We start from the raw sequence: 115,343 nt of genomic DNA on the forward strand, positions 1-115,343 counted from the left end.
CCGGCGGCATCGCTTGTGCGCAGGGCGGGGACTGGCGGATCGAGCGGCTCTATGGCGGCGTGTCGCAGCAGGGCGGTGCCTATCGCCAGGCCGGATCTCCTGCCGCGGCGATGATGGCCGATGCGCAGGCGATGATGGCGAGCGAGCCGCTCGACGCCGCTGCCGAGCGCGCTGCGCGTGACGCCGGCTGGCGCTAGCAGCGCCTGTACGCGCCGTTCCAACCATGCGAGAAGGCTTGCTCGGACGTCAGTGGTCAACTCGAACTGAATGGATCGCCCTGTCTCATCGCCTTAGCGCCACTCCACGCGGTGCGCCCCATCCGGCTGATCCATAAACACCGCACGCCGGCCGATGAACCGCTCAATCACGTCGCGTGCAGTCAGGCTGTGCTGGCTCGGCTTGACGGTGGTGAACGCCCCGCCCCCCGCGAGAGCGAAGGGAAGCAGCAGCTGGTCCTGCAGATACGGCCCGGCAAAGGCGGCGGATTCAAGATAGCCGGCCATCCGTCCTGCCGCCTTGCGCGCTACCGCTTCGGCAGGCACGCCGAGCTGGCCGAAACCGCTGACGATCTCGGTGACGTCATCGAACACCGCTTCGATCAGCACGATGTTGCCCGGCCCCTGATCCTCGGGGAGCTGACGCACGACGAAGCTCTCCTCGGGCCAGTCGAGCGCCTTGCGCGCCGCTAAGATCTCGCGGTCGGCGATGTCGAAGGGCAGCCCGGCGACGAACGCCGTCACTGAGCATTCGCGCAGCGTGCCGCGCTCGACGCACTCGATCGGGATCAACGGCGCCGGAGTGATATCCACCTCGATCCGTCCGCCGCCACGTGGATAGAAGCCGTGCCGTACCAGCCGCGCCTCGACCTTCGGCCCCATGCGGTTGAGGATCGGCAGGAAGGTCTTCGCGATGAACTCGAACGGCGGGGCGAGCATGTTGTGTGTGCCGCCCTCCAGCACAAGGCGCGAGGGCAAGTCGGCAAGCACCAGCGGCATGAGCAGCGTCTGGAGCACGAGGCCGGTGCTGCCCGCCGTACCCACGGCGAAGCGATATTCGCCGGGCACGACCTTGCCGGGCGTGAAGGCGATTTCCGAAGCCCCCACCGCCAGCCCCTCGCACGTCGCGTTGCCGAGCGCGCACGCTGCCTCGACCGCGGTGACATGCTGGCGCATCAACCCCGGCTTCTCGCGCTTGCCGCGCGCGTTGATGATGCGGAAGGGCTGGCCGGTGATCAGCGACAGCGCGCACGCATTGCGCACCACCTGCCCGCCGCCTTCGCCTTCCGATCCATCGATGATGATCATTGGTTCACCAGTTGAATAAAGAGTTCGTCGGCGCGTTCCGCCCATTTCGCCGAGGGCGCACGGATCGCCAGTTCGGCCGCGCGGCCCAACTCGTCGCCGATCAGCGCGTCGAGCAGCGGCACGCGCGTGCCGTTGCTGCGCTCGTTGGTTCGCGCCTTGGCCTCGACCAATGCGGAGATCGCAGCCGCGGCGCCCGCCGGCAGATCCGCCAGCGCGACCAGCGCCTGCAGGTTCATCGGCGGGCGTTGGTGCGGATGCAGGCGCAGCACGCGGATCGCGAGCGCAGGGCGCAGCGCGTAGAAATATTTCTTCACCGGCACCTCGCCGTCGCCGTCGAGCCAGCGGTCCGCCGCGGTCCGGCCCAGCCGCGCATAGTGATGCGCGAGCGCACGGGCATCGAGCATCGCATCCGCCAGCGCTGCGAGCTTCGCCACGAACGGGTCGTCGGGGCGATAGCGGATCGGGGATTCGATCCACTCGCTGATGATCGCGTTCGACTTGAGCAGCAGGCCCAGCGCCTTGCGCACGTCCCAGCCGTTGAGGTCGATCTCGTCCTCGATCGGCTGCTCGATCACGTCGCGGCCCGGCTGGAGCGACAGATACCAGTCGCGCGGCCGGACATAGAGGAAGCGGATGTCATAGTCGCTGTCGGGCGAGGGAAAGCCCCAGGCGCGCGAGCCGGACTCGACCGTGAGCAGCACGCGCACGCCATCCGCCGCCTCGATCGCGGCCAGCCGGGTCTCGATCTCGCGCCGGACCTGGGGCGCGATTGGGTCTTGCGTAACGGCAGTCATGATAAGTCTCGAAAAAGGGGTGGCGTGCGCCGGGGCATCAGCCCTTGACGCACACCACCTGCTTGAGCGTGTGGACGATCTCCACCAGATCGGCCTGGGCGGCCATCACGGCTTCGATCGGCTTGTAGGCCCGGGGCGTCTCGTCGATCACCCCTTCGTCCTTGCGGCACTCGACCCCCGCGGTGTCGCGGATATGCTCGTCGAGCGTCACCAGCTTCTTCGCCTCGGTGCGCGACATGACGCGCCCCGCGCCGTGCGAGCAGCTGTCGAAGCTCTCTGCATTGCCGAGGCCACGGACGATGAACGACTTGGCGCCCATCGACCCGGGAATGATGCCCATCACCCCCTTTGCCGCGCGAACCGCACCCTTCCGCGTGACCAGCACATTCTCACCGAAATGGTTCTCGCGCTGGACATAGTTGTGGTGGCAGTTCACCGCCTCGGCCTCCGCCTCGAACGGCTTGGCGATCTGGCCCCGGAGCGCGGTGACGACGTTGGCCATCATCATGCGCCGGTTCAGCGCGGCGAAGTCCTGCGCCCAGCCCACCGCCTCGACATAGTCGTCGAAATGGTCGGTCCCTTCCGGGAAGTAAGCGAGGTCCGCGTCGGGCAGGTTGATGTGCCATTTGCGCATGTCCTGCTTCGCCAGCTCGATGAAGAAGCTGCCGATCGCATTACCCACGCCGCGCGAGCCCGAATGGAGCATCACCCACACCCGCGCTTCCTCGTCGAGGCAGAGCTCGATGAAGTGGTTGCCGGTACCGAGCGTGCCGAGATGGACCAAATTGTTGGTCTTCTCGAGCTTCGGATATTTGTCGGTGATGCGCTTGAAGCGCGCCGCGAGCGTTGCCCACGCCTCGACGATCGGCGCCGGGGGCATGCCCCACGCGCCCTTGTCGCCGCGCGTGCCGCGCCCGGTCGAACGGCCGTGCGGAACCGCGCGCTCGATCGCGCTGCGGATGCCCTCGAGATTGTCGGGCAAGTCGTGCGCCATCAGCGAGGTGCGCGCCGCCATCATGCCGCAGCCGATGTCGACGCCGACCGCCGCCGGGATCACCGCGCCCTTGGTCGGGATCACCGAGCCCACGGTCGCGCCGATGCCGACATGCACGTCGGGCATTGCCGCGACATGCTTGAAGATGAACGGCATCTTCGCCGCGCGTGCGAGCTGGTCGCGCGCCTTGTCGTCCACGGGCACGCCGCGGGTCCAGCTCTTGATCGGCACGCCGCCCTCGACATGCTGGTATTCGAACGTCGTCGTTTGGGTCATGGCGACCTCCTGCTTGCTATCATGGTGCCGGCGACGAGTTGTGGCGAGACGTTTTCCTGAGCTACTCGGCTTGCGCCGGGACGGACTTGAACCGCCGACCTCCCGCCTTCCGGCGGGTGCTCTGACCCTGTAGTCCCGCCGGCATTCGCCAGCTTGTTGGTGGTCACGGCGACGAAATTGACCGGACGGTTACGCGCTCTGCCACTGAGCTACGGGCCCCCAATGGTGGACCCGGCGGGATTCGAACCCGCGACCTCGGGATTACAATTCCATGTAGTCCGATCGGCATTCGCCGTGCTGAAAATTGGGCCGTGGCGACGAGGATCGATGAGACATCGGCCTTAAGCTACGTGTCGTCGGCGGGACTCGAACCCGCATCTCCCCGGTGCCTTGCAGCGGTCCGGGGCGCTTTACTCGTTCGGGCCTCCCTGGTGACGATGTAGTCCCACCAGCATTCGCCACGGCCTGTTTCAAACCTCCACTTGCTTGACGATGCTCACCCAGTCGCGCGTCTCGCCACGGGCGAAGCGTGCGACGGTGTCGAACACCGCGTCGGAGAAGCCCCCGACATTGAGAGTGTCAGCCCGACCGGTGGCCTGGGTGGTCCCATAGGGCTGGATGTCGATGCACACGAGCTTCGCGCCCGGGTTGCGCCGCTTGATCCTGTCCCACTGGCGCATCGTCTCGGTCGCGCCGCGGCGGTTTGCGTCCACCCACGACTCATTGTCCGACACGATCACGACCAGGTCGACCGCCGCGTTCTCCGAAACGAGCTGCGCCAGCGGTGCCGACACGTTCGTTCCGCCACCCCCGACCGCCACCAGCTTCGCCGCGTTGACGGCGAGGCGGGCACGCGGATCGAGGTTGAGGCGCACGACACGCTGCTCGAACGGCAGTACGCGCGCCTGCGCATTGATCCGCAGCATCGCCGAGGCGACCAAAGCCGCGATGTCGATGCAGCGCACCTTGGTCGTGGCGCCCTTGCGGACCCCGGTGACCGGCGAGCTCATCGACCCCGACACGTCGGGGCAGACCACGACCTTGCCGCGGATCGCCGGAACGTTGCGAAGCGACGCCTCCAGCGCATCCTCGAGCGCGGCCTGGACCTTGAGCGGCACGCCCTCGCCGACCGAGTTCAGCGCCACCAGCAGCTGGTAGGGGAGAACCCGCGCCTTCGCGAGCGCCTCCGGATCCGCGAGCCGAGCGGCGACCGCCTCGGTCACCCCCTTCACCCCGAACGCGCCGTTGCGCGCCAGCGTGTTGAGGTTGATCCGCAGCGCCTGCCAGCCCATCCGCCCGGCCAATTCGCCCCACTGCATATCGCGCAGGGGAAAGGCGGTCAGCCATTCGAACGGCACCGGCGGCAGCGCGATCCCACGGGGATTGCGCTTCCAGGTCTCGAACGCGGCGATCTCGACCGGCAGCGTGGCGACATCATGCGGCTTGCCGATCAGCCAACCATAGAAAGCGCGCCGCTGCGCATCCGCGGGCTTGGGGTGCACCATCCGCACGATGTCGGCGAGCGAGGGCGCATTGCCCGTCGCGGCGGCCATCAGATCGCGCATCGACGCCTGCTCCAGCCAGCGCTGGACCAGCCGCTTCGGACGCGAGCCGAGCGAGGTGCGCCCGATCTGACCCGAGCGCAGGATCTGCACGAAGTTGCGCAGCATCCGCCCATTGTCGATCACGCGGTCGAAGACGCGGACCGACAAATCGGGATCAGCGACCGTCAGCCACGCGGCGATCAGCGCCGGCATGTCCTTCATCGCGCCCGACTTGCGGGCATAGACCGCGACCTGCGCCGCATAGAAGGGATCGACCACGGCGAGCGCGTCGAGCGTCTGCTTGAGCTGCGCCTCGGCGGTCGCGTAATAGGCGTCGCCGAGCGTGCCGGTCGCGGCGAGCTGCGCGAGCAGCGCCTCCGGACCATAGGCATAGGCGGGCGCGCCCTCCCGGTTGACGGCGTCCGCCGCCGGCAGGAGCTTCGCGATCGCAGTGGCGAAGAGGCCCTTGTTGGCCATGACGCGTCCTTCTCGATTCCTTCGCAGGTTCCGGGGCGGCCGGCCCATTCCGGCCGCCCCTGCCTCTGCGCTGCCGGCGGATAGTGCCGACACGATGGATATTGCAGGGGGCGTGCCAGTTCTTCTCCGATCTCCGGAGATGTTCGTTCAACTATCTGATAATGTGTGGTTTCACACGGAACTTCCGGCGCTGGCCGCGGATCAGCCCGCGATCCGGACGGCGGAAAGAACTATCGATTGCGATACGGATTTATCCAATCGTATAAGCCTCGCATGAAACCGCTCGTCGTCATCGGCTTCCTCGGTTCGACGTTGGACGCGAGCAAGTTCGGCCCCTCGCGCTGGAGCAAATGGCGCCCGTCGGTGGCGCTGACGATGCATCAGGATCTGCGCGTCGACCGCTTCGTGCTGCTGCACAGCAACAAGCATAGCCGCCTCGCGGAGTATGTCGCGGAGGATATCGCCGCGGTCTCGCCTGAGACGCGGGTCGAGCCGCAGCTGATCGAGTTCGCCGATCCGTGGGACTTCGAGGAAGTCTACGGCAAGCTGCTCGACTTCACGCGCGGCTATGCCTTCGATCCGGAGGCCGAGGATTATCTGATCCACATCACCACTGGCACCCACGTCGCGCAGATCTGCCTCTTCCTGCTCACCGAGGCGCGCTATCTGCCCGGCCGTCTGCTGCAGACCCAGCCCGCCGCGAAGCTCGAGAGCGGCGCCGCGCCCGGCCGCTGGACCACGATCGACCTCGACCTGTCGCGCTACGACAGCATCGCCACGCGGTTCGCCGCGGCGAGTGCCGAGAGCACGTCCTTCCTCAAATCGGGAATCGAGACGCGCAACGCCGCCTTCAACCATATGATCGACGAGATCGAGCGCGTGGCGTTGCGCTCAAGGGCTCCCGTCTTGCTCATGGGGCCTACGGGCGCGGGCAAGAGCCGGCTCGCGCGGCGCATCTACGAACTCAAGCACCTCAAGCATCAGATTGCCGGGACCTTCGTCGAAGTGAATTGCGCGACACTCAAGGGGGATGGCGCGATGTCTGCGCTGTTCGGGCATCGCAAGGGCGCGTTCACCGGCGCGGTCGCCGACCGACCCGGGCTGCTCCGCGCCGCCGACAAAGGCATGTTGTTCCTCGACGAGATCGGCGAGCTCGGGCTCGACGAGCAGGCGATGATCTTGCGCGCAATCGAGGACAAACGCTTCCTTCCGGTCGGCGCCGACAAGGAATCCGGCTCCGAGTTCCAGCTCATCGCCGGCACCAATCGTGACCTTGGCGAGGCCGTGGCGGCCGGCACGTTTCGCGACGACCTCTATGCGCGGCTCAACCTGTGGACCTTCCAGTTGCCCAGCCTCGCCGAGCGCCGCGAGGACATCGAGCCCAATCTCGATTACGAACTGGACCGCTTCGCCGAGCGTGAGGGCGACCGCGCCAGCTTCAACAAGGAGGCGCGGCAGCGCTATCTGGCCTTCGCGACGGGTCCGGACGCGCACTGGCCGGGCAATTTCCGCGATCTCGCGGCGAGCATCACGCGGATGGCGACCCTCAGCTCCAAGGGGCGCATCGACGTGGAGTGTACCGATGCCGAGATCTTGCGCCTGAAGCGCCTCTGGTCCGGTCAGCGTGATGCCGGCGCGGACGTGCTGGCCGAGGTCCTCACGCCGGAAGCGCTCGGCGAGCTCGATCCCTTCGATCGCGTGCAGCTCGCCGAGACGGTTCGTGTCTGTCGGCGAAGCCGCTCGCTATCCGAAGCCGGGCGCGCGCTGTTCGCGGCCTCGCGCGCGCGACGCAGCACGGCGAATGATGCCGATCGACTGCGTAAATATCTCGCGCGGTTCAGACTGGATTGGTCCACTGTGCAATCCCGTTGAGTCCGCCCCGGTAAATGTCCGCTTTGGAGGCAATATCTGCTTCTGAGGTTGATCGTCGGAGTTTGCACGAACCCGCCCATTGTCAGCACGTCTTCAGTCAACTTGGAGAACCGTACAGCCATCGCCTTGATTTCATACGAAAGGCCCGGCAAGAATCACGCCTTCCACAAATGGATTAGCTGGTGTTCTCTGTTCGAAGTCTTTGGAAAAGATCGAACCGTGTCGCGCGCGGCGGACCTAGACAGGCGGTGGTCGATATGATCTATTTGTAGTCATTCTTTGATCATTGGCTTGCGCGTGCTGCGTTCCGTTAGGTGCTTCTCTGCTGGGGAGATCATGTCTTGGCGAACCGTGCACCCTCCATTTCTTCCAGACTTGTGATCGGGCTTTCGCTTCTTGCCCTGACTACAGGGTGCGCCTCGACCTTGCCAGCAGAGGAGGCGATGGCCTTTCGAACTCTCGCGACCGCGGACAAGAGCGCGTTCGACGCGGTCGTCGATCGCGAAGCGCAGGTCGGTCTAGAACGATCGCAACGCCTTCTCGGCGCCAACGAGGGACGGGTGGCCCTCAACAACTGCGGCAGCACGGCGACCGAAGATTGCACGGTGACGTACGCTATCGCAGGCGTCGATTATCAGCTCGTTCGCTCGGCACCGAATATGCGAGCGCTGCTAGGCGGGATCGTCCGCTATTCTGATGCGATGGCCGAGCTCTGCGAGGCGGAAGACCTCGAAACCGTCAAGAGTAGGTCAGAAGGTGCCGCCGGCGCGGTCAAGGCCTTGGCGGCGCTGATCCCGGGAATGCCGGCGATCACCAATGCGATCATCGACGCTGCCACGTTTGCCGGTAACGAGCGCCTGCGAACCAAGCGGCGGAAGGCGCTGCTGCAAGTGGCTTTGGCCGCGCGCGAGCCCATCGCCGCAGCGTCGCAGGTCGTGGCCGAACAGACCGCAGCTCTGAAAGGCTCGATCCTGGCCGGCGGCGCCGAGAATATTGCGGCTACTCAGGCTGTCATCGTGCGGGGTCAGGCGGAGGAACGACGTCTCCTCAATGGCCGCCCGCTCGAGCAGGCCGTGCTGACAGCGGCGGAACGCGGGCGGGTCGAAGCACTTCGTGCCGAACGGCGCCAAGCGCTTGCGCTCCTGGTCGAGCAATCGCGGCAAATCGGGTCCGCTCGCAAACTTGGTGCGGAATGGGGCAAACTCAACGCAGCGCACGAGAAACTCATCGCCAAGCTCCAGAACCCGGACCTCAGCCTTGAGGACGCGCTCGCGGACATCAACGCCGTGCTCGCCCTTCTCGATGCGATCAAGGGTGAGTCATGAAGCGGAGCGCTGACATGGCGGATCTCTATCGCGCCTACCAGAAGCTGTTCGAACGGGTGGGACGACGCGACCATTCGACGTTGCGGATGCACACCGCAGATTCCGGCAAGATCGACGCGCTCCGCGCGCTTAAGGACGGGCTTCGCGGTGTCGCGGCGGCGCTGGAAGCCGCTGTGTTCGATCTGCAAAACAGCGGGCAGACCAACGATCAGCTATCACTCGCACTGTCGATCGCTAATCATTGCGCCGCGGGCGCGGCCCAGATGCTCGTGGCAGCGCTTGACGGAAGCGAGGAGATCAGAGCTGCAGTCGATGCGATGGAGCAGTCCGCCGAAGCGCTCGGAAAGATCAGAACCGGCACCGAAGAATTGATAGAGGACCTCGACAACGTCACCGGCGTCCTCACCGCGGCCGGACAGATGCTCGAATTGATCAAGGCGTAGCGACTCACGAGATGGACACGATCGGCGCGCTGCGTAAGTTCGTGACGATCGGGGGTGGCGGTGACGTAACGAATCTGGTCGATTGCGCGGTGGCGTCGCTCGGCGAGGGCCTTCTCCCATCAAATGAGTTCATCGACGAAAGCAAGAACCCCATCCTACTGAGCGGCCTCGCAGCCACGTATCCGACGAGGTGTTTCTGCTCGTCGCGCCAGTTGCGGTTCACGTTCAGGTTCGAATCCTGTCGGGTGCGCCACATGCCAGTCTAGTAGAATCCGCGCGCGGAATGTCCGCAAACGACTTGGCGCGCGGCCTCGTCATGGCTAACAATGCTCTTCCTAATAATGGCATTATATCCCAAAAAATGGGATTACTGGGCGAGGAGGAGAGAAGTGCAAGATGTGCTGGGCCGCAGGATCGTCCGGGTAACCGCCGCTGTATCGTTTGCGCTGGCATTGCTCGCTCAAACGTCACCGACGTCCGCGCCTTCGCCCCAATTGGCGCGCGACGGCACGCCGCAGATCTTCATCGCGAGCGATTCGACCGCGCAGAGCTATGACGAGGCGCGCTATCCCCAGACCGGCTGGGGTCAGATGTTCGCCTGTGCGCTGGGCAAGGGCGTGGGCCTGCAGAACCGCGCGATCGGCGGGCGCAGCACCAAGAGCTTCATCGCGGAAGGCCGATGGGAGCGGCTGCGCGCCGATCTGCGCAAAGGCGATGTCGTGCTCATCCAGTTCGCGCACAACGACGCCAATCAGGCCAGGCCCGAGCGCTATGCGCCGGCCGAGACGGTGTATCGCGTGAATCTGGAGCGCTTCGTCGCCGAGGCACGGGCAGCCGGGGCGACTCCCGTCCTCGTCACGCCGATCGCGCAGCGCATGTTTGAGGCCGACGGCCGCACCAAGGCGGGTTTCGCCGCCTATTCCGCAGTGGTGCGCGACGTCGCCAGGCGCGAGCGGGTGCGCGTCATCGACCTCGAATCGCTCAGCCGCGCCTGGATCGACCGTACCGGCGCCGAGCGCGCCAAGGCGTTCTACCTGCATCTCAAGCCTGGGGACGGGTTCAAGGCATTCCCCAACGGCATCACCGACGACACGCATCTGAGCGAGCTCGGCGCGCGGGGCGCGGCGGCGCTGGTCGCGGGCGAATATCGCCGCCTGCGTCTGCCGCACTGGCAAAAGATCGATGCCAGGATGCCGGCGCTGCTGCGTCAGGCGCCGTTGGGGCACCGCGGCTGCACGTGATGCGCTAGCCGTCCTCGCGCTCGAGCAACTCCTCGCGGACATGCACCGCCAGCAGCGACAGGCGCACCTCGACCAGGAAGGCAATCAGCCCCGCCGTCAGCAGCAGCATCGAGGCGATGAAGGTCACCGCGACGATGCCGCCGATATCGAGATGAGTCAGCGTCGCGCCGAACATCAGCGCGACGACGAGGCAGATCAGGATCGCACTCGCGACGCACAGCCAGATCGATGTGTTGATCACCGACAGCCGGCGGTCGATCAGCCGCAGCTCCCATACGTGCCGGTCATGCTCCGCGCCCTGCGACACCGGGTGGAGCTGCTCGATCTTGCGCGACCGGTCGACCACGCGCGCCATGCGCCCGATCAGTACGTTGAGGATGCCGGCGATGCCCGCGAGCAGGAAGACGGGCGCGATCGAGACCTGGATGGTCTGGGCGACGGTGGAGAGCATCAGCGGCTGCATCCGCCTCACTCTATGGCGCGCGCGCGGCGCCGCCAAGCGGCTTGCACCCATTGGTAACGCATTCGCGTTATCGCGCGGACATGACCAGGCCAATGCCGCTCGCCGAGTTCACTCGCCTGCCCCCGCTGCTCGCCGCGAGCATCGGCGACGGCCTTGCGAGCGCGCTCGACGCGGTGGCGGACCATGCCGCGCCGACGCATCGTTTCCTGCGCTATGGCTGGTTCGCGGCGGCACTGGCCGCCTATGGCGGCGCGGCCCGCACCTTGACCGTGGTGCGGGAGGGCGTTCCGGTGCTTGCGCTGCCGCTCGTCCCGCTCGGCCCCTCGTTCCTGCGCCTGGCCGCGGTGCCCGGCTGCTACTGGCCGTTCCGCAGCTTTCCGGCGGCAGCCGACGCCGGCGCCGAAGCCTTCGAGCTGTTGCTCGACCATCTCGGGCGGGAAGCCAATGCGCTGCGCATCGGTCCCGTCTATGACGGGGATCCGGCGCTCGAGGGCTTGCGCGCCGCCGCGGCCGCCAGGGGCTGGGTCGCGCTCGACCGCTTCGTCGCCGAGAGCTTCCTGCTCGACATGGCGGCGCTGCGCGACGAGGGCATTTGGCCGCGCAATTCGACGCTGCGCAAGAACCGCTTCCACGAGAAGCACCTTGGCGAGCATGGCGCGCTCGACTGGCGCTTCGTCGCGGGCGAGGACTGGACGCCTGCCGCGTTCGACGATCTCGCCGATATCGAGCGCAAGAGCTGGATCGCATCGCGCACCGACGGCAGCGACGCCAAGTTCACCACGGAGGGGCATGGTGCCTTCTGGCGCGCCGCCGCGGCCGATCCGGTGATCGCGCGGATGATGTGGGCGGCGCTGCTGCGCATCGATGGCGAGCCCGCCGCCTTCTCGTTCGACATGAACGCCGGAACGCTCAAATACGCCATCGCCAACAGCTACGACCCGCGCGTCGCCAAGCATTCGCCGGGCAAGCTGCTCTATTATCGCAATCTCGTCCGCGCGATCGAGGACGGCATCACGACGGTCGACTGGGGCGCGGGCGACAGCGGCTACAAGCGCGTGATCGGCGCCGACGCCGGTCCCGCGATCCGCGACTGGCTGTTCGTGCGGCGGGGATTGCCGGCGCTGGCCGGGCGTTTGCTCCGGGGCTGGTGGCGGCGCAGCGGCCATGCTGCGCCTTCGCCAGCTGTCCCGGACGCCGCCTAGCCAGGCAACTTCGGCGGCTGGGTGAAGTTCGGCGGGAAGGGCGCGCCCTTCGATCCCTTGGGATCGCGCAGCACGTTGCGGCCGGGCGTATCGGCGGCGAGCGGGATCTGCATCCCGTCCGTCTCCTCGAGCAGCTTGAACAGCTTGGCGCCCATCCGCGCCGCCAGCGCCTCATGCCCCGGCTGGGCGAGCAAATTGTTGTTCTCGTGCGGATCGGCTTCGATGTCGTAGAGCTCGTCCAGGTCCCAGATGCCGTGGAAGCGGATGTACTTGTAACGGTCCTCGCGCAGCGCATGGACGGTCGGGGTCTGCGGGAAGGCGCGCTCCCAATAATATTCGTAGACCAGCTCCTCGCGCCACGGCACTTGCTCGCCGCGCGCCAGCGGCAGCATGTTGGCGCCCGCCATGGTTTCCGGCGCGGCGAGTCCGGCGGCGGCGAGCATCGTCGGCGCGACGTCGATATTGGCGACGACCTGCTCGACCTTGCCCGGTCCGAACAGCGCGGGGCAGCGCGCGAGCATCGGCACGCGCATCGATTCCTCGTACGCCGCGCGCTTGTCGATCAGCCCATGCTCGCCGAACATGAAGCCGTTGTCGCCCATGTAGAGGATCAGCGTGTCGTCGAGCTCGCCGCGCTCGGCGAGCAGATCCATGATCTTCGCCAGCCCTTCGTCGACCGCGAGCAACGTCTCCATATAGGCCTTGTAATAGTCGGCGATGTCGAGCCTGCCGTGATAGGCATATTCGACGCCGTGCCAGCTGTTGCGCTGATTCTCGACCCACATCGGGCGGCCCGGCACACCGGCCTTCATGTTCTCGGGATAGCGGAAGGTCGCATCCTTGTAGCGGCCGGCATGGCGCGGCGCGGGGATGAACTCGGAATGCACCGCCTTGTGCGCGAGGTGCATCATCCATGGCCGCTTGCGATCGCGCTTGCCGATCCAGTCGAGCGCGTATTCGGTCAGTTCATCGGTGATATAGCCCTTCTGCGGCACCTTGCGCCCGTCGACGTTGAGCCCGTCGGCATGGGGCAGATAATGGCCCTGCCCCTTGAAGCTTACCCAATGGTCGAAGCCCGGCTGCGGGTGATCGGTCTCCGCGCCCATGTGCCATTTGCCGATGAAAGCGGTTTCATAGCCGGCCCGCTGAAGATATTCGGGATAGTAGGTGAGGCCCGGCGGGATCGGATGGTTGTTGTCCACCACGCGATGCTGGTGCGCATAGAGGCCGGTGAAGATCGACGCGCGCGACGGCGAGCACAAGGCGGTGGTGACGAAGGCATTGCGGAAATGCACCCCCTCACGCGCCAGCCGGTCGAGCGTCGGGGTCTCGCCGAAGTCCTGCGCCTTCATGAATCCCATCGCGTCGTGGCGATGGTCGTCGGTCAGCACGACCAGGATGTTGCGCGGGCGCGCGCGGGGAATGCGCTTGAGGAGAAGGTTTTTCTTCTGCGGCACCGCCGCGGCCGAATCCGCAGCCCAGCTATAGAGGCCGAACGCACCGCCACTGCCTGCCAGAAGTACGCCGCGCCGGTCGATCTCGTTGCTCATTCCCGCTTACCCAGATGCTGGTCAAAGAAGCGTGCGATGACCCGATATGCCTCCATCGATTCGGGCATGTCGGGCCAGACGAAGAACGCATGCGGCAATCCATCGAACAGGAACAGCTGGCTTGGAACGCCCGCCTGCGTCAACCGGCGATGCGCCAGCGTCAGGGCGCTCGCCGCGAAATCGCGGCTGCCCGCCAGCAGCAAGGTCGGCGGAAACAGCCGGGTTTCGGCTTCGGAGAGCAGGGGGTAGGCGGCCGCATCGTCTCCCGCGATCCCCGCCATATAGGCTGTGGGCAGCAGGCGCGGCAACGGGCCCGACGGGGGCGCGGCATCTTCCGCGATCGGCCCAAGATAGGCGCTGTCGCCGCTGAACGCCGCCGCGGTACCGCAGAATGTGCCGATCGCGCCGGGCCGCGGCAGGCCCTGCTTGCTGATCCACGCGACCGACTGGGCGGTGATGATTCCGCCCGCCGAGCAGCCATAGATGCCGATATTCTCAGGCCGGTACTGCTTCAGCAGCGCGCGATAGACCGCGGTCACGTCTTCCGAGGCCGCGGGATAGCGGTGCTCGGGAGTAAGCCGGTAGTGGACCGTGACGACCTTGATGCCACCGGTCGCCGCGATCGGAATCGCCTCGACCAGCGCGCCGCTCCCCGATCCCCACATGAACGCGCCGCCATGTATGTTGATCAGCACGCGATCCTTGTTGCGCGGATCGATCCCGGCGCCCGGGGTGACGATATCGACCGCCACGCCGTCCAGCGTCATGCGCTCCTCGCTGGTCCGGAAATGCCGCCGCATCTCGGCCAGCCGGTCGTCATTATATTTCTGGTAGAAGGCGCGCTGCTTCGCGAGGTCGCCCTTGAAGTCCGGCGATCGCGCCGCGCGCATCCGCAACAGCACCGCCTTGGCCTCCCCGCTCAGCTGGTCCGACGGCGGCAGCGTGAAGGCAGGCACCTCCACTGCGGCAGGGTCTTGCTGCGCCAGCGCCGGGGCCGCAGCAAGCAGGATGAGCAAGGCGCCGAACGTCTTCATGATGCCACGGTCCCTTATTTGTGGTCCAGATGCGAATAGGGATCGGTCTGCCCCGCCAGCCACGGATCGCGCGTCGCCTTGCGCATCTCCAGCAGCCGCGCGCGCAGCGCGTCGCGCACCGCCGCATGTGCTGGATCGGTGGCGAGGTTGACCAGCTCGTCCGGATCGCGCGACAGGTCGTACAGCTCCTCGGCGGGCCGCTTGAGATAGGCTGCCTGGCTGCGCTTGCCGAGCGGGATCGCGGGATCGGCGCTGATCGCCTTCCAGCTCGGCGATCCCGCGACATCGCCCGCGATCGGATAGTCGAGCGGGTGCGCGAGGTTGAGGATGTAGCTGTGGGTGCGGGTCCGCACCGCCCGCATCGGGTAATATTGGTTGATCTCGTGGAACTCGTGGCTCGCGAACACCGCGTCGCGCGCCGGATCGCCGGGCTTGCCGAGGATCGGCAGCAGCGACTTGCCCGACAGCGGATACTCCGGCGACGCGACCCCGGCCCATTCGAGCACCGTCGGCGCGATGTCGACCCAGCTGACCATCGCGTCACTGGCCGTGGTGCCGCTGCCCGGCGCGCGGACGATCAGCGGGAGATGCAGCCCCGGCGCATAGAGATTGGTCTTGGCGCCCGGGAAGGGCCGGCCATTGTCGCTGAGGAAGATCACCAGCGTGTCGTCCGCACGCCCGCTCTGCGCGAGCAGATCGAGCAGCATGCCGACGCCGCTGTCGAGCCGGCTCAACGATTCATAATATCCGGCGAGGTCCTGCCGCACCTCGGGCAGATCGGGCAAGTGCGACGGGATATGCACCTTCGCCGGATCGTAGCGAACCGGCTTCACCCCCGGCCAGGGGCGGTCGTTGCCATAGTCGGTCGCGGCGCGGTGCGGATCGCTGTACGCGACCGTGACGAAAAAGGGCCGGTCGTTCGTCGAGCGGATGAAGCTCGCCGCGGCGGTCGCCATCTCGCGCACGTCGCGGATGCCCGAGCGCTCGGGCACCAGCTCAGCCTCAAACGGAAAGGCCTTGTCCGGCCCGACATGCTTCTTGCCGACCAGCGCCACCGCGTAGCCCGCACGGCGCAGCAGCGACGGGAGCGTTTCGATGCCGTCGAGCAGCGACTGGTGGTGGACGTCGTGCTGGAGCCCGTACATGCCGTTCTGGTGGCCGTAGAGCCCGGTATGGATCACCGCGCGGCTCGGGCTGCACGAGGAAACCGCGGCGAAGGCGTGGGTGAAGCGCGTGCCCTCGCGCGCCAGCCGGTCGAGCCGCGGCGTCGCGACGGGCGTGCCGTAGCAGCCGAGGTCGAGCCCCTGGTCGTCGGAGATGAGCAGCAGCACGTTGCGCTGCCGCTTGCCCGCCTGTGCCCGCGCCGCGCCTGCCGAAACCGCCGCCGCCCCCGCCATCCCCTTGAGCAGCGTGCGGCGGTGCATGGGCGAGTCTCCGGTCAGCGCTCGGCGGCGGGAGAAAAGGGTCCCGGACCGGAAGGGGAAGGGGGCCTACCGGTCCGGGAGAGGAGAGGTCAGAACTTCAGCGCTGCGCTGAAGCGGAACGAGCGGCCGAGGATCGGGCGCGCCAGGATTGCACCCGATCCCTGCCCGCCGATGATGCGCGGATTGCCCTCGGTCAGCCCGATCTCGTCGGTCAGGTTGTTGCCTGTCACCGCCAGCGTCACATGCTCGCCGACATCGACCGTGATGCCTGCGTCGAGCTGGTAGAAATTGGGCAGCAGCTGGGCGTTCTCGGGGTCCGAGAAACGGTCGCCGGTATATTGCAGCGTCGCGAACAGCGCCGGCCTCACTCCGCCCAGGTCGACCTCATAAGCCGGGGTCACGCGCCACGCCCAGCGCGGCTGGCGCTGCACGCGGTTGCCGGTGTTGTCGACTGTCCCGCCGGTGAAGAAGTCCTGATAGGTCGCGTCGAGCCAGGTGCCGCCGGCGGTGATGCTGAAGCCCTGGAACGGCCGCACCGCGCCTTCGACCTCGACGCCGGTGGTCTTGGCGCCGCCGACCTCGGGGATCGGCACGCCGTTGACGAGACGCGATGACGCCAGCCCGTCGAACTTGTTGTGGAACAGCGTCGCATAGAGGCTGACCAGCGGCGTCGAGATCTTGAGCCCGCCTTCATAGGTCTCGACCTCGGCGATCTGGGTCAGCCCTTCGCGCAGATTGTCGAACATCGGGAAGCTGTTGCCGCGGCTGTAGCGGGCGAACACCCCGATCTGGCTGGTGATGTCGTAGTTGATGCCCGCGGTCCACGACCAGGCCGAGTCGGCATAATGGAGCTGCCGCGGGCCGCCGAGCACGTTGACGGCATTGTCGTAGAGCGTGTTGGGATTGCCGTCGAGATCGACCGTCCCCGAGGGCGTGCGCAGCGTCGCGTCGACGATGTGGCGCTGCCAGCGCACGCCGCCGTCGATGCGCAGCTCGGGCGTGATCTGGAACTCGTCGACCGCGTAGAAGGCATAGTCGGTGCCCTTGTAGAAGGCGTCGACCTGGAAGCCGGGTCCGCTGACGAAGCCGTTGAGCGTCGCGGTACGTCCGCCATTCAGCGTCATGTTGAGCAGCCGCGCATTGGGCTCGGCGGTGAGCAGCACCTGGTTGCCGAGCACCCATTTGTCGCGCGAGCTATAGTCGGCATAGTAGAAGCCGCCGGTGAACTTGTTGTTGCCCGCGGTCCATTCGAACGCCGAATCCGACACGAAGGACGAGATCTTCTTGCGCACTTCCCAGATGCCGGCGCGCATCACCTGCGCGTCGGCGCCGCCGCTCACGGCCTGCCCGCCATTGACATAGGTGAGGCTGGAGACGGTCGATCCGGTGCCGCCCAGCGCGACCGCGACGTCCGCTGCCGAGCGCGGCGGGCCTTCGGGGACCATGCCGATCGTGTCGGCATTGCCGCCGAGATAGCTCAGCCGCTCGCGCAGGCGCAGGCCGTCGGCGACCTCATAGTCGAACGCGATGCCGGTGTTGATGACGTCGGCGCCGCGGCCCTGGGCGAGATCGATGGTGCGGCCGACGATGTTGGTGGTCACCTGCGTCTCGCGGCCGGGCAGCGTGCCGGTGCCGGCGTCGAAGCCCGGATAGGCCGAGATCTCGCCATTGTTCGAGATCACCGGGATCGGCAGCAGCCACTGGCCGCGGTCGTTGAGATAGCGCGCATAGATTTCGACCGAACCGCGATCGTCGAATTCGTGGCGGATGTTGGCGGTGATCTGCCCGCCCTTCTCGGCGCGGAACTGCGGATCGCGGACGCCGTTGCCCTGGGCGTAATAGCCACCGACCATGAAGCCGGTATTCTCGCCCAGCGGGCCCGAGACCCAGGCGTCGCCGCGGATCTCGCCATAATCGGTGTAGCTGACCTTGCCGAACGCCTCGAAGTTGCTGCCGCCGGTGCGCGGCACGACGTTAACCGTGAGGCCCGGCTGGCCGTTCGAGAAGAGCGAGCCGGTGCCGCCGCGCACCGCCTCGACGCGCTTGACCGTCTCGTCGAGACGGATCAGCTGCGAGTTTTCGAGGAACGACAGCGTCGCGGGCGGAAAGATCGGCACGCCGCCAAGCTGGAAGGTCACGAACTGCGCGTCGCCGCCCGACGGATAGCCGCGCACGAAGATGTTGGCGCCGTTCTGGCCGCCCGAACTCTCGGCCATCACGCCCGGCACGCTGCGCAGGATGTCGGCGGTGCTGGTCGGCGCGGCGCGGTCGAGCGCTTCCTCGCTCAGCGTGGTCACGGCGAAGGCCGCGTCCTGGCGGCGCGTGCCGCCGCCGGCGGTGCCGACCACGACGATCTCTTCGGTCGTCTCGGCCTCGTCCTGCGGCGTGGCGGCGGCGGGCTCAGCGGTCTGGGCGGTTTGGGCCGAATTTGTTTGGGCATGGGCTGCGGTGGCGATCAGCGCCAGCGGCGCGGCCCCGAGCATGAAAACGGCACTGCGAAGCATAAATCCTCCCCTTCGAGCGTGCATCGGCAAATTTGCCTTCCTGGGACTAATGCTATGCGCAACTGAAATGCTTTTCAAGAGGTCGTTTCACTGTCGGCGCCATACATGGCTTGCGGCACGTGCGGCGCGGCCCTACCACAGCGGCGATGGGCAGGGAGCCGAGGAGCAAGCGCGGGGGCGCATCGCGGCTGACGATGCAGGATATCGCGCGCCTCGCGAACGTCTCGACCCCGACCGTGTCGCGCGTGCTCAACGGCAGTCCGCTAGTGACCGAGGAGACGCGCGAGCGCGTACTCGAGGTGGCCCGCACGCATGGCTATGCGGTCAACCGCAACGCGCAGAAATTGCGCCACGCGCGCACCAATACCGTCGCGGTGGTGCTCGATTTCGGCTCGCACCGCCACGGCGCGATCGGCGATCCGTTCATCTTCGAGCTGCTCGCCGGCGTGTCCGAGGCGCTGTCGATCCGCAACCAGGATTTGCTGCTCTCGCCTCCCGGGCTCGACGATGCGCGCGCCTTTCGCGACTTCTTCCAGGCGCGCGGGGCGGACGGGTTCATCGTGCTCGGTCAGGGCACGCGCGACGCGATGCTGCGCAATCTCGCACGCGAGAATCTGCCACTGGTGGTGTGGGGCGCAGTGGCCCCCGACGCGGGCTATTGCGCAGTAGGCAGCGATAATCTCGCCGGCGGCAAGCTCGCCGCGCAGCATTTCCTCGCACAGGGCCGCAAGCGCTGGCTGTTCCTCGGCGATACGCGGCACGAGGAGCTGCGCCTGCGCTACGAGGGGCTGAGGCTCGGCGCTGCGGGCCATCCCGACGTGACGATCGAGCTGCAGTCGATCCCGTCGATGGCGTTCACCGCGACCGGAGATGCGGTGACCGCCTATCTCGCACAGGGCGGGCAGCCGGATGCGGTGTTCGCTTTCTCGGACACCGCGGCGATGGCTGCGATCGGCTCCTTCCGCGCGCGGGGGCTCACGGCGCCGCGCGACTTTTCGCTGGTCGGTTACAACAACATCCCGCCGACTGCGCATTTCAGCCCGGCGATCACCACGATCGACCAGAAGACCGACGTCGCGGGCGCGCTGCTGGTCGAGAAGCTGATGCAGCGGATCGACGGCGGGCGGCCGCAATCGGTGATGCTGCCGACGCGCATGGTGGTGCGCGAGACCTGATTCCCGACGCTGCCCGAGGCTTGCAAAGGGTTCGTGCGGATCGGCTCTTGAAATCGTTATCAAAGGTCCGGTATCCAGGTTGAAACTGGAGAGGAGCCGGCCGTTGGGGGCCCATCGGAATCATGGGGGTGAAGCCCTGCAATTCGGGACTGACGGCTGGACCGTTGCGATCGCTGGCGACGATCCGGCGTGCGAGGGCTGGGCGGCGACCATACTCGCGCTGTCCAACGGCGCGCTCGGCGTGCGCGGTGCGATCGAAGAGCGGGCGAAAGCGACCACCTTCCTGGCGCAGGCCTATGAGACCATACCGATCCATTATCACGAGCGGCTCAGCGGCTTTGCCGAACAGTCGGATTCGCGCGTGCCGGTCGCCGAGCCGCTCGGGCTCCGCGTTCGGGTGGATGGCGCGGAGGTCGACTTCGCCGCGGCACGGATCGCGGAGACTCTGCGCTCGCTCGATTTGCGCAGCGGACGGCTGACCCGACGCACGCGCTGGATCCTCGCCGACGGGCAAGTGCTCGAGATCATCGCAGAGCGGCTCGTCCCGATCGACGGCAGCCCGGTGCTGCTGCGCCGCCTGTACGCCACCGCGAGCGAAAAACAGGTCACGCTCGAACCCCATCTCGCCTCCGCGCCGCGGCCCGAGGGCCAGTCCGACGATCCGCGGATCGGCGTCAATCTCGGCACCGGCGGCTTCGTCACCGAACAGGCCGACGACACGCGCGTGATCGAGCGGCTGCCGGGCAGCGGCACCGGCGTCGCCGCCGTGCAGCGCGTGCGCGCCGACGGGGAAGCAACCTTCGTCGTCACCGGTTTCGCCGTGGGCAAGGCCGAGTCAGGCGCGCTCGGGGCGCGGGCGGCGCAGCTCGCCGAGGCGCATCTCGCCGCCGGCTTCGATGCCGTGCTCGAAGCACAATGTGCCGCATTCGCCGCCTTCTGGGACCGCGCCGACATCGCAATCGACGGCGACGCGCGCACCACCGCGGCGCTCCGCCTCAACCTCTATCACCTCTTCTGCTCGGCCGGGCGCGACGGCGTCTCGACCGCCGCCGCCAAGGGTCTCACCGGCGAAGGCTATGAGGGCCATTATTTCTGGGACACCGAGGCGTTCATGCTCCCCGTGCTGGCGGTGCTTGCACCCGAGGTTGCGCGCGCGATGCTCGTCTATCGCTACCGCACGCTCGACGGCGCGGCCGCCAATGCGCGCGCGCTCAACCATGAGAGCGGCGTGCTCTATGCCTGGCGCACGATCGGCGGACGCGAATGCTCGGCGCATTATCCGAGCGGCTCGGCGCAGTATCACATCAACGCCGCGATCGGCTTCGCGATCGGTCTCTATGCCGACGCCACCGGCGACGAGGGATTCCTCATCGAGATGGGCGCGGAGATGCTGGTCGAGACTGCGCGGCTGTGGCTGTCGCTCGGCGATTGGCGGGATGGCGCCTTCCACCTCCACGGCGTCACCGGGCCCGACGAATACACCACGCTGATCGACGACAATTGGTACACCAACCGCATGGCGCAGAAGCATCTGCGCCTGGCCTGCGACGTGGCGGATCGCGTGCGGGAAAGGGCGCCCGACGCATGGGCCGAGCTCACCGCCGCGATTGGCCTGGGCGAGGACGAGCTCGCTGCCTTCGCTCGCGCGGCGGATGCGATGCACCTGCCCTTCGATGCAGAGCTCGGCATCGATGCACAGGATGCGAGCTTCCTCGGCAAGCCGCACTGGGACGTCGCCGCCACGCCGCGCGAGCGCTTCCCGCTGTTGCTTCATTATCACCCGATGACGCTCTACCGGCACCAGGTGTGCAAGCAGGCCGATCTGATCCTCGGCATGGTGCTGGGCGGCGAGGACGTGCCGCTCGAGCGCAAGCGCCGCGCCTTCGACTATTACGAGCCGCTCACCACGCATGATTCGACGCTGTCGGCCTCGACTTTCGCGATCCTCGCGAGCGAGATCGGCTATCCCGAGCAGGCGCTGCGCTTCTTCCGCGCGACCAGCTTCGTCGATGTCGAGGACCAGCATGGCAATACCAGCCACGGCGTGCACATGGCCTCGCTCGCGGGGTCCTGGCTTGCGTTGGTGTGGGGGTTCGCCGGCTTCCGCCCGGCGGACGGCGGCTTCGCCTTCCGCCCGACCTTGCCCGATGTCTGGCAGGGCTATCGCTTCGGTCTCAGCTGGCGCGGCAGCGAGCTACGCGTCGAGGTGAACCGCGACGGCGCGCACTATCGCGTCGTTGCAGGCGAACCGCTCGCCTTCCGCCATGGCGACACTGAGGTGCGCATCGCTGCGGGCGAGAGCTGGACCGGCCCGCTCGCATGAGCATCTTCCCCCGCCAGCTCGACGCCGTCGCCTTCGACCTCGACGGGGTGCTGACCGACACCGCGCGCGCGCATTATCGCGCGTGGAAACGGCTCGCCGACAGCCTCGCCATCCCGTTCGACGAGGCCGCGAACGAAGCGCTCAAGGGCGTCGACCGCATGGGCAGCCTCGCGCTGATCCTCGGCGACCGCTCCGGCTTCGACGATGCGGCGCGCGCGCAGCTCGCCGCGCGCAAGAACGACTGGTATCTCGACGAGATCGCGCATTTCGGCCCCGCCGACCTGTTCCCCGGCGCACGCGAGGCGATCGCGGCATGCCGCGCCGCCGGCCTCAAGGTCGCGCTCGCCTCGGCGAGCCGCAACGCGCCCTTGCTGCTCGCTCGGATGGAGATCGACTCGCTGTTCGACACGGTTGTCGACCCCGCCTCGGTCGCGGCGGGCAAGCCTGCGCCCGACATCTTCCTCGCCGCCGCCGCAGTGGTCGGCGCCGAACCCGCACGCACGCTCGGCGTCGAGGATTCGCAGGCCGGCATCGTCGCGATCCACGCCGCCGGGATGCCCGCGCTCGGCGTCGGCACGTCCGCGGCGCTGCCCGACGCGGACCACGTCATCCCGACGATCGCCGACTTCAGCCTCGCGGACTATCTCGCCTAGGCGGGCTGCTGCGCCGCCGCAGTCCGCCGCGTGATCCGGTCGAGCTGCCACAGCGCGATCCCGATCAGCACGATCGGCACCAACACGAGATAGAAGGCGGTCTGGCCCGAGAAGCGGTCGAACACGATTCCGGTGATCATCGATCCGATCGTGCCGCCGAGCGCAGAGAAGATCACCATCAGCCCGACCATCGCCGCGTGCCGCGCCTGCGGCAGCGCGCTCAGCACCACCGACGAGACAATCGGGTAGATCGGCGCCATGAACACCCCGATCAGCGGGAAGATATAGGCGGCGAGCGGCGCGCTGAACCAGGTGACATCAGGCCGCAGCGTCAGCCCGCGCGTGCTCGGTAAGGTCAGCAGCACCAAAGCCGCCATCGCCGCGAGGCAGATCAGCAGCAACCTGAGCCAGCCGAGCTTCGCCACCAGCCAGCTCGCGCTCACCCGGCCGAGCGCCAGCGCGGCGATGAAGATGCTCGACGCCTGCACGCTCATCGCGCTGGGCAGATGCAGCACCTGGTTGTTGAAGGTGGGCAGCCAGGTGCCGATGCTCTGCTCGACCAGCACATAGAGGAAGATCGCGGCGAGGAAGGCGATGGTCGAGGGCAGGATGGCGAGCGCGAGCATGTCGCGGCGGCTAGCGGCGGGCGCGCCCTCGGCCACGGCGTTGCGGCTCTCGTCGAGCGGGGCGAGCCACCACAGCAGCGCCGATCCCGCGGCGAGCGCGGCGATCACATGATAGACGTCGAGCCAGTCCTCGCCGGTGCGGTCGCGGCCGATGAACCAGCCGAACATCCAGATCCCGGCGAGAATGCCGACCATGAACACCCCTTCGACCAGGCTGGTCAGCCCCGCATGCCGCTCACGCTCCGGACGCAGCAGCCCGATCGAGGCATAGGTCGCGACCTTGGCGATGCCGAAGCACAGGCCGGTGAGCACGAAGAACAATTGCGTCGCGAGGAAGCTGTTGGCGACCGGCATCAGCAAAGCGCCGGCAGCAATCGCCAGCATCACCCCGATCTGCGCGCGGCGGAAGCCGAAGCGCGGCAGCGACACTGCGAACAGGAACGAGGCGACGACCACCGACAGGTCCTTGCACGCCTCGAGCGTCGCGGCCTGCGGCTTGGACACGCCGTAATGCGCGATCGACTGGAGGATCACCGTGCCGACGCTGTTCATCAGCAGGCCGAGCACCGCATAGCTGGTGACGAGTGCAACGATCGCCAGCGCCGGTCGCGCCATAACCCCTCCCATGGTTTTGTCGGGGTCAGCCTAATGCGGTGAAAGATGAAATGGAATGCTTTTCATTGCGCAATCCCGAGGCCTTCGGCGCGGTCCTCGTTCTCATAGGCCGGATGTTCGGGAGACAGGGCAACCGGTCGATCGGGTGACCTCGCTTCCACCCATAACGAGATACTTGTAAGACAGCTTATTCTGTCTTACAGGTTTCAGCGCAAACCCGAATAAATCGGGGTGGGAGGAGTTCTGAAGATGGCACAAACTGTGTTCGCGCGCGCCACGGTTTCGGTGACTGCGCTGGCAATCGGCCTGGGATTCGCGCCCGCCGCCACCGCCCAGACAACGGCGGCCGGCCAGGACGAGACGGCCGAAACCGCCCCCGCCGATCAGGGCGCGGAAGATATCATCGTCACCGGCTTCCGCGGATCGCTCGAGAAGTCGCTCGCGACCAAGCGGAACGAGACTGGCGTCGTCGATTCGATCTCGGCCGAGGACATCGGCAAGTTCCCCGACTCGAACCTGGCCGAATCGATGCAGCGCCTGCCGGGTGTCGCGCTCGCCCGCGGCGACGGCGGCGAGGGCAAGACCATCTCGGTTCGCGGTCTTGGCGCGCAGTTCACCCGCGTGCGCCTCAACGGCATGCAGGGTTCGAGCTCGACCAACTCGTCGGACATCCGCGCCGGTTTCAACTCGTCGCGCTCGTTCGACTTCAGCGTGTTCGCGTCCGAGCTGTTCAGCGAGCTGACCGTGCGCAAGACCTATTCGGCCGACGTCGATGAAGGCTCGCTCGGCGCGACGGTTGATCTGCAGACGCCGCGGCCGCTGTCCTATGCCCAGGATTTCACCCTCGCTGCGAGCGCACAGGGGACCTATGACGATCTGCGCGGACGCGTCAGCCCGCGCGTCACCGGCCTCGTTTCCAAGAAGTTCCTCGATGGCACCTTCGGCATCGCGGCGTCGATCGCCTATACCAAGCGCTACACGCGCGAGGAGGCGTGGTCGGCGGTCGAAGTCTATCGCGGCACCCAGCAGGGCGGTTTCTGCTCTCCAGTCGGCTATCCGACGCAGAATCCGGCCAGCAACGTCCCGCTCGGCACCGACGCGCTCAACTGCGCGACCGGCCTATCGCGCCCGCCTGGCACCGCCGAGAACATCGCCAACTATGAGACCGCCCGGAACGCCTTTATCTATCGTAGCCCGCGGTGGCTGCGATCGGACCAGGATTATTCGCGGCTCGGCGCCACGGTCACAATCGAGGCTGAACCCGCCGAGGGCACGCATTTCTCTCTCGACGGCCTGTACAGCTGGTATGACGTGACGCGGCGCGATTATAGCTTTGCCGCCAACTCGTTCGCGCGCGGCCTGAACAACCACGGCCAGCCGATCACGACGGTCACCGACATCGAGGTCGATTCGCTGGGCAGTACGCTGTACGGCCAGTTCAACAACATCGATATCTCAAACGATATCGCCTTGCGCAAATACACCACCACCTTCCGCCAGATCAACGCGACCTTCTCGCAGGAACTGGGGAAGCTGACAATCGACGCCTATGCCGGCCTGTCGCTCTCTACGATGCACAACCCCGTATCGACGCAGATCAGCTTCTTCGCCAACGACGTCCAGAATTTCTCCTATGATTTCCGCGGCGGCGGCAGCATCCCTGTGATCAACTGGGGCTTCGACACCACCAACGCCGCCAATTACTTGTTCGCGCCTAACCTCGTGGTGCAGACCTCCCCGACCACCAGCGTGACGATCTTCCGCAACCTGCTCAACAAGGGCGACAACAAGGAGGATACCGAGAATCTGACCGCCGAGTTCAACGCGACCTACGCGCTGTTCGACGGCTTCAAGGTCCGCGCCGGCGTCCAGTATCGCGAAGGAAACTACAAGCGATACACGCGTAGCCGTGCGGGCAACGTGACCACGGGATCGCTGCCGGCCGGAACCGCGATGAGCTCGGTAATGACGCTGATCGACGACTTCGGAAAATCGATGCCGGGCAACGTCGGCGGGTCCTGGCTGGCGCCGGACTACGACGCGATCGACAAGCTCATCAACTTCACCAACGATGACAGCGGGACCTATGCCCTCGCACCGATCCCGGTACGCGACACGCTGAGCGAGAAGGTCACAGGCGCATATGGGATGGTCGAGTTCGATACCGACGTGGGCGTGCGTCTGCGCGGCAATATCGGCGTGCGCTACGTCCATACCAACCAGAGCGGGCTGGGTACCGTCGCCGGCGTCTCACGTACCCTGACCCGCGAATATGACGACTGGCTGCCCTCGGCGACGATCACCGCGGACCTCACCGACAAGCTGATCCTGCGTTTTGCCGCGGCGAAGGTGATGGCGCGGCCGGAACTCAACCATATTCTGCCTGCAGGCGTGAACATCGCCCTCAACACGCGCACCATCTCGGGTCCGAACTTCTACCTCGACCCAATCCGCGCAAAAACGGTCGACGTCAGTCTCGAATATTATTTCGGGCGGCGCGGACTGATCGCCGTGGGCGGTTTCTACAAGGATATCGACAGCTACATCCAGGCGCTGTCCGAATCGATGCCCTACAGCCAGACCGGACTGCCACTGTCGCTGATCGAGGGGTCGGGCAACACGGCAGCGACCGAATTCACGGTCAGCAGCCGGCAGAATACGCCGGGCGGTCCGCTCAAGGGCATCGAGGTCAATGTCCAGACCGGCTTCGACTTCCTGGGCGATACGTTCCGCAACTTCGGCATGCTGGCGAACTACACCTTCGTCGACTCGCAGATCACCTATTGCCGGACGTCCGGCGCATCCTGCACGGGCGCCAACACCCTGGTCCGCGACCTGGTGAACCTGTCCAAGCACACCTTGAGCGGGACGCTCTATTATGAAGATGACAAGTTCAGCATCCGCGGCACCGCGACCTATCGCGACAAATATCTACTGACCGTGCCGACCTCGCGCATCGGTACGGACGCGCAGGGCAATTTCGTCAACGACGTGCAGGGCGCCAATTCGACGGTGTTCGTCGATCTGGCCGCGTCCTACCAGATCACGCCGCAGATCCAGCTGCGCCTCGAAGCGCAGAACATCACCAACGAAGCGCTCGAATTCTACTACGACTCGGTCCGCCAGGACCCCTATTACACGGCGTACACCGGGCGGAAGTTCTCCGCCGGCGTCGCCTTCAAATTCTAGGCCGGCACTGGGCAAGCGCGCGAGCGCCAAAAAGGGGGCGCCCGGTTCGCTGATCGAGCCGGGCGTTCCTGATTTAAACGACTGAGGAAAGGACGACATGACGACACGCCGCAGCCTTCTGGTCCAGGCGCCCGCCGCGGCGCTGCTCGCATTGCCCGCCGTCCCGGCGTTCGCGCGGCAGCGCATTGTCGACATCCGCAGCCACGGCGCGGTGGGCGACGGCAAGACGATCAACACCAAGGCGATCCAGAAGGCGATCGACGCCTGCGCCAGGGCCGGCGGCGGGATGATTGCGGTGCCCGCCGGTGTGTTCGTCAGCGGCTCGATCTGGCTCAAGCCCGGCGTCGGGCTCGAGCTGCGCAAGGGCGCGGTGCTGCGCGGCTCGCCCAACCTGTCGGACTATCCGCTGGTGCTGCGGCGTTTCGTCGAGGCATTTCCGGAGGCGCTGCGCCTCGGTCTGATCAACGCGCAGCACAATCACGGCCTGCGCATCGTCGGCCCGGGCACGATCGACGGCGGCGGCGATCCCTTCTGGCGGATGTTCTTCAACGCGCCCGAGGAGAACGTGCAGGGCGTCAAGGTCCAGTACCACTTCCCCCAGCTCTGCTCGATCGAGGATTGCGACGACGTGCTCGTCAGCGGTGTGACGTTCAAGGACGCTGCCTTCTGGAACCTGCACATGTATCGCTGCCGCCGTTCGGTGATCGAGGATTGCAGCTTCGAGGTGCCGCACGAGATCCGCGCACCGAGCAGTGACGCGATCGACCTCGACAGCTGCCAGGACATCGTCGTGCGCCGTTGCCGCTTCTCGGTCGACGACGACTGCATCGCATTGAAGGGCACGCAGGGGCCGGGCGCCACGGCGTACAAGGAAGCGCCGCCAGTCGAGCGCATCCATATCCATGACTGTCTGTTCGAGCACGGCTTGGGCTGCGTCACTTACGGCAGCAACGCCACGATCGTCCGCGACGTGCGGGTCGAGCGGATCACCAATGTCGGCGACATCCCGACGATCCGCTTCAAGGTGCGCCCCGACACGCCGGGGCAGGTCTATGAGAAATTGCGCGTCAAGGGCGTGCGCCTCGCCGAGGCGCCGACGCCCTATGGCAGCTTCTGGCACCGCGGCGAGGTGTTCTACGGCTATGGCAAGCCCAATTTCGGCGCCGACGATCCCGCGGTCGGGCTGATCGTCAACGCCCGGCTGGTGCACGGCACCAAGGTCGAGCCGCGCATGCCCGGCGCGATCATCCGCGACGTGGTGATCGAGGATGTGACCGGCACCACGCGCCGCTTCGGCAACATCTCCGGCAACCCGACCACGGCGATCTCGGACTTCCTGCTCAAGGACATCGATGTACGCCTGACCGACCAGGGCGAGCGCCAGAAGCTGATCGCCCGCAACACGCGCGACATCCGGATGGAGAATGTCCGCGTGAACGGCGCCCCGGGCGAGATCGTGACCTGACCCCCCTTCGTCACCCGGCCATGTGCCGGGGTCCACGCCACCGCACGCAATGCCCCCGAACCTCGCGCGCACCGCTCGCCGCGCGGTGGGCCCCGGCACAAGGCCGGGGTGACGGTGGCGGGCGCAAGCTTGCAATGTTGGAATTCAGCTGCGAGCCTTTCCGGGCTCTTTCTCATCGTCAGCCCGGGTCATCCCACGCCTCCCGCGCGCGCGCGCGTAGCACTGGGACTCTTGAGACCTTCCGGTATCCTGATACCGCTCAGAGCCGATAGGCCTGCCGCACCAGATTATACGCCAGGTCCTGCGCCACCGCCAACGCCTCGTCCTTCTCCAGCCGGTGCTCGGCGACGAGGCGGGCGAGGAAGGAGCAGTCCACCCGGCGGCTCATGTCGTGCCGCGAGGGGATCGACAGGAAGGCGCGGGTGTCGTCGTTGAAGCCGACGGTGTTGTAGAAGCCGCCGGTCTCGGTCACCTGCTCGCGGAAGCGACGCATCCCCTCGGGGCTGTCGTGGAACCACCAGGCCGGGCCGATGCGCAGCGCCGGATAATGGCCGGCGAGCGGCGCGATCTCGCGCGCGTAATTGCTCTCGTCGAGGGTGAACAGGATGATCGTGAGGTCGCGCTCGTTGCCATAGGCGTTGAGCAGGGGCTTGAGCGCGTTCACATACTCGGTGCGCGAGGGCCAGTCGTCGCCCTTGGCCTCGCCGAACGTGTCGGTCACCGCCGGGTTCTGGCTGCGCAGCGCGCCGGGGTGGATCTGCATGACGAGGCCGTCGTCGAGGCTCATCCGCGCCATCTCGGTCAGCATTTGCCCGCGGAAGCGCTCGGCGTCATGGGCGTCACCCTCGCCGCGGACGATCCGGCCGAACAATGCCGCCGCCTCTGCTTGGGGGAGGTTCTCGGTATGCGCGGTCGGGTGGCCGTGATCGGTCGAGGTGCAGCCGCCATGCTCGATGAAATAGCGCCGCCGGTTGCGCAGCGCGGCGAGATAGCCGTCCCAGCTCGCCACATCCTCGCCGGTGATGCGGCCAAGCTCGGGCAGCGCCTCGCGGAAGCGGGGATGCTCGGGATCGGTGACGTTGTCGGGGCGGAAGGCGGTGACGACGCGGCCGCTCCATCCGCTCGCCGCGATCGCGCGGTGGTGGCGCAGGTCGTCGAGCGGGTCCTCGGTGGTCGCGAGCAGCTCGATCCCGAACCGCTCGAACAGCGCGCGCGGGCGGAATTCGTCGGTCTTCAGCTTGGCGTCGATCTGGTCGTAGATGCGGTCGGCATTGGCGGGCGAGAGCCGCTCGGTGATGCCGAGGATCGCGTGGAAGGCATGGTCGAGCCACATCCGGCTCGGCGTGCCGCGCAGCAGGTGGAAATTCTCGGCGAAGCGGCGCCAGATCTTGCGCGGATCGCTCTCGGTCCAGCCGCCGTCGATCCGCGGCACGCCCAGCTCCTCGAGCGGCACGCCCTGCGAGTAGAGCATGCGGAAGACATAATGGTCGGGGATGATGAACAAAGCCGCCGGGTTGGCGAAGGGCTCGTCGCTCGCGAACCAGGACGGGTCGGTATGGCCGTGCGGGCTGACGATCGGCAGGTCCTTGACCGAATTGTACAGCTCGCGTGCGACGGCGCGGGTGTCGGGATCGGCGGGGAACAGGCGGTCGGGGTGCAGCGACAGCGGCATGGAATCGGTCATTGTGAATCAGAACCCTTGGGAAGCGCCGCCGTCGACGGGCAGCAGGACGCCGGTGACGAAGCGCGCGGCGGGGGAGCAGAGATAGACGGCGGCCAGCCCGATATCCTCGGCCTCGCCGAAGCGGCCCATCGGGGTGCGCTGGAGGATGCGGTCCGAGCGTGCCGGATCGCCGTCGAGCGCCCTGCGCAGCATCGGCGATTCGATCCAGCCGGGCGCGATCGCGTTGACCCGCACGCCCTGTCCCGAGACCTCGGTCGCCAGCGCCCGAACCATGCCGACATAGGCCGACTTGGCGGCCGAATAGGCGATCACCTGCGGCATGCCGAGCAGCGAGGTCATCGATGCGGTGAACAGGATGTTGCCGTGCTGCGCGGCGAGCATCGCCGGCAGCACCAGCCGCGTCAGGTTGTGTGCGGCGAGGACGTGCGTGTCGAGCATGCCCGCGAAATCCTCGACGCTGGTGTCGACCGCGAGCTTCTTGAAGTTATGCCCGGCATTGTTGGCGAGGATCGTGATATCGCCGACCTTTTCCCGCACCCGGTCGAGCATCGCCGGCATCGTGTCGAATGCGGTGACGTCGGCGGCTTCCCAATAGGCGCCGTCGCCCAGCTCGGCCGCCGCCGCCTCGACCATATCGGGACGCCGCCCGACCAGCACCACCTTGGCGCCGGCGGCATGCATCGCCTTGGCCATGCCGAGACCAAGGCCGCTGCCCCCGCCGGTGATCAGCGCGACTTCGCCGTCCAGGCGGAAGGCCTGGGCGGGATCAAGCTGCATTGCGGCACCCCCGGTCGAGATCCGGTGTGTCCTGGTGCTTGTACATCACGAAATACTCCCGATGCCCGAGCGCCTCGGGCTTGCTTGGCTGGCCGCTCGCGACATCGGCGACCATCGCGCCGAGCTCGTCCGCGCAGGCGTCGAGGGTGAGTTCGCCCGCCAGCACGCGGCCGGCGTCGAAGTCCATGTCCTCTTCCATCCGGGCATAGGTGCGGCTGTTGCCGGTGACCTTGACCAGCGGTGCGATCGGCGATCCGATCACGCTGCCGCGCCCGGTGACGAACAGCACGATCTGGCTGCCGCCGCTGACCAGGTCCATGATCCCTTCGGTGTCGTTGGGGTTGGTGTAGCCGAACTGCATGAAGTGCGGGTCGGGCACCGAATCCATCACCCACAGGCCGGGCCAGGGCGGCGCCTCGCCGACCTTGATCACGCCCTGGATCGGGCGCGATCCGCTCTTGGCGAAGGCGCCCATGCTCTTCTCTTCGATCGTGGTGAGGCCGCCCGCGAAATTCCCCGGCGACACCGAATATTGCCGCACCTCGCGGCAATAATGCTCGGCCTTGGCATAGGCGGCGGCGAGCTCGGCGCGGGCGCGATCGTCGGCGGCGCGGGCGAGGATGATGTCCTCGAGCCCGATCATCTCGACAATCTCCTCAACGATGGCTGAACCGCCGGAATCGACGACGCGGTCGAACAGGCGGCCGACCGCGGGGTTGCCGACGAGACCGCTGGTGCCGTCGGAGCCACCGCACTCGGCGCCGAGCGTGAGGTCGGCAAAGCCCATTGGCACGCGCGGCGTCTCGCGCCGGATCCGGTCGCGAAGCTCGCGGACGATCGCCTTGCCCTTTTCGGTCGAAGAACGCGTGCCGCCGACATCCTGGATGAAGAACGAAGCGGCGGGCCGCCCGCTCTTCTCCACCGCCTCGGCGATCTTGGCTGGCTGGGTATATTCGCAGCCGAGCCCGACCGAGAGCACCGCGCCGATATTGGGATGCCGCGCGAGGCTGAGCACGAGCCGGATCGCATATTGGTTGTCGTAGCAGCCGGGGAAGCCGATGACCTGCACGTCCTCCTCGCCCGCGGCGATGGCGTGCGCGACATGCGCGGCGCACTGGACGGTGTAGATGACGAGCACGAGGTTGCGGATGCCCTTGCGTTCGTCGGGCCGAAGCCAGCCGGTCCACTGTCGGTCGAAGATGTCAGTCATAGGCCATGTCCTTGGCCGCGCCGGTGACCACGTCGAATCCGCCCGAGCGCTCGTCAAAGCGGCTGGTGCAATTGTGAAGATGGACCCAGTCGCCCTTGCGGATCGCGGTGGCGGCGTGGCCGATCGGGATACCGAACTTCACCACCGCCGCGCCCGCCGCGATGTCCGCCAGCGCGATCTTATGCCCCAGCGCGATCGCTTCGTTGAGCGCGACCTCGCCGTCGCCGATCACGGTCACCACGTCCGAGCCGTCGCCGAGCAGTGTCGCGACATTGTCGTCGGGGTGGATGCGGAACGCGGTGGTCATCTCCGGCTCACAGGATTCCGTATTTGGCGAAGGCCTGGGTGCTCGACATGCCGCCCTCGATCTCCTTGCGCACCTGCTTCTCGCCGCGCGCCTTCTCCAACGCGCGTTCGACCACTTCGGCCTCATGGGCGCGCGGGATGACGACCACGCCGTCGAGGTCGCCGAACACCAGGTCGCCCGGCTGCACGCTAACCGGCCCGACCTCGATCGGGCAGCGGTAATCGACGACCTGGGTGCGCACGCTCGAATCCTGCGCGAAACGGCCGCGGCTGAACACCGGCCAGCCTTGCGACAGGATCTGCGGCGTGTCGCGGTGGAAGCCGTTGACGACCGCGCCATTGGCCCCGCGCGCCCGCGCCGTCGCGGTCAGGATCTCGCCCCAATAGGCGCAGCGCATCTCGCCGCCGCTGGCGAGGTAGACATCGCCGGGCTCGATCTGGTCGAGCGCCTCGGTCAGCTTGCCGAAGGGCTGCGCCTGCGGGCCATAGACGTCGATCATCAGTACCGGCATCGCGCGGCCGACCAGCTTCATCTCGGTAAGCATCGGCTGGATCGGCTGGGGCAGGAACTGATGGACGCAGCCCAGCGTGTCGAGGATATCGCCGACGACGGGCGTGTACAGCTCGGCGCGGAACAGGTCGAAGATTTCGTTGTCGGTCATCATGACTCCAGCGTGGATAGGCTTGCGCGCGAGCGGCGCACGATCAGCGCCATCGCCAGCACGGCGAGGGGGTAGGCGAGCGCGGCGCCAAGAAAGAGCACGGCATAGTTGCCGCCGGTCGCGTCGAGGATCCGGCCGACCGCCATCGCGACGAACATACCCATGATGCCCGCCGCAAAGCCGCCAATGCCGATCACCGAGCCCACCCCGCGCGACGGCACGGTGTCCGAGGCGAGCGTGTAGAGATTGGCCGACATGCCCTGATGCCCGGCCGCGGCAAGCGCGATCAGCATGACCGCGGGCCACAGGCTCGACACCCCTGCGATGAAGGCGACCGGGATCGGGCAGAGCGCCATCAGCAGCATCGTCGCGAGCCGCGCGGGCACCGGGCGCATGCCCTGCTTGATCATCCGCGACGACAGCCAGCCGCCCGCGATGCTGCCCACGTCCGCGATCAGGTAGATCGCCACCAGCGGGCCGATCGATCCGAGCATATCGATGCCGAAGCGATCGTGCAGGAAGCCCGGGACCCAGTTGAGATAGAACCACCACACCGGGCTGGTCATCAGCATGCCGACGACATAAGCCCAGGTGCCACGATAGCGCAGCAGCGAGACCCATTTGACCGGCTCGGAGGGCGCGTCGTCGCCGCTCTTGATATAGGCGAGCTCCTCGGCCGAGAGCCGCTTCTGCCGCTCGGGCAGCTCGTAGAAGCGCAGCCACATGACGAGCCAGATCAGCCCGAGCGTGCCCGCGATCAGGAACGCGGCCCGCCAGCCGACCAGCGCGACGATGAAGGGCAGCGAGATCGGGGTGACGATCGCGCCGATATTGCTCCCCGCGTTGAAGATGCCGGTGGCGAAGGCGCGCTCCTGCGGCGGGAACCATTCGCGCACCGCCTTGATCGAGGCGGGGAAGTTGCCGCCCTCGGTGAGCCCGAGCGCGCCGCGCGCGATCTTGAAGCCGAGCACGGTCGACATCAGGCCATGCGCCGCCGCCGCGAGGCTCCAGCCGAACACCGCGACGCCGAGCCCCGCGCGCACCCCAATCCGGTCCATCAACCGCCCGCCGAGCAGATAGCCGAAGGCGTACATCAGCGAGAAGGCGGCGATAATGTCGCCATAGGCGGTCTCGGACCAGCCGAACTCGGCATCGAGTGTCGGCTTGAGCAGCCCGAAGATCTGGCGGTCGATATAACAGATGGTGGTCGAGGCGAAGAGCAGCGCGCAGACGATCCAGCGGTAGCGGCCCCGCGGCGGCGCGGGCGCAGCGCGCGCCGCGACGGGTTCGGCAATGGTGGTCGTCATCGGCATCCTCAACGGCGCGCTCGGATGGCGGCTCGATCGCTTGAATCCTGTATGACAGGTTACTAGCGGTTTGCATGGCGAAGGCAAGCGTGATTTTGCTAAGGCAGTGGGCCAGATGCCGCAGCTGCGGCTCGATTGGAGAGGAGTTGGCGTGGGGACGAAGGCGGAAGAAGCGGCAGGCGGCGCGAAGACGACCGGCCTTGTCGACCACGTCATCGACTATATCTACCGCCACGTGGCCGACGAGCGGCTGCGCCCCGGCGCGCGGCTGCCGAGCGAGACCACGATCAGCGTGACGCTGGGCGTCAGCCGCCCGGTGGTGCGCGAGGCGATGCGCACGCTCGCCGCGACGGGCCTGGTCGAGATGGCGGTGGGCAAGCGCGCGACGATCGTGCCGGTCGATGGCGAGATGCTGTCGCGCGTGATCGGCAACGCGCTGCTCACCGGGCAGGCCGACACGCGCAACATCCTCGAGATGCGCCGCGGGGTCGAGATCACGATGGTCGCGCTCGCCGCCGAACGGCGCAGCGACGCCGACGCCGCCGAGCTGCAGAAGATCGTGCGCGAGATGGCGACCAAGCTCGGCAATGCGAAACGCTATGCCGAGCTCGACCTTCAGCTTCATGCGCGGCTGGCGCGGGCGACCGGCAATCCGCTCTACACGCTGCTGATCGACGCGTTCCGCCAGCTGATCGCCGCATCGATGCTCGAGGGGATCGAACGCTGGTCGGCGAGCCCGGAACTGAAGCGCGTGCAGGACCTGCACGAGAACATCGTCGCCGCGGTGGTGGCGCGCGATCCGGCGGCGGCGGCCGGCGCGATGGCGCAGCATTTCGATGATGCGCTGATCAAGATCCTGGCGCCGATCGTCGCGGGCGAACCAGCGGCCTGAGCTTGCCAGCGGAACCGCTGCGGCCTATCCTGTAAGACAAGTTGATTGCGAGGAGAGGCGCCGCGATGCGCATCGAGAAGTTCGAGACCTGGATGTGCAAGCGGCCCAAGGGGCTGTTCGACGAGGAGCGCGAAGGTGCCGCGCCAATGCCCTGGGCCTATGGCGTAGGCCGCATCACCACCTCGGACGGTATCGAGGGGATCGCGACCTTCTGGGCGGCGCGCTCGGCGGCGGTGACCGACGCCTATCTTTCCGATGTGATCGCGCCGGTGATCCTCGGCCGCTCGATCCACGACCGCGAGCGAATCTGGCACGATTTCTGGAACATCGACCGCCACGGCGCCTTCTTCCCGGTGTTCCTGCCCGGCCCGATCGACGTCGCGTTGTGGGACGCCGCGGCGCGTACCGCCGGGCTACCGCTGCACCGCTATCTCGGCAGCTATCGCACGAGCCTGCCGGTCTATGCCAGCAGCCTGTGGCTGCCCGATATCGACGCCTATGTGCGCGAGGCGCTCGCCTACAAGGAACGCGGGTTCAAGGCCTACAAGGTCCATCCATGCGGGCCCAGCGCGCTCGACATGGAGATCCACCAGGCGGTGCGTGACGCGGTCGGGCCCGAGATGATCCTGATGACCGATCCCGTGGCGGAATATACGCTGCACGAGGCGATCAAGGTCGCGCGGCACCTCGAGCAGCTCGACTATTACTGGTTCGAGGAGCCGTTCCGCGATTACGAGCTCGACAAATATGCCAAGCTCGCCGCCGCGGTGGACATTCCGATCGTCGGCACCGAGACGACGCGCGGCGGCCCGTGGGGCGTGGCGCAGGCGATCAAGTGCGACGCGCTCGACATGGTCCGCGCCGACGTGTCGTGGAAGGGCGGGATCACCGGCACGCTCAAGGTCTGCCACCTCGCCGAGGCGCACGGCATGAATTGCGAGCTGCACACCACGACGATAGGGCCAATGGACGTCGCCAACATCCATGTCGCCTGCGCGGTGCGCAACTCGGAATATTTCGAGCTGTTCGTGCCCGAGGATAGCTTCCAGCTGCCGATGAAGCAGAGCCTGCGCGACCTGATGGACGCCGAGGGCAACATCCACGCGCCGCAAGGCCCGGGCCTCGGCATCGATATCGACTGGGATCTGGTCGAGGACAATTGCACCTCGCGCCGCGTGTTCACCGCCTGAGCCGGATAAAAGAGCGGCTGCGGCGAGGGTTCGCCGCAGCCGCAGGTCTAGCCACCCCGAGAGGGGGTCTCGAAAATCCTCAGATCTTGACGATGCGCAGCGCGATCCACGGCTTGCCCGGCAGCGCGATCGTGGGGCGCGCAGGATCGTGAACGTCATACTCGGTCATCTGCTGCATGCGGAACACACCCTCGACCGGAGTGATAGTCATGTTCCAAGTGTCGATGACGTCGATGCGGAAGGCGTTCTTGGGGTCGTCCTTGCGGCCGGGCAGCACGACCTTCCACTCGGCCGGAGTCGATGCCCCGAAATATCTGATGTAATATTCGTGCGGCTTGCCGCCGATATGGTAGTTCCACCAATGCTGGATCGGGTCGAGCCCCGGGGTCGGCCCCTCCTCCATGATCTTCCTGAGGAAGGCGAGGCGCGGCGCGCTGGTGCCCTTGAGCACCCCGCCCTGACCGAGCCACGAATAGTCGGCGTTGCGGTTGGGGTCGAAGGTCTCGCTATGGCCGACATAGGTGCCGCCGACCAGGCCCCACCAGAAGCGCTCGACCATCTCCTCACCCGAGAGCTGGCCCCAGCGCTTGTCCGAATTGCCCTCGTACACGACCTCGTCGAACACCACTGGCTTGAGCGCGAAGTCGCGGTGCATCGCGGCGCGGATGTCGTCGAGCACCGCAGCGCCATTCTGGATGCTGGCGTGGGTGATCCACGGCTTGCGGTGATCGTAATAGGTGTTGATCTGGTGGATCGAGCGCAGCCGGTCATGCGGGTCGGCGGCGACGAGGACCTGGAAGAGATGGTCCCAATCGTCCATCGATTTGGTCTTCACCGCATCATATTCGTTGCCCATCGACCACCAGACATGGCGGTAGGCGCCCCAGCGCGCGGCGCAGTAGCGGATGTAGCGCTCGTCATCGGCGCGCTTCATATCGTTATAGCCGCCCTTCTCGTCATAGGGGTGGTAGAGGATGATGTCGGCCTCGATGCCGAGCTGGCCGAGGCGGATGATGCGATCCTCGTAGCGGCGGAAATAGTCCGGATCGAAACGCGTCGGGTCCCAGTCGCGCGGCCCCTTGCCGGTGCGGACGAAGGGGTTGGTCGCCACGGCCTCGACATTGGGCGTGACGAGCATCCGCATCTTGTTGAACGGCGCCGATTTGAGCGTCTCGATCGTCTGGTTGCACTTGGCGTCGGACTGGAGCGCCCACGCATAGCAGGTCGTGCCGATCTGGCGGAACGGCGTGCCGTCGGCATAGGCGAAGTGGTAGCCGTCCTGCGTGACCCGCATCGGGCCGTGATTGCCGGCGGCGGGGGCGACGCATTCGAAGCGGCCGCGCTTGTGCGCCAGCTCAGTGGCGCTGCTCTCGGTCTCCCAGCCCCACGCGCCGAGCTCGGGCGGACTGAAGCGGATGCGGTAGGTGCCGTTGCCGTCGTAGAAGCCAGGCACGCGGATCGTCCGGCCTGCGCCCTTGAACACCGCGGCGATGGTGACATCGACGAACGGGTTGCCGGCCGCGGGCCCTTCGAACACCAGCTCATGCACGCCCCAGCGCTCGGTCCGCGCCGGCCCCGCGCCCTGCGCGAGCGCGGGCGCGGCGGCGGCCGCGCCGGCAGCGATCAGGCCGCTCTTCAGCATCTCGCGTCGCGATACACTCATACTGCGCGCTCCGCTTCGAGTTGCTCCAGGGATTTGCCCTCGTTGCGCGGCGCCCAGACGAAGCCGATCACGCCGCTGATCGCGAGGAAGCCAACCAAGATCCAGGCGAGCGTGGTGAAGCCGGTCGCGGTGAGCCACGGCACGAAGAAGCTGAACACGCCGAGCGCGATGCGCACGATCGCGAACATCACCCCCTGCGCGGTGGCGCGCAGCGCGGTCGGGAACATCTCCGAGCTCCACAGCTGGAAGAAGCTCTGCGCGCCGAACCCGCCGCCGACCGACATCAGGAAGACGTGGATGATCGCGATCGGCAGGGTCAGCGGGAACAGCGCGAGCAGCGACATGCCGATGATCTGGGTCACCGCCGAGATGCCGAACAGCAGCCGCTGGTTCACCTTGTCGGCGAGCTTCATGAAGATGAAGAAGATCGAGGCCATGCCGAGCAGGAACGACAGCGCCTGGATCGCGACGGACATCGCCTGGCTCTGATCGCCGACGGTGCGCAGGATGTACGGGAAGAAGAAGCCGTTGGTGCCCGCCCACAGGTTCCAGAACAGGTACATGCCGGCGAGGAACGCCATCGAACCGATATGCTGGCGGGTGAACAGATCCTGCCAGCGGCCGCGCTGCTCGGTCTCGCCTTTCGCTTGCGCTTCCACCCAGCGCTGCGATTCCTTCATGCGCGAGCGCAGGAAGGTGAGCGCGATGGCGAGGATCGCGAGATGCGCGAAGACGATGCGCGCGCCGAGCATGCCGAGCGGCTCGAGCACGAGGAACAGCAGCAGCACGACGACCGGCCCCAGATACCACAGCACCTGTGCGACGCCGCTATGCTTGCCGCGCTTGTCGTCGGGCGCCATCTCCGCGATCAGCGACCAGGAGGCGGGGATGTCGGCGCCGACCGCGAGGCCCACGAGGAAGAAGCCGATCACGACCATCCACGCGTTCACCGCGAAGACCAGCCACAGCATACCGAACGCGTAGAACAGCATGTCGTACTGGTAGATCTTCTTGCGGCCGAACAGGTCGCACAGCCTTCCGCCGATCAGCGCGCCGATGCCGGCGGCGATCGCATTGGGACCGAACGCGCCGATCATGCCGACCAGGTCGGTGCTCAGATGATAGGCCTCGACCCACAGCGCCAGCGCGGCGGCGCCGGCGACGATCGAGCCTGCATCGATATAATTGGCGAGCCCGGCGAGGATGGTGTTCTTCCAGTCCTCCCGGTCGGCTGCGGTGGTCATGTCCGTCTCTCCCGGATTGGTGTGGCCTGGCCGTTATGTCTGTGCTGCGGCCTCAGCGTAAGTCTGGATACAGAGCGACAGGGGAGGCGGGATCGCCTCCCCTGTCCAAGGGGTGCCTCGTCAGAAGTTCATGCGAGCGCCCGCATAGAAGCGCCGGCCGATCGGATCGAACTGGCCGTTGATGTTGCCGGCGACGCCCGTGAAGAGCGGCGGGCGGTCGACATCGAACAGGTTCTTCACGCCGATGAAGAACTGCATTTCGTCCATGACTTTGAAGCGGACCTGCGCGTCGGTGTAGATCACGCTGTCGATGCGGAAATACTTCTTGTCGGGAAGCGACCCGTCGGCGAGCACGTAGCGCGTCTGGAAATTCTCGTAATCCAGATATTGCGGCCCGATATATTCGGCGCTGACGGTGAAGCCGACCGTGTCGTTGTCCCAGCTCAGACTCGCATTCGCGGCATCCTCGGGCGTGCCGAGCTCACCCTTCGAATTGTCGAACGGATCACCGGCGAGCGGCGTATTCCCCTTGGCCAGCAGATGCGTCCAGGAGGTCGAGAAATTGGCCCGGCCGCCAAAGGCGCGCATCGTGTAGGACAAAGTGAAGTCGAGGCCCTCGGTCTTGCTGCCGCCGCTGTTGACCAGCGCGCGGACGACCTGCTCGACCGAGCCCGCACTGAACGCACCGCTGGCGGTCGAGCGCCGGGTGACGAACTGGCAGAAGTCGGAGATGCCCTGCACGTAACATTTGTTCAGCACCGTCGACTGCGAGATGCGGCTGATCGCATCCTTGAGCTCGATGTTGAAATAGTCCGCGGTGAAGGTGAGGCCGCGCAGCGCCTCGATCGACACCGGATTGATCACCACGCCCAGCGTATAGGTGGTGGCGGTTTCCTCCTGGATGTTCGGGTTCGGCGCAGTGACGCTGCCGACGCCCTGCTGATCGGGCACGGTCAGCGTGAACGAGCCGTTCGCCTGGATGTTGGCCAGCACGCCCGGCGCGGCGCGGCAATTATCGGCCAGCGTGCCGGTGCTGGTGAGCGTGACGCCCTGGCACGGATCGGTGATCGAGATGATGCCCGCCTGGGGCGCTTCGAACAGCTCGCCGATATTGGGCGCGCGCACGGCATGGGCATAGACGCCGCGGATACGGATGTCCGCCACCGGCGACCATTCGACGCCGCCATTGTACGCCCAGAAGCTGCCGACCGTCGAATAGTCGGAGATACGCGCCGCGCCGCGCAGCGTCAGATTGTGGAAGAACGGCACGTTGGCGAGAACGGGAAGGACGATCTCGCCATAGGCTTCCTTGACGTTGAAGGCGCCGACCGTGTCGGTTGCCTGGGTGTAGCCGTTGCGCGCCTGGTTGGTCAGCGGATCGAAGGTGTCCTTGCTGGACTCCTCGCGATATTCGAGACCCGCGGCGACCTGCACCGGACCGCCGGGAAGCTGGAACAATGTGCCGGAGAGGTTGAGCGCGGCGGCGTGCATGTCCTGGAAGGCGTGCGCCTGGTAGCTGGCCTTCACATAGTTGATCGCGTCCGCGCTGATCTTGCTCGACCCGTCGGGATTGAGCCCGAAGACGTTCATCGGCACGCAGCCCGACGCGCGCGCATTGGCATCGAGACAGATCGCGTCGGTCGTGCTGCCATTGCGGTTGACGTCGTTGATGTCGGGGACGACCTGCACGGCGTTCGCGACATTGTAGAGGTTGGCGAGGCCCGTCATCGTCGTGTCAGAGCGCGTCGAACCGTAGCTGTAATAGGCGTCGAGGTTCCAGCCGCCGCCGAGGTCGATATCGCCACCGACGGCGATGCGGAAATTGTCACGCTGGGTGGTCACTGCACGCGTCCCCGGCGGGAACATGGTGGTGCGGATCAGGAAGCTGATGTCCTTGAGCCCGTCCCCGGTGCGGTCGTTCGCGGCATTGTAGACCGCATCGGACACGAACGGGTTGCGCAGGATCACCGAGGTGCCGTCGGGGCGGAACACGCGATGCTCGATGTTGAAATAGCCGTTGGCGCTGCCGGGGGCGTTGAATGCGCCGAGCGCACCGTCGGTGCGCAGCGGCGAAGCCTCAAGATAGCCCTTGGTATCGACGCGGTTGTAGGTACCTTCGACGAAGATGTTGACCTTGTCCGACACGTCATAGTTGGTGCGCACCGCGAAGGTCAGGCGCTCGACCGGCGAGGCGATCGCGCCGTACTGGGCGCGGTTGAAGCCGTCGGTCGCGGCGTTGTAGGCGCGCACCGACCCGTCGGGGTTGATGATGCGGTTGCCCGCGCCGGCGATCGAGAACACGCCCCCCGGGCCGACGTTCGACGGCGAGTAGAGCGGCACGAACAGGTTCTGCGCCGCGGTCAGGTTGGCGTTGCTCGGGGTGCCGACGCGCTGCGTGGTGCCGAGGCTGACATAGTCGCGGGCCGACCAGTCACGCGCGGTGTTGAGGACCGCGCCTTCGCGCTGCCAGCCGGCGAAGAGCAGCAAATTGCCGTCGCCATTCGCGAAGTTGCGGCCGAAGGTGACGTTGGCGGAATAATTGTCGTCGTCGCCGCGCTCCGAGATGCCGGCCTGGGTGTTGATCCGGATGCCTTCGTAATCCTTCTTGTAGATGAAGTTGACCACGCCCGCGATCGCGTCCGAGCCGTAAACGGCCGAGGCGCCGCCGGTCAGCACATCGACGCGCTCGACGAACGAAGACGGGATCATCGCGAGGTCGACGACGCTCGAGCCCGGCGAGCCGGCCACGGTGCGGCGGCCGTCGATCAGGACGAGCGTGCGCGACGGCCCGAGGCCGCGGAGATCGACGGTCGCGCGGCCCGGACCGGTGCCGAAGGTGCTGGTCGTGCGGCTGTTGCCAGCGGGGCCGACCGCGGGGTTCTGCTGGAGAATCTCCTGGACGTCGATCGCGCCCTTGTTCTCGATCTCCTGCGCGGTGATCACTTGGATCGGCGACGGCGAGGTCAGCGTCGGGCTGCGGATGCGGCTGCCCGTGACAACGACGTCCTGTTCGGTCGTCTCGGCCTCGGCCGCCTGTTCGGCCGGGGTCTGGGCGACAGGCGCGGCGGCTTCCTGCGCCTGCGACGCGGTGGCCGCGAACAGGGTCAGCGCGCTGGTGCCGGTCAGCAGCAATCCGGTGCGGACGCCGCGCGATGATGTGATGGTTGCAACTTTCATTTCCCCACTCCTTCCCTTGTCTGGTTCTGATCGGGCCTTGGGTCAGGCCCCAGTCCATGGGCGTTTGCCGCCTCTCTTTCGTTGTTCTTTGGCGTTGTTCCTTGGCTTCAGCCGGGCGGCGCCCGGTTGGCGCGGGCGACGACGTCAGTCACGCTCTCGCGCCAGTTGCGGCGGATCGCTTCGCGCGCGTCGGGCGCGAGCTGCGGTTCGAAACGCTCGGCGGCGGTCGCCGCGCTGATGCCGGCGAGGCCGAGCGCTTCGGCGGCCATGCGGGCGACGCCGAGCGCGCTGGCTTCGGCGATCTCGGGCCGGGCGATGGCGCGTCCGGTTAAGTCGGCGAGGAGCTGCGCGAGCAACGGGTTGCGCGCGGCGCCGCCGTCGATCGAGAGCTCGGGCAGGTCGATGCCGAGATCGGCGGCGATTGCATCAAGCACGTCGCCGATCTGGAGCGCGATCGCCTCGAGCGTGGCGCGGGCGACATGCGCGGGGCGGGTGGCGAGCGTCATGCCGCTGATCGTGCCGCGCGCGCCGGATTGCCAGTGCGGCGCGCCGAGCCCGGCAAGCGCGGGGACGACCACCACGCCTTCGCTACTCTCGACGCTCGCCGCGAGATTGGTGAGCGCCTGTTCGTCGGACAGGCCGAGCAGCGCCGTCGCGAAGGCGGCGGCATGGCCCGAGACCGAGATGTTGCCCTCGAGCGCGTGCTGCGCTCCGCCATTGGCGCGGCTCCACGCGATCGTGCTCGACAGGCCGTGCGACGAGCGCGCCCGGCCTGCGGTCGCGGCCATCAGCGAGCTGCCGGTGCCGATCGTCGCCTTGACCCGGCCGGGCGCGTGGATGCCGTGCGCGAACAGCGCGGCGTGGCTGTCGCCGAGCAGCACCTGCACCGGCGTGCCCGCGGGCAGCGCGGTGAGGCCGGACACGACGGCGCCGAAGCCGCTGTCCGACGGCGCGATGCGCGGCAGGATGTTTAGCGGCACGTCGAAGATGCGCGCCAGCGCTTCGTCCCAATCAAGCGTGTCGAGGTTGAACAGCTGGGTACGCGAGGCGTTGCTGTGGTCAGTGGCGTGGACCTGCCCGCCGGTGAGGTTCCACAGCAGCCAGCTGTCGATCGTGCCGGCCCGGATATCGCCGTTCGCTGCGCGGTCGCGGGCGCCGGGGATCGAGTCGAGCAGCCAGGCGATCTTGGCGGCGGGGAAGAGCGGGTCGATGCCGAGGCCGCTGCGCGAGACGATCTCGTCTTGCAGCCCTGCGGCGCGCAATGCGGCGCAGCGTTCGGCCGAGCGCGCGCATTGCCAGATCACCGCGGGGGCGAGCGGGCGGCCAGTCGCGGCCTCCCACAGCACCACGGTCTCGCGCTGGTTGGAGATGGCGAGCGCGGCGATCTCCGAACCCGGCGCGGCGGCGACCAGCTCGGCGATCAGCGCGGCGACCGCTTCCCAGATGTCCGACGCAGATTGCTCGGCCCAGCCGGGCTGCGGATAGGTCACCTGCATCGGCCGCGCGCGCGAAGCCAACACCGTGCCGTCGGGCGCGACGAGCAGCGCCTTGGTGTTGGTCGTGCCCTGGTCGATGGCGAGGATGACCGGACCGGACATCAGGCGGCCCTATGTCCCAGCAGATCGCGCGCGGCGGCGGCGATGCCCTCGGCGGTGAGGCCGAAACGCTCCATCAGCCATGATGCCGAGCCGGTCGGCAGGAAGCCGGGGAAGCCGAGCATCCGCATCCGCACGGGCGAGTGCTGCGCGCAATATTCGGCGATCGCACCGCCAAGGCCGCCTTGCGCAAGTCCTTCCTCGGCGGTGACGATCGCCCCGGTCTGCGCCGCGGCGGCGATCAGCCCGGTGTCGAGCGGCGAGACGGTCGCCATGTTGATCACGCGCGCGGCGATGCCCTCGGCCGCCAGCACCTCGGCCGCAGCGATCGCGCGGTGGACCAGTGTGCCGTTGGTGACGATGGCGATATCGCCGCCCTCGCGCAGCACTTCGCCCTTGCCGATCGCGAAGGACGCGCCGGCAGGGCGTTCGAGCGCAGGCACCGGCATGCGGCTGATCTTGATATAGACCGGGCCGTCATGCGCAGCGGCCGCCTTGATCGCCTCGGCGGTCTCCCACGGGTCCGACGGCACGATCACGGTGAGCTTGTCGATCGCGCGCAGCCAGGCGACGTCCTCGATACTGTGGTGCGTCGCGCCGAGCTCGCCATAGGCGACGCCCGAGGAGATGCCGCACAGCTTCACATTCTGCTGGCTATAGGCGCAGTCGACCTTGATCTGCTCCATCGCACGCGCGGTGAGGAAGCAGCCGGCACCGCTGACGAACGGGATCTTGCCGCCATTGGCGAGGCCGGCACCGACGCCGACCATGTTCTGCTCGGCGATGCCGACGTTGATCAGGCGATCGGGAAAGCGCTCGCGGAACTTGCCGAGCTTGGACGAGCCGACCGAATCATTGACCACCGCGACGATGCGGTCGTCATTGGCGGCGAGTTCCTCGACCGTCCGGACATAGGCGTCGCGGCAATCGAACATGCCGGTGGTTGCGACGTCCTTCACTTGTTCATCTCCGCTTCGAGCTCGGCCATGGCCTGGGCGTACTGCTCGGCATTGGGCACGCCGTGGTGCCAGCCGGCCTGGTCGCGCATGAAGCTGACGCCCTGGCCCTTGTGGGTGTCGGCGATGATGACGCGCGGCTTGCTGCGCGGGGCGCACGCGGCATCGAGCGTTTCGAGCAGCGCGGCATGATCATGGCCGTCGACCCCGACGACCTCCCAGCCGAACGCGCGCCACTTGTCGGCGAGCGGCTCGAGGCTGTTGGTGTCCTCGGTCTTCGCGCCCTGCTGGAGGCGGTTGCGGTCGACGATCACGGTGAGGTTGCCAAGGCCGCGATGCCCCGCGAACATCGCCGCTTCCCACATGCTGCCTTCCTGTAGCTCGCCGTCGCCGGTGAGCGCGAAGACGCGATAGTCCGCCTTGTCGATCTGCCCCGCGGCGGCAATGCCGACCGCGACCGGCAGGCCGTGGCCGAGCGGACCGGTATTGGTCTCGACGCCCGGCAGATAGGCGCGGTTGGGATGGCCGTTGAGCCGCGACTCGGGCTTCAAATAGGTGTCGAGCTCCTGCTCCGGAAAGAAGCCCGCCCCGGCCAGCGCCGTGTAGAGCGCGCCGGTGCAATGCCCTTTGCTCATCACGAAACGGTCGCGGTCCGGGGCGGCAGGAGAGGACCCGTTGACCCGAAGAATATCGAAATAGAGGGCGGCAAGCACATCTGCGGACGAAAGGTCACCGCCAGGGTGACCCTGCCCCGCCTCGACGATCATGCGGAGCAGGCGGCGGCGCATCCAATTCGCGCGCTCGCGGACGTGCGCAGCGCGCACCTCCAGCGTACGCCCAGCGGCGCCGCGACTCTCCAGCCTGACTGAACTCATTCACCTCTCCTGACCGCCGGATAGCGGATGTTGAAACCAAACGCAATAATAGTCATATTATATGGATATCATTCGAAGTTTCGATTATCTTCGTTTTCTATCGAGCTGCGGCGAAATTGACAAGATATCAAAGCCCGCGCTAGGAGAAGGCTGCGCCGGCATGGTCTCAAGCAGGCGCCAAACGCAGGGAAATGGAGCGGGGATGTCGAGATCGTGAGCGGCGAACGACGCGCCCGGATGCTCGGCGAGGCCCGCCGCAGCAAGATCCTCGAATGGCTCCAGGAGGAGGGCAGCGCGCGCGTGCGCAGCCTGGCCGAGGCATTCGGCGTGTCCGAGGTGACGGTGCGCCAGGATCTCGAGAAGCTCGAGGCCGACGGGCACATCGTCCGCGAGCATGGCGGTGCGTTCCTCAAATCGGTGACTCAGCAGGTGCGCGCGATGGCGCTGCAGCATCACGAGAATATGGAGGCCAAGCAGCGCATCGGCCGCGCGGCGGCGGCGCTGGTTGGCGACGGTGAGACGATCATCCTCGACTCGGGCTCGACCACCACCGAGGTCGCGGCGCAGCTCACTGGCCGGCGCGACATGACCGTGATCACCAACGCACTCAACATCGCGCTGATGCTCGGCGCCGAGCCCGGGTTCGAGGTCCATATGACCGGCGGCCATTTCAAGGCGCCGACGCTGTCGCTGTCGGGCGACCGCTCGGCCGACTATTTCCGTGGGCTGTTCGTGCAGAAGCTGTTCCTGGCGACCGCCGCGCTCGATCTCGAGGCCGGGCTCACCTATCCGGCGCTGTCCGACATTCCGGTCAAGCGCGCGATGATCGAGGCGGCGGAGCGAGTCATCCTCGTCGCCGATTCGAGCAAGATTGGCCTCCGCTCCTTCAGCGCGCTGGGCGGGATCGAGCTGGTCCACCTGCTGGTGACCGACGGCGGCATCCGCGACGAAGACCGCGCCGCGATCGAGGCGGTGGGCGTGGAGGTGCTGGTCGCCTGAAGATTTTCGGCGCGTGCGCCATGCCGCGCTTCCAAACCACCGGGATGAGGATCGAACCGTGAGCAACCAGAAATATGGCGCCGGCATCTGGCACTTCGCGACCTATGTCGATCGCTATGCGACCGACGGCTATGGCCCGGCACGCTCGCTGATCGAGATGATCGATCTGGCCGGACAGGTCGACGACCTGTCGGTGGTCGACATCAACTATCCCTTCGTCGACCAGAGCCTGTCGCTCGATACGGTGGATGAGGCGCTCGAGCGCAACAACCTCTCGGTGATCGGCATCACGCCCGAGATCTACACGCGCCAGTTCGCCAAGGGCGCGTTCACCAACCCCGATCCGGGCATCCGCCGCCTGGCAAACGAGATGTGCAACGACGCCGCCAACGTCGTGCGGAGGTTCGATGCGAACTACGTCAAGCTGTGGCCGGGGCAGGACGGCTGGGACTATCCGTTCCAGGTCGACCATCGCAAATTGTGGCAGATGAGCGTCGAGGGGATCGGCGAGCTCGCCAGCCAGAACCCCGATCTCAACTTCGTGATCGAGTACAAGCCGCGCGAGCCGCGCTGCCATATGAGCTATGACAGCGTGTCGCGCACGCTGCTCGGGATCGAGCGGATGGGGCTGCCCAATGTCGGCATCCTGCTCGATTTCGGCCATGCGCTGTACGGCGGCGAGAGCCCGGCGGATTCGGCGCAGCTCGCGATCGACCATGGCCGGCTGTTCGGCATGGACGTGAACGACAATTTCCGCGGCTGGGACGACGACCTGATGGCCGGATCGGTCCACCCGATCGAGCTGTTCGAGTTCTTCTACACGCTGCGCAAGAACAAGTGGGAGGGCGTGTGGCAGCTCGACCAGTTCCCGTTCCGCGAGGACTCCGTCGCGGTCGCCAACGGCGCAATCAGCTTCCTGAAGGGCATCGAGCGCGCGCTCGACAAGCTCGACTTCGCGGCGATGCAGGACGCGCAGGACCGCCAGGATGCGGTGACCGCGCTCAGGCTCGCGCGCGAAGCGCTGTTCACCTCCTTCTGATGCTGCGCGGAGCAGCCATCTTGGCAGTGCTGGCGGCGGCGGGTGCGCCCGCTGCGGCGCAGCAGCTTGCTTTCCCCGGCGCGGAAGGGGCGGGGCGGTTTTCCGAAGGCGGGCGCGGCGGGCGGGTGATCGCGGTCACCAACCTCGACGATTCCGGGCCGGGCAGCCTGCGCGCGGCGCTCGAGGCGGAGCGGCCGCGCACCGTGGTGTTCAACGTCTCGGGCACGATCGCGCTCAAGTCCGACATCGTCGTGACCAACGGGCGGCTGACCATCGCCGGCCAGACCGCGCCGGGCGACGGCATCACGATCCGCGACCGCTCGCTCAACATCGCCGCGGACGACGTGGTGGTGCGCTATATCCGCGGGCGGCTCGGCGCCGCCTCGGGCACGCAGCAGGACGCGATCACGGTGACCAGGGGGCGGCGGATCATCCTCGACCATGTCTCGGCGAGTTGGTCGATCGACGAGACGCTGTCGGCCTCGACGCATTACGACAAGCCGGGCGACGGGGTGTGGGACCTGACCGTGCAATGGTCGATCATCGCCAATTCGCTGCGCAAGTCGAACCACGACAAGGGCGAGCACGGGTTCGGCAGCCTGATCCGTGCGGCGCGCGGCGCGAAGATCAGCTGGCACCACAATCTTTGGGCCAATCATCTCGACCGCATGCCGCGACCGGGCAATTATTCGTTGCCGAGCGAGGACGACAAGGGCGGGCTGTTCGAGTTCCGCTCCAACGTCTTCTACAATTGGGGCAAGGACCGCTCGGGCTATAATTACGACGTGTCGACACATGCCCAGTACAACTTCATCGATAACAGCTATGTCGCCGGACCCGACAGCAAGGGCAATTTCGCGTTCGAGGAGCAGAACCAGCTCGCGCGCGCCTGGTGGTCGGGCAACAGCATGAACGGTGCGGTGCCGGCGGACCAGAAGACGCTGGTCAAGGGCAACATCCCCGCAGGCTACTGGCTCGACGCGCCGCTCGATGTCGGGGCGGTGGCGAGCGATCCGGCGCCGCGCGCGTTCGAGCGTGTGCTCGCGGACGCTGGCGCGTCGCTGGTGCGCGACGCGGTTGATCTCAAGATCGTGGCGGGCGTGCGCAATCGCACCGGGCGGATCATCGACAACGAGGCGCAGGACGGCGGCTGGCCGGCGCTGCGTTCGGGCACCGCGGCGGCTGATGGCGATCAGGACGGCATGCCCGACGCGTGGGAGCGCGCACGCGGGCTCGACCCGGCCAGCGCCGACGGCGCGGCGGATCGCAACAAGGACGGCTACAGCAACCTCGAGGAATATCTGAACGAGCTTGCCGCCGGGAAGGGCACCGCGTGATCATCTCTTCCGCCAATGATTTCCGGGAAGCCGCGCGGCGGCGGCTTCCGCGCTTCCTGTTCGACTATGCCGATGGCGGCGCCTATGCCGAGGAGACGCTGCGCCGCAACGTGAGCGATCTGGCGAGCATCGCGCTGCGCCAGCGGGTGCTCAAGGACGTCGCCAGCATCGACCTCAAGACCAGCTGGTTCGGGCGCGAGGTGGCGCTGCCGGTGGCGCTCGGGCCGGTCGGGATCAGCGGCATGTATGCGCGGCGCGGCGAGCTGCAGGCGGCGCGCGCGGCCAGGGCGGCGGGGATTCCGGCGTGCCTCTCGACCGTGTCGATCTGCTCGATCGAGGAAGTGGCGCAGGCGGCCGACCCCTTCTGGTTCCAGCTCTACGTGCTCCGCGACCGCGCGTTCATGAAGGACCTGATCGCACGGGCCAAGGCGGCGGGTGCCGCGGCCTTGGTGTTCACGGTCGACATGCCGGTGCCGGGTGCGCGCTATCGCGATGCGCATTCGGGCATGTCCGGGCCGAACGCCGCGGTGCGCCGCGTGCTCCAGGCGATGGGCAAGCCGGGCTGGTCGTGGGACGTCGGGCTGTGGGGCCGGCCGCACATGCTCGGCAACCTGCTCCCGGTGCTGGGCAAGGATAGCGGGCTCAACGACTATATGGGCTGGCTCGGCGCCAATTTCGATCCGTCGATCCAGTGGAAGGATCTGGAGTGGATCCGCGAGGCGTGGGACGGGCCGCTGATCATCAAGGGCATCCTCGACCCCGAGGATGCGCGCGAGGCGGCGGCGATCGGCGCCAACGGCATCGTCGTCTCCAACCATGGCGGGCGCCAGCTCGACGGCGTATTGTCGAGCGCGCGCGCGCTGCCGGCGATTGCGGACGCGGTGGGCGACCGGCTCACCGTGCTCGCCGATAGTGGCGTGCGCAACGGGCTCGACGTGGTTCGGATGCTGGCGCTGGGCGCGCAGGGCGTGCTGCTCGGGCGCGCCTGGGTCTATGCGCTGGCGGCGCAGGGCGAGGCCGGGGTGGCCAAGCTGCTTGAGCTGATCGCCAAGGAAATGACGGTCGCGATGACGCTGACCGGAGTCAACCGGATCGAGGCGATCGATCGCTCGATCCTTGCTGAGGACGTCAAATGAAGCTTCTCGAAGGCAAGACCGTGCTGGTCACCGGTGGATCGACCGGCATCGGCCGCGCCGCGGCGATCGGCGCCGCGCAGCACGGCGCGAACGTCGCGATCAACTATGCGTCGAGCGACGACAAGGCGGCGTCGTGCGTCGCGGAGATCGAGGCGCTGGGCCAACGCGGCCTGGCGGTGAAGGGCGACGTCGCGCTGCCCGAGACTGCGACCGATTTCGTGACCAAGGCGGTCGAGGCATTCGGGCGGGTGGACGTGATGGTCTCCAACGCCGGCATCTGCCCGTTCCACGCCTTTCTCGACATGCCGGTCGAGACGGTCGACCGCACCTTCCGCGTCAACCTCCACGGCGCCTATTACATGGTGCAGGCCGCGGCGAACCAGATGGTGAAGCAGGGCGAAGGCGGGGCGATCGTCGCGGTCTCGTCGATCTCGGCGCTGGTCGGCGGCGAGTTCCAGACGCATTACACCCCGACCAAGGCCGGCGTGCACTCGCTGATGCAGTCGGCCGCGATCGCGCTCGGAAGGCACGGCATCCGCTGCAACTCGGTGCTGCCCGGCACGATCCTGACCGAGATCAACAAGGACGACCTCGCCGACCAGGACAAGCGCGACCGCATGACCGCGCGCATCCCGCTCGGGCGGCTGGGCGAGTCCGAGGATCTGGCCGGGCCGATCGTGTTCCTCGCGTCGGAAATGGCGGCTTACGTCACCGGCGCCGCCCTGCTCGTCGACGGCGGCGCGTTCGTGAACCTCCAGTAAGGCCGTCGCGTGTCGCTCGTCATGCCCGTCCCCGATGCCGCGACGCTGGCGCGGCGGGCGGAGATCGTGGCGGCGATGCGGGCCATCGTTCCCGGCGAGGGCGTGATCGACGATGCCGAGGCGCTGCGGCCGTACGAGTCCGACGGGCTGACCGCCTATGCGCAGGTGCCGCTGCTGGTGGTGCTGCCCGAGACGGTCGCGCAGGTCGCCGCGGTGCTGGGCTGGTGCCATGCGAACCGGGTGAAGGTGGTGCCGCGCGGCGCGGGCACGTCGCTGTCGGGCGGGGCGCTGCCGCTCGCCGACGGCGTGCTGCTCGGCATGGCGAAGTTCAACCGCGTGCTCGACATCGACTATGAAGATCGCGTCGCGGTGGTGCAGCCGGGGGTGACCAACCTCGCCATCACCCGCGCGGTGGAGGACATGGGCTTCTATTACGCGCCCGATCCCTCCAGCCAGATCGCCTGCACGATCGGCGGTAACGTCGCCGAGAATTCGGGCGGGGTGCATTGCCTCAAATACGGGCTCACCACGAATAACGTGCTCGGTGTCGAGCTGGTGACGATCGAGGGCGAGATCGTGCGGCTCGGCGGGCGTGGACTGGAACCGGCCGGGCTCGACCTGCTCGGCGTGATCGTGGGGTCGGAGGGGCTGCTCGGCGTGGTGACCGAGGTGACGGTCCGCATCCTGCCGCGGCCGGAGACGGCGAGGGCGCTGCTGATCGGCTTTCCCGATGTCGAGGGCGCGGGGCGCTGCGTCGCCGACGTGATCGCCGCGGGGATCATCCCGGCAGGGATGGAGATGATGGACCGGCCCGCGATCCATGCCGCCGAGGCCTTCGTCAACGTCGGCTATCCGCTCGATGTCGAGGCGCTGCTGATCGTCGAGCTCGACGGACCGGGTGCGGAGTGCGGGCACCTGAGCGGCGAGGTCGAGGCGATCGCGCGGGCGAACGGTGCGGTGTCGGTGCGCGCGTCGGCCGACGAGGCGGAGCGCGTGGCGTTCTGGGCGGGGCGCAAGGCGGCGTTCCCGGCGGCGGGACGGATCTCGCCCGACTATTACTGCATGGACGGCACGATCCCGCGGCGGCGGTTGCCCGAGGTGCTAACGCGGATGACGGCGCTGTCGGAGCAATATGGGCTCGGCGTGATCAACGTGTTCCATGCCGGCGACGGCAATCTCCACCCGCTGATCCTGTACGACGCCAACCAGCCGGGGCAGCTGGAGATGGCCGAGGCGTTCGGAGCGGATATCCTGCGGCTGTGTGTCGAAGTGGGTGGCGTGCTGACCGGCGAGCATGGCGTGGGGGTCGAGAAGCGCGACCTGATGCACACGATGTTCTCGAAGGCCGATCTCGCGCAGCAGCAGCGGGTGAAATGCGCGTTCGATCCCGAACTGCTGCTCAACCCGGGCAAGATGTTTCCGGAGCTGCACCGCTGCGCCGAGCTGGGGCGGATGCATGTCCATCGCGGGCGGGTGCCGTTCCCCGATCTGCCGCGCTTCTGATGCTGTGCCCGGCGGACATGGGCGAGTTGTGCGAGATCGTCGCGGCGGGCGGCAAGTTGCGGCTGCGCGGGGGCGGGAGCAAGGACGCGATCGGTGCGCCGTGCGAGGCGCAGATCGTGAACATGCGCGGGTTCGCCGGGGTGGTGGACTATGACCCGTCCGAGCTCGTGCTGACTGTCGGTGCGGGCACGCCGCTGGCCGAGGTGCAAGCGCTGGTCGCGGGTGAGGACCAGATGCTGGCGTTCGATCCGTTCGATCATGGCGCGATACTTGGCAATGACGGCGGAGCGACAATCGGCGGCGTGATCGCTGCCGGTGTGGCAGGGCCGGCGCGGCTGTCGCGCGGTGGCGCGCGTGATCACCTGCTCGGCTTCACCGCGGTATCTGGGCGTGGCGAGACGTTCGTCGCGGGGGCGAAGGTTGTGAAGAATGTCACCGGCTATGACCTGCCCAAGCTGATGGCGGGGAGCTGGGGCCGGCTCGCGGCGCTGACCGAACTGACGCTCAAGGTGCTGCCCGCGCCACGCGTGCGGCATACGCTGGTCTCACGCGGACTGGACGCAGCGGGCGCGGTGGCGGCGATGGCGCGGGCGATGGGGTCGGCGGCGGAAGTGACCGCGGCGGCGCATCTGCCCGACTGGCGCGGCGACGCGGTGACTGCGCTGCGGCTCGACGGGTTCGCGGAATCGGTCACGGCGCGCGTGGCGATGCTGCCGGAATTCGAGGCGCTGGAAGAGGGCGATGCGCTGTGGCTGGCGGTGCGCGATGCTTCGCCTCTGTCGGGCGCGTTGCCGTTGTGGCGGCTGATCGTCGCGCCCGGCAAGGCGCCTGATGTGGTCGCTGCGTTGCCCCATGCGGAGTGGCTGCTCGATTGGGCGGGCGGGCTCATCTGGCTGGCGAGCAACGCCGATTCCGCGGTGATCCGCGCCGCTGCTGAAGCCGCGGGCGGGCACGCGACGCTGGTGCGGGCGAGCGATGTGATGCGCAGAACGGTCCCGGCGCTGCATCCGCAACCGCCTGCACTGGCGGCGATCGAGGCGCGCGTGCGTCGCGCCTTCGATCCCGACGGCGTGTTCGAGACGGGGCGCTTCTAGATGCAGACCCGCTTCACCCCCGAGCAGCTCGCCGATCCCGCGACGGCGTCGTCCGAGGGCGCGATCCGCAAATGCGTGCATTGCGGCTTCTGCACCGCGACCTGCCCGACCTATGTGCTGCTCGGCGACGAGCTCGATAGCCCGCGCGGCCGCATCTACCTGATCAAGGACATGCTCGAGAACCAGCGCAAGCCGGGACCGGAGACGGTCAAGCATGTCGACCGCTGCCTGTCCTGCCTGTCGTGCATGACGACTTGCCCCTCGGGCGTGAACTATATGCACCTGGTCGATCACGCGCGGGCCTATATCCACGAGAACTACCAGCGCCCGTGGCACGAGCGCGCGGTGCGGCTGCTGCTGGCGGCGGTGCTGCCCTATCCCGGACGGTTCCGCGCCGCACTGACGCTGGCGAAGCTCGGGCGGCCGTTCGCGCCGCTGCTGGCGGGGGTGAAGCCGCTGGCGGCGATGCTGGCGATGGCGCCGAAGCAGGTGCCGGCCAAGGTCCCCGCGGTGACCAGGACGGTACCCGGCGCGAAGGGCCGCGTCGCGCTGCTCCAGGGCTGTGCCGAGCCGGTGCTCAAGCCCGAATATCGCGCGGCGGCGGTGCGGCTGCTCAACCGCGCCGGCTATGACGCGGTGTTCGCGCTGGGCGAGGGCTGCTGCGGCGCGCTGGTGCATCATATGGGACGCGAGGCGGACGGGCTCGATGCGGCACGGCGCAACGTCGATGCGTGGACCCGCGAGATCGAGGGCGAAGGACTCGCCGCGATCGTGGTGACCGCATCGGGCTGCGGCACGACGATCAAGGACTATGGCTTCATGCTGCGCAACGACCCCGCCTATGCCGAAAAGGCGGCGCAGGTCTCGGCGCTGGCGAAGGATATTTCCGAGCTGCTGGTCGAGGCCGAGCTGCCGCACGGCGACGGGCGCGGGCTGACCGTCGCCTATCACGCCGCCTGCTCGCTGCAGCATGGGCAGAAGGTGACCGAGGCCCCCAAACGGCTGCTGGCGACCGCCGGCTATGCGGTGCGCACCCCGGTCGAAGCGCATCTCTGCTGCGGATCGGCAGGCACCTACAACATCCTTCAGCCCGAGATCGCGGGCAAGCTCGGCGACCGCAAGACCGCCAATCTGGAGCGCCTGGGCGCGGACGTGATCGCCACCGGCAATGTCGGCTGCGCGATGCAGATCGGTCAGCGCAGCGGCACCCCGGTGGTGCACGTGATCGAGCTGCTCGACTGGGCGACAGGCGGCCCCGCGCCCGCCGCTTTTGCGCATCGAAACGCTTGACCAATTAGTACTATTATATTTAGAATCTGACATCGTCGCGCGCTGCTGCTGAGTCTCGCGCGAATGACTAGCGCCGCCTTCGCAGCGGCGGGCCTGGGAGAGTGTGGGGATGTCATTGCAAGTGTCTGGTGGGCGATTCTTGCTGACTGTGCTTGCTGCGGCACTGGCGGCAGCACCGGCCTCCGCGCAGACACTGCCGCTCAGCGTCTCGGCCAATCACCGTTATCTCGAGGCGGGTGGCAAGCCTTTCTTCTGGATGGGCGACACCGCCTGGCTGCTGCTCAGCCGGCTCAATCGCGAAGAGACCGAGCGCTACCTAACCACGCGCAAGCGCCAGGGGTTCAACGTCGTCCAAGTGATGGTGCTCCACACCAACAAGATGACTAGCCGCTACGACGCGCCCGCGCTGGTCGATGGCGACCCCGGGCGGCCGCGCACCACGCCGGGCAAGGACCCGGCCAAGGCGGGTGAGTACGACTATTGGGACCATCTCGACTGGGTGATCGAGCGTGCGCAGGCGCATGGCATGTACCTCGCGCTGGTGCCGGCCTGGGGCGACCTCGCGATGGAGCGGCAGCTCAACGAGAAGAATGCCCCGGTCTATGGCCGCTTCATGGCCGAGCGCTATGGCAAGGCGCCCAACGTGATCTGGCTCAACGGCGGCGACACGCGCTCGGAAATGCGCAACGCGGTGTGGGACGCGCTCGGCACGACGATCAAGCGCATCGCGCCCAGGCAGCTGATGACCTTCCATCCGATCGGCCGCACCACCTCGTCCTGGCAATGGCATCAGGCGCCGTGGCTGGACTTCAACATGTTCCAGTCGGGCCACCGCAGCTACGCGCAGGAAGGCGCCAACGCGATCGGCGAGGATAACTGGCGCTATGTCGAGCAGGACCTCGCCCGCACCCCGCCCAAGCCGACGATCGACGGCGAGCCGAGCTACGAGAATATCCCGCACGGGCTGCACGAGAAGGATCAGCCGCGCTGGCAGGCCGCTGATGTGCGCCGCTATGGCTGGTGGGCGGTGATGGCGGGCGCGTTCGGCCACACCTATGGTGAGAACCATGTAATGCAGTTCTTCCTCACGGGCGCCGACACCGCGAACTTCGAGCCGAACCTGCATTGGGACAAGGCGATCGAGGCCCCGGGCGCGAACCAGATGCGCCATCTGCGCGCGCTGATCGAATCGCGGCCGATGCTCGAGCGGGTGCCCGATCAGGCGCTGATCGCCGACAATGGCGTGCGCTACGATCGCGTGCTGGCGAGCCGGGGCAAGTCCTATGCCTTTGCCTACACCTATACCGGCCGCCCGTTCACGATGAAGCTCGGTGCGATCAGCGGGCCCCAGGTGAAGGCGCAATGGTATTCGCCGCGCGACGGCGGGTTCGTGGCCGTAGGCACGTTCGCCAATCGCGGCGAGCAGCGTTTCGATCCGCCGGGCGAGACCAGGGCGGGCAATGACTGGGTGCTGGTGCTCGACGATATTGGAAATGGGGCGAGCATCGTACGATGAACGAAGGGAAATTCGTGGGTCTTCCGAAGATCAAGCATGTCCGTGCCTACACGGTGCGGGGTGGGGGTGCGGATTATCACGATCAGGGTGCGGGGCACTGGATCGACGATCACATCGCGACCCCGATGGCGCGCTATCCGGAGTATCGCCAGTCGCGCCAGAGCTTCGGGATCAACGTGCTCGGCACTTTGGTGGTCGAGCTCGAGGCCGAGGACGGCACGGTCGGCTTTGCGGTCACCACCGGCGGCGAGCCGGCCTGCTTCATCGTCGAGAAGCATTTGTCGCGCTTCCTGATCGGGCGCAGCCCGGCCGAGTATGAGAAGATCTGGGACCAGATGTACTTCTCGACCCAATATTATGGGCGCAAGGGGCTGGTGGTGAACGCCATCTCCGGCGTCGACCTCGCCATCTGGGATTTGCTCGGCAAGCTGCGCGGCGAGCCGGTCTATCACATGCTCGGCGGCGCGGTGCGCGACGAGCTGCAATTCTACGCCACCGGCGCGCGGCCCGACCTTGCCAAAGAGATGGGGTTCATCGGCGGCAAGCTGCCGCTCCACCACGGGCCCGCCGAGGGGCTCGAGGGGCTCGACAAGAACATCGCCAACCTCGCCGACATGCGATCGAAGTGCGGCGATGATTTCTGGCTGATGCTCGATTGCTGGATGAGCCTCGACCTCGACTATGCCACCCGCCTCGCGCATCGCGCGTGGGACGAGTGCGGCTTGAAGTGGATCGAGGAGGCGCTCTCCCCCGACGATTACTGGAGCTATGCCGCGCTCAAGCGGAACGCGCCCAAGGGCCTGCTCGTCACCACCGGCGAGCATGAGGCGACGCGCTGGGGCTTTCGCATGCTGATGGACATGGACTGCTGCGACATCATCCAGCCCGATGTCGGCTGGTGCGGCGGGGTCACCGAGCTGATCAAGATCGCGAGCTATGCCGACAGCCGCGGCGTCCTCATGGTGCCGCACGGCTCGTCGGTCTACAGCTATCACTTCGTGATCACGCGCCACAACTCGCCGTTCGCCGAGTTCCTGATGATGCACCCCGGACCCACCGAGGTCGTCCCGATGTTCGCGCCGCAGCTGCTCGGCGAACCCGTCCCCGTCAACGGCAAGATCCGCGCCTCCGAACTCGACAAACCCGGCTTCGGGGTTGAGCTCAATCGCGACATCGCGCTGCACCGGCCCTATCCCAATGATTGAACGCTCAAGACTGAAGGACCCGACATGAAGCTCTGCCGTTATGGTGCCCCCGGCGCCGAGAAGCCCGGCCTGATCGACGCCGATGGCCGCATCCGCGACCTCTCCGCCCATGTCGCCGACATCGGCCCGGACGCGATCGGCAAGGATGGTCTCGCCAGGCTCGCCGGGATCGATCCCGCCAGCCTGCCGCTAGTCGAGGGCGAGGTGCGCTATGGCCCCTGCGTCGGCGGCACACGCCAGTTCGTCGCGATCGGCCTCAACTATGTCGATCACGCGCATGAATCGAACCTGCCGATTCCCGAGGAACCGGTGGTGTTCAACAAATGGGTGAGCTGCATCCAGGGCCCGAACGATCCGGTGACGATCCCGAAGGATTCCAAGAAGACCGACTGGGAGGTCGAACTCGGCATCGTGATCGGCACCGCCGCCAACAATGTGTCCGAAGCCGACGCGCTGTCGCACGTCGCCGGCTATTGCGTGGTCAACGACGTGTCCGAGCGCCACTGGCAGGCCGAGCGCGGCATGACCTGGGACAAGGGCAAGGGCTTCCCGACCTTTGGACCGATCGGCCCGTGGCTGGTCACCGCCGACGAGGTCGGCGATCCGCAGAACCTGTCGATGTGGCTGTCGGTCAACGGCAAGAAGGTGCAGGACGGCAACACCAAGACGATGATCTTCAACGTCGCGCAGATCGTCTCCTATCTCTCGCAGATCATGACTTTGCTGCCCGGGGACGTCATCACCACCGGCACCCCGCCGGGCGTCGGTCTCGGCCAGAAGCCCGAGCCCTGGTATCTCAAGGCCGGCGACGTGGTCGAGCTCGGCATCGAGAAGCTCGGCGAGCAGCGCCAGGACTTCGTCGCATGGGCGCCCGCCAAGTGAGCGCGTACGCAGGCCGTTTCGCCGGGCACACGGCGGTGATCACCGGCGGCGCGTCGGGCCTCGGTAAGGCTGTCGCCAAGCGCATTCTCGCCGAGGGCGGCAAGGTCGCACTGTGGGACTTGAGCGCCGACAATCTCGCTGCGGCGAGGGATGAGGTCGGCGCCACCGACGTGCAGGCGCTCGACGTGTCCGATCAGGCGGCGGTCGAGGCTGCGGCCAAGGCCAGTGCCGCGGCGCTGGGCGGCAAGGTCGACGTGCTGGTCTGCTCGGCGGGCATCACCGGCGCGACTGCGCCGGTGCACGAATATCCGGTCGACAGCTGGCTGCGCGTGTTCGACATCAACGTCAACGGGCTGTTCTACTGCAACCGTGCGATCGTGCCGCTGATGCTCGAGAACGGCTATGGCCGCATCGTCAACATCGCCTCGGTCGCGGGCAAGGAAGGCAATCCCAACGCCAGCGCCTATTCGGCGTCGAAGGCGGCGGTGATCGGCCTCACCAAGTCGCTCGGCAAGGAACTGGCGGGTAAGGGCGTGATCGCGAACGCGCTGACTCCGGCGACGTTCGAGAGCCCGATCCTCGCCCAGCTGCCGCAGAGCCAGGTCGATTACATGCGCTCGAAGATCCCGATGGGCCGCCTCGGCGAAGTCGAGGAGAGCGCGGCGATGGTTTGCTTCATGGCGAGCGAGGAGTGCAGCTTCACCACCGCCTCGACCTTCGACACCTCGGGCGGGCGGACGACCTTCTGACATGAGCCGCCCGCCTCTCGTCGATCCGCACGTCCATCTCTGGGACCTCGCGCATATCCGCTACCCGTGGCTGACGGGGCCGTTCAGCGATGACGGTCCCAACGGCAGCGTCGAGCCGATCGCGGTCGACTATCCGCTCGACACCTATCTGGCCGACGCGGGCAAGTGGGAAGTGCGCGGGATCGTGCATATCGACGCGGGCGCGCATCCCGGGGACGCGCTCAAGGAGACGCAGTGGCTGCAGGCCATGGCCGACGAGCGCGGGCTGCCGAGCGGCATCGTTGCTTTTGCGGCGCTCGACGACCCTGGGGTCGAGGCGCTGCTCGCGGCGCATGTCGAGCACCGCAACGTGCGCGGCATCCGCCACATCATCAACTGGCATCCCGATCCGGCGCGCAGCTACTCACCCGCCGATGTCACGATGAGTGATGCCTGGGCGCGCGGGTTCGGGCTGCTCAGCAAGTTCGGCCTGAGCTTCGACCTTCAGGCCTATCCCGGTCAGTTCGCGCATCTCGCCGAGCTGATCGCGAAGCACCCGGATACGCAGGTGATCCTCGACCATACCGGCATGGCGATCCCCGGGGATGAGGATGGCTGGGGCGTGTGGCGGCGGGGCATGGCGGCGTTCGCGGCGTTGCCCAATGTCGCGGTCAAGATCTCGGGCATGGGTTTCACCTGGCGGCCATGGGATGAGGCGCAGGCGCGCGGCTATGTGCTCGAGACGATCGAGCTGTTCGGCATCGAGCGGGCGATGTTCGCGAGCAACTTCCCGACCGACAAATTGTTCGGCAGCTTCGACAAGCATTTCGACGCCTATGACGCGATCACCGTGGACTTTTCCACCGACGAGCGCGCGGCGCTGTTCGGCGGCAACGCCGCCCGCATCTACCGGCTGGGGCTCGAGCTCTAGGCCATGCGCGTCACCGATCTCCGTGCGGAATATACCGTCGATCTGCTGGGCACGCAGGTGCGGCATCCGCGCCTGTCGTGGCGGATCGAGAACGTGGCGAAGCAGACCAGCTATCGCATCCGCGCCGCAGCGAGCGAAGCGGCGCTGAAAGCAGGCGAGCTGCTGTGGGACAGCCGCGAGATCGCAGGCGATGCGACGTTCGATGTCGCTTATGGCGGTCCGGCGCTGGCGTCGATGCAGCGGGTGTGGTGGACGGTGGAGGTCAATGGCGTCGCCATCTCCGATCCGGCGTGGTTCGAGGCGGGGCTGCTGTCGCCCGAAGACTGGCGCGGTGACTGGATCGAGGCGGAGGACGAACTCGCCGCTGCCGATCGCGCCGCGGGGGTGAGCTGGATGTGGGGCGAGATCTCGCTCGATGCGCGCCCGCACGCCTTCCGGCTCGATTTCGATGCGCCCGCCGATCTGATGCGCGCCGAGGTGCTGGTCGCGGGCAAGGACCATCTGCGCGGCGTGTGGGTCAATGGCGCCAAGTCGCCGCTCGACTGGCATTTCGACTGGGATACGTACCTCCCCTTCTGGGGCACGCTCGCGCCGTATGACGGCGAGGTGAAGGCGGGGCGCAACAGCGTCTGCGCGCTGGTCGAGGCTGATACGACCGGCTTCTTCCCGGTCGATGGCGGCGCGTTCTCCGCGCTGATCCGGCTGCACCGCGCCGACGGCAGCGTGGAGCGGATCGTGAGCCGCGCGTTCCGGGTGATGCCCGATGCGCCGGAAGGCTGGACTGACACCGGTTTCGACGCGAGCGGCTGGGCGGCGGCGGTGCCGAGCACCAGCTGGGCGCAAGGCGATCCGCGGCCGAGCGAGCCCGCGATGCTGCTGCGTACGGGGTTCGAGGTGGGCAAGCCCATCACCGCGGCGCGGCTCTACGCCACCGCGCTCGGCGCCTATGACGCGCGGATCAACGGGCAGAAGGTGAGCCAGGCGATCCTCGCGCCCGAGATCACCGTGGCGAAGAGCCACCTCCTCTACCAGACCTACGACGTGACCGCGCTGATCGCGCAGGGCGAGAATGCGCTCGGCGCTGTGGTCGGCGACGGCTTCTATGCCTCGCCGTTCGGCTGGCGGATCGAGCGCTATGGCTTCGGCCCGGCGCCGCGGCGGTTTCGCGCGATGCTGCGGATCGACTATGAAGACGGCTCGCACGATTGGGTGACGACCGGGCCGGACTGGAAGATCGCGACCTCGCCGATCCTCAAGTCGGAAATCTATGACGGCGAGACGTTTGACGCGCGGCGGATCGTGCCGGGCTGGGCGCTGCCGGGGTTCGACGCTTCGAGCTGGGCGGATGCCAAGGTTGGCGCTGCGCCGAACGTGGCGATCATCGCCCAGACCTCGCCGTTGCTCGATCGCACCGGGACGCGGCGCGCGGTATCGGTGAGCGAGCCGGCGCCTGGTCGTTATATATTTGATTTTGGACAGAATTTTCCCGGATGGGTACGCATCCGCGCGACCGGGCCGGCGGGCACGACGATCACTGCCAAGTTCGCCGAGTTGCTCAATCCGGACGGCACCGCGGATCTCTCCAACCTGCGCCTCGCCAAGGCGACCGACAGCTTCACGCTGGCGGGGACGGGAGAGGTCGAGAGCTTTGAGCCGCACTTCACCTATCATGGGTTCCGCTATGTCGAGGTCGAAGGTTGGCCCGGCACGCCGACGGCTGACGACGTTGAGGGCGTGATTGTCCACAGCGCGTGCCGCGAGGTGGGCCAGATGACCTTCCACGACGCGCCGCTGCTCCAGCAAATCTGGAACAACGCGTTGTGGAGCCAGCGCAGCAACTTCTTCGCGGTGCCGACCGATTGCCCGCAGCGCGACGAGCGGATGGGCTGGATGGGCGACATCCAGGTGTTCCTCGACGCCGCCGCGTTCAACATGGAAGTCGATCCCTTCATCCGCCGCTTCCTGCTCGAGGCGCGCGCGGCGCAGCGCGACGACGGGGCCTATCCGATCGTGGTGCCGCAGCCCTTGTCCTTCCCGGACGTGGTGACGGCGGGATGGAGCGAGGCGGGGATCATCCTGCCGTGGCAGCTGTGGCAGCGTTACGGCGACACCGCGGTGATCGACGAGAATTGGGACGCGATGGAAGGCTGGATGGCCTATGTCGCGCGGACCAACCCGGATCATGTGTGGCGCAGCGACCGCGGGCTCGACCTTGGCGACTGGCTGTCGGTCGACGCGATCAAGCCCGATGACGAGACCACGCCGCGCATCCTGTGCGCGACCGCCTATTGGGCGTGGAGCGCCGAGCTCATGGCCGAGATGGCGGCGGCGACCGGGCGTGACGCCGAGGAGCTCCGCTATCGTGCGCTGCACGCGGCGATCGCCGAGGCCTATGCCGCCGAGTTCGTGGGCGAGGACGGCGTGTGCGGCAATGGCAGCCAGACCAGCCAGGTGCTCTCGCTCGCCTTTGGCCTCGTGCCGGAGGACCGCCGTGCGGCGGCGGCGCAAGTGCTGGCGGACGAGATCCGCGGGCGCGGCATGAAGCTCTCGACCGGCTTCCTCGGCACCCCCTATCTGCTCGACGTGCTCGCCGATGCCGGGCTGTGGGATGAGGTCAGCGGACTGCTGCTTCAGACCGGCTATCCGAGCTGGGGCTATATGCCGCAGCAGGGCGGGACGACGGTGTGGGAACGCTGGAACGGCGACACCGGCGATCTCAGCATGAACAGCTACAACCATTATGCCTTCGGCGCGGTGGTCGGCTTCTTCTACCGGCGGCTGGCGGGGATCGCGCCCGCCGCGCCCGGCTTCCGCCGGATCGCGGTGCGGCCGGTGTGGTTGCCCGAGGTCGGGCGCGTTGCGGCGAAGTTCGACTCGCCGGTGGGCCTTATTGCAACCGAGACCGGGGGTGGCGCTGCTGGCCTCAACCGCCTGACGCTGACCGTGCCTGCCAACACCCTCGCTGATGTCGAGCTGCCCGGCGGCGGCTGGCGCGGTGTGCCCGGAGATACGCGAGAGGAAGGCGGCCTGACCCGCTTCGAGATCAGGTCAGGCACGCACGAATTCACGAGATAACGAAAAAGGGAGAGACGATGCCGACGCTGGGACTGGTCCATAATTCACCGATGCTCGCGGCGGTGTTCAACGAGATCGCGGCGCGGGTGATGCCCGATGTGCGCATCCTCCACTTCGTCGACGAGAGCACGATCAAGAACACCATCGCCGCCGGGCATCTGCAGAAGGCGACGATGCGGCAGGTGATCCGGCTGGTCGGATCGACCTTCGACGCCGGGTGCGACGTGGCGATGGTGACCTGCTCGTCGATCGGGCGCGCGGTCGAGATGGCGGCCGAACTCTACGAGCAGCCCGTGCTGCGCGTCGACCGCGCCATGGCCGAGCAGGCGGTGGCGAGCGCGAAGCGGATCGGCGTCGTCGCGACGCTTTCGACCACGCTCGAACCCACCGCCGACCTCGTCAGCCGCGTCGCCGCGGAGCAGGGCAAGCAGATCGAGCTGGTCGCGCATCTGTGCGAAGGCGCGTTCGAGGCGGTGATGGCCGGTGACGGCGCAACGCACGACCGGATTGTGGGCGAAGCGCTCACCACCGCGCTGGCCGATGTCGATGCGATCGTGCTGGCGCAGGCGTCAATGGCGCGCGTCGTCGCGACGCTGCCCGAAGGCGCGGTCAAGGCGCCGGTGCTGTCGAGCCCCGAGCTCGGCATGCTGCGCGCGGCCGAAGTGCTCAAGGGCCTCGGCAAATGAAGAAGCGGCATGCCGTACTCGGCTTTCTCGCCGCGCTCTCGGTCATCACCTTCATCGACCGGATGGCGATCGCCGTCACCGGGCCGGCGATCCAGAAGGACCTCGGGATCAGCCCCGCGGAATGGGGCTGGGTGCTGGGCGCCTATACCTTCGCCTACGCCGTGTTCGAGGTTCCCTCCGGCGCGATCGGCGACCGCTATGGCTATCGCAAGGAACTGACCCGGATCACCGTCTGGTGGTCGTTCTTCACGGCGATCACGGCCGCGTGCCATAATTTCTGGCAACTCGCGGCGGCGCGTTTCATGTTCGGCCTCGGCGCCGCGGGTGCCTATCCCAACATGTCGGGCGTGCTCTACCGTTGGTTTCCCAAGCGCGAGCGGGCGCGCGGGCAGGGCGTGATCTGGGCGGCGAGCCGGCTGGGCGGTGCGCTGGCGCCGCTGCTGCTGGTGCCGCTCAACACGCATCTCGGCTGGCAGATGGTGTTCGTCATCCTGGGCCTGATCGGCTTCGTCTGGGCGATCCTATGGTGGCGCTGGTATCATGACCGCCCGGCCGACCAGCCGGGCATCACGCCGGAGGAAGCGGCGGAGATCGGCGACGACGCGGGTGCCGGCCATTCGGGCACGCCATGGGGCAAGCTGCTCAGCCTGCCGCAGCTGTGGCTGATCGGAATCGCCTATTTCTTCTATGCCTTCGGCAGCTGGTTCTATTTCGGCTGGTTCTCGCAGTGGATGACCAACGGCCGCGGCTTCACACAGACCGAGATGGCCGTGTATGCGGCGATCCCGTTCCTGCTCGGCATCGTCAGCAACCTGATCGGCGGGGTGCTGAGCGACCAGCTGGGCGCGCGGATCGGATTCAAGCTCGCCTATCGCCTGATCACCAGCGTCTGCTTGAGCGTCACCGCGGCGCTGTTGCTGGCGATGAGCTTGACACCCGACAAGACGATGGTCGTCGTGCTGGCCGCCGCGAGCTTTGCCGTGATGGACCTGATGCTGCCGAGCGCCTGGGCGATGTGCATGTCGATCGGCGGGCGCTACGGCGGCACCGCGACAGGCTTCATGAACATGCTGGGCAATCTGGGCGGCTTTGTCGGCGTCGTGGCGACCGGATACATCATCAAGGGCACGGGCAGCTATGACCTGCCGGTGCAAGGCGTCGCGCTGATGGTGCTGATCGCGGCAGGGCTGTTCGCGCTGATCGACAGCTCCAAGGGCTTCGATCAGAAGGCGGCGACGGCATGAAGCGGCTCCTGGCATTCGCGCTGCTCGCGGCGGCGCCCGTGCTTCCCGCTGCGGCGCAGACCGAGGCGCCGGCGGGGCAGCAGCAGTTCGACAGACTGTGGCTCGGCTCGGCCTGGTATCCCGAGCAATGGCCCGAGGAGCGCTGGGCCGAGGATCTGCGGCTGATGAAGGCGCATGGCGCCAATGTGGTGCGCATCGGCGAATATGCCTGGAGCCGGATGGAGCCCGAAGAGGGCAAGTACGACATGGACTGGCTGGTCCGCGCGGTGCGGCTGGCGGCGAAGTACGACATCAAGGTGGTGATCGGCACGCCGAGCGACACGCCGCCGGCGTGGATGACGCAGAAATATCCCGACGTCTCGCAGATCCAGAGCAACGGCCAGAAGGTCGGCCATGGCGGGCGGCGGCAATTCTCGATCTCGTCGAAACGCTATCGCGACTTCTGCCGCGAGATTGTGACACGCATGGCGCAGGCGCTGGGCAAGGAGCCCAACGTCATCGGCTGGCAGATCGGCAACGAACCGACCGACGAGAGCTATGATCCCGAGGCGAAGGCGGCGTGGGTCGCGTGGCTCAAGCAGCGCTACGGCACGCTCGACAAATTGAACGACGCGTGGACCACCCAATACTGGTCACAGAGCTATACCGCCTGGGAGCAGGTTCCCTTCAGCAACGACAAGGCCAATCCCGGCTGGATGCTGGAATTGAAGCGCTTCATCACCTCGCAATGGGTGGCGTTCCACAGGAACCAGCTCGACGCGATCCGCGCGCATGCTGATCCCAAGCAGTTCATCACGGTGAACTTCGGCGGGCTTGGCTGGGCCAACCGCTTCGATCGCTACGCCGCCAACCGCGACCTCGATTTCACCTCATGGGACAATTACGTCGGCAGCGGGCACCTCAAGCCCTATCGCAACGGTGCGACCCACGACCTGGTGCGCGGGTGGAAGCGCAAGAATTTCTGGGTGATGGAGATCCAGCCGGGCTATGTGAACTGGGCGGGGGTGAGCAACATGCTCTATCCCGGCGAGACACGCGCGATGGCGTGGCAGGCGATCGGCCACGGATCGGACGGCATCCTCTACTGGCAGTGGCGCAACGCGCTCAACGGGCAGGAGACGCTGCACGGATCGCTGATCGGCGCCGACGGCAAGCCGGTGCCGGTCTATGCCGAGGTGCAGCAGATCGGGCGTGAGATGGCCAAGGCCTCGCCGCTGATCGCGGGGACGCATCCGGTGTCCGACGTCGCGATCCTGCACGATTATGCCAGCCGCTGGGCGATCGACTTCCAGCTGCACCATCGCGACTATGACCAGATCGAGGTGCTGCTCGATTATTACCAGCCGCTCAAGGATGCGCGCGGGGCCGTGGACATCGTCGAGGTGGAGGTGGCGCCGCTTGCCGGGTACAAGCTCGTCGTCGCGCCGAGCCTCAACATTATCAGCGAGACGACGGCGAAGCGGCTGGCGGACTATGTCCGCGGCGGCGGACACCTGATCCTGGGGCCGCGCTCTGGGATGAAGGACGAATTCAACGCGCTCCAGACCCAGCGCCAGCCGGGGCCGCTCGCCGAGCTGCTCGGCGGGCGGGTCGAGCAATATTATGCGCTCGACGAGGCGGTCGATGTCGGCGGCGGTAAGGCCACGATCTGGGCCGAACAGCTCTCGACCAGCGCCCCCGACACCGAGACGCTGCTGCGCTACGGCAAGGCCAATGGCTGGCTCGACGGCAAGCCGGCGGTGATCAGCCGCAAGGTCGGCAAGGGGCGGATCACCTATGTCGGCGCGCTGGTCGACGATGCGGTGATGAAGACGCTGATCGATGGGGCGTTGGCGGGCGCGGGGGTCGCGCGTGACTTCGCGGTGCCTGCGGATGTCGAGCTGATGACGCGCGAGGGGCAGGGGCGGCGGATCGTCATCCTGATCAACCACGGCCGCACCGCGCAGACCGTGGCGCTGCCCGAGCCGATGACCGACATCCTTGCGGGCGGCACCAAGTCGAGCGTGACGATGCCGGTGGAGGGCGTTGCGGTGCTGCAGCGCGGGGGCAAGTGATGCGGACGGTCCTGCTTGCCGCAGCGGCGGCGCTGGCGCTGGTTCCCGGTGCGTCGGCGCAGACCGTCTTCCCCAATCGCGCGACGGCTTTTGCCGACAAGCCCGCGATCGCGGTCGGCGTCGCCTGGTATCCTGAGCAATGGCTCGAGGAACGCTGGGCAACCGATCTCGACCTGATGAAGGCGTCGGGCTTCAACACCGTGCGCATCGGCGAGTTCGCCTGGGCGCGGATGGAGCCGGAGGAAGGCAAGTTCGACTTCGCGTGGATGGACCGTGCGATCGCGGCGGCGGTCGCGCGCGGCTTCATGGTGGTGATCGGCACGCCGAGCGCGGCGCCGCCGGCGTGGCTGACGCAAAAGTACCCTGACACGCTGCGGGTGGACGAGAATGGCCAGCGCGCCAGCCATGGCGGGCGGCGGCATTTCTCCTTCGCGAGCAAGCGCTATCGCGACTTCTCGCGCCGCATCGCGGTCGAGATGGCGAAGCGCTACGGCAAGCATCCCGCGGTGGTCGGCTGGCAGATCGACAATGAGGTCGGGCCGCCGTCGTGGGACGCGGAATCGGTTGCCGCGTGGCACGCCTTTTTGAAGCAGCGCTACGGCACGATCGACGAGCTCAACCGGCGCTGGGCGACGCAGTACTGGTCGCAATTCTACAATGATTTCGACCAGATCCCGCTGCGCCAGACCGGGCAGCAGAATCCGGGGCTGCTGCTCGACTTCCGCCATTTCACCACGGCGGTATGGACCGATTATGTCCAGAACCAGGCGCGCGCGATCCGGCCGTTGATCGCGCCGCGCGCGTGGGTCACGACCAACACGATGTTCTGGAATGCGGGCTTCGACCATTTCGTGATGCACCGCGATCTCGATCTCGCGAGCTGGGACAATTACATCCCCGACGGGCGGCCGGACTGGGTGGCGAACGGCGCCAATCACGACCTCGTCCGCGGCTACAAACAGCGCAATTTCTGGCTGATGGAAACTCAGCCCGGCCGGGTTGACTGGGTGCCGGTCAACCGCGCGCTCGACCCGGGGCAGGTGCGCGAGCTGGCGTGGCAGTCGGTCAGCCACGGGTCGGACGGCGTGCTCTACTGGCAGTGGCGGCCGGCGCGGAACGGGCAGGAGACTTATCACGGCGCGGTGCTGGGGCAGGACGGCACGCCCAACCCGATCCATGCCGAGATCGCGCAGATCGCGAAGGAGCTGACAGCCGCCGCGCCGCTGCTCGCCGACACCGGGCCGGCGGCGAAGGTCGCGATGCTGTGGGCCTATGACAGCCGCTGGGCGATCGACCTGCAGCGCCACCATCGCGACTTCGATCCGGTCAAGGCGTTCACCGAGGTCTATCGTCCGCTGCGCGTGCAGAGCCAGGGGGTGCACATCGTCTCGCCCGATGCCGCGCTGACGGCCTATCCGCTGGTGGTCGCGCCCAATCTCAATGTGGTGACACAGGCGCAGGCCGACCGGCTCGCGGCCTATGTGCGGGCCGGCGGGCATCTGGTGCTCGGGCCGCGCTCGGGGATGAAGGACGACGCCAATGCGTTGTGGCCGCAGCGCCAGCCGGGGCCGCTCGCCGGGCTGCTCGGCGCGACGGTCGAGCAATATTATGCCCTCGACGCGCCGGTCGGGATCAAGGGCAATTTGGGCGACGGCAAGGTCGCGATCTGGGCGGAGGAGATCCGGCCTGACGCGGCGGACGTGCGCGTGCTCGCGACTTATGCCGACCCCGGTGGCTGGCTCGACGGCAAGCCGGCGGTGGTGACGCGCAAGGTCGGCCGCGGGCGCATCACCTATTTCGGCGCCTGGCTCGAGCCGGCGATGATGAAGACGCTGGCGGCGCGGCTGCTGGGCGAGGCGAAGATCGCGCCGCTCGTTCCCGACGCGCATGCCGATCTCGAGATCAGCGAGCGTGCGGGCGGGGGGAAACGCGTGATGATCGTGATCAACCATGGTACCGGCGCACGGCCGCTTGCGCCGCCTCAGGGTGCGCGCTTCGTCAGCGGCGACTGGGCGGATGGCCAGATGAAGGCGCACGGCGTGGCGCTGTTCCAGCTCAAATGAGGTGGCTGCTCGCCCCCGCTGCCGCGCTGCTGCTGATCGGTGCGGCGGCCCCCCAACGCTGGATCGCGGCGTGGACCGCGCCGCCGATCGGCTATGAGCCCAGGATCCGCGACGGGCTCGGCCGGCCCTATCGCGACGAGACGGTTCGGCAGGTGGTGCGCGCGGGGATTGCCGGGCGCACGCTGCGCATCCGGCTGTCGAACGAGCTTGGCGATACGCCGCTGAAGCTGGGCGGTGCGTCGATCGTGCGTCTCGATGCTGCAGGCGCGCCGGTGTCCGGCAGCCTACGCGCGCTGAGCTTTGCGGGCGCTGCAGACGTGATCATTCCCGCCCGCGCGCCGTATCTTAGCGATCCGATCGACTTCCCGGTGGCAGCGGGCGAGCGTTTCGCAGTGTCCGTCCACTATGCCGGCGAGACCGAGGCTGCGGCGCATGCGCAGATGGTCGACGTCGCGCCGGGCAACCAGACCGGATCGGTTGTGCTGACGGATGCGAAGCGAGCGCGCGCGTCGGGCATCGTCTCGGGCGTGGAGGTGACGGGCAGCCGCGAGAACCGTGTGCTCGTCGCGTTCGGCGATTCGATCACCGAGGGCGCGGGCGCGACCCAGAGCAAGGCGATGAGCTGGCCCGACCAGCTCCAGCGGCTGCTTGCGGCCAATGCGCGCGGGCGGTGCTGGTCGGTCGCCAATGCCGGGATCAGCGGCAACCGGCTGCTGAGCAGCGGCCGCGGCCCCAACGCGCTGTCGCGGTTCGAGCGCGACGTGCTGGGCGTGCCGGGCGTGACGCATGTCGTGCTGCTCGAGGGGATCAACGACATCGGCAAGATCGCCGATCCGGCGCGCGCGCACGAACAGGCGACCGCGGCGCAGATCATCGCCGCGCATCGCCAGTTGCTGGCGCGGGCGAAGGGGGCGGGGCTCAAGGTGATCGTCGGGACGCTGTTGCCCTATGAGGGCGCGGCCTATGCCGACACGGCAGGCGAGCAGCGGCGCCAGACGGTCAATCGCTGGATCCGCGAGAATGCGCGGCAGTACGATGCGGTGATCGATTTCGATGCGGCGATGCAGGAGCCGGGCAAGCCCAGCGTGATGCGGTTGGCGTGGCAGATCGGCGATCACCTGCATCCGAATGATGCGGGCTATACGGCGATGGCGCAGACCGCGCTGCCGGTGGTGCTGCGGCAGGGGTGCGGGCGGTAGGCCGACTATCCTCCCCCGCCAGGGGGAGGTGGCGCCGAAGGCGACGGAGGGGGAGGACTCCCCAACGCTTGTTCTGGCATCCGCCCCCTCCGTCCTGCTGCGCAGGCCACCTCCCCCTGGCGGGGGAGGATTAAAGAGGGGCAGCTTCGCTCACCACGGCTTCGACCGCGCCATCGCCAGCCCGCGCACGTCGTTCGGCCACTTCCCGCTGACCGCGCAGTAGAAGTGATAGAGCGCGCCGTCGTGCCAGATCACCGCGGGCTTGTGCGCGTATTTCTCGTCGATCGATCCCGGCGGGCCGACGTCGATCAGCACCTCGCTCGACTTGGTGAAGGCGGTCGGGCTGTCGCCGAGCGCGATCAGGTCGCGCGCGAAGCCGTCGGTCGACAGGCCGAAATAGAACATCGCCCATTTGCCCTGATGCGTCACCACGACCGGGTCGCTGGCGAAGCGGTCGTCGGGCGAGCCCTTGGGGCCGTTGACCAGCAGCGGGCTCGCCGGGTGCCGTGTCCAGCTCTTCAAGTCCTTGGAGATGGCGAGGCCGGTCTGCTCCTTCCATGGGCTACCGCTGGTCTTGGCGTTGTAATAGAGGTGGAAGGTGTCGCCGACCTTGATCAGGTTTGGCTTGTACAGCCCGCCGCGCTCCCATTCGGCGCCGTCCGCGGCGCGCAGGATCACCGGGCCGCGCTCCCACTTCATGAAGTCCTTGCTGAAGGCGAGGCCGATTACCGCCGGCCCTTCCTCGTAACCGGGGCTGGGATAGGCGTGCCACGCCGCGACATATTGACCATCGACCTTCACCAGCCGCGCCGGGCTGCGCAGCTCGTTCTCGCGCAGGATCGAGGCGCAGGCGATGTTGTGGCGGGTAACCGGATCGCTCGGGTCGCGCGACATGATCATGCCGAGCCGCTTCCAGTTGAGCAGGTCGCGGGATTCGCAGATGCCGGTCTGGTAGCCGGTGCCGTCGAAGCCGACATAGGTGAGGTAGAATTTGCCGTTCGCGGAGAAGACGAACGGGCAGTCGACCGCCTTCTCGTCGAAGCTGCCCTTCACGCCCGAGCCGCCGAGGATCAGCTTCGGGTGCTTGTACGGCGTGCGATAGGGAGCGAGCGGATCGCCCGCGGCCTGGGTCGGCAGCACGGCGAGCCCGGTGCCCGCGAGTGCACCGCCGAGCAGGTTGCGCCGGTCGATCATCTTGCTTCTCCCCTAGCGGATCACGCGGACGAGATAGGAGGCCGCGGCGGGCGTGCCGACCTCGATTTCCCAGCCCGGCTCGATCATCCTGCCCTTGATCTCCGGCCCGATCGGCCGTGCGGACCCGTCGAGCGGCTGAACGGCGAGGCCGACCGCGCCCTCCAGGTCCTTGAGCTGGATCCAACCGGTGATCGGCTCGATCAATGTCGGCGCGGTGCCCCAGTCGGTCAGCATTGATCGGCGCGCATCCCACTTCGCGCCCGTATTCTCGACGCGGCCGGTGGTGGTGAGCAGCATGCGGTCCGAGGTGTTGATCGGCTTGCCGTCGAGCGAGGACAAGGTGATCGCGGCGAAGCGGTTCCTGATCTCGGCGCCCAAGTGCCGCGTCTGTGCGTCGCGGTTCGCCGCGATGAAGCCGACCAGTCCCTGGCTCAGCGGACTGTCGATCCGCACCAGCCCGTCCTTGCCGCCATTGGTCTGCCAGCTGAGCTCGCCCGTGTCGGAGACGATCGGGTTGGCGGCGGGCAGCGGCGCGGGGAGCGATGGCTTGCAATCGATGCAGGCAATGCGCGAGCCGTGGCGCAGCGGGATCGTCATGTCGAAGCCCGGCGAATAATAGGGCATCGCCGCGCGCGGCATCCGCGCCGCGTCGCTGATCTGTTCGGCCGAATAGGAGCGTGTCAGAACCTGCTTCGCCGCCGAGACGTCGCCGCGCAGGAAGATCATCGCCCCCGCCGGCATCTGCGCCATCTTCACCGGATCGAGCGTAATGTCGAAATGGTCGCCGATCGCCGGCTTCCACGCGCCCGCGATCTTGGTCTCGAAGGTGTAGAAGAAGATGCCGTCCCAGTCCTGCAGCGCGGCATAGGAAGCGAGGAGCGGGATCATCTCCGCGCCATAGTCGCTCGGGAAGGGGTGGTTGACTTCGCTCACCGTGAACGGCTTGCCCACCGCGGCGCTGCGCGCGAGTTTCTGGATGATCGACAGCTGCGGCGCGTTGACCATCGGCTCGTTGCGGCGGCCGTAGATCGCGGGATGCTGCCAATAGACGTGCGCGTCGAGCAGGTCCGCGGCGAGCGCGGTGCGCATCAGCGGCTGGTTGGCGATGAAATAGGTGTGGTCGGCGGTCGGGACGATGGGCACCTTCACGCCGAGCTCGTCGCGCAGGAAGCGGCGCATGTCGGCGTGGAAATCGAGCTCGACCTGGGTGACGAACTCGAGCTCCGCGTCGAAGCGCAGGCGCGGTGCGGACGGATGGTCGCCGCGGCGCATCAGCGGCACCGGCTGGCCCTCGGCGACGCCCGCCATGCCGCGCAGGCTGGCGATCTCCTTGGCGCTGCGGTGCTTGCCCAGCCAGTCATTGTACATGCCGACCAGCAGCTTCTGGTAATGCGGGGTCATGTCGAGCTGGGCATTCTCGCCGCCCGGCACGCGCTCGCCGCGCAGCCAGTTGCGCATCCAGAATTCGAGCAGCGAATTCTCGTTGACCACCTCGACCGTCATCACCGCCGGGTCGTCGGCATAGCGGAGGCCAGTATAGGGGTTGGTGTGGCCGAGCAGCTTGCGCGCATAGTCCTTCTGCAGTGCGATCAGCTCGGGACCTAAATAGGTGAAGGCCTTGGCCGGACCGAGCAATTCGGCGTCGGGAACGCCGTCGCCCGGCTTGAAGCGGCGGCCCACATTGAGGTTGAAGTTGACGTAGATGCCGTTCTTCTTGAGCTCGGCGATCCAGTAATCGAGCCGCTCGAGCCGCTCGGGATTGAAATGCTGGCTGTCGGGAAGGTCGTCCCGGATCAGCCCGCGCGGGCGGTGGGTGAAGGGGCCCGCTGCCGGACCTCGCGCGGCGCCTTCGTTGCGGATTTGCGCGATCGAATCGGGCATGTCGAGGAAGTGTAGCCGCACGCAATTCACGCCGAGCCGCGCCAGCGCCTTGGCATAGGCGGTCGCCGCGCCATGCGCCGGAATCTCGTCCGATCCCACCGCCCAGCCGGTCATGTTGACGCCCCAGCAGCGGAAGCGCTTGCCGTCGCCACGCCAGAGCTTGCCGTCGCGGGCCGAGACGAAGCCGTGCTTGCCTGCGGGCCCGTCGAGCAGGAAGCGTGCGTCGGCGGGAGAGTCGACGCGCAGCTCGTGGTCTACCGGATAGGGTTGGAGCGCGATCTCCTGGCTCGATGCGGGAAGGGCGGCGAGCGCTGCGGCGAGCAGAAGCGCCAGCCGCATCAGCGCGTCCGGATCCGGAGCGCGTAGGGCATGCCGCCGCTGCTATCCGCCGGGAGCTTGAGCTCGAGCCCGCGCGGGGTCTGCTTCCAGCTGAGCTTTCCGCCGTCGAGCAGCTCGATGCTCCTGATCGGCGCGGGCAGATATGGGGTGCCGGCGAAGAGCGTCTTGACCAGCACGACGCCGTCGGCGGGGCGCTCGAGCCCCAGCGCGTAGACCGTGTCGCCCTTGACCGTGAAGCGGATATCGGCGGGGGTGAACCCCTTCTTCGCCGATTCCTCGACCTGCCCGCCGACGCGGACCTGACCCGAGCTGGTCGGACCCTCGCCGAAATAGTGGAACGGGCGGGTACCGTAGATCGCCTCGCCATTGACCTTGAGCCAGGCGCCCATACCCTTGAGCACGGTCGCGATCTCGTCGGGGATCGTGCCGTCGGCCTTGGGGCCGACGTTGAGCAGGAGGTTGCCGTTCTTGCTGACGATGTCGATCAGGTCGGCGATCAGCGATTTGGGCGTGCGGTAGCTGTCGTTCTGGGCATAGCCCCAGCTGTGGACGCTGACCGAGGTGTCGGACTGCCACGGGGAGAGCTTGAGCGCGTCGCTCTTGCCGCGCTCCATGTCGAACATCGCCGAGCCCTCGGCGAATTGCGAGCCCTTATAGGCGATGATGCCGGGCGCCTTCCACCCGGCCGAGCGGTTGTAGTAATAGGCCGCGGTGTCGCGCATCAGCGGCTCGTAGAGCGGCGCCGAGGTCCACCAGTCGAAATAGATGAGCTCGGGCCGGTATTTGTCGATCAGCTCGGAGGTGCGCGCCATCCAGTCGTCGAGGAACTCGCGGCTCGGCGGCATCCAGTTCTGCAGCTGACTGCTGTCGGGCCAGGCATCGGGATTGTCGGCGGGCAAGCCGGTCGGCGCGGCGGGGCCATAGAGGCCGCGATTCCTGGGATCGGCGACGTCGGAGGGGAAGCTGCGTCCCTTGTGATACCACCACCAATGCTCGGCGCGGTGCGAGGACAGGCCGAAATGCATGCCGTGGGCGCGCGCTGCCTTGGCGATCTCGCCGGTCACGTCACGCTTGGGCCCCATGTCGGACGCGTCCCAGCGGGTGAAGTCCGAGGCGTACATCGCGAAGCCGTCGCAATGCTCGGCGACCGGAACGACGTACCGCGCGCCGGCATCGGCGAAGAGCTGGATCCAGGCCGCGGGGTCGAACTTCTCGGCCTTGAACAGCGGGATGAAGTCCTTGTAGCCGAACTTGTCCTGCGGGCCCCAAGTCGCGCGGTGGTGCGCATAGGCCTTGTTGCCCGGCACATACATGTTGCGCGAATACCATTCGTTGGCGAAGCCCGGGACCGAATAGACGCCCCAGTGGATGAAGATGCCGAACTTGGCGTCGCGGAACCATTCGGGGGTGCGATAGGCGCGCAGCGAATCCCAGTCGGGCTCGAACGGGCCGGCGGCGACACCCTGCCTCACCTTGGCGAGCTGCGCGGCGACGGCCTCTTTCGGCGTCTCCATCGGCCATTGCTGCGCGGTCTGCTGCTGTGTCGTCTGGGCCTGCGCCGAAGACATGCCGGCGGCGAGCGCCAGCGCGGAAAGCGTGCCGAGCCGTTTCACGCCGTCATCCCTCCTTGTCATATATAATATGATTATTGGCTATCAGATCGCAGCTGGCGCTGCAATCATCGGCTGCATCAATTTGTCGGAGAAGATCGCGGGCTCAGCCCATCGACGAGCTGGTATCCTGAAGCGCGAGCTCGACCAGCACGCGCATCGCCGCCTCGGCCTCGTCGGCGTCGCCCGCGATGATTGCCTCGCCAACTCGGACATGGTCCGGCACGGGATCGCGCGGCAGGGCGCGGATGCGCTGCTTGAACTGCGTGGTCCAGCTCACCGCCGCGCCGATGCTCGCGCTGAGCGTGATCAACACGTCGTTGCGCGAGGCGCGCAGGATTGCGTCGTGGAAGTCGCGGTCGGCGGCGCGCCCGGCCTCTGTCGCCAGCGTGTGCCGGCGCATGCCCGTGAGCGCCTCGCGCAACGCGCGGATATCGGCCTTGTCGCGGCGTGCCGCGGCCAGCCGCGCCGCGGCCGGCTCGACGATCGCGCGCAGCTCGAACAAGTCGCGCACATAGCCGATATCGGGCTCGCCCGAGAAGGCCCAGGCAAGCACGTCGGGGTCGAGCAGGTTCCAGCGGCTGCGCGGCAGCACGCGCGTGCCCGCCTTGGTCCGGCTCTCGACCAGCCCCTTGGCGGCGAGCACCTGCACCGCCTCGCGATAGGCGCTGCGCGAGACGTTGAGCGCGGCGGAATTGTCGACTTCGCCGGTCAGCCGCTCGCCGGGCGCGATCGCGCCGCCGACGATCGCCGTGCCGAGATAATGCGCGACGGCGCCGCGCAGCCGGCGCCCCGTCCCGCGCTCGCTGCGCCCGGACTGGCTGCCCGGAAACCCGCTATCGTCTTGATCCTCGTCGTCCAACTCGCGTTTTTCCCGCGTTCTCGTCTTCGCAGACAATAAGCACAGCCTAACCCGGGGAGCAAACCGCTCGACGCCATTGCTCGAAATTAAATGTCGGACTAAATCCGCGACTCCCAATTGGAGGTTGCCTGATGTTGAAGCTGTCGCGCTATCGTTCGGGGGATGGCGGCACCCGCCTCGTCGCCAATAGGGACGGCCGGACCGGATTCGTGGCCGGCGCGACGAGCCTGACCGCGCTGGCGAACGAGGCGATCGAGCTGGGCATTGGCCTGCACGAGATGGTGGAGCGGGTGGGCCTTGAAGGCCCAGTCGATTTGGCAGAAGCGCTCCGCACGGGACGGCTGCTCACGCCGGTCGATCATGCGGACACCGCACATATCGTGCTGAGCGGCACCGGGCTCACCCATCTCGGCTCGGCCGAGGGGCGCGACAAGATGCACCGCGCGGCCGCGGCGGGCGAGAAACTCACCGATTCGATGCGCATGTTCCTGGAGGGGGTCGAGGGCGGCAAGCCCGCGGCCGGCACGGTCGGCCAGCAGCCCGAATGGTTCTACAAGGGCGACGGTTCGCAACTGGCCGCACCCGGCGCCGATCTGGTGATGCCCGCCTTCGCGCAGGATGGCGGCGAGGAGCCGGAGATCGCCGGCATCTATCTGATCGGGCCCGACGGCGCGCCGTGGCGGCTCGGCTTCTGCCTCGCCAACGAGTTCAGCGACCATGTGACCGAGCGGCACAATTATCTGTGGCTCGCACATTCGAAGCTGCGCCAGGCGGCGCTGGGACCCGAGCTGCTCGTCGGCGAACTGCCCGCCGATGTGCGCGGCGCCAGCCGCATCGTGCGCGAAGGCGCGGTGCTGTGGGAGAAGCCGTTCCTGTCGGGCGAGGCGAACATGTCGCACAGCATCGCCAATCTCGAGCATCACCACTTCAAATATGCGCTGTTCCGCCGCCCAGGCGACGTGCACGTCCATTTCTTCGGCACCGCGACGCTGTCGTTCAGCGACGGCATCGCGACCGCGCCCGGCGACGTGTTCGAGGTTGAGGCGGCGCCGTTCAGCCTGCCGCTGCGCAACCGGCTGGCGCGGGCCGAGGCGGAGGCGGTGACGGTCCGCGCGCTCTGAGTCTCTGCCGAGTTTGAGGCCGGTGCGGCTCCGTGGGCCCCGGCACAAGGCCGGGGTGACGAAAAAACGGGCGCTAGTGGTTGTCGCGCGGCAATCCCTGGATCTGGGCGATGCGCTGGAAGCGCTCGGACCCTTCGAGGATCGCGCCCTTGTCCATCTGGCCCACCAAGTTGCGCTGGATCTCCTGCCAGGGGGTCTGCGACGCGGGATAGCGATAGCCACCCTCGGTCTCGAGCGCGCGGCGGCGCTCGGCCAGCTCTCCGGCCGGCACGAGCGCGTCGGCGGTGCCCTTGCGCAGGTCGATGCGGATGCGGTCGCCGTCGCGCAGCAGCGCGAGACCGCCCATCGCCGCCGCCTCGGGCGAGGCGTTGAGGATCGAGGGGCTGCCGCTGGTGCCCGACTGGCGCCCGTCGCCGATGCAGGGGAGCACGGTCACGCCCTCGCGCAGCAGATGCGCGGGCGCGCGCATATTGACCACCTCGGCGGCGCCCGGATAGCCGATCGGCCCCGCGCCGCGCATCACCAGCAGCGTGCCGGCGGTGATGCCGGTCGCCGGATCGTCGATCCGCGCGTGATAATCCTCTGGCCCGTCGAACACCACGACCGGCCCCTCGAACGCATCGGGATCGTCGGGGTTGGACAGGAAGTGCTGGCGGAACTCGTCGGAGATCACGCTGGTCTTGAGGATCGCCGCGTCGAACAGATTGCCGCGCAGCACGACGAAGCCGGCCTGTTCGAGGATCGGTTCGCCGATCGGGCGAATGACGCGCTCGTCCTCGATCTTCGCGCTAGCACAATTCGCGCCGATACTGCGGCCATTGACGGTCAGCGCATCCTCGCGGATCAGCCCGCGCGAGATGAGCTGCGCGACCACGGCGGGCACGCCGCCGGCGCGGTAATAGTCTTCGCCGAGATACTCGCCCGCGGGCTGCAGGTTGACCAGCAGCGGCACGTCGTGGCCGAACGCCTGCCAGTCGTCGATGTTGAGCTCGACGCCCATGTGCCGCGCGATGGCATTCAAGTGGATCGGCGCGTTGGTCGAGCCGCCGATCGCCGAGTTGACCGCGATCGCGTTGAGAAAGGCGTCGCGCGTCAGGATGTCCGAGGGCTTCACGTCCTCGCGCACCAGCTCCACCGCGCGCAGGCCGGTGAGATAGGCCACTTCCTGCCGATCGCGATACGGCGCGGGAATCGCGGCGGAACCGGGCAGCGACATGCCCAGCGCCTCGGTCAGGCTGTTCATCGTCGTCGCCGTGCCCATCGTGTTGCAATAGCCGGTCGAGGGCGCCGAGGAGGCGACGAGGCGGATGAACTCGTCATCGTCGATCTCGCCCGCGGCGAGCAGCTCGCGCGCCTTCCACACGATCGTGCCCGAGCCGGTGCGCTCGCCCTTGTACCAGCCGTTGAGCATCGGGCCGACCGACAAGGCGATCGCGGGAATGTTCACCGTTGCCGCCGCCATCAGGCAGGCGGGCGTGGTCTTGTCGCAGCCGATCGTCAGCACCACGCCGTCGAGCGGGTAGCCGTAGAGCGCCTCGACCAGTCCGAGATAGGCGAGGTTGCGGTCGAGTCCGGCGGTCGGGCGCTTGCCCGTCTCCTGGATCGGATGGACCGGGAATTCGATCGCGATGCCGCCCGCCTCACGGATGCCTTCGCGCACGCGTTCGGCGAGGACGAGATGGTGGCGGTTGCACGGGGAGAGGTCGCTGCCGGTCTGCGCGATGCCGATGATCGGGCGGCCGCTGCGCAGCTCCTTGAGGCTCAGGCCAAAGTTCAGATAGCGCTCGAGATAGAGCGCGGTCATGTCGACATTGTCCGGATTGTCGAACCAGGCGGCGGAACGCAGTTTCTTGTCTTCGGTCATTGTTTCCAGGAACTCAGGGAAGCACCGCGAGGCGGTAGATCATGACGTGGCGATAGGGCTTGCCCGGATCGACACGCGCGGAGGCGAAGCGCGGCTGGTTGGGCGCATCGGGGAATTTCTGCGGCTCGAGCGCGATGCCATCGCCCATGCGATAGACGCGCCCCTGACGGCCCTTGAGCGTGCCGTCGAGGAAATTGCCGCTGTAGAACTGAATGCCGGGCTCGGTGCTCAGCACCTCGAGCACGCGGCCCGAGGCCGGATCCTCGAGCCGCGCGGCGAGCGCGGGCGTGGCGGTCGGGCCCTTGTCGAGCGCGAAATTATGGTCATAGCCGCGGCCGATCACGATCTGCGGATCGCGGCCGTCGCGCAGCCCGTCGGCGATCCGCCGCGCCTTGCGGAAATCGAACACGGTGCCGGCGACCGGCTTGAGCTCCCCGGTCGGGATGAGCATGTCGTCGACCGGCGTATAGGCGGCGGCGGGGATGGTCAGCAGCTGCCCCGAGGTGCCTTCGGCTGCGCCGTCGCCGGCAAGGTTGAACAGCGCGTGGTTGGTCATGTTGACGATCGTCGGCTTGTCGGTCCGCGCCTCGAACTCGATCGTGAGGTCGCCGCTGTCGTTCAGCGCATAGCTGACGGTGACATCGAGCTTGCCGGGATAGCCCTGGTCGCCATCGGGGCTGGTGAGACCGAGCACGACCTTCGCCGCTGGTCCGCGCGTGACCGAGACGATCTTCCAGTTGCGCTTGTCGAAGCCCTGCTTGCCACCGTGCAGCGAGTTGGTGCCATCGTTGCTGGTCAGCTGATAGTCGCGCCCGTCGAGCTTGAAGCGCGCGCCAGCGATGCGGTTGGCATAGCGGCCGACGGTGACGCCGAAATAATTGGGCTTGGCTTCATAGTCAGCCACCTCGTCATAGCCGAGCGTGACCTCCGCGACCTTGCCCTCCCGGCCGGGTGCGGCGAGCGATTGCAGTGTCGCGCCATAGGTCAGGATGCGCGCCTTGACGCCCTTGGCATTGCTCAGCGTCACCGCCTCGACCGCGCTGCCATCGGCCAGGCGCCCGGCCGGCGCGCGCTCGGCCTCGGCGGCGAGGGCAGGTCCGGCGGCGATCGGCGCCATCAGCGCCGCGGCATACAGCATTGCTCGCATTCACTCGCCTCCCCGCATCCGGCCCGGCGGCCATTGACGATGTTCCCTCCCCGCATATAGTCGGAGAAATAATCGGGCAAGCCGCTTGCGCGGAAATGCATCCTGGAGGGATTGAATGGCGCTTCCACCTCTCGACACGGCGATCGGGGAAAAGACGGCGTCGCCGTCGTTCAACTATCGCCCGGCGCTGGCGCTGCTCGCCAGCCTGTTCTTCATGTGGGGCTTCATCACCGTCATCAACAACACGCTGCTGCCGCACCTGCGCAGCGTGTTCGAGCTCAACTACACCCAGACCACGCTGATCGAGAGCGTGTGGTTCATCGCCTATTTCGTCGCCTCGATCCCCGCGGCCAAGCTGATCGAGCGAATCGGCTATCAGAAGTCGCTGGTGATCGGGTTGCTCGCCATGGCGGCGGGCGCGCTGATGATGGTGCCGGCGGCGCGCCTTCCCTCATATGAGGTGGTGTTGGTCGCACTGTTCGTGATCGCGAGCGGCATCACCTTGCTCCAGGTCGCGGCCAACCCCTATGTCGCGGTGGTCGGTCCGCCCGAGACCTCTTCGTCGCGGCTCAACCTGGTGCAGGCGTTCAACTCGTTCGGCACCACGCTGGCGCCGCTGTTCGGCGGCTATCTGATCCTCGGCCGTTCCAAGGGCGGTACCTCGGAGGCGGACGTCGCGCTGACCGCGGCCGAGCGCTATGCCGACGCACAATCGGTGATCCTGCCCTATCTCATCGTCGCGGGCGTGCTGGTGGTGCTCGCGGTGGTGATCGCGCGCTTTCCGCTTCCCGCGATGGGCGCGGCGACGCAGCGCGCGAGCCGCGAGGCGCGCAAGGGGCTGTCGCTGTGGAGCCACCGCAACCTGGTGTTCGGGGTGCCGGCGATCTTCATCTACCTGATCGCCGAGATCGGCGTGTCGAACCTGTTCATCAACTTCATCAGCCAGCCGCATATCGGCGATGTCACGCACCAGCAGGCCTCCAACTATCTGTTCCTGCTGTGGGGCGGGATGATGGTCGGCCGCTTCGCCGGCAGCTTCCTGATGCAGAAGGTCGATGCGGCGCATGTCCTCGCCGTCTTCTCGATCGGCGCCTTCGTGGTGATGCTGATCGCGACCTTTGCCCAGGGCCCCGCCGCGATGTGGGCGCTGATCCTGGTCGGCTTCTTCCACTCGATCATGTTCCCGACGATCTTCACGCTCGGCATCAAGGGCCTTGGGCCGCTCACCGAGGAAGGGTCGGGGCTGCTGATCATGGCGATCGCTGGCGGCGCGCTGGTGGTGGTGCAGGGCTGGCTGGCCGACCAATGGGGCCTGCAGCTCTCCTTCCTGCTGACCGCGGCGTGCGAGCTTTATGTGCTGTTCTACGCGCTATGGGGTTCCAAACCCACGGGCGAGCAGCTCACCGTGCGCTTCGACGAATAGCCGAGACGTTTCAATAGTCTGACAAAAATTTGCGGAAACTTGCGTTTTCGCCTTGATTACACGCGTCCTCTCCCCGATACATTAGTCATATTATATGTGATGTAATCCCGCGCAACAAGACGGGACAGGGAGAGGAATGGCGCATGCATATTCTCAGCAATCTATTGGCCGGTGCAGCCGGTTGCGCGATCGTCGCAGCCATGCCCGCCTCGGCCCAGGACGGCGCTGGCGCGCCGCCCGCACCGGCGGACAGCAGCGCGCAGGAGGCCGGCGAAGGCGAGATCATCGTCACCGGCATCCGCGGCTCGCTCCAGTCGGCGCAGAGCCTCAAGCGCAACGCCGACCAGGTCGTCGACTCGATCGTCGCCGAGGACATCGGCAAGCTCCCCGACGTGAACGTGACCGAGGCGCTGCAGCGCGTGTCGGGCATCCAGGTCGGGCGCGACCGCGGCGAGGGATCGGGCATCACCATCCGCGGCCTCTCGCAGGTCACCTCGACCTTCAACGGCCGCTCGGGCGGCAGCGGCCGCGGCGTTGATCTCGAGAACATCCCGGCCGAACTGATCGCGCGCGTCGACGTCTACAAGACCCCGTCGGCCGACTTGGTCGAGGGTGGCATCGGCGGCCTGATCAACGTCGTCACGCGCAAGCCGCTCGACAAGCCGGGCTTCACGCTCAGCGGCTCGGCGCGCGGGCGCTATTCGGACTTGCCCGACAAGGTCGATCCGATGTTCTCGGCGCTGGTCAGCAATACGTGGGAGGTGGGCGACGGCGAGTTCGGCATCCTCGTCGCCGGCTCATTCCAGCAACGCGCGTTCGAGAGCCACGTCGTCAATGTCGGCGCGCCGGTGGGGCAGCCCAACATCGGCGCGGGCGTGGCCTCGCTCTCCGAGCAATATCAGCCCGTGATCAACGCCGACCGCCGCCGCATCGGCATCGACGCGGTGATCCAGTACAAGCCCAATCCCGAGCTCGAATTCTATCTCCAGGGCACTTATCAGGATGCCCAGCAGCTCCAGCAGCAGTACGGCGTCTATCTGCGCTCGCTGCGCAACCGGACGTTCGATCCGGCCTCGGTGGAATATTTCGACGGCACCAACGACGTCAGCCGGATCGCCTTCACCAACGTGCCCGTCCGGACGTTCGGCGCGGATCGCGACGCCTATGAGGAGAGCTGGCAGATCGCCGGCGGGGTCAAGTTCGATTCCGGCCCCAACCATCTGTCGATCGACGCCGCCTATACCCGCGGCAACGGCCAGCTCTATTATACCGAGCTCAACCTCGACACGACCGCGCCGCGCGTCGATTTCGACGTGACGACCTTGCCGGGATCGGCGCGGGTGAGCGGGGTCGACCTCACCAGCCTCAACAGCTTCGTGGTTGCCGGCCTCGCCCGCAACATCAACCTGTCGGAGACCGAATCGAAGCAGCTTCGCACCGATGCCTGGTTCGAGATCGACAGCAATTTCCTGAAGTCGATGCATTTCGGCATTCGCTGGACCGACGCGGACGTGAAGCAGGACCAGCTCCGCTTCTCGCAGACGCCGAGCGCGGGCGGGGTTCCGCTGCAGGCATCGGCCTATAGCGACCTGTTCATCCTCAACCCGCTCAACCAGATGTTCGGCGGGACCGACCTGATCGAGCAGAATTTCTACGCCGCCAATCACGAGCTGCTCGACGGCGACGGGTTCGACGCGGTGCGCACGCGGCTGGGGCTGACCACTCCGGCGACGTTCAACCCGCTGTTCGGCTACCAGATCGGCGAGAGCACGCTCGCCGGCTATGTGATGGGCAAGTTCGAAGTCGACGGACCGATCCGTGTCGACGGCAATATCGGTACGCGCATCATCCGCACCAACCTCAACGTCAACGGCACGCGCGCATTGTTCACCCAGCGGCCGGGCACCGGCACCGGGCCCGGCAACCCGCCGGTGTTCGACCAGACCGGCTACGCGCCGGTGCAGATCGACTCGCAATATGTGAGCGTGCTGCCGAGCGCGAATATCCGTGTCCGCTTTACCGACACGCTGCAGCTGCGCCTCGCCGCGGCCAAGACGCTGACCCGGCCCGGCTTCAGCAGCCTGTCGCCGACGCTGTCGCTGGTGCCGGGCCAGCGCACCGGCTCGGCGGGCAATCCGGACCTGCGGCCGCTGCGCGCCAATCAGCTCGACGCCAGCCTCGAATATTATCCGTCGAGCACGACCTCACTCTACCTTGCGGGTTTCTATCGCGAGATCGAGGACTTCCTGGTCACGCGCACCAGCCCGCAGACGATCGACGGGATCGACTACAGCATCAGCCGCCCGACCAACGAGCTGGCCGGCAAGATCAAGGGGTTCGAGGTCGGCGGCCAGACCTTCTTCGATTTCCTGCCGGGGCTACTCAGCGGGTTCGGCGTCCAGGCCAACTACACCTTCGTCGACAGCAAGACCGATACATCCGTCGCCGGCCTGCAGACGCCGATCGCCAATCTCTCGAAGCACAGCTTCAACACCAGCCTGATCTACGAGAAGGGCGGGCTCTCCGCGCGGCTCGCCTATAACTGGCGTGACAAATTCTATTCGAGCCTGCTGAGCAACGATATCGTCACCAACGTGCCGGTCTATACCCGCGCGCGCGACTGGCTCGATGCGTCGATCGGCTACGACATCACCGACAAGATCACGGTGACGATCGAAGGCGGCAACCTGCTGCGCTCCAAGACCCGCACCTATTTCGGCGTGCCGACGCGGCCGGGCAATTACGAGCAGGATTCAAGAACGATCATGGCCGGTGTCCGCTTCACGCTCTGAGCTCCCCCTCCTCCCCGCCGCTTCGGCGGCGGGGAAATTTTTGGGGATCACGCGCCGTACCGCGCTTGCCGGACTGTGCGCGAGCGCGGTCGCGGGTCCTGTCCTGGCACGTGAGCGGGAAGTAGACCTCGCGCCGTTCCGCACGCCCCACAAGCTCGGCCGGCTGATCGTGACCAGGTCCGACGATCCGGCGGCGTTCGACAGCAAGTTCGTCGACGCGCCGCTCGTCGTCCGCGGGCCTGATCGCTTCTACATGACCTTCTACGGGTTCGACGGCACCGGCTATCAGACCGGCATTGCCGAGAGCGAAGACCTCGTCACCTGGAAGAAGCGCGGGATCGCGCTCGCCCGCGACCCGAGCTCGCCGATCACGCGCTACAACATCGCCATGTCCTCGATCCTGCGCGAGCCGGGGCTGCGCTCGGCCGGGCGGCCGCTCAAGGTGAAGGGGCGCTATCTCGCGAGCTGGAACGCCTATCCCAGCCCGGGCATGGAGGAAGGGCCCGCGGTGATCGGGCTCGCCTGGAGCGACGACCTGATCCGCTGGGAGCGCGACGACACGCCGATCCTGCGGCCCGAGGACGGCGTCGAATGGGAGCGCGGCGGGCTCTACAAATCCTGCCTGACGCGCGACGGCGACACCTTCTATCTCTACTACAACGCCAAGAACCGCGACGTGCCGTGGCTCGAACAGATCGGCGTCGCCACCTCGCGCGACCTCAAGACCTGGACGCGCCATTCGGGCAATCCGATCGTCAAGGTCGGCGCGCCCGGATCGAACGACGCGCGCTTCGCCGCCAACCCCTGGGTACTGCGCCACAAGGGGCTGTGGGCGATGTATTATTATGGCTACACCTCGCGCCGCGGCGCGCGCGACCTGCTCGCGATCGGACGCAACCCGTTCCACTTCGAGAAAGTGGCCGAGCCAATGATCGACCGCGGCGCGCCGGGCAGCGTCGACGAAACCCACGCGCACAAGCCCTCGGTGATCTGGCACGACGGCGCGCTCTACCACTTCTACTGCGCGGTCGCGGGTACCTGGCCCGACGAGGTGCGCGGCATTTCGGTCGCGCGCTCGATCCCCTGGTAGGGGCTTACTCGACCTTCACGCGATCGGCGAACACCACGCGCACCGGACCGAGCAGCCCGGAATCGAGCAAAGGCTCGTGCGCCTCATAGAAGGTCCAGGGCGTGAAGGTGACGCGTCCGCCCGCGGGCTTGGCCTGGCCCGCCTTGTACCAGTCGGGCAGCGCGATGATCTTGCGCGCCATCACGTCCTGCTTGGTGCCGTCGGCGAAGAAGCGCTGGCCGATCGCCCAGTCGCCGTCGACGAACTCGCCCTCCTCGGGCAGCGCGGCGTCCGCGATCATGCGGTTGGCCCAGAGATTGGTGACCGCGAGCGAGACTTGGTTGGCGCCCGGGCGCACGGCATCAGTGATGTCGACGCGATAGGGCTCCTTCCACGTCACACCGAGGTCCTTGCCGTTGACCGTGACGCCGGCGAGCACCTCGACCCGGCCGAGGTCGAGCCAGACGCGGCGGCCCTTCTTGAGCGCGTGCTCCGGCACGTCGATCGTGCGCGTATAGGTGGCGGTGCCTGAGAAATGGCGCACGCCAGGGTCGGCATGGCGGCTGAGCGAGTAGAGGCTGGGCAGGGTGATCCGCGCAGGCGCGCTGCGGCCGGGCTGGAGCGCGACCTCCCACGGCCCATGGACCGCGATCGGCGCGGGCACCTCCGCCTCGAACTTGCCACCGTCGCTGAGCGTATAGCTGCCGCTCTCCCACGCCAGCGCCTCGAGATCGCCATAGCGGTCGCGGGTGATCTCGGCCGGTGCGGCGGAGAGGACCGGGGCGGGCGGACCGGCGGCGGCTTCCGCGGCGATCTCCTCGGCCGTCCGCACGCGCGCTTCGGTGCGTGCGGGGGTGAAATTGCCCTCGAAGGAATAGGTGACGCCGACCGGCGCGGGGGCGTCGCTGCCGCCGGCAAAGACGGTGCGGCCGCTCTTGCGCCCGGTGCGGGCGAGCTTGCCGTTGAGGTAGAGGCGCGGCGTGCCCTTGTCATAGACCAAAGCGACATGCGTCCAGCCGGCGACCGGGGTGTGGCTGACCAGCACCGCGGGCACGCTGTCGGATGCGACTCGCTCGATCACGAAGGCGCCGTTGCGGCCCAGCGCGAGCCCGGCAATGGCGGTTTTTGGCGCGGTCTTCGGCCCGTAGATGTCGCGGCCCGCGCGGGCGGGGATAAGGTATTGCTTGCCGGTCTCGTTGATGCGGCCCTCAACGCTTTCGTCGGGCATCAGGCGCAGGTCGATGTCGGGCTTGGCCCAGAGCGAGATGGTGAAGCTGTTCGAGGGCGCGGGCGTCGCGGCGGGTTTCGCCGTGGTATCCACGAAGCGCTGGCCGTCCTTCGCCACCCAGTCGATCCGCTTCGCCCCGCCGGCGAAGTCGAGCGTCACGAAGGTCGAGCCGGCGGGGGAGAGGTCGAAGGTCACTTCGGTGAAGTCGCGCTCGGTGCGGAACAGCGCCGGTCGGGTGATGCCGCCGGTCTCGGCATCCCATAAAGACGGCGCCGCGCTGCCGACGCGGAAGGTGCAGGTGACGCGCTCCGCCCGGCGCTGGCGGTTGGCGACGAAGTAGATGTGGTTGGCGTCGGTCTTGCGGTGCAGCCACACGACCTGCCCGTCGGGGCTCGCGGTGCGGCAATCGGCGTCGGGCGCGACCTTGAGCGCGGCGAGTGCGTCACCGACCGATCCGCCGGGGAATACCCGGCCCTTGCCGACCTTGCGTGCCGCGGCGCCATTGCCCCACACGGCGTCGACCGCGCTGCGGAAGGCGGCGTCGCCCTCGGCCTTGCCCGCCATCGTCATCGGGTGGACCGGCCTGGGCCCGAGCACCGCCATGCCGGCCTCGACCAGCTCGCGGATCTTCGCGGCGAGCCGCGGCGTCATCGTCGTGATGTCCTGCGGGATAACGAGCAGGCGATAGGTTGCGCCGTTGGCGAGCACGACTTGCCCGTCCTTCACCCTGGCCCGGGTCAGCAGCACCTCGGCATTGACGAGGTCATATTGATGGCCCGCGGGGACCTGCGGGTCGAAATGCACGCCGATCCTGGGGTTGGTGTCGGGCGACACTTGCGGGCGGACATATTCGGCCTGGTTGGGGCTGTCCTCGCCGACGAAGTAGAGCACGTCGGCGACATAGGTGCCTTGGCGCAGCATGTACTGGCTCCGCGCGAGATACTCCATCCACGGCTTTGCCTGGCGCACCCAGGTGTTCGACGCTTCGAGGTTGATGCCCCATGGCCCCATCGCCATGCCAGGCAGCGCCTTGGGATTGGCCTGGTGCGCCCAGCGGTGGAAGAAGATCTGGTTGAAGCCCTGCGCAAACATCTGGTCGCCCAGCGTCTTCATCGAATAGGGATAGTCCTGCCAGCGGCTGGTCTCGGCCTCGCCGGTGAAGGCCTCGGCGGCGATCACGTTCTTGCCGTAGACGTGCCCGGCTGAGGCGACCATCTTGACCGTGCGGTTGTCGGTCCAGGGGGTGCGCGACCAGAATTCAGTCATCGGCACCTGCGCGCGGCCCGACACCTGCAGCGCGTCGAACGGGCCGGGGCCATAGCCCTCGATATGGAATTTGAGGCCCGCATGGTTCACGCGGTCCTGCATCCGGCCATAATAATTGTCGGCCATCAGGTCGGCGAGGGTGCGGCGGAAATCGAACAGGAAGCGGTTGGAGACGTCGAGGTCGCCGACGATGCGGCCGGTCAGGGCGGGGAGGTATTGCGTGATCGCATAGCCGTTGCGCTTCTGGAAATCGGCGGGGAGCGCAGGTGTCCAGTTCTGCATCCCGGCTTCGAAGCTGTCGATCTCGATCATGTCGAACGCCTTGCCCGCTAGGGGGCCTGCCGCCTTCACCACCTTGGCGAGCGTGCTGTCAAACTGGTGGTCGACCGCCGCGGCGCTGAGCTTGTCGATCTCGAGCCCGCGGCCCGAATCCGACGCGGCGACGTTGAGCTTGCCGGTGGGTGTGTGGCCGAAGCGCAGCACGGTCCATTCGCCCTCGGGCGGGGTCCAGTTGAGCGTGCCGGCGGCGTCGAGGTTGGCGGTGATGTCGATCACCTGGGCGGGGTCGATCGCATATTGCGCCTTGAGGTCGGCGGGCTGCTTCTCGGTCGGCCCGGCCATGACGAAATCATGCTCGGCCTTGAGGTCCCAATTGTCGATCCGCGGCGTCGCGTAGAGCAACGCCTCGGCGAGCTTGACCCTGGCCGAGGGGGTGATGCGGAAATAGATCGCCTCGACATTGGGGAAATTGAGCGTGCCGGGGGATTCGATGCCGCGCTCCGCGCCGACATTGACCTTGCCGATGCGCGACCAGGTGACGCCGTCGACCGAGGCCTCGACCGTCGCCGAGAAAGCGGGCGCTTCCTTGTCCGCGTAGAGCGTGATCGCCTGGGCTGCGAACGGCGCGTTCATCGTCACGATGAGCGGCGCGGTGGGCGAGATCTCCGCTGCGCTATGGAGGTCGCGATCGGTCAGCGTTGCGGGATCAATGGTGGCGCCTGCATCCATCGCGACGACCGCCGCGCGATACTGGCTCTCGTCGCCGGGCGAGGCGGGGAAGGCGATCACCGCGGCATCGCGATAATAGCCTTCCTTGGTATAGGGCTGCGGCAGCTGCACGCTGACCGGCTGGCCGCCGGTGACGCGCGTCTCGGTCCACACGATCTGCTGCATCGCCTGCTCGGGCTTGATCCACGGCCCGCCCGAGGACGACCAGCCCGGCGCATTGTGCAGCCCGACCTTGAGCCCCAGCTCGTCGGCCTTGCCCATCATATGGGTCATCAGGTCGAGCCATTGCGGGCTCAAATAATCGACCGGGCCCTTGGGCACGTCGCTGCTGCCGTCGAACATCAGCACGCCGCCCAGGCCGATGTCGCGCATCGCCTGGAGATCGGCGTCGATCCCCTCCCTGGTGACGTTGCCGTTCATCCAGAAATAGAGCGTGTGCGGCCGCGCCTCGGCCGGCGGGTTGCGGAACTTGTCGGGGTCGGGTGCGGGTTGGGCGACACGCTCCTGCGCTGCGCTCGTCGTCGCCAGCGCCGCCAGTGCCGTTCCCAACGCCCAGTACGCAACCCGTGACATTCCGCTCTCCTGCTTGCGGCTTCTTCGGCCTTGCCTTAGCCGCCCCGGCGGACGGTTTCGAAGAAATCCTCGCCGCCCATCTGGCCGCCCTTGAGCACCAGTTCGAGCCCGTCAACCGCAGGATCGGCGGCATGGGCGCGGACGAGGGGCGCGCCGCGTTCGATCGGCGCCGCCCAGGTCAGCGCGTCGATGCCGAGCTGGGCGACGCCGTGGCTGGAGGTGTCGCCGCCCGCGAACAGCACGCGGGTGAGGCGTGCGCGGCGGACCACGTCGCGGGTGACGCGGCCGAGCGCCTGGCCGAGCCTCTCGCCGGCCGCGGGGGCGTGGGCGTCGAGCGGGCCTTCAGCGGAGGCGATGAGCGCGCGGTTGCCTTGGGCGAGCGCGTCGAGCGCAGCGTCGGCAAGGCGTGCTTCCTCGGCGGAGGATCCTTGCAGCAGCGCCGGCACATCGGCACGCGCGGCGGCAAAGCCGTCGGCGGCGCTGCGTGCGATCTGGCGCGCGGTGACCGGCGAGCAGCTGCCGCTGACGACGAGCAGGCGATCGGCTTCGGCGGCGCGGGTGACAGCGGGCTTGCCGTCGATGAGGCCCTCCGCCTGCCATGCCAGCACCAGCGCGCGGGTGACGCCCGAGCTGCCCGCGGCGAAGCGGATGCCGCGCGAATGCAGGATCGCGCCGGTCGCGGTGAGATCGGCGAAGGTGGTGCCGTCGAACAGCACGGCGTCGGCGTCGCGCACCGCGTCGAACGCGGCTTCGGCGTCGCCCGACTGGAGGCGGTCGAGCGGGACATGGCCGATCGTCGCATTGGTCTGCGCGGCGAGATGCCGGATCAGGTCCGCCTCGTGCATCGGCGTGACCGGATGGCGCGACATGGTCGGGTGGCGGTCGATGCGATGGACCACGTCACCCGCCACCGCGAACAGATTGGCAAAGGCGACGTAACGGCCCAGATGCGGCGCCGCGACCACGATCGCCCCCGGCCCGCCGAACGCCGCCACGCCGATGTCGAGCGCACGGCCGATCGAGCCGGTCTGTGGCGCGCTGTCGAAGGTCGAGCAGGTCTTGTAGTGGATGATCGCCGCGTCGCTCAGCGCGGCGAACATCGCGGGCAGCTCGGCGTCCATCCATTCGGGCGGCCGGCTGCGCGCGTCGCTGGCGATGCCGATCGCGCGTGCCCGAGGGAAGCGGGCACGCAGCGCCGCATCGGGCGTGCGCAGGAACAGCACCGCCGGCACGCCGCCCTCGGCGAGCTGCTCGAGCACGTCGGTCGAGCCGGTGAAGTCGTCACCGATGAAGGCGTAGAGTGGTGCGGCCATGTCAGCCGCCGAACGCGCCGAGCGCCGCCTTCAGCTCCGGCGCGTCGTTTGCGGCCTGCTCGACGGGAACGCCCGCGACCGCGGCTTCCCAGGCCTGCTGCAATGCGCGCACGCCCGCGGCGGGGCCGCCCGGATGCGCCATGATCCCGCCGCCCGCGGCGAACATGCAGTCGACGCTGCCGAGCGCGGCATAGGTCGGCGCGGCCTGCCGGGCCGACTGGCCCGAGGAGAAGACCGGCATGATCTCGCAGCCCTTGTGCGGCGCCGGGAACATCGGCGTCAGGCATTCGCGGGCCGAGGCGATCACGCTCTCGTTGCTCTCGCAGAACTTGTTGTCGATGCCGTTGACGTGCGTGTGGTCGATCCCGGCGAGCCGCCACAGCTTCTGGAAGGCGATGTAGCTCATGCCGATCGCGGGCGAGCGGCCGAGCATGCCCCAGCCGTTGCGGTGGCCGTGGATCGGCAGCTGCGAATGGGCGCGAAGCACCTTCATCGCGGGCAGGCCGATCGAGTTCATGCTGGCCATGATGCAGGTGCCGCCCGCGGCCACGACGTGATCGTGGCGGGCGAGCATCTCGTCGATCTCGCCGGTCAGGTTGGCGGCGAACATCACCTTCTTGCCGGTCTTGTCGGCATGTTCGTTGATCACGCGCATCACCGCGCTGATCCGCGCGTCGAACGGGCAGTGCGGGCCGTCGGCCTGCAATTCGTCGTCCTTAATGAAGTCGATCCCTGCCTCGACCAGCGTGCGGACCTGTGCGGCGGTGGCTTCGGGCGACATGCCGACGCTCGGCTTGATGATCGTGCCAATGATCGGGCGGTCATAGACTCCCGCCAACTCGCGCGTGCCCGGCACGCCGAATTGCGGCCCCTGATAGCGCTCGAGGAACGCCGGCGGCAGCGTCACGTCGACCAGCCGCAGGCCGGAGAAGGCCTTGAGCTCGGAGAGGTTGCCGTTGATCGTCGCGAGCAGATTGGGAAGCGACGGCCCCATGTTCGATACCGGCCATGACAGCACGACCCGCGCCCGGCGCCGCTTGCCGTCCCAATCCTTCGGCTTCCCCGAACCCGGGAGCGAGGGTTCCGCGACCTCGCCCAGCTCGACCAGTTCCTCGACCCGCGCGGCATGCGCCTCGCGCAGCGCGTCGGTTTCGCCCGGCACGCGCACGAAGGTTCCGGTCGACTGCTCGCCGGCCATCGTCTCCGCGGCCTGCTGCAACGGGAAGGCGGTTTCGATCTCGTAGGTGGCGGTGACGCGCGGGTCGGTCATTTCAAATCATGCTTTCAGTCTGTCATTCGCTCTTCAGCGTAGGTCACCCTCACCCTTCCGGCGCCCCCTTCCCTCTCCCAACGGGAGAGGGAAGGGGCCCGCCGCCGCAGGCGGCGGGAAGGGTGAGGGTGAGGTTATGCTGCACGGGCGTCGCGCATCACGCCGTCTTGAAGTAGGTCGTCGTGCGCTCGGTATCGACCGCGTAATAGGGGATGAACACGAGGTTCCGTTGGCCGACCTTCGCCCGATAGGATTCGGGGTGGCCTGGCATCGGCTCGAGCGCGCCCGGGAGCGCGATCGTCTCGTTCTCGATCCCCTCCCACGGGTTGAGGCCGACATACATGATCGCGCCGCGCATCACCGCCTGGAGGTTGGGGTTCTCCGGATCGATCGCGAGGGTGCGCAGCGGCTGCGGGATGGTCAGCTCGACCGCGTCGCCGGCCTTCCAGGTCCGCGTGATCGTCGCGAGCTGGCCCGGCGTCGCCGCCTGCGCCTTGCCGTTGACCAGCAGCTTGGCGCCCTTGGTCCAGTGCGGGATGCGCAGCTTCATGGCGAAGCGGCCGTTGCCGGCCTTGCGCACGCGCAGCTTCACGGTGTCGGCGACCGGATAGTCGGTCTCCTGCACCACCTCGACCGCGCCGCCGGGGCGGTCCCAGGTCACTTCGGACGGGGTGTAGAGGTTGACCAGCAGATTGTCGTTGTCGTGGAAATAGGCGTTGAGCACATAGTCGGCGACGCCCTGCACCAGCGTGCCCGAACAGCACGGCCATTTCTGGTGGTAATAGCGCTTCTGCCCCTGCGCGCCGTAGTCGGAATAATAGGGGTAGCCGCCGTCGCTGTCGGGCAGGCGCGTCGCGAGCATCGTGTTGTAAAGCGAGCGCTCGAGCCCGTCGCCATATTGCGCCTCGCCGGTGAAGCGGATCAGGTAGCGCGCGAGCTTCAAATCCGCGAAGGCGCCGCACGGCGTCTCGTAATGCGCCTTGGAGCCTTTGAGGCTCTTGGCGAGGTTGCCCTGGCCGAGCACCACGAACTGCTCCTCCGGACCCCAGCCGCCCGAGGCGAAGCGCTGCGGCTCCATGAACTTCCACGCGTTGATCAGCGCGGTGCGGTATTTCTCGTCGCCGAGATGCAGATAGGCCTGCGCGCCCGATGCGTTGCCGATGGTGTGGCTATAGGCGTGCTTGGTCGGCAGCACGTCCTGGCCCGCGGCGAGCGGGTCGAACCACTCCTTGTTGAGGAGGTAGTGGACCGCCATGTCGTGATACTTGCGGTCGCCGGTGATCTCGGCGACGTGGAACAGGTTCTCCGAGATGACGTAGGTTTCGTCATAGGGCGGCTCGGTCTTGCCGACGCGGTCGCGCGAGACCGGCGAGATATAGGGACGGCACTTCTCGATGATGATCGGCAGCAGCGTCCTGGCCTGCTCCGCTCCGCTCAGGCGATAGGCGTCGACCAGCCCGACGACGTACTTGTCCATGACATAGGCTGCCCACTGCGCCTGCGCGCGCGGGCCGGCATAAGGGTTGGTCGCCGCGACCATCGCCTTGCCCCATTCGCTGACCAGCAGGCGAACCTTCTCGTGCGCGGCCTGGTCGCCAGTTGCGGCGCCATAGCGGGCGAGGCCGGAGATATACTGGCCGAGCGTCAGCCCGGCGACGAAGCCGTCGCGGTCGTACCAGCCGCCCATGTCGGGGCCGGGCGCGGGGAGGCCGGCATTCTGGCGGAAGACCTTGAGGATGCGGTCATTGTCGAGCGCCAGGAAATGCGCGTGGATATGGTCGAACTGGCGCTTGATGCGGCCGCCGGTGAGCTTCACCTTGCCATAGGCGAACTCGTGCATCGCCTCCTTGCCCTTGAGCGCGCCCGAGGCCTGGCCAGAAACGGAAGCTGCGGCGAGCGCGCTCGCGGGCAACGCGCTCATTCCCGCAGCGGTCGTGGCGCAGGCGGCGCAGTGCATGAAGCGCCGCCGCGATAGGCCACCAGTCACTGGGCCGTCAGTCATCCAATCCCTCCATTATCGCTCCAGCCCCCTTACGAATTTTTACGGATTCGTCGGGAATTGAAAATATAATAATACTAATGTTGGCGAGGCGCAACCAGCCGAAGCCGAGCAGATCGCCATCCGGGTTCCGGTTCTTCACCGCCTTGAAACCCAACCGTCACCCCGGCCTCGTGCCGGGGTCCACTTGGCCTCACCGACTGCGCTAGAAGCTCTTTTCCCGCCCTCGCCTCCCGGTGGCCCCCGGCACAAGGCCGGGGTGACGAAGGAAAGATCAAACCTTGAATGTCGATCTGGTTTGGACCCGACGCGTTCGGCCTATTTGCCGCGCTTGCGCGGGGTAGTGCTTTTCTCGATCCGCGAGACGCCATGGCCGATGATGTCGCGCATCGCGCGCGCGGCGCGCTCGCCGTCGCGCGCTTCGATCGCGTCGACGATCTGGGCATGGCCGCGCACGCTGGTCAGATGCTCCTCGGCCTCGTTGACCGGCGAGCTCATCCGGAACGAGGCCATCAGCGCGGTCTCGATCACCGCCGAGAGCGAGCGCATCAGGGCATTGTCCGAGGCGCGGCCGATCGCCTTGTGGAACTGGAGGTCGGCCTCGGCGAAGTCGCGTGCGCTGTCGGTCGCGTCGCGCATCCCGGCGAGGTGGTGGCGCATCTCGGCGAGATCCTCGTCGGTGCGGCGTTCGGCCGCCGCGCGGGCAGCCGCGGATTCAATCGCGACGCGGATCTCGGCGAGATCACGCAGGAACGCCATGTCGAAGCCCTGGCTGGACTTCCACGCCAGGATGTCGGCGTCGAAATAATTCCAGTGCGAGCTGTCGAGCACGGTGGTGCCGACGCGCGTCTTGGAGACGATCAGGCCCTTGGCGGTCAGCGTCTTGAACACTTCGCGCAGCACGGTGCGCGAGATACCGAACCGGGCGAGGATCTCGGCCTCTTGCGGGAGCTTCGATCCGGGCGGGATCGCGCCGGAGAGAATCTCGTTGCCCAGCATTTGCGCCACCTGGTCGTGGCTCGAACGGACGTTGCGCGCGAACCGGCCGAAGCGGGGTTCCTCCTCGATCGTTCCTTGCTGGTTCACCCGTTGCACCCGATTGCCGCCCCCTGTCTCGCGGCCGGCGCCCCGCCGCCTGTGGAGCGAGGCGCGCGGCCGATTCCCCTGTATGCGGCGAAGCGTCCCACATTTCCATCTGCATTTCACGCTGGGATGGCCCGAACGAAGCGGGACGCCGGGGGAGGGGTGGCACGCGACTGTCAGAAGCGGACGCGGACGCCGGCGGAAACGCGGCGGCCGGTCTTGCGATACTCCTTGGTGCGATCCTCGCTCACCGAGTAGATGAACTCCTTGGCGTTGTTGAGGTTGATCGCGTCGGCGAAGACGGTGAAGTGCTTGCCGACGTCGTAGGACAGGCTCACGTCGAGCTGGCCATAGGCGTCGAAATATTCGGGCTCGCCATTGCGGCCCGAGGCCACCTGCAGGAAGTTGTCGCGATAGGTGTAGGCGACACGCGCCTGGACGCCGTATTTCTCGTAGAAGCCGACCAGGCTGTACGAATATTTTGACAGCCCCTCGAGACCGAAGGTCACGTTCGCCACCGCATTGCGATATTCGGCATTGGACTCGGTATAGTTGAAGCCCGCCTGGATGCCGAAGCCGTCAAACGGCGCGGGCAGCCAATTGTCGAACGACTGGCGATAGCCGAGCTCGAAGCCCTTGACCGTCGCCCCCTCGCCATTGTCGGGCACGGTGACCTGGAAGGTGACCTGGTCGACCAGCTGCGGGGTGGTGACCAGCGTCACGAAGGACTCGATGTCCTTGTAGAACGCCGCCGCCGAGAGCAGCGAGCCGGGCGCGAAATACCATTCGGCGCCAAGCTCGACCTGCTTGGCGCGGAACGGCTGCAGGTCGGGGTTGCCGCGGCGGATCGTCTCGTTGCCCGGGTTGGTCTGGATCGACTGGCGCGGTGACAGGTCCGACAGTGTCGGGCGAGTCAGCACCTTCGACGCCGCGAAGCGCAGGATCAAATCGTCGGTGAGGTTGAGTCGCGCGTTCACCGAGGGCAGCCAGTCGTGATATTTGCCGCGGAAGCTGATCGGCTGCACCGGCGAGACGACGATGATGTTCTGGCCGCCGCCGGTGGGCCGCGCGCTCAGCACGGTGCGCGAGGCGCCCGAGGAGGTGTAGTCGGTATCCTCGTAACGCAGGCCGACATTGATCGCGAGCGGCATGCCCGCGATCTCGGTCTGGAGCGCGGCCATGGCATAGGCGGCCTTGACCTTCTCGTTGACCACCGACGAGCCCGAGGGCGAGAACACCGCCGGGTTGAACGTCTTGCCGTCCTGCGTCGCGAACTCGTCGATCGTGCGGATCAGCTCCTGCGGGCTGTAGATCAGCCAGTCGCGCAGGATGTTGCCGCCGCCGCCCGAGAAGAAATAACGGTTGGTCGGCGAGAACAACGACTGCGGCAGCGCGCGGTTGGAGTCGCAATAGGTGCACTGCTCGCCGAACGGCGTTTCGTCCGCGGTGATCGTCTTGATGCGGCTCTGCGCGAGCGCGCCGGCATAGAGCGTCAGGTTGCCGTTGCCCGGCTTCCACTCGACGTCCGCCTTATACTCCTCGATCTCGTCGTCGATGTTCGAGCCGCCGCCCCAGATGTAATAGTGCGCGGTGATGCCCTGCGGGTTGGTCGCCGCATCGGCATAGTTGGGGCTGGTGAAGCCATAGTCGTAGATCGGGCTGCCGCTGCGCCGGTCGAACCACAGGTCGACATTCTTGCGGCGGATCGTCGTGAAGAGGTTGTTCTCCTTGCCGCGGCGGCGCGCGTCGGAGAGCGAGCCGTCGAGGCGGACGCGCAGCGTGTCGGTCGGGCGCCAGTCGACATTGATGCCGAACTGGTCGGTGGTGACGTTGCGGTCGTCATACTGGATGATCTGGTCGACGAAGCCGCCGACATAGCGCTGGTACACCGCCTCGCCGCCGGTCTGCACGCCGTTGACCACGCTGCCGCCCTCCACGACCTGCTCGGCGAGGATGCCGCCGGCGAAGTCATAGGCGAGGCCGGTCTGTTGCTCGATGAATCGCGCCTTGGAATAGAGCGTGTCGATCGTCACGGTGAGCTTGTCGCTCGGGCGCATCTGGACCGAGCCGTTGACCGCCCAGCGCTTGAGGTTGCGCTCGAAGAAGAAGGGCGAGAGGTTCGACGGCATCGAGACACCGCTGAAATTCTGCACGCCCGCGCCGATGCGGCCGCGCGGGACGCCGGCGAGGTTGTAGTAGCTGTCGCCCGCCGAGCGCTTCACATGGCCCGCGCCGATGGTGAACTCGTCGATCCGGTTCTCCTGCTCCGAATAGACGCCGGCGAGCGCGATGCCGAAGGTGCCGGCATCGTTCTTCCAGCTCGCGACGCCCGAGAATTCCGGGTTCCAGCTGTCGGCGATCTCCGACCACATGCCCGTCGCGGCGCCCGCGATCTTGAAGCCTTCGCGCTGGTCGAGCGGGCGCAATGTCTTGACGTCCACGGTCGCGCCGATCGACGAGCCGTTGAAGTTCGCCTGGGGCGACTTGTAGACGTCGGCGCCCGAGATGACTTCCGAGGGGATCACGTCGAACGAGAATTCGCGGCCGTTATTGTCGGTCGCGAGCGTGCGGCCGTTGACGGTGACCGCGTTGAACTTGGGGCCGAAGCCGCGGACGGTGACGTAGCGGCCCTCGCCGCGGTTGCGCTCGATCGTCACACCGGCGACGCGCTGGAGCGATTCCGCGACATTCTGGTCGGGCAGCTTGCCCAGGTCCTCGGCGACGATCGAGTCGACCACGGCGACCGCGTTGCGCTTGATGTCGATCGCGGCGCGCTCCGAGGCGCGGATGCCGGTAACGAGGATCTCCTCCTCCTCGGCGGGCGCGGTTTCCTCGGCTGCTGGGGCCGCCGTCTCCTGCGCGAGCGCTGGCTGGGCGAGCGTGAATGCACTTCCCGCGGCGGCGGACAGCAGCATGGCACGGCGAATCGTCATCTCTCTCTCCCTGAGAATTTGTTTGACGGCAGGATGACGCACGCCATGACGTATGTCAAATTATCATCATACGTATTATAAATATGGATGTTAGCGTACGCTGCGAATCGGCAGCACGCAGAGCGCCGAGCCGAACACGAAGATCACCGCCGCCCAGAAGATCGTGCGATAGTCGTTGGCGAACAGGCCGAGCAGGATAGCGGCCATCACCGGGCTGATGATCTGGGGGATGTTGACCGCGGTGGTGAGGATGCCGAGGTCCTTGCCCTCGTCGCCCAGCGCGCTCTTGGGCAGCACCTGAGTCATCAGCGCCATGTCGATCGACATGAACATGCCGTAGCCGACCCCGATGATTGCGGCATAGGCCCACATGCCCTGCATTGTCGGTACCGCGAGTGGCGCGACCATCGCGCAGCCCATGATCAGGCTGCCAAGGATCACGAACGGCTTGCGCGCCTGGTATTTGTCCGAGAGCCAGCCCGAGATGAGCGAGGAGGCGACGAGGCAGACCAGCGTGACGATCGCCATGTTGGCGATGGCGATGTTCGAGGCGTCGTTGCCGAGCCCGATATAGTCGCGCAGGATATAGAGCAGGTAGGTCGCGACCGCCTGATAGCCCATATAGATGAAGAAGCGGCTGGCGAAGGCCCAGGCGAAGTCCGGATGCTCGCGCGGCGAAATCCAGAAGCCCTTGAGAAACTCCCGCCAGTGCACGGGACGGTGGGGCAGATGGTCGCTCGGCGGCTCGCGGTTGATCGCGACGAAGGCGAGGCACGAGGCGGCGATGGCACCGGCGAACAGGCCGTAGGCAAGCACCCGCTCGCCCGCGAGATAGCCCGCGACGACGGTGCCGGCGGTCAGACCCGCGGTCATCCCCGCGCCGACGATGCCCGAGATGGCGCCGCGCGTCTCCGGCGCGAAACGGTCGGCGATCAGCGTGGTCATCGCCGGCTGCATCGAATTGTAGGCGACCGCCGCCATCACCCACAGCACCATCAGCGACCAGAAGCCGGTCATCCATGACACGCCGAACAGCGCCGCCGAGCCGATCAGTGAGGCGATCGCGATCCATGGCGAGCGGCGGCCCCAGCGGCTGCGCGTGCGGTCCGACAGCGCGCCCGCGATCGGGGTGGTGAGCGTCGAGAAGATCGAGGTGATGAAGAAGATCAGCGCGAGGTTATTGGCTTTCGACCCCTCGTCGAGCTCGGCGACCTGATTGGGCAGCAGCACGCCGAGCACGCCGCTGTAGAGCGCCATCAGCAGGAAGAAATTGACCATCAGCGACAGCTGCAGCTTCGTCCGCTGGGGCCCGAGCACATAAGACGGGTTGATGTCGGCAGCGCTGGCCATGGTCTCTCCGGTAATGTCGTTTCTTGTGGTTATTCTGCAGCCTGCGGTCCGTCCGGTACCAGCCTGAGGCCCGCCTGGCGCGGGCGGCGGTGCGGGCCGCCGGCGCTGTTCCAGCCGGGCGCGGCGCGATTGATCAGCGCCGCCTCGTCGATCGTGATGCCGAGCCCCGGCGTGTCGCCGAGCCGGATGCCGCCATCGGCGATCGTCTGGTCGACCGTGAGCCCGGCGGGCATCTTCCAGTCCTGTACCTCGACCCCGATCATGTTGGGCAGGCCGGCCGCGGCATGCGCGACCGGGTTGGCATTGTAACCGACCGGCGAGACCGGGAGGTTGCGCGCGTGCGCGGCGACCGCGACGCGCAGGAAATGGGTGATGCCCCACACGCTGCCGGTCTGCACCACGTCGACGCCCTTCGCGTCGAACAGCGGCGCGAACTGGTCGAGTCCGGTCAGGTTCTCGCCCGTCGCCACCGCCGCGCGGCAGGCGCGCGAGACGCGGGCATGGCCCTCGGCGTCCCAGCGGCGCACCGGCTCCTCGATCCAGGTGAGGTCGAGCTGCGCCTCGATCTGCGCGAGATGGCGCACCGCCTGCTTGACGTTCCACGCTTCGTTGACGTCGAGCATCAGCGCGGGGTGCGAGGTGTTGGCCGATAGGATGTCGCGCGCCGCGAGAAGACGTGCGATGTCGCGCCCGATATCGCGCCCGCCCTTGATCTTGGCCGAGCTGTAGCCGCGCTCGGTCCAGCCGCGATAGAGCGCGGCGAAGGCGTCGTCATCGAGGCCGTAGCACAGGCCAGAGGCATAGCCGGGCACGAAGCGGTCGAGCGCGCCGAGCGTGCGCCACAGCGGCTCGTCGGCCATCTTGGCCTTGAGGTCCCACAGCGCCATGTCGACCGCGGCGATCGCGCCATAGGTCGCGCCGGCATGGCCGCTCTTGAAGACGTGCGCGAGCATCGAATCGTAGAGCGCGGTAACGGCGCGCGGATCCTGCCCCTCCACGGCCGGGAAGACGCGTTCAATATCGCGGTGCTGGCCAAGCCCGATACCAGTCAGCCCGCCATCGGTCTCGAGCAGCAGGATCGGCACCTCGGTCACGCCGCTCGCGACGACACCGTTGACGTCGCCCACCGGCCGGCCCCAGTCATGGGTGGTCGTCAGGCTGCGGTATCCGGTAATCTTCATGCTTGGCGGCGCCCCTTTGCCCGGGCAGCTGCTTGCCCGGCGTCGAAACATAGTATGTATTATCTTTCCAAATCTGCAACCCTGTGAATTGCTAAAGCTTGACGCTGCGGGGCTTGCGGTTCCACCCTTGGTCGCTTGAACGGCCTGAGCGAGAGAAACGAATGAACGAAACCACGGCCGCGCATCAGCGGGTCCGCCGCCGTCCGCGCCTGTCGACGGCGGTGGTCGAGGACTTGGTCAACGCGATCGTCATGGGCACCTATCCGGTCGGCACCGCGCTGCCGCCCGAGAACATGCTGTGCGACATGTACGATGTCAGCCGCACCGTGGTGCGCGAGGCGACGACCGCGCTGACCGAGAAGGGGCTGGTCGTTTCGCAGCAGGGCCGCGGCACGATCGTGCGCGACAGCCGCGCCTGGAACATGCTCGACCCGATGATCCTCTCCGCGCTGTTCCAGGGCGAGGACGGGCTGCGCTACCTCGACAATCTGTCCGAGGTGCGCACGTTGCTCGAATCGGCGATGGCGGCGAAGGCGGCGGCGAACGCGACGGACGAGTCGATCGCCGAGCTCGGCGACCAGATCGAGAAGCTCGAGGGGCTGGTGACGATGCCCTCGGCCTATGTCCATGAGGATTTGCGGTTCCACGACATCATCATGCGCATGTCGGGCGATCGCTTGAGCAAGGCGATCATCGACGGCATCCAGTCGGAAGCGCTTCGCACCCATGGCTATTCGGGCAAGCTCAGCGTCGAGCATGTCCGCGAGACCCACGCCGCGCACCGCAAGGTCTATGAGGCGATCGCCGCGCGCGACCCGGACCGCGCGTCGAAGGCGATGCACGATCATATCGCCGGGTCGTGGGCGAAGCGGCGCGCGCAGCCGCGGGGTTAAGCCGGCACCCGGTATTCCTCCCCCCTCCGGGGGAGGAATTGGAATCGCTAGAACCTGCGCCGGTTATTCGACCAGTTAGGGTTGATCGCTCAGCGAATAGATCTGCTCCATCTCGACCCATTTGCGGTCCGGCGCGAAGGGAAGCGATTTCTGGAAGCTCCCCATGAGCTTCTCCCAGGCGACGACGTCGGGATTGGCGGCGTCGCGGGCAAGCTTGAGCTCCGGGCTGGGGGCGCGGTCGGAATCCAAGTCCATGATCATGAACATGCGATCACCGACCAGCCAGATCTCAAGCGATTCGACCCCATCGGCGCGGATCGCTGCGTTGATCGCAGCGGGTGGCCCGCCCGGCGCGTGCCAGCGGCGATAGGCGGCGATCAGCTCGGGATCGTCGTGCAGGTCGACGGCGAAGCAGCGGCGGATAAGCGGCATGGGCAGTTTCTCCCGCAACGTCGATTGACGCGCGACGCTATCCTGCCCTAAACATCATACGTCTTACAACATGATATGGAGCGGGATGGTGCCGAGGCTCTATGGCGAGACCATTAACCGGCGCGGCCTGGCGGCGCGATCGGGTTCGCTCTCGCAATTCGCCGGCGTGCGGCTGTCGACGCTGGGCGACGGGGTCGAGCGCGGGGTGCGGCAACTGGAGTTCCGCACCGGCAGTGGCCTGCGCTTCACCGTCCTCGTCGATCGCGCGATGGACATCGCCGAATGCGAGCATAACGGCCGCGCGGTAGGTTGGCACTCGCCCTCGGGCTTCCGCCATCCCGGGCTGCACGATTACGAAGGCGAGGGCGGGCTCGGCTGGTTCCGCTCGATGTCGGGGCTGCTGATCACCTGCGGGCTCGATCACGTCCTCTTCATGCACGACGATCCGGCGGGGCATTATTTCTACGGACCGCGCGAGAAGGTTTCTTCGTCGCTGCACGGCCGCATCGGCACCATCCCCGCGCGGCTGACCGGCTATGGCGAGAGTTGGAACGGCGACGACTGCGTGCTGTGGGCGGAAGGGATCGTCCAGCAATCGACCGTGTTCGGCGAGGACCTGCACCTCGTTCGCCGGATCGAGGCGGATGTCGGCGGCGATGAGATCCGGCTGATCGACCGGGTGGTCAATCACGGCTTCTACCGCACGCCGCACATGTACTGCTACCATATCAACGTCAGCCATCCGGTGGTGGCGGAAGGCTCGCGCTACGTCGCGCCGATCAAGGACGTGATCTGGGCGGCGCACCAGGACAAGTATCGCGAGCAGGATACCGGCTACCGCACCTTCCCCGCGCCGATCGTCAATTTCCACGAGCAGGTGTGGCAGCACGACATGGCCGCCGATGCTGCGGGCAAGGTCAATGTCGCGGTGGTCAATGAAGCGCTCGGCTTCGGCTTCGAGGTCGAGACGCGCAAGGACCAGTTCCCCGCGATGTACGAGTGGCAGAACCTCCATGCCGGCCATTATGCCGTCGGGATCGAGCCCTCGACCAACCACGTCCTGGGCAAGGATTTCGCGCGCGAGCGCGGCGAGCTGATCTGGCTCGAGCATGGCGAGGCGCGGGGCTACGACAGCGTCTTCCGCATCCTTCCCGATGCCGGTACCGTCGCCGACGCGGTCAAGCGGATCGAGGGCGTCGCACTTCAGCCGGCGGACGAATATCCCGAGCCCTCGGGCAATTTCCCGCCGATCGGGGGCGCCAGGTGAAGGGCCGCACCGTCCTTTACACCGGCGCTGCGGGTGGTTTGGGCCTCGAAACCACCCTGTTGATGCTCGATCGGGGCGCGACCGTGGTGGCGATCGACAACGATCTCGCCAAGGTCGAGAGCCTCAAGGCGGCCGCCGAAGGCAAGGGGCCGGGCACGCTGGTGGTCTCGACCGCCGACCTTTCCGACCTTGCCGGATTCCGCGACACGCTCGACCAGTTGGCGCGGCATATCGGCGGGTTCGATGTGGTGATCAACAACGCCGCGATCTATCCGTCGAAGCCGTTCGAGGACTATTCGATCGAGGAGCATCAGGCGGTCCAGCGCGTCAATGTCGATGCCGGGATCGTCGCGGTGCAGGCGGCGCTGCCGGGAATGCGCGAGCGCGGCTTCGGCCGGATCATCAACATCTCCAGCATCACGCTCTCGGGCGGCTGGGCGAACCTCTCGCCCTATGTCGCGTCGAAGATGGCGCTCGTCGGGCTGACCCGCGCCTGGGCGCGCGAGTTCGGGCAATATGGCGTCACCGTCAACGCGATCGCCCCGGGCGCCTTCCCAACCGACGCCGAGAAGATCCACCCCGATCCCGACGGCTATAACCGCATGGTGCTCGACGCCCAGTCGATCAAGCGCCGCGGCACCGCGCAAGACATCGCCAACGCCATCGCCTTCTTCGCGAGCGACGAGTCCGGTTTCGTCACCGGCCAGACGCTGCACGTGAATGGCGGCTGGACCATGAATTGAGGACGAAGACGTGACCAATATCCTGAGCGGCATCCGCGTGCTCGACTGCTCGATCGCGATGGCAGGACCCTTTGCGGCGCAGCGCATGGGCGACATGGGCGCCGACGTGGTGAAGGTCGAGCCGACCAGCGGCGAGTGGCAGCGTCACGCCAGCGCGGGCGGCGCCAACGGCAACAAGATCAACGTCTCGTTCCTGTCGCTCAACCGCAACAAGCGCAGCCTCGCGGTCGATCTCAAGGCGCCCGAGGGCAAGGCGCTGCTGCTCGAGCTGGTCAAGGACGCCGACGTGTTCCTGCAGAACTACCGCCCTGGCGTCGCGGAACGGCTGGGGGTGGACTATGCCACGCTCAGCGCGATCAACCCGCGCCTGATCTATGTCTCGATGTCGGGCTATGGCGAGGACGGGCCGTACCGCAATTTCCCCGGGCAGGACCTGCTGCTCCAGGGCATGTCGGGCGCGATGATGTCGACCGGGGCGGAGGGCGCGCCGCCGTCGGCCGCGGGGCAATATCTGGTCGATGCGGTCACCGCCTATTCGGCGTTCGAGGGCGCGCTCGCCGCGCTGTTTCACCGCGAGCGCACCGGCGAGGGCCAGCTGGTGCAGGTCAACATGCTCGACGCGATCACCACGATCCAGATGCAGGAGCTGTCGGTGTTCACCGTCGGCAACAAGCCGCAGGCGCGTTCCGCCGAACCGCATGCGCACAGCTATATCCGCGCGCCCTATGGCGTGTTCGCGACCAAGGACGGGTACGTCACCGTCGCGATGGCCTCACTCAGGAAGCTCGGCGAGCTGTTCGGCGATTCCTTCTTCGACGGGCTCGACGACGAGCGCGACAGTTGGGCGCTGCGCGACCAGATCTTCGCCAAGGTGAAGGAACACCTCCCCGCGCGCACCAGCGCCGAATGGCTCGAGGAGATGCGCGCACGCGATATCTGGGCGGGGCCGGTCTATGGCTATGCCGACCTGGTCGAGGACGCGCAGATCAGGCACAACGGCACCTTCGTCGAATATGACCACCCGACCGAGGGCCGGGTGAAGGCGCCGGGCTTCCCGATCCGCTTCTCCAAGACGCCCTCGGTGGTGGAGCGCGGCGCGCCCTTGGTCGGCGAGCATAGCCGCGAGCTGCTGCGCGAGGCAGGGCTGGACGATGCCGCGATCGAGGCGCTGATCGAATCGGGCGTGGTGCGCCAGCACGCATGAGCGGGCCCGAATATCGCGGCCTGACCTGGGATCATCCGCGCGGCCACAATGCGCTGGCAGCCGCGGCGGCGCAGGCCGGGGGACTGTCGCTCACTTGGGACAAGCACCCGCTCGAAGGGTTCGAATCGCACCCGATCGGCGACCTTTGCGCGCGCTACGATCTGGTCGTGCTCGATCATCCGCATGTCGGCGAGGCGGTCGCGGCGGACTGCCTCGTGCCGATCGAGGATCTGTTCGGCGCGGATGAGATCGCAGGCTGGCGCAATGCGGTCGCGGGCCCGTCGCTCGCCAGTTATCATTATGCCGGCAGGCACTGGGCGCTTCCCCTCGATGCGGCGACGCAGGTGATGGCTTATCGCCGCGAAGCGATCGCCTTGCCCCCGCTCGAATGGGCGCAGCTTCCTGCCTTTGCCGAGGACCACGCCGTCGCCCTGTCGCTCGCCGGGCCGCATGCGATCCTCAGCTTCCAGTCGATCTGCGGCGCATTGGGCTTCGAAGCCGTCGCGCCGCGCGACGCCTTCATGGACCGCGCCATTGCCCGCGAAGCTTATGCCCTGATGGCCGCGCTGACCGGCGAGTTGACGCGGCGTGCGCAGGCGCTCAACCCGATCGCGATGCTCGGCGCGATCGAGCGTGGTGAGGGGATCGACCTCTGCCCGCTGATCTATGGCTATGTGAATTATGCGACCCGCGGTGTGGGCTTTGCCAATGCACCGGCAGGGCCGGGCGGGCGGATCGGATCGACGCTCGGCGGTACCGGGATCGGCGTGTCGAAGCGGTGTCAGGTTACACCCGCGCTGCTCGGTCATCTGCGCTGGCTGATGTCGGAGCCGGTCCAGTGCGGCTTCATCCCGCAGCAGGACGGCCAGCCCGCGCTCCGCCCGGCGTGGCAGGACGATGCGGTCAATATCGCCACCGGCGGGTTCTTCGCCGCGACCCTCGCCACGGTCGAAGCGGCGCTTCTGCGTCCGCGCCATGACGGGGCGATCGCCTTCCAGACCGCGGCATCCACGCGATTGCGTGCCGCGCTCCTCGACGGCGCCGCCGCCGATCCCGTGCTAGACGATCTCGAAATCTTGTACCGCATGCATCACCCGGCCGGAGCCGAGACATGACCGACGATCTGCTGTTCACCGTGGCCGACCATGTCGCCACCATCACCCTCAACCGCCCGGCCAAGCTCAATGCGCTGACGCCCGAGATGGCCGCCGCACTGATCGCCGCGGTTGCCGAGTGCAACAGCAGCGACGCCGTGCGCTGCGTCGTTATCACCGGCGCGGGGGAGAAGGCCTTCTCCGCGGGCTCCGACATTACCACGCTCGACGGCTATGCGACCCCCTGGGACTTCCGCAACCGCGACGATTATTGCGACGCGCTACGCGCCTGCCGCAAGCCGGTGGTCGCCGCGGTCAACGGCTATGCGCTGGGCGGGGGGCTCGAGACGGCGATGGCGGCGGACATTCGTATTGCTTCGACCAATGCGAAGTTCGCCGCGCCCGAGATCAAGCTCGGCTGGATCGGCGGCGGCGGGATGGCGGCGGGGCTCACTTACTCGATGGGCGCGTCCAACGCCGCGCTGATGCTGCTCACCGGCGACATGATCGATGCCGAGAAGGCGCTGGCCTGGGGCCTGGTGAGCGAGGTCGTCGCGCCCGACGCGCTGCTCGTTCGGGCGCAGGAAATCGCCGCGACGATCGCCTCGCGCGCCCCGATCGCGGCGGAGACCGCCAAGCTCAACCTGCGCGCGGCGCATACCATGCCGTGGGACAAGGCGATCGAATATGAGCGCGACCTGCAGGCGATCTGCTTTGCGACCGAGGATGCCAGGGAAGGCCGCACCGCCTTTGCCGAGAAGCGTGCGCCCGTCTTCCGCCGCCGCTAGTCTCGATCCATGACCAAGCCGAAGATCCTGCTCACCCGCCGCTGGCCCGAAGCGGTCGAGGCGCGGCTGGCTGCCAGCTACGAGGTGACGCTGAACGAGTCCGACGTGCCGATGGACGCCGCGGCGCTGGCGCAGGCGATGCGCGAGCATGACGCGCTCTGCCCGACCGTAACCGACAAGATCGGCCGCGACGTGATCCTCGCCGAGGGCCGCCGAGCGCGGATCATCGGCAACTACGGCGCGGGGTTCGAGCATATCGATCTCGATGCGGCGCATGAGGGGGGGATCGTGGTGACCAACACGCCCGACGTGTTGACCGACGCCACCGCCGACATCGCGATGATGCTGATCCTGATGGCGACTCGCCGCGCGGGCGAGGGCGAGCGCGAGCTGCGCGCCGGCGCGTGGACCGGCTGGCGGCCGACCCACCTGCTCGGCCGATCGCTGCGCGGCAAGGTGCTGGGGCTGGTCGGCTATGGCCGCATCGCGCGCGCCGTGGCCGAACGGGCAAAGGCGTTCGGGATGCAGATCATCGTCCACAGTCGCAGTCGCGCCGAGGATGTGCCTGAGGAGGCCTATCACGCCTCACTCGACAGCCTGCTGCGTATCGCCGACGTGGTCTCCCTGCATGCGCCTGGAGGTGTGGCGACACGCCACATGATCGACGCGGCCGCGCTCGCCACGATGAAGCGCGATGCAGTGCTGGTGAACACCGGGCGCGGCACGTTGATCGACGAGGCGACGCTGGCCGCGGCGCTCCGCGAGGGCACGATCGCCGCCGCCGGGCTCGACGTGTACGAACGCGAGCCCGCGGTCGAGACGGCGCTGGTCGACCTCCCCAATGCGGTGCTGCTCCCGCATCTCGGCTCGGCCACACTGGAAACGCGCGAGGCGATGGGGATGAAGGTCGCCGACAATCTCGACGCCTTCTTCGCCGGGCAGGAGCCGCTTGACCGCGTCGCTTGAGATCGTCGCGCAGGCGGCCAGTGTCTGGCTCGAGGCCAGCCCGCGCCCGCTGATCCTCGGCATCTGCGGCTCGCAGGGCAGCGGCAAGTCGACCCTGGCGCGGGGCTTGGTCGAGCGGCTGGGGGTTCGCGCCGCGATACTCTCGCTCGACGATCTGTATCTGAGCAGGGCGCTGCGGGCGGACCTGGCGCGCGAGGTTCATCCGTTGCTCGCCACGCGCGGCGTGCCGCTGACGCACGATGTGGCGCTGGGCTGCGCGATCCTCGACGAGGTGAAGGCGGGGCGCCCGGTGCGCCTCCCGCGGTTCGACAAGGCAAGCGACGAGCCACTGCCGGAAACGCAATGGCAGCCGGTGGACGCGCCGCTCGACCTGCTGATCTTCGAGGGCTGGTGCGTGGGTGCGGCGGCGCAGCATGCGAGTGAACGGGTCGAGCCGATCAACGATCTGGAACGCGAGCACGACGCCGACGGACGCTGGCGGCGGGCGGTGAACGCGGCGCTGGCCGGACCCTATCAGGCGTTGTTCGCGCGGATCGACCGGCTGGTGCTGCTCGCGGCGCCGGGGTTCGAGGTGGTGCGCGACTGGCGCGCCCAGCAGGAAGCCGAGTTGCGCGCAACGCTCGCGGCCGTGGGGCGCGATCCGGCACTGGCGATGACGGACGCGCAGGTCGCGCGCTTCATTCAGCACTATGAGCGCATCACCCGCGCGATCCTCGACGAGATGCCGGGACGCGCCGATCTCACCCTCCGGCTCGACCCCGGACGCGAGGTGATCGGCAAAACCTGACTTACAGCTTGCAGCCGCCGACCCGCTAATTCATCATACGATAAACAGCGACGGGAGAGGGTCATTGCTCGAGGCACGGGCGGAATTCAGCCGCAGGACGGCATTGCTGGGGGCAGGAGCGGCGCTGGCCGCGAGCGCGGTGCCGGTGCGCGCCACCGGATCGCTCAGTGGCTTCCACGATGTCCGCGACTATGGCGCCAAGGGCGACGGCAAGGCGATCGATTCGCCCGCCTTCAACCGCGCGATCGAGGCCGCGAGTGCCAGGGGCGGCGGCACGATCGTGGTGCCGCCGGGCCGCTATCTCTGCTTCTCGATCCGCTTGAAGAGTCACATCACGCTGGTGCTGATGCCGGGGTCGGTGATCGAGGCGGCGAGTCCGGACAAGCACAAGGGCCAGTACGATCTGCCCGAGGGCGTATATGAGGAGCAGTTCGTCGATTACGGCCTCGCGCATTTCCACAACAGCCTGATCTATGGCGACGGGGTCAGCGACATCGCGATCATCGGCCACGGCCTGATCCACGGCCTCGGCCTCGACCGCGAGGGGCCTCCACAGGGCTGGCACGGTATCCCCGGGTGGAAGTCGCCCAAGGAACGAGGGCTCAGCCCCGACGCCGCCCGCCGCGCCAACCCGGAAGAGATGAAATACGAAGGTCGCGGCAACAAGGCGATCGGCTTGACGCGCTGCCGCAACGTGCTGCTCAAGGACTTCTCGATCCTGCAGGGCGGGCATTTCGCCTGCTACGTGCTCGGCTGCACCAATGTCCGGATCGACGGGCTGACGGTGGACACCGACCGCGACGGCATCGACCTCGACTGCTGCCGCGATGCGCGCGTCACCAACTGCCTGGTCAACGCGCCCAAGGACGATGCGATCGTGCTCAAGAGCAGCTACGCGCTGCAGGAGCCGCGCTTCTGCGAGGACGTGCAGATCATCGGCTGCAAGACCAGCGGCTATCTGCTCGGCACGGTGCTCGACGGCACGTACCAGAAATCGCCCTATCTCGCCCCAGATAAAGTGGGTGTGCTCGGGCGGATCAAGCTCGGCACCGACTCCATCGCGGGCTTCCGCAACATCCTCGTCGCCGACTGCGTGTGCGAGAACAGCCGCGGGCTTCAACTCGGCGCGATCGACGGCGGCGTGCTGGAGGACGTGACCTTCCGCGACATCAACCTCGTCAATCCGGTCAACCACCCGATCTTCCTGCGCCTCTCCGCACGCAATCGCGCACCGAAAGGGGCGGGCGTCGCCAAGGTGCGGCGGGTGCGCTTCACCGACATCCAGGTCTCGGGCGCGCGAATGGAATATCCGTGCGGCGTGGTCGGGATCGAGGACGGGATCATCGAGGATGTCAGCTTCCGCGGCGTCCATGTCACCGCGGCGGGAGGCGGAACGGTGGAGGATGCGAACCGCCAGGTGCCCGAGCGGCGCAACTCCAGCCTCGAGCCGAGCTTCATGGGCACGCTGCCCGCGCATGGCCTCTACGCGCGGCACGTGCGCAATCTCGCCGTCACCGATTGCAGCTTCGATGTCGCGACTCCAGATGTGCGGCCGGCGGTAGTGCTGGAGAATGTGAACGGCGCGGTGATCGACGGGCTGATCTCGCCCAAGCCACGCGAAACCGGCGTGCGTGCGACCTCGGGTAGCGCTAACATCGTTATCGAATCGATTCAGACGTTCGCCACGGGAGCAGGGGCATGATGGGGTTGTGGAAGAAGGGCCTGCTATGGCTCGCTGCGCTGGTCGTCGCGCCCGCAGCGCTGGCGCAGGAACTGCCACTCACCGAGGGCTGGCGCTTCGTCAAGGAGGACGTGCCCGGCGCCGAGCGCCCCGGCTTCGACGATGCGAACTGGTCGCGCGTCGCGGTGCCGCACACTTATAATGCCGAGGATTCCGGGATCGGCGGCACCAAGGCGCGCGGCGAGCCCGAGGGCGCCTATTATCGCGGCCCGGCCTGGTACCGGCTCAAGCTCGACCACAAGCCGCTGCCCGGCACGCGCTACCTGCTCCATTTCGGCGGCGCGACCTTGAAGGCCGATGTGTGGCTTAACGGCGAGAAGCTCGGCGCCCATGCCGGCGGCTATGCCGCGTTCCGCTTCGACGTGACCGGCAAGCTGCGCGCGGGCGAGAATCTGCTCGCGGTGCGCGTCGACAATGCCAGGAACCCGCACATCTCGCCGCTCAACGGCGACTTCAACGTGTTCGGCGGTCTCTACCGAGAGGTGAAGCTGATCGCGACGCCCGATCTGCATCTCGACCGGCTCGACCATGCCGGGCCGGGGATCAGGGCGCGGACCGAGGCGCTGGGCAAGAACAGCGCGACGATCGGCGCGACCGTGGCGGTGGTCAACGACCGCGCCGCGCCGGCGAGCTTCCAGGTCGTCACGCGCATCCTCGACGCGCAGGGCAAGGCGGTGGCGACGCAGCGCAGCCCGCTCACCCTTGGTCCCGGCGAGCGCGGAACCGCCGAGCAGCGCCTCACGCTCAAGGCGCCGAAGCTGTGGGAAGGCCGCAAGTCGCCCTATCTCTACCGCGTCAAGAGCGAGGTGGTGACGAATGGGCAGGTGATCGACAGCCAGTCGGTCCCGCTCGGTGTGCGCACCGTCGCGGTCAAGCCCGACGGCGCCTTCCTGCTCAACGGCAAGCCCTACCGCCTCTACGGCGTCAACCTGCAGCATCCCTCGCGCTTCGGGCGCGGGCCGATCGTGACTCAGGCCGAAATCGACGAGGATCTGCAGCTTTTCGCCGACATGGGCGTCACCGGCATCCGCCTCGCGCATATGCAGCATCCGCAGCGTATCTATGACCGCGCCGACGAACTCGGCATCCTGATCCTGACCGAGGTGCCGCTGGTGGACGATCACGATCAGTCGGATGAATTTCGCGGGAATGTCGTCCAGCAGATGCGAGAGCTGATCGCGCAGCACTACAATAACCCGTCGGTCGCGCTGTGGGGTCTCGGCAACGAGATCCGCAAGTCCGACGCGGCGTCGAACCGCATCCTTGCCGACCTCAACCGCACCGCCAAGACGCTCGATCCGCTGCGGCCGACCACCTATGCGCATTGCTGCATCGACGACAAGGATCCGATCGCGCTGCACAGCGATACGGTGTCGTACAACCGCTATTTCGGCTGGTACCTGACCAAGTCGGAGGACTTTGGCCCATGGGCGGACGAACTGCACGCCAGGCTCCCGGGGCGCCCGATCGGGGTGAGCGAATATGGTGCCGGCGCCTCGATCCTCCACCAGGAGGATCCGGTGGTGAAGCGGCCCGAACCCAACGGCTACTGGCACCCCGAGCAGTACCAGACCGACTTCCACATCAAGCACTGGCTGGCGATGAAGAAGCGGCCCTTCCTGTGGTCGACCTTCGCCTGGGTCGGGATCGATTTCCCCTCGTTCAAGCGCAACGAAGGCGACCGCCCGGCGATCAACGACAAGGGACTGGTAACCGAGGACCGCAAGCCAAAGGATGCCTATTTCTGGTACCAGGCCAACTGGTCCGACAAGCCGATGCTGCACCTCACCAGCCGCCGGGACGTGAGCAAGCGCACCCAACGGGTGAAGGTGATGGCATTCTCGAATCAGGCAGCGGTCGAATTCCGCCTCAACGGGGACGCATGGCAGCGCGTGCCGGTGGCCGACCGGATGGCGACCTGGACGATCGAGCTCGCCAAGGGCGAGAACCGCGTCGAGGCGCGTGCCCGGACGGCGAAAGGCGAGACGCTCAGCGACGCGGTGACGTGGACCTACGCGACCCGGCCCTGAACCCTCGGCAAACCCCCTCTCGGCCCGCCGCGCTAGGTCATTGAGAAGGCGTAATCGCCCGAGCCTGCCTCAACCAGGAGCCGGCTGCCTCGCATGCCTTTCACGGTGACGCTCGTGGCCCGCGTCAGTGGTTGTCCGCCTTCGCGAACACGCGCTTCCGATCCGGCCGGCAGGTGGAGCTCGGCGACCGTGTTGGCCGGAACATGGATGCGCGCGATGAAGCCGCCGCCGGCTTGCAGCTCCCACGCCGTCTCGATCCGCCCCATCGGGCTGTCGTAACGCGCGCCGCCCTTCGGCACGCGCGGATCTAGCACCGGATCGAAGCGCCAGCGCGCGAAGCCCGGCGCGAGCGGATCGATCCCGGCGATGCGGCGGAACACGAACCCGTTCACCGCGCCCAGCGCATAATGGTTGTACGAGTTCATCTCGGCATTGCTGGTGTCGGCGTTCCACCGCTCCCAGATCGTCGTCGCGCCGGCGGCGATCATATGGCCCCAGGAGGGCAGCGCGGTGCGCAGCAGCAGGTCGTAGACCAACGCTTCCTGTCCGGCGTCGGCGAGCGCGTCGAGGCTGTACGGCGTGCCGAGAAAGCCGGTCGAGATCAGCGTGCCGCGGCGGCGGATATCGGCGACGAGCTTCGCCGCGGCGGCCGCGCGCAGTCGCTCCGGCACTAGCCCGAAATGCAGCGCGAGGATATAGCTGCAATGCGATCCGTTGCCGACGCTGCCGTCCGGCCCGACGAAATCGCGCTGGAACGCGCGGGCGATGTCGGCGGCGAGCGTCGCGTAGGTCTTCGCTTCCGCGGTCCGTCCGGTGGCTGCCGCCATCTCGGCGAGCTTGGCGGCCGAGCGCTGCCACATCGCGGTGGCGATCAGCGCCTTGGGCGTGGTCTCGTCGCCCGCTTCCTTGGCGTCGAACGCGACCCAGTCGCCATAGTCGTAGCCGCGCTTGTTGCGCCAGATCAGGTCGGGATTGTTGGTGCGCAGATAGTCGAGATAGCGCGTCATCGACTGCCAGTGCTCGCCGATGATCGCGGTGTCGCCATAGCGCTGCCACACCGTCCAGGGCAGGATCACCCCGGCATCGGCCCAGCCGGGCGAGGTGCCGTTCGAATAGTCGCGCCAGCCCGATGGGGCATAGTCGGGATACTCGCCCTGCGGCCCCTGCGCGTCGCGCATGTCGCGCAGGTAGCGGCGCGTGAAGGCGGCGACGTCCATGTTGAACGCGGCGGCGTCCCAGAACACCATCGCGTCGCCGGTCCAGCCGAGCCGCTCGTCGCGCTGCGGGCAATCGGTCGGGATGCCGAAGAAGTTGGAGCGTTGGCTCCACAACGTGTTGCGCCACATGCCGGTGATGATCGGGTTCTCGACGCGCAGCATGCTGGTCTCGCCGAGATCGCTCGACACCACGACGCCCTCGAACTCCTCCACCGTCGGCGCACGGCCTAGGCCGGTCAGCTCGACATAGCGGAAGCCGAAATAGGTGAAGTGCGGCTCATAGGTTTCGACCCCGGACTCGCCGCGGAAGATGTAGCTGCACGAAGCCTCGGCGGTGCGCAGGTTCTTGCGGCTGACGCTGCCGTCGGGGTTGAGGATCTCGGCAAAGCGCAGCGTGAGCTTGCGCCCGGCCTCGCCCTTGGCCTTGATCCGCACCCAGCCCGCGAAATTCTGCCCGAAGTCGAGCGTGTACGTGTCGGGCCCGACCTGCTTGACGTTCTTGAGCGGTACGGTGCGGACGCGGCGCAGCGGCGGGCCGGCATTGGCTTTGACCTCGCACGGGGGCCCGGCGCCGATCTCGACCGGGCGCCAAGCGGACTCGTCGAAGCCGGCGGACGACCAGCCCGGCTGCGCGCGGCGGGCGTCGTAATCCTCGCCATAATAGATCTCGCTCTTCACCACTGGCGCGCCTTCGGACAGGCGCCAACTCCCGTCGGTCGCGATGATCTCGGTCGAGCCGTCGGCATAGATCAGTTCGAGCTGGGCGAGCAGGCGCAGCGGCGGCGGGCCGAAGGCGAAGCGCCCGGCGAGGCCGTGGAAGCTGCCGTACCAGCCGTCGGTCAGCATCGCCCCGATCGCATTGGCGCCGGGACGAAGCAGCGAGGTCACGTCATAGGCGCGGT

At 67.3% G+C, this 115,343-nt stretch carries 85 protein-coding genes (2 of these 85 running past the window's edge); 47 read left to right on the top strand and 38 right to left on the bottom strand.

From position 1 onward, the window contains the following. Window positions 1–197, top strand: the end of a protein-coding gene (locus tag OK349_RS13400) for an anti-sigma factor family protein (protein WP_265118290.1). The gene continues 502 nt to the left of window position 1, outside the view; the window shows 197 of its 699 coding nt (coding positions 503–699); the start codon falls outside the window, past its left edge; its stop codon occupies window positions 195–197. Between the two features lie 93 nt (window positions 198–290). Here the strand turns inward: OK349_RS13400 and rtcA are convergent, their stop codons facing one another. The 4 genes from rtcA to OK349_RS13420 all read right to left on the bottom strand — a co-directional run bounded on the left by rtcA (window position 291) and on the right by OK349_RS13420 (window position 5,389). Continuing rightward, on the bottom strand, window positions 291–1,304 hold the full coding sequence (gene rtcA, locus OK349_RS13405; RefSeq protein WP_265118291.1) for an RNA 3'-terminal phosphate cyclase: 1,014 nt from the start codon (window positions 1,302–1,304) through the stop codon (window positions 291–293). Then, complete coding sequence (locus OK349_RS13410; RefSeq protein ID WP_265118292.1) at window positions 1,301–2,098, bottom strand: nucleotidyltransferase domain-containing protein; 798 nt, start codon at window positions 2,096–2,098, stop codon at window positions 1,301–1,303. Before OK349_RS13410 ends, rtcA begins: the two co-directional genes overlap by 4 nt. A gap of 37 nt (window positions 2,099–2,135) precedes the next feature. After that, window positions 2,136–3,368, bottom strand: coding sequence for an RtcB family protein (locus OK349_RS13415; RefSeq protein WP_265118293.1), 1,233 nt, complete (start codon window positions 3,366–3,368; stop codon window positions 2,136–2,138). Window positions 3,369–3,838: 470 nt separating this feature from the next. After that, the gene (locus tag OK349_RS13420) at window positions 3,839–5,389 is read right to left on the bottom strand and encodes a vWA domain-containing protein (protein ID WP_265118294.1); all 1,551 of its coding nucleotides are present in this window, start codon (window positions 5,387–5,389) and stop codon (window positions 3,839–3,841) included. A gap of 273 nt (window positions 5,390–5,662) precedes the next feature. Here OK349_RS13420 and rtcR point away from each other — a divergent pair, with 273 nt between their 5' ends. From rtcR to OK349_RS13445, 5 genes are all read left to right on the top strand, one after another. Then, window positions 5,663–7,261, top strand: a complete 1,599-nt coding sequence (gene rtcR, locus OK349_RS13425; RefSeq protein ID WP_265118295.1) for an RNA repair transcriptional activator RtcR — start codon at window positions 5,663–5,665, stop codon at window positions 7,259–7,261. Between the two features lie 443 nt (window positions 7,262–7,704). Next, a complete protein-coding gene (locus OK349_RS13430; protein ID WP_265118296.1) occupies window positions 7,705–8,586 on the top strand; it encodes a hypothetical protein in 882 nt (293 codons plus the stop codon). A 14-nt stretch (window positions 8,587–8,600) separates the two neighbouring features. Beyond that, window positions 8,601–9,029, top strand: coding sequence for a hypothetical protein (locus tag OK349_RS13435; protein ID WP_265118297.1), 429 nt, complete (start codon window positions 8,601–8,603; stop codon window positions 9,027–9,029). 11 nt (window positions 9,030–9,040) lie between these two features. Beyond that, window positions 9,041–9,295, top strand: a complete 255-nt coding sequence (locus OK349_RS13440) for a hypothetical protein (protein WP_265118298.1) — start codon at window positions 9,041–9,043, stop codon at window positions 9,293–9,295. A gap of 228 nt (window positions 9,296–9,523) precedes the next feature. Then, window positions 9,524–10,270, top strand: a complete 747-nt coding sequence (locus OK349_RS13445) for a rhamnogalacturonan acetylesterase (protein ID WP_265118299.1) — start codon at window positions 9,524–9,526, stop codon at window positions 10,268–10,270. Between the two features lie 4 nt (window positions 10,271–10,274). Here the strand turns inward: OK349_RS13445 and OK349_RS13450 are convergent, their stop codons facing one another. After that, window positions 10,275–10,733: a DUF2721 domain-containing protein gene (locus tag OK349_RS13450; protein WP_265118300.1), complete on the bottom strand. Its 459-nt coding sequence runs from the start codon at window positions 10,731–10,733 to the stop codon at window positions 10,275–10,277. Between the two features lie 80 nt (window positions 10,734–10,813). Between OK349_RS13450 and OK349_RS13455 the strand changes: the two genes are divergently transcribed. Next, on the top strand, window positions 10,814–11,935 hold the full coding sequence (locus OK349_RS13455) for a GNAT family N-acetyltransferase (protein WP_265118301.1): 1,122 nt from the start codon (window positions 10,814–10,816) through the stop codon (window positions 11,933–11,935). Here the strand turns inward: OK349_RS13455 and OK349_RS13460 are convergent. From OK349_RS13460 to OK349_RS13475, 4 genes are all read right to left on the bottom strand, one after another. Then, the gene (locus OK349_RS13460) at window positions 11,932–13,485 is read right to left on the bottom strand and encodes a sulfatase family protein (RefSeq protein WP_265118302.1); all 1,554 of its coding nucleotides are present in this window, start codon (window positions 13,483–13,485) and stop codon (window positions 11,932–11,934) included. The genes OK349_RS13455 and OK349_RS13460 overlap by 4 nt on opposite strands. Continuing rightward, window positions 13,482–14,519: an alpha/beta hydrolase gene (locus OK349_RS13465; protein WP_265118303.1), complete on the bottom strand. Its 1,038-nt coding sequence runs from the start codon at window positions 14,517–14,519 to the stop codon at window positions 13,482–13,484. The genes OK349_RS13460 and OK349_RS13465 overlap by 4 nt, the downstream gene beginning before the upstream one ends. 14 nt (window positions 14,520–14,533) lie before the next feature. Next, on the bottom strand, window positions 14,534–15,943 hold the full coding sequence (locus tag OK349_RS13470) for a sulfatase family protein (RefSeq protein ID WP_265118304.1): 1,410 nt from the start codon (window positions 15,941–15,943) through the stop codon (window positions 14,534–14,536). Between the two features lie 89 nt (window positions 15,944–16,032). Beyond that, the gene (locus OK349_RS13475) at window positions 16,033–18,447 is read right to left on the bottom strand and encodes a TonB-dependent receptor (RefSeq protein ID WP_265118305.1); all 2,415 of its coding nucleotides are present in this window, start codon (window positions 18,445–18,447) and stop codon (window positions 16,033–16,035) included. Between the two features lie 146 nt (window positions 18,448–18,593). Here OK349_RS13475 and OK349_RS13480 point away from each other — a divergent pair, with 146 nt between their 5' ends. The 3 genes from OK349_RS13480 (at window position 18,594) to pgmB (ending at window position 22,598) form a co-directional block, all read left to right on the top strand. Continuing rightward, on the top strand, window positions 18,594–19,622 hold the full coding sequence (locus OK349_RS13480; protein ID WP_265118306.1) for a LacI family DNA-binding transcriptional regulator: 1,029 nt from the start codon (window positions 18,594–18,596) through the stop codon (window positions 19,620–19,622). A 103-nt stretch (window positions 19,623–19,725) separates the two neighbouring features. Continuing rightward, entirely contained in the window at window positions 19,726–21,945 is a 2,220-nt protein-coding gene (locus tag OK349_RS13485; protein ID WP_265118307.1) for a glycoside hydrolase family 65 protein, read from the top strand. After that, window positions 21,942–22,598 (top strand): beta-phosphoglucomutase, encoded by a 657-nt coding sequence (pgmB, locus tag OK349_RS13490; protein ID WP_265118308.1) that lies wholly within the window; start codon window positions 21,942–21,944, stop codon window positions 22,596–22,598. The genes OK349_RS13485 and pgmB overlap by 4 nt, the downstream gene beginning before the upstream one ends. Here pgmB and OK349_RS13495 read toward each other — a convergent pair. Then, a complete protein-coding gene (locus OK349_RS13495) occupies window positions 22,595–23,839 on the bottom strand; it encodes an MFS transporter (RefSeq protein WP_265118309.1) in 1,245 nt (414 codons plus the stop codon). The genes pgmB and OK349_RS13495 overlap by 4 nt on opposite strands. Window positions 23,840–24,088: 249 nt before the next feature. Between OK349_RS13495 and OK349_RS13500 the strand changes: the two genes are divergently transcribed. Continuing rightward, window positions 24,089–27,028, top strand: coding sequence for a TonB-dependent receptor (locus OK349_RS13500; RefSeq protein ID WP_265118310.1), 2,940 nt, complete (start codon window positions 24,089–24,091; stop codon window positions 27,026–27,028). A 97-nt stretch (window positions 27,029–27,125) separates the two neighbouring features. Beyond that, the gene (locus tag OK349_RS13505; RefSeq protein ID WP_265118311.1) at window positions 27,126–28,493 is read left to right on the top strand and encodes a glycoside hydrolase family 28 protein; all 1,368 of its coding nucleotides are present in this window, start codon (window positions 27,126–27,128) and stop codon (window positions 28,491–28,493) included. A 259-nt stretch (window positions 28,494–28,752) separates the two neighbouring features. Here OK349_RS13505 and uxaC read toward each other — a convergent pair whose 3' ends face one another. Genes uxaC through OK349_RS13535 form a run of 6 tightly spaced genes read right to left on the bottom strand, consistent with a single transcriptional unit; the run spans window position 28,753 to window position 34,439 of the window. After that, the gene (uxaC, locus tag OK349_RS13510; protein WP_265118312.1) at window positions 28,753–30,177 is read right to left on the bottom strand and encodes a glucuronate isomerase; all 1,425 of its coding nucleotides are present in this window, start codon (window positions 30,175–30,177) and stop codon (window positions 28,753–28,755) included. Between the two features lie 6 nt (window positions 30,178–30,183). Continuing rightward, the gene (locus tag OK349_RS13515) at window positions 30,184–30,954 is read right to left on the bottom strand and encodes an SDR family NAD(P)-dependent oxidoreductase (protein ID WP_265118313.1); all 771 of its coding nucleotides are present in this window, start codon (window positions 30,952–30,954) and stop codon (window positions 30,184–30,186) included. Then, window positions 30,944–32,164, bottom strand: a complete 1,221-nt coding sequence (locus tag OK349_RS13520) for a UxaA family hydrolase (RefSeq protein ID WP_265118314.1) — start codon at window positions 32,162–32,164, stop codon at window positions 30,944–30,946. The genes OK349_RS13515 and OK349_RS13520 overlap by 11 nt, the downstream gene beginning before the upstream one ends. Continuing rightward, window positions 32,157–32,471: an SAF domain-containing protein gene (locus OK349_RS13525; protein ID WP_265118315.1), complete on the bottom strand. Its 315-nt coding sequence runs from the start codon at window positions 32,469–32,471 to the stop codon at window positions 32,157–32,159. The genes OK349_RS13520 and OK349_RS13525 overlap by 8 nt, the downstream gene beginning before the upstream one ends. A gap of 7 nt (window positions 32,472–32,478) precedes the next feature. Next, window positions 32,479–33,132 carry an RraA family protein gene (locus tag OK349_RS13530; protein ID WP_265118316.1) on the bottom strand — a complete coding sequence of 218 codons (654 nt, stop codon included), beginning with the start codon at window positions 33,130–33,132 and terminating at the stop codon, window positions 32,479–32,481. Next, window positions 33,132–34,439 carry an MFS transporter gene (locus OK349_RS13535; RefSeq protein ID WP_265118317.1) on the bottom strand — a complete coding sequence of 436 codons (1,308 nt, stop codon included), beginning with the start codon at window positions 34,437–34,439 and terminating at the stop codon, window positions 33,132–33,134. Before OK349_RS13535 ends, OK349_RS13530 begins: the two co-directional genes overlap by 1 nt. Before the next feature lie 151 nt (window positions 34,440–34,590). Between OK349_RS13535 and OK349_RS13540 the strand changes: the two genes are divergently transcribed. Further along, window positions 34,591–35,331 (top strand): FadR/GntR family transcriptional regulator, encoded by a 741-nt coding sequence (locus tag OK349_RS13540; RefSeq protein ID WP_265118318.1) that lies wholly within the window; start codon window positions 34,591–34,593, stop codon window positions 35,329–35,331. 65 nt (window positions 35,332–35,396) lie between these two features. Beyond that, complete coding sequence (locus OK349_RS13545; protein WP_265118319.1) at window positions 35,397–36,521, top strand: enolase C-terminal domain-like protein; 1,125 nt, start codon at window positions 35,397–35,399, stop codon at window positions 36,519–36,521. Window positions 36,522–36,600: 79 nt separating this feature from the next. Here OK349_RS13545 and OK349_RS13550 read toward each other — a convergent pair whose 3' ends face one another. The 6 genes from OK349_RS13550 to OK349_RS13575 all read right to left on the bottom strand — a co-directional run bounded on the left by OK349_RS13550 (window position 36,601) and on the right by OK349_RS13575 (window position 46,031). Then, a complete protein-coding gene (locus OK349_RS13550; protein ID WP_265118320.1) occupies window positions 36,601–38,184 on the bottom strand; it encodes a DUF5060 domain-containing protein in 1,584 nt (527 codons plus the stop codon). Then, the gene (locus OK349_RS13555) at window positions 38,181–39,428 is read right to left on the bottom strand and encodes an MFS transporter (RefSeq protein ID WP_265118321.1); all 1,248 of its coding nucleotides are present in this window, start codon (window positions 39,426–39,428) and stop codon (window positions 38,181–38,183) included. Before OK349_RS13555 ends, OK349_RS13550 begins: the two co-directional genes overlap by 4 nt. A gap of 120 nt (window positions 39,429–39,548) precedes the next feature. Beyond that, complete coding sequence (locus tag OK349_RS13560) at window positions 39,549–42,605, bottom strand: TonB-dependent receptor domain-containing protein (protein ID WP_265118322.1); 3,057 nt, start codon at window positions 42,603–42,605, stop codon at window positions 39,549–39,551. A gap of 107 nt (window positions 42,606–42,712) precedes the next feature. After that, complete coding sequence (locus tag OK349_RS13565) at window positions 42,713–44,203, bottom strand: FGGY family carbohydrate kinase (protein ID WP_265118323.1); 1,491 nt, start codon at window positions 44,201–44,203, stop codon at window positions 42,713–42,715. Further along, window positions 44,203–45,159 carry a transketolase family protein gene (locus OK349_RS13570; RefSeq protein ID WP_265118324.1) on the bottom strand — a complete coding sequence of 319 codons (957 nt, stop codon included), beginning with the start codon at window positions 45,157–45,159 and terminating at the stop codon, window positions 44,203–44,205. The genes OK349_RS13565 and OK349_RS13570 overlap by 1 nt, the downstream gene beginning before the upstream one ends. Then, window positions 45,156–46,031 (bottom strand): transketolase, encoded by an 876-nt coding sequence (locus OK349_RS13575; RefSeq protein ID WP_265118325.1) that lies wholly within the window; start codon window positions 46,029–46,031, stop codon window positions 45,156–45,158. The genes OK349_RS13570 and OK349_RS13575 overlap by 4 nt, the downstream gene beginning before the upstream one ends. A gap of 213 nt (window positions 46,032–46,244) precedes the next feature. On the opposite strand from OK349_RS13575, the gene OK349_RS13580 reads away from it, so the two are divergent. The 19 genes from OK349_RS13580 to OK349_RS13670 all read left to right on the top strand — a co-directional run bounded on the left by OK349_RS13580 (window position 46,245) and on the right by OK349_RS13670 (window position 70,773). Then, complete coding sequence (locus OK349_RS13580; protein WP_265118326.1) at window positions 46,245–47,030, top strand: DeoR/GlpR family DNA-binding transcription regulator; 786 nt, start codon at window positions 46,245–46,247, stop codon at window positions 47,028–47,030. Between the two features lie 58 nt (window positions 47,031–47,088). Continuing rightward, window positions 47,089–48,069 (top strand): sugar phosphate isomerase/epimerase family protein, encoded by a 981-nt coding sequence (locus tag OK349_RS13585; protein ID WP_265118327.1) that lies wholly within the window; start codon window positions 47,089–47,091, stop codon window positions 48,067–48,069. Between the two features lie 26 nt (window positions 48,070–48,095). Continuing rightward, window positions 48,096–49,406: a pectate lyase family protein gene (locus tag OK349_RS13590; protein ID WP_265118618.1), complete on the top strand. Its 1,311-nt coding sequence runs from the start codon at window positions 48,096–48,098 to the stop codon at window positions 49,404–49,406. Next, window positions 49,403–50,542, top strand: a complete 1,140-nt coding sequence (lldD, locus tag OK349_RS13595; RefSeq protein ID WP_265118328.1) for an FMN-dependent L-lactate dehydrogenase LldD — start codon at window positions 49,403–49,405, stop codon at window positions 50,540–50,542. Before OK349_RS13590 ends, lldD begins: the two co-directional genes overlap by 4 nt. Then, the gene (locus OK349_RS13600; RefSeq protein ID WP_265118329.1) at window positions 50,539–51,303 is read left to right on the top strand and encodes an L-rhamnose 1-dehydrogenase Lra1; all 765 of its coding nucleotides are present in this window, start codon (window positions 50,539–50,541) and stop codon (window positions 51,301–51,303) included. The genes lldD and OK349_RS13600 overlap by 4 nt, the downstream gene beginning before the upstream one ends. A gap of 9 nt (window positions 51,304–51,312) precedes the next feature. Then, entirely contained in the window at window positions 51,313–52,806 is a 1,494-nt protein-coding gene (locus tag OK349_RS13605) for an FAD-linked oxidase C-terminal domain-containing protein (RefSeq protein WP_265118330.1), read from the top strand. Next, window positions 52,806–53,900 (top strand): glycolate oxidase subunit GlcE, encoded by a 1,095-nt coding sequence (glcE, locus tag OK349_RS13610; RefSeq protein ID WP_265118331.1) that lies wholly within the window; start codon window positions 52,806–52,808, stop codon window positions 53,898–53,900. Before OK349_RS13605 ends, glcE begins: the two co-directional genes overlap by 1 nt. Next, entirely contained in the window at window positions 53,901–55,190 is a 1,290-nt protein-coding gene (gene glcF, locus OK349_RS13615) for a glycolate oxidase subunit GlcF (RefSeq protein ID WP_265118332.1), read from the top strand. It abuts the gene before it with no gap. Between the two features lie 148 nt (window positions 55,191–55,338). Beyond that, window positions 55,339–56,706 (top strand): glycoside hydrolase family 140 protein, encoded by a 1,368-nt coding sequence (locus OK349_RS13620; RefSeq protein ID WP_265118619.1) that lies wholly within the window; start codon window positions 55,339–55,341, stop codon window positions 56,704–56,706. Beyond that, window positions 56,703–57,911 (top strand): L-rhamnonate dehydratase, encoded by a 1,209-nt coding sequence (gene rhmD, locus OK349_RS13625; RefSeq protein WP_265118333.1) that lies wholly within the window; start codon window positions 56,703–56,705, stop codon window positions 57,909–57,911. The genes OK349_RS13620 and rhmD overlap by 4 nt, the downstream gene beginning before the upstream one ends. A gap of 24 nt (window positions 57,912–57,935) precedes the next feature. Then, window positions 57,936–58,793: a fumarylacetoacetate hydrolase family protein gene (locus OK349_RS13630; RefSeq protein ID WP_265118334.1), complete on the top strand. Its 858-nt coding sequence runs from the start codon at window positions 57,936–57,938 to the stop codon at window positions 58,791–58,793. Further along, entirely contained in the window at window positions 58,790–59,542 is a 753-nt protein-coding gene (locus OK349_RS13635; RefSeq protein ID WP_265118335.1) for an SDR family NAD(P)-dependent oxidoreductase, read from the top strand. Before OK349_RS13630 ends, OK349_RS13635 begins: the two co-directional genes overlap by 4 nt. A 1-nt stretch (window position 59,543) precedes the next feature. Further along, window positions 59,544–60,452 (top strand): amidohydrolase family protein, encoded by a 909-nt coding sequence (locus OK349_RS13640; protein WP_265118336.1) that lies wholly within the window; start codon window positions 59,544–59,546, stop codon window positions 60,450–60,452. A 3-nt stretch (window positions 60,453–60,455) separates the two neighbouring features. Beyond that, window positions 60,456–63,527 (top strand): alpha-L-rhamnosidase, encoded by a 3,072-nt coding sequence (locus OK349_RS13645; RefSeq protein WP_265118337.1) that lies wholly within the window; start codon window positions 60,456–60,458, stop codon window positions 63,525–63,527. 17 nt (window positions 63,528–63,544) lie between these two features. Further along, the gene (locus OK349_RS13650; RefSeq protein WP_265118338.1) at window positions 63,545–64,213 is read left to right on the top strand and encodes an aspartate/glutamate racemase family protein; all 669 of its coding nucleotides are present in this window, start codon (window positions 63,545–63,547) and stop codon (window positions 64,211–64,213) included. Further along, complete coding sequence (locus OK349_RS13655) at window positions 64,210–65,457, top strand: MFS transporter (protein WP_265118339.1); 1,248 nt, start codon at window positions 64,210–64,212, stop codon at window positions 65,455–65,457. Before OK349_RS13650 ends, OK349_RS13655 begins: the two co-directional genes overlap by 4 nt. Then, window positions 65,454–67,511, top strand: coding sequence for a beta-galactosidase (locus OK349_RS13660; RefSeq protein ID WP_265118340.1), 2,058 nt, complete (start codon window positions 65,454–65,456; stop codon window positions 67,509–67,511). The genes OK349_RS13655 and OK349_RS13660 overlap by 4 nt, the downstream gene beginning before the upstream one ends. Next, window positions 67,511–69,574, top strand: a complete 2,064-nt coding sequence (locus tag OK349_RS13665) for a beta-galactosidase (protein ID WP_265118341.1) — start codon at window positions 67,511–67,513, stop codon at window positions 69,572–69,574. The genes OK349_RS13660 and OK349_RS13665 overlap by 1 nt, the downstream gene beginning before the upstream one ends. Then, window positions 69,571–70,773 (top strand): SGNH/GDSL hydrolase family protein, encoded by a 1,203-nt coding sequence (locus OK349_RS13670; protein WP_265118342.1) that lies wholly within the window; start codon window positions 69,571–69,573, stop codon window positions 70,771–70,773. The genes OK349_RS13665 and OK349_RS13670 overlap by 4 nt, the downstream gene beginning before the upstream one ends. Window positions 70,774–70,923: 150 nt before the next feature. Here OK349_RS13670 and OK349_RS13675 read toward each other — a convergent pair whose 3' ends face one another. From OK349_RS13675 to OK349_RS13690, 4 genes are all read right to left on the bottom strand, one after another. Beyond that, window positions 70,924–71,967, bottom strand: coding sequence for a glycoside hydrolase family protein (locus OK349_RS13675; protein ID WP_265118343.1), 1,044 nt, complete (start codon window positions 71,965–71,967; stop codon window positions 70,924–70,926). 12 nt (window positions 71,968–71,979) lie between these two features. After that, the gene (locus tag OK349_RS13680; RefSeq protein WP_265118344.1) at window positions 71,980–74,187 is read right to left on the bottom strand and encodes a hypothetical protein; all 2,208 of its coding nucleotides are present in this window, start codon (window positions 74,185–74,187) and stop codon (window positions 71,980–71,982) included. Beyond that, on the bottom strand, window positions 74,187–75,800 hold the full coding sequence (locus tag OK349_RS13685; RefSeq protein WP_265118345.1) for an alpha-L-fucosidase: 1,614 nt from the start codon (window positions 75,798–75,800) through the stop codon (window positions 74,187–74,189). The genes OK349_RS13680 and OK349_RS13685 overlap by 1 nt, the downstream gene beginning before the upstream one ends. Window positions 75,801–75,903: 103 nt before the next feature. Next, window positions 75,904–76,659 carry a FadR/GntR family transcriptional regulator gene (locus OK349_RS13690; RefSeq protein ID WP_265118346.1) on the bottom strand — a complete coding sequence of 252 codons (756 nt, stop codon included), beginning with the start codon at window positions 76,657–76,659 and terminating at the stop codon, window positions 75,904–75,906. Between the two features lie 131 nt (window positions 76,660–76,790). On the opposite strand from OK349_RS13690, the gene araD1 reads away from it, so the two are divergent. Beyond that, window positions 76,791–77,780, top strand: coding sequence for an AraD1 family protein (gene araD1 / locus OK349_RS13695; RefSeq protein ID WP_265118347.1), 990 nt, complete (start codon window positions 76,791–76,793; stop codon window positions 77,778–77,780). Between the two features lie 73 nt (window positions 77,781–77,853). Here araD1 and OK349_RS13700 read toward each other — a convergent pair whose 3' ends face one another. After that, the gene (locus OK349_RS13700; RefSeq protein WP_265118348.1) at window positions 77,854–79,644 is read right to left on the bottom strand and encodes an IlvD/Edd family dehydratase; all 1,791 of its coding nucleotides are present in this window, start codon (window positions 79,642–79,644) and stop codon (window positions 77,854–77,856) included. A 13-nt stretch (window positions 79,645–79,657) separates the two neighbouring features. Further along, window positions 79,658–80,791, bottom strand: a complete 1,134-nt coding sequence (locus OK349_RS13705; RefSeq protein WP_265118349.1) for an aldose epimerase family protein — start codon at window positions 80,789–80,791, stop codon at window positions 79,658–79,660. Window positions 80,792–80,906: 115 nt separating this feature from the next. On the opposite strand from OK349_RS13705, the gene OK349_RS13710 reads away from it, so the two are divergent. The 3 genes from OK349_RS13710 (at window position 80,907) to OK349_RS13720 (ending at window position 86,096) form a co-directional block, all read left to right on the top strand. After that, window positions 80,907–82,214: a sugar MFS transporter gene (locus OK349_RS13710; protein WP_265118350.1), complete on the top strand. Its 1,308-nt coding sequence runs from the start codon at window positions 80,907–80,909 to the stop codon at window positions 82,212–82,214. A gap of 143 nt (window positions 82,215–82,357) precedes the next feature. Beyond that, entirely contained in the window at window positions 82,358–85,006 is a 2,649-nt protein-coding gene (locus OK349_RS13715) for a TonB-dependent receptor (RefSeq protein ID WP_265118351.1), read from the top strand. Window positions 85,007–85,046: 40 nt separating this feature from the next. Then, a complete protein-coding gene (locus OK349_RS13720) occupies window positions 85,047–86,096 on the top strand; it encodes a glycoside hydrolase family protein (RefSeq protein ID WP_265118352.1) in 1,050 nt (349 codons plus the stop codon). 4 nt (window positions 86,097–86,100) lie between these two features. On the opposite strand, the gene OK349_RS13725 is transcribed toward OK349_RS13720, so the two are convergent. The 8 genes from OK349_RS13725 to OK349_RS13760 form a co-directional block, all read right to left on the bottom strand. Continuing rightward, the gene (locus tag OK349_RS13725; protein ID WP_265118353.1) at window positions 86,101–90,150 is read right to left on the bottom strand and encodes a glycosyl hydrolase; all 4,050 of its coding nucleotides are present in this window, start codon (window positions 90,148–90,150) and stop codon (window positions 86,101–86,103) included. 35 nt (window positions 90,151–90,185) lie between these two features. Continuing rightward, window positions 90,186–91,463 (bottom strand): four-carbon acid sugar kinase family protein, encoded by a 1,278-nt coding sequence (locus OK349_RS13730; protein ID WP_265118354.1) that lies wholly within the window; start codon window positions 91,461–91,463, stop codon window positions 90,186–90,188. A gap of 1 nt (window position 91,464) precedes the next feature. Then, window positions 91,465–92,733, bottom strand: a complete 1,269-nt coding sequence (locus OK349_RS13735; RefSeq protein WP_265118355.1) for a ribulose-bisphosphate carboxylase large subunit family protein — start codon at window positions 92,731–92,733, stop codon at window positions 91,465–91,467. A gap of 157 nt (window positions 92,734–92,890) precedes the next feature. Continuing rightward, window positions 92,891–94,735 carry a glycoside hydrolase family 127 protein gene (locus OK349_RS13740; protein ID WP_265118356.1) on the bottom strand — a complete coding sequence of 615 codons (1,845 nt, stop codon included), beginning with the start codon at window positions 94,733–94,735 and terminating at the stop codon, window positions 92,891–92,893. Window positions 94,736–95,050: 315 nt separating this feature from the next. Further along, window positions 95,051–95,818 (bottom strand): FadR/GntR family transcriptional regulator, encoded by a 768-nt coding sequence (locus OK349_RS13745; protein WP_265118357.1) that lies wholly within the window; start codon window positions 95,816–95,818, stop codon window positions 95,051–95,053. Window positions 95,819–95,991: 173 nt separating this feature from the next. Next, entirely contained in the window at window positions 95,992–98,748 is a 2,757-nt protein-coding gene (locus OK349_RS13750; protein ID WP_265118358.1) for a TonB-dependent receptor, read from the bottom strand. A 90-nt stretch (window positions 98,749–98,838) separates the two neighbouring features. Beyond that, window positions 98,839–100,098: an MFS transporter gene (locus OK349_RS13755; RefSeq protein WP_265118359.1), complete on the bottom strand. Its 1,260-nt coding sequence runs from the start codon at window positions 100,096–100,098 to the stop codon at window positions 98,839–98,841. 29 nt (window positions 100,099–100,127) lie between these two features. Continuing rightward, a complete protein-coding gene (locus OK349_RS13760; RefSeq protein WP_265118360.1) occupies window positions 100,128–101,279 on the bottom strand; it encodes a mandelate racemase/muconate lactonizing enzyme family protein in 1,152 nt (383 codons plus the stop codon). A 161-nt stretch (window positions 101,280–101,440) separates the two neighbouring features. Here OK349_RS13760 and OK349_RS13765 point away from each other — a divergent pair, with 161 nt between their 5' ends. Beyond that, window positions 101,441–102,172 carry a FadR/GntR family transcriptional regulator gene (locus OK349_RS13765; protein WP_265118361.1) on the top strand — a complete coding sequence of 244 codons (732 nt, stop codon included), beginning with the start codon at window positions 101,441–101,443 and terminating at the stop codon, window positions 102,170–102,172. A gap of 75 nt (window positions 102,173–102,247) precedes the next feature. Here OK349_RS13765 and OK349_RS13770 read toward each other — a convergent pair whose 3' ends face one another. Next, window positions 102,248–102,604 (bottom strand): L-rhamnose mutarotase, encoded by a 357-nt coding sequence (locus tag OK349_RS13770; protein WP_265118362.1) that lies wholly within the window; start codon window positions 102,602–102,604, stop codon window positions 102,248–102,250. An 85-nt stretch (window positions 102,605–102,689) separates the two neighbouring features. Between OK349_RS13770 and OK349_RS13775 the strand changes: the two genes are divergently transcribed. The 9 genes from OK349_RS13775 to OK349_RS13815 all read left to right on the top strand — a co-directional run bounded on the left by OK349_RS13775 (window position 102,690) and on the right by OK349_RS13815 (window position 113,224). Then, the gene (locus tag OK349_RS13775; RefSeq protein WP_265118363.1) at window positions 102,690–103,871 is read left to right on the top strand and encodes an aldose 1-epimerase family protein; all 1,182 of its coding nucleotides are present in this window, start codon (window positions 102,690–102,692) and stop codon (window positions 103,869–103,871) included. Next, complete coding sequence (locus tag OK349_RS13780) at window positions 103,868–104,614, top strand: SDR family NAD(P)-dependent oxidoreductase (RefSeq protein WP_265118364.1); 747 nt, start codon at window positions 103,868–103,870, stop codon at window positions 104,612–104,614. The genes OK349_RS13775 and OK349_RS13780 overlap by 4 nt, the downstream gene beginning before the upstream one ends. Before the next feature lie 10 nt (window positions 104,615–104,624). After that, on the top strand, window positions 104,625–105,818 hold the full coding sequence (locus OK349_RS13785; RefSeq protein ID WP_265118365.1) for a CaiB/BaiF CoA transferase family protein: 1,194 nt from the start codon (window positions 104,625–104,627) through the stop codon (window positions 105,816–105,818). After that, window positions 105,815–106,933, top strand: a complete 1,119-nt coding sequence (locus OK349_RS13790) for a type 2 periplasmic-binding domain-containing protein (protein WP_265118366.1) — start codon at window positions 105,815–105,817, stop codon at window positions 106,931–106,933. The genes OK349_RS13785 and OK349_RS13790 overlap by 4 nt, the downstream gene beginning before the upstream one ends. After that, on the top strand, window positions 106,930–107,700 hold the full coding sequence (locus OK349_RS13795; protein ID WP_265118367.1) for an enoyl-CoA hydratase/isomerase family protein: 771 nt from the start codon (window positions 106,930–106,932) through the stop codon (window positions 107,698–107,700). The genes OK349_RS13790 and OK349_RS13795 overlap by 4 nt, the downstream gene beginning before the upstream one ends. Window positions 107,701–107,709: 9 nt before the next feature. Beyond that, window positions 107,710–108,666 carry a 2-hydroxyacid dehydrogenase gene (locus OK349_RS13800; protein ID WP_265118368.1) on the top strand — a complete coding sequence of 319 codons (957 nt, stop codon included), beginning with the start codon at window positions 107,710–107,712 and terminating at the stop codon, window positions 108,664–108,666. Beyond that, entirely contained in the window at window positions 108,650–109,453 is an 804-nt protein-coding gene (locus OK349_RS13805; protein WP_265118369.1) for a kinase, read from the top strand. The genes OK349_RS13800 and OK349_RS13805 overlap by 17 nt, the downstream gene beginning before the upstream one ends. Before the next feature lie 64 nt (window positions 109,454–109,517). Next, the gene (locus OK349_RS13810) at window positions 109,518–111,155 is read left to right on the top strand and encodes a rhamnogalacturonidase (protein ID WP_265118370.1); all 1,638 of its coding nucleotides are present in this window, start codon (window positions 109,518–109,520) and stop codon (window positions 111,153–111,155) included. Next, entirely contained in the window at window positions 111,152–113,224 is a 2,073-nt protein-coding gene (locus tag OK349_RS13815; protein ID WP_265118371.1) for a glycoside hydrolase family 2 protein, read from the top strand. The genes OK349_RS13810 and OK349_RS13815 overlap by 4 nt, the downstream gene beginning before the upstream one ends. Before the next feature lie 32 nt (window positions 113,225–113,256). Here the strand turns inward: OK349_RS13815 and OK349_RS13820 are convergent, their stop codons facing one another. After that, on the bottom strand, window positions 113,257–115,343 hold the 3' portion of the coding sequence (locus OK349_RS13820) for an alpha-L-rhamnosidase (RefSeq protein WP_265118372.1). Its footprint extends 1,132 nt past the window's final position; only the last 2,087 of its 3,219 coding nucleotides appear in the window; its start codon lies beyond the right edge, outside the window — the gene reads right to left on this strand; it ends in the stop codon at window positions 113,257–113,259.

The organism is Sphingomonas sp. BT-65 (assembly GCF_026107375.2).
Classification (GTDB): domain Bacteria; phylum Pseudomonadota; class Alphaproteobacteria; order Sphingomonadales; family Sphingomonadaceae; genus Sphingomonas.

What these genes read in the sequence shown, in the direction of transcription:
- rtcA (WP_265118291.1), bottom strand. Translation starts at nt 1,304, where the DNA reads ATGATCATCATCGATGGATCGGAAGGCGAAGGCGGCGGGCAGGTGGTG.
- OK349_RS13410 (WP_265118292.1), bottom strand. Translation starts at nt 2,098, where the DNA reads ATGACTGCCGTTACGCAAGACCCAATCGCGCCCCAGGTCCGGCGCGAG.
- OK349_RS13415 (WP_265118293.1), bottom strand. Translation starts at nt 3,368, where the DNA reads ATGACCCAAACGACGACGTTCGAATACCAGCATGTCGAGGGCGGCGTG.
- OK349_RS13420 (WP_265118294.1), bottom strand. Translation starts at nt 5,389, where the DNA reads ATGGCCAACAAGGGCCTCTTCGCCACTGCGATCGCGAAGCTCCTGCCG.
- rtcR (WP_265118295.1), top strand. Translation starts at nt 5,663, where the DNA reads ATGAAACCGCTCGTCGTCATCGGCTTCCTCGGTTCGACGTTGGACGCG.
- OK349_RS13430 (WP_265118296.1), top strand. Translation starts at nt 7,705, where the DNA reads ATGGCCTTTCGAACTCTCGCGACCGCGGACAAGAGCGCGTTCGACGCG.
- OK349_RS13435 (WP_265118297.1), top strand. Translation starts at nt 8,601, where the DNA reads ATGGCGGATCTCTATCGCGCCTACCAGAAGCTGTTCGAACGGGTGGGA.
- OK349_RS13440 (WP_265118298.1), top strand. Translation starts at nt 9,041, where the DNA reads ATGGACACGATCGGCGCGCTGCGTAAGTTCGTGACGATCGGGGGTGGC.
- OK349_RS13450 (WP_265118300.1), bottom strand. Translation starts at nt 10,733, where the DNA reads ATGCAGCCGCTGATGCTCTCCACCGTCGCCCAGACCATCCAGGTCTCG.
- OK349_RS13455 (WP_265118301.1), top strand. Translation starts at nt 10,814, where the DNA reads ATGACCAGGCCAATGCCGCTCGCCGAGTTCACTCGCCTGCCCCCGCTG.
- OK349_RS13460 (WP_265118302.1), bottom strand. Translation starts at nt 13,485, where the DNA reads ATGAGCAACGAGATCGACCGGCGCGGCGTACTTCTGGCAGGCAGTGGC.
- OK349_RS13465 (WP_265118303.1), bottom strand. Translation starts at nt 14,519, where the DNA reads ATGAAGACGTTCGGCGCCTTGCTCATCCTGCTTGCTGCGGCCCCGGCG.
- OK349_RS13470 (WP_265118304.1), bottom strand. Translation starts at nt 15,943, where the DNA reads ATGCACCGCCGCACGCTGCTCAAGGGGATGGCGGGGGCGGCGGCGGTT.
- OK349_RS13475 (WP_265118305.1), bottom strand. Translation starts at nt 18,447, where the DNA reads ATGCTTCGCAGTGCCGTTTTCATGCTCGGGGCCGCGCCGCTGGCGCTG.
- OK349_RS13480 (WP_265118306.1), top strand. Translation starts at nt 18,594, where the DNA reads ATGGGCAGGGAGCCGAGGAGCAAGCGCGGGGGCGCATCGCGGCTGACG.
- pgmB (WP_265118308.1), top strand. Translation starts at nt 21,942, where the DNA reads ATGAGCATCTTCCCCCGCCAGCTCGACGCCGTCGCCTTCGACCTCGAC.
- OK349_RS13495 (WP_265118309.1), bottom strand. Translation starts at nt 23,839, where the DNA reads ATGGCGCGACCGGCGCTGGCGATCGTTGCACTCGTCACCAGCTATGCG.
- OK349_RS13500 (WP_265118310.1), top strand. Translation starts at nt 24,089, where the DNA reads ATGGCACAAACTGTGTTCGCGCGCGCCACGGTTTCGGTGACTGCGCTG.
- OK349_RS13505 (WP_265118311.1), top strand. Translation starts at nt 27,126, where the DNA reads ATGACGACACGCCGCAGCCTTCTGGTCCAGGCGCCCGCCGCGGCGCTG.
- uxaC (WP_265118312.1), bottom strand. Translation starts at nt 30,177, where the DNA reads ATGACCGATTCCATGCCGCTGTCGCTGCACCCCGACCGCCTGTTCCCC.
- OK349_RS13515 (WP_265118313.1), bottom strand. Translation starts at nt 30,954, where the DNA reads ATGCAGCTTGATCCCGCCCAGGCCTTCCGCCTGGACGGCGAAGTCGCG.
- OK349_RS13520 (WP_265118314.1), bottom strand. Translation starts at nt 32,164, where the DNA reads ATGACTGACATCTTCGACCGACAGTGGACCGGCTGGCTTCGGCCCGAC.
- OK349_RS13525 (WP_265118315.1), bottom strand. Translation starts at nt 32,471, where the DNA reads ATGACCACCGCGTTCCGCATCCACCCCGACGACAATGTCGCGACACTG.
- OK349_RS13530 (WP_265118316.1), bottom strand. Translation starts at nt 33,132, where the DNA reads ATGACCGACAACGAAATCTTCGACCTGTTCCGCGCCGAGCTGTACACG.
- OK349_RS13535 (WP_265118317.1), bottom strand. Translation starts at nt 34,439, where the DNA reads ATGACGACCACCATTGCCGAACCCGTCGCGGCGCGCGCTGCGCCCGCG.
- OK349_RS13545 (WP_265118319.1), top strand. Translation starts at nt 35,397, where the DNA reads ATGCGCATCGAGAAGTTCGAGACCTGGATGTGCAAGCGGCCCAAGGGG.
- OK349_RS13550 (WP_265118320.1), bottom strand. Translation starts at nt 38,184, where the DNA reads ATGAGTGTATCGCGACGCGAGATGCTGAAGAGCGGCCTGATCGCTGCC.
- OK349_RS13555 (WP_265118321.1), bottom strand. Translation starts at nt 39,428, where the DNA reads ATGACCACCGCAGCCGACCGGGAGGACTGGAAGAACACCATCCTCGCC.
- OK349_RS13560 (WP_265118322.1), bottom strand. Translation starts at nt 42,605, where the DNA reads ATGAAAGTTGCAACCATCACATCATCGCGCGGCGTCCGCACCGGATTG.
- OK349_RS13565 (WP_265118323.1), bottom strand. Translation starts at nt 44,203, where the DNA reads ATGTCCGGTCCGGTCATCCTCGCCATCGACCAGGGCACGACCAACACC.
- OK349_RS13575 (WP_265118325.1), bottom strand. Translation starts at nt 46,031, where the DNA reads ATGAGTTCAGTCAGGCTGGAGAGTCGCGGCGCCGCTGGGCGTACGCTG.
- OK349_RS13600 (WP_265118329.1), top strand. Translation starts at nt 50,539, where the DNA reads ATGAAGCTTCTCGAAGGCAAGACCGTGCTGGTCACCGGTGGATCGACC.
- glcE (WP_265118331.1), top strand. Translation starts at nt 52,806, where the DNA reads ATGCTGTGCCCGGCGGACATGGGCGAGTTGTGCGAGATCGTCGCGGCG.
- glcF (WP_265118332.1), top strand. Translation starts at nt 53,901, where the DNA reads ATGCAGACCCGCTTCACCCCCGAGCAGCTCGCCGATCCCGCGACGGCG.
- rhmD (WP_265118333.1), top strand. Translation starts at nt 56,703, where the DNA reads ATGAACGAAGGGAAATTCGTGGGTCTTCCGAAGATCAAGCATGTCCGT.
- OK349_RS13630 (WP_265118334.1), top strand. Translation starts at nt 57,936, where the DNA reads ATGAAGCTCTGCCGTTATGGTGCCCCCGGCGCCGAGAAGCCCGGCCTG.
- OK349_RS13640 (WP_265118336.1), top strand. Translation starts at nt 59,544, where the DNA reads ATGAGCCGCCCGCCTCTCGTCGATCCGCACGTCCATCTCTGGGACCTC.
- OK349_RS13645 (WP_265118337.1), top strand. Translation starts at nt 60,456, where the DNA reads ATGCGCGTCACCGATCTCCGTGCGGAATATACCGTCGATCTGCTGGGC.
- OK349_RS13650 (WP_265118338.1), top strand. Translation starts at nt 63,545, where the DNA reads ATGCCGACGCTGGGACTGGTCCATAATTCACCGATGCTCGCGGCGGTG.
- OK349_RS13655 (WP_265118339.1), top strand. Translation starts at nt 64,210, where the DNA reads ATGAAGAAGCGGCATGCCGTACTCGGCTTTCTCGCCGCGCTCTCGGTC.
- OK349_RS13660 (WP_265118340.1), top strand. Translation starts at nt 65,454, where the DNA reads ATGAAGCGGCTCCTGGCATTCGCGCTGCTCGCGGCGGCGCCCGTGCTT.
- OK349_RS13665 (WP_265118341.1), top strand. Translation starts at nt 67,511, where the DNA reads ATGCGGACGGTCCTGCTTGCCGCAGCGGCGGCGCTGGCGCTGGTTCCC.
- OK349_RS13670 (WP_265118342.1), top strand. Translation starts at nt 69,571, where the DNA reads ATGAGGTGGCTGCTCGCCCCCGCTGCCGCGCTGCTGCTGATCGGTGCG.
- OK349_RS13675 (WP_265118343.1), bottom strand. Translation starts at nt 71,967, where the DNA reads ATGATCGACCGGCGCAACCTGCTCGGCGGTGCACTCGCGGGCACCGGG.
- OK349_RS13680 (WP_265118344.1), bottom strand. Translation starts at nt 74,187, where the DNA reads ATGCGGCTGGCGCTTCTGCTCGCCGCAGCGCTCGCCGCCCTTCCCGCA.
- araD1 (WP_265118347.1), top strand. Translation starts at nt 76,791, where the DNA reads ATGTTGAAGCTGTCGCGCTATCGTTCGGGGGATGGCGGCACCCGCCTC.
- OK349_RS13700 (WP_265118348.1), bottom strand. Translation starts at nt 79,644, where the DNA reads ATGACCGAAGACAAGAAACTGCGTTCCGCCGCCTGGTTCGACAATCCG.
- OK349_RS13705 (WP_265118349.1), bottom strand. Translation starts at nt 80,791, where the DNA reads ATGCGAGCAATGCTGTATGCCGCGGCGCTGATGGCGCCGATCGCCGCC.
- OK349_RS13710 (WP_265118350.1), top strand. Translation starts at nt 80,907, where the DNA reads ATGGCGCTTCCACCTCTCGACACGGCGATCGGGGAAAAGACGGCGTCG.
- OK349_RS13715 (WP_265118351.1), top strand. Translation starts at nt 82,358, where the DNA reads ATGCATATTCTCAGCAATCTATTGGCCGGTGCAGCCGGTTGCGCGATC.
- OK349_RS13725 (WP_265118353.1), bottom strand. Translation starts at nt 90,150, where the DNA reads ATGTCACGGGTTGCGTACTGGGCGTTGGGAACGGCACTGGCGGCGCTG.
- OK349_RS13730 (WP_265118354.1), bottom strand. Translation starts at nt 91,463, where the DNA reads ATGGCCGCACCACTCTACGCCTTCATCGGTGACGACTTCACCGGCTCG.
- OK349_RS13735 (WP_265118355.1), bottom strand. Translation starts at nt 92,733, where the DNA reads ATGACCGACCCGCGCGTCACCGCCACCTACGAGATCGAAACCGCCTTC.
- OK349_RS13740 (WP_265118356.1), bottom strand. Translation starts at nt 94,735, where the DNA reads ATGACTGACGGCCCAGTGACTGGTGGCCTATCGCGGCGGCGCTTCATG.
- OK349_RS13750 (WP_265118358.1), bottom strand. Translation starts at nt 98,748, where the DNA reads ATGACGATTCGCCGTGCCATGCTGCTGTCCGCCGCCGCGGGAAGTGCA.
- OK349_RS13755 (WP_265118359.1), bottom strand. Translation starts at nt 100,098, where the DNA reads ATGGCCAGCGCTGCCGACATCAACCCGTCTTATGTGCTCGGGCCCCAG.
- OK349_RS13760 (WP_265118360.1), bottom strand. Translation starts at nt 101,279, where the DNA reads ATGAAGATTACCGGATACCGCAGCCTGACGACCACCCATGACTGGGGC.
- OK349_RS13765 (WP_265118361.1), top strand. Translation starts at nt 101,441, where the DNA reads ATGAACGAAACCACGGCCGCGCATCAGCGGGTCCGCCGCCGTCCGCGC.
- OK349_RS13770 (WP_265118362.1), bottom strand. Translation starts at nt 102,604, where the DNA reads ATGCCGCTTATCCGCCGCTGCTTCGCCGTCGACCTGCACGACGATCCC.
- OK349_RS13775 (WP_265118363.1), top strand. Translation starts at nt 102,690, where the DNA reads ATGGTGCCGAGGCTCTATGGCGAGACCATTAACCGGCGCGGCCTGGCG.
- OK349_RS13790 (WP_265118366.1), top strand. Translation starts at nt 105,815, where the DNA reads ATGAGCGGGCCCGAATATCGCGGCCTGACCTGGGATCATCCGCGCGGC.
- OK349_RS13795 (WP_265118367.1), top strand. Translation starts at nt 106,930, where the DNA reads ATGACCGACGATCTGCTGTTCACCGTGGCCGACCATGTCGCCACCATC.
- OK349_RS13800 (WP_265118368.1), top strand. Translation starts at nt 107,710, where the DNA reads ATGACCAAGCCGAAGATCCTGCTCACCCGCCGCTGGCCCGAAGCGGTC.
- OK349_RS13815 (WP_265118371.1), top strand. Translation starts at nt 111,152, where the DNA reads ATGATGGGGTTGTGGAAGAAGGGCCTGCTATGGCTCGCTGCGCTGGTC.